Origin of the sequence: Cryobacterium shii, from assembly GCF_004402595.1 — a bacterium.
Taxonomy (GTDB): Bacteria; Actinomycetota; Actinomycetes; order Actinomycetales; family Microbacteriaceae; genus Cryobacterium; species Cryobacterium shii.
This window is the reverse complement of record NZ_SOFY01000014.1, coordinates 1-113,792: the sequence shown is the minus strand read 5'-3', so window position 1 is coordinate 113,792 and position 113,792 is coordinate 1. Positions and strand designations below refer to the sequence as shown.

Genomic DNA, 113,792 nt, shown 5'->3' with positions numbered 1-113,792 from the left:
CGGCCGGGCGAGTAGGCGCCGGTCATCACGCCGTAGGCGATCCGGTGGGTGATGGCGCGGGTCTTGCCGGTGCCGGCGCCGGCGAGCATGCACACCGGGCCGACCAGGGCCTCGGCGGCCACCCGCTGCTGCTCGTCGAGGCCGGCCAGGAGGGAGGCGGCGGTCAGCGCCATCCGTGCACCTCGTCCGGACCGAAGTCCAGCGGCTCGCCCATCCAATGCTCGATGATCGCGCGGGCGATCGAGGACCGGCCGGGCAGGATGATGCTGTCGCCGGCGGCTCGGAGCTCGTCCCGGCTGAACCAGCGCAGGTCGAGGATCTCCTCGCCGTCGGGGAGCAGGCCCGAGGCCGGCTGCCCGTCGGCGAGGCTCGGGGTGAAGCCGAACATGATCGAGGCCGGGAACGGCCAGGGCTGGGAGCCGAGGTAGACCGGGTCGGTCACGCGCAGGCCCGATTCCTCGAACATCTCCCGGATCACGGCCGCTTCGAGCGACTCGCCCGGTTCGACGAAACCAGCCAGGAGGGAGTAGCGGTTGTTCTCCCACAGGGCGTTGGAGCCGAGCAGGATGCGGTCGTCGGCGTCGGTGATCAGCACGATCACGGCCGGGTCGGTGCGCGGGAAGACCTGGCCGCCGCAGGACGGGCAGCGGCGGGTCCAGCCGGCGGTCTCGAGCAGGGTGGCCGTGCCGCACCGCGGGCAGTGGGAGTGGGAGCCGTGCCAGTTGACCACCCCGAGGGTCTCGGTCAGCAGGCCGGCGTCGCGGTCGGTCAGGGCCGTGGCCACGGTGCGGAGCGACGCCCAGCGCGCCGGGTCCGGTTCGAGCGCCGCGGCCGCGTCGTCGGACAGGACGGCCGCGACGAGCCGGGTGCCCACCGGTTCGGACTCCTCCGGGGCCAGGGACCGACCGAGGTAGAGCCGCAGCTCCGCGCTCGGCTCCCGGTCGGGCGCCAGCAGCCGGAGCCGCGCCGGGCCGCCGGTGGGGCTCATCAGCGCGGAACCGCGGTGGAGCGCGAGCACGCGCGTGGAGGCATCCGCCCACAGCCGGTCGAGCAGGTCTGGCGTAGCCCGGGCCTCGTGGTCGCGATCCACCGCCTGGCGCGACAGCGGCAAGCGGGACGTGAAAGCAAACGACATGGTGCCCTCCGGGCTCGGGCAGTTCTGCCGAAGTTGTGTGGAGGCGTGGCGAACGACCGCGCCGGGAGGAAGTCGACCTAACCTAGAAGGTATGGTCAGATCCCCTCTCACTCTAGCCGCGCTGGCCACTGCCGCCGTTCCCGGACTGGACGTCGTCCGGGCCCGGTCCTACGGCTCCAGCGCACGCACTCCCGGAGCCAACGGCTCCTTCGATTCCGCCCTGCTGATCGACACCGAGGGACGGTCGCTGATCATCCGCGTACCGGTCTCCCAGGCCGCCGAAACGGAGCAGTCCGCCGACCTCGTGGCCCTGCGCGCCCTCACGGTCGGCACCCGCAGCCGCCTCCCCTTCGACGTGCCCGAGTTCGTGGGCCAGGCCCCGCTCAGCGGCACCCGGGCCGTCGTCTACGAGCTGCTGGACGGCGACTCGTTCGACGCGGATGCCCTGACCGGCCACGCCGGCGTGTCCGGGTCGATCGGGCGTGCCATCGCCGCGATCCACGGTCTGCCGACCGCATTCGTGGGCACCGCCGGCCTCCCCCAGCAGAGCGCGCAGGACTGCCGCACCGGGGCCATCGACCTGATCGACCGCGCATCAGCCACCGGTTACCTCCCCGCCGCCCTCCTCCGCCGGTGGGAGCAGGCCACGGACGACGATTCCCTGTGGCAGTTCGCTCCGTGCGTGGTGCACGGCTCGCTGTCCGCCGACTCGTTCTTGATCAGCGAGGACTCCGTCTCCGGCGTGCTCGGCTGGTCGGCGCTCAGCGTGGGCGACCCGGCCCGCGACCTGCACTGGCTGCTCGCCTCCCGCGGGGCGGCCGGCGAAACCGCCGTCGCCTCCTACGCGACCGCCCGCCAGGGCAACGATCCGCGGATCACGCAGCGCGCGATGCTCTACGCCGAACTGGAGCTGGCCCGCTGGCTGCTGCACGGCACGGACACCCGCAACCAGGGCATCGTCGACGACGCCGTCGCCATGCTCGACGGGCTGGTCGACAACGTACACCGGAGCGCCTCGCATCCGTTGTCCCCCGACACCGGCCCTATCCTCGACGTCGCCGGCGTCGAGAACATGCTGGCCTCGACACCGCGGAACACCCCTCGGCGCGACCTCAGCTCGTCGCTGCACACGGATGCCTACAACCTCTCCGACTTCGGGCCGAGCGAGTTCGCCGATGACGACGACGCCGACGGAGCCACCCGGGACCGCACCGGTGCGGGTGCGGCCTCGTCCGCCGGGGCGGCGCCCGCCGGTCATGGAGCCGACGCGGTCACCGGCCCCATCGACATCGTGGCGGGCTCCGCCAGCGACACGGCCGGCCGGACCGACGACCAGGCCCGCACCAGGTCCTCCTCCGAGTAGAGCCGGGCGGGCGCGACGATCGTGTCGTCCGCGACGAAGTAGAACACCGCGTCCACGAGACCTGGGTCGATGCCCTTCCAGCGCGCGTACGCGAGCCGGTAGAGGGCCAGTTGCGTCTGCTTGAGCTCGAGGTCCGCCGCATTCTTCGGCGCCCGGCCGGTCTTCCAGTCCACGACCTGGTACCCGGTCTCCGTGCGGTAGACCGCGTCCAGCTTGCAGACGAAGACCTGCCCGGCCAGCACGTGGTGGATCTCGATCTCGACGTCCTCGGGCGCCAGAGCAGCCCACGGTGACTGCTCGAAGGTGCGCTGCAGCCGCTCGAGCTGCGCCTGCTCCAGGGGCTGGTTCTGGTCGAGGTCCAGGTCGAACGCGTCCGGGTCGAGGTCGCCCAGGTCCAGTTCGTTCTCGCCCGCGTCGATCAGGTCGCCGCCGGACGCCCCGCCGGCGCGCTGCTCCACCCAGGAGTGGAAGAGGGTGCCGAGCCGGGTGGCCCGGTAGGGCCGTTCCGGCATCGGCCGCCGCAGCCGGGCGGCCACCCCGTCGGGGTCGTCGAGGTAGTCCTTGAACCGGGAGGCCGGGATGCGGGTCGGCGGCGGGGCCCAGGCCGCGCCGGCGAGCCGCAGCGCACGCTCCTCGAGCAGGAGGGTGACCGCGTGGGTCCAGCGGGTCTCCCGGTCGGAGCCGTCGGAGTCCGCCTCCCCGTTGACCCGGGCCGCGGCGGCCTCGACCAGCGCCCGCCGGGCGCCGAGGGGGTCGAACGGCCAGAGTTCGGCGCTGTCCTGGTCGGCGCCGGGCAACTCGTCGTCGACACTGCCCTCCGGCAGCGGGTCGATCAGGCCGGCCTCGGCCAGTTCCGCCAGGTACCGGCTGGGCTTCCGCACGGTGGTGCCGCCGCCCCAGAACGAGCCGGTCAGGAGGAGCTCGCGCTGGGCCCTGGTCGTGGCCACGTAGATCAGGCGACGCTCCTCGTCGTCGTGGCGGGCCGCGAGCTGCTCCTTGTAGGCGAGGAACTCGGTCTCGTACGACAGCTGGGTCTCGTGCTCGCGCCAGGCCAGCTCCGGCAGTTCGGCCCGGTCGCCCCGGAACGGGTAGGGCAGTTCGCCGAAGCGCAGCCAGCCGGAGCCCTCCCTGGTCTGGGCCGGCAGGCTCTTCTCGGTCAGGTTGGGGATGGCGACGTAGTCCCATTCGAGCCCTTTGGCCCCGTGGATGGTGAGCAGCTGCACGGTGCCGTGCTCGCTCATCTCGAGCCGCGGGCCCATGTCGTCCGCGAGGGCCGCCCGGTCCAGCCAGCGCAGGAAAGCGGAGAGGCTGCCCTGCTCGTCGCTGGCCAGGAACGCGGAGACGGTGTCGTGGAAGGCGTACAGGTTGGCCAGGCCGAGGCCGTTCGACTCGTTGGCGACCAGTTCGACGTCGAGCAGGAGTTCCTGTTCGATCAGCCGCACGAAGTCGAGCAGCGGCAGGCCGGCCCGCGCTCGGAGCCAGGCCAGCTGGCGTCCGGCCGCGCGCACCCGGGAGCGGCCCTGGTCGCTGAAGCCCTGCAGTTGCCCGTGCGTCTCCGGCGCCGAGGCGACGAAATCGAGGGCGTCGACGAGGGAAGCGCCCTCGTCGACGGCGACGGATGCCCGCATCTTGTCTTTGAGGTCCTGGGTCACGGCCTGCTGCGCCCAGTCGTGCGCGGCCAGCCAGCGGGCCACGGCGGCGAGGTGCTGCAGGTCGCGCGGGCCCACCCGGTAGCGGCCGCTGCCGAGCAGCCGCACCAGCTCGCTGCCGGCGGAGGGGTCGTGCACGACCCGCAGCACGCACACGACGTCGGTGACCTCGGGGGTGGACAGCAGCCCGCCGAGGCCGAGCACGTGGGCCCGGACGCCCCTCTCGCGCAGCACCTCGGCGAAGTATTCCATGTCCCGGCGGGCCCGGAACAGCATCGCGCCGGACCGCTCGCTGCCCGGCGGCAGGCGCGTCGCGAACCAGTCCGCCACCGCGCGGGCCTCGTCGGCCATGGTCTCCCGCATCGAAGCCTCGACCCGGCCGGATTCTTTGCCGGCCGGCACCTTGAGCGTGTCCACCTGGATGCCGTCGGGCCGGGCGCGCAGTGCGTCGCTCAGCGGGGACACCAGGGCGTTGGCGACGTCGAGCACGGCGACCGGGTTGCGCCAGGTATAGGAGAGACTCATCGACGGCGCCTCCCGGTTGGAGAGGCCCGCGAAGCTCTGCGAGAAGCCGAGCAGGTTGGCGGAGCTGGCCCCGCGCCAGCCGTAGATGGACTGGTGCGGGTCGCCCACGGCCATCACCGGGTGCCGGCTGAAGAGGGTGTGCAGCAGTTCTGTCTGCAGCACGGAGGTGTCCTGGTATTCGTCGAGCAGCACCACCCGGTACTGGTCGCGGTAGCGGGTGACGACCTGCTCGACCTTCTGGCAGACCTGCAGGGCCAGGGCGACCTGGTCGGAGAACTCGATCAGCCCCAGGCGTCGTTTCTCGCTGCTGTACCGTTCGGCCAGCTCGAACAGGACCGGCAGGGGTTCCACTGCCGCGAGGGACTCCACGACCGAGGAGTACGGGATCTTCTTGCGCGGGTTGCCGTAGGGCAGGTCCCGCAGGTAGGCAAAACCGTGCGCCAGCCCGGCCAGGTCGTGCGGGGCGGTCGCCTCGCCGGAGACGAACCGCGGGGGGTTCTCGGCGAGGGAACGGCTGAAGGAGAGCACGGCATCCGTCACCAGGTCGAGCTTCTTGCCGAACGGGACGAGCCGGTTGTCGCCGTGCTCGATCACGACCCGCCGGGCGAGGAGCCAGGCGCTGGTCTCGCTCAGCAGCACCGATTCGGGCTCGCGGCCGAGGAGCAGGGCGTTGTCGGTGAACAGGCGGCTGGCGAACGAGTTGTAGGTGGAGACGGTGGGCGCGTTGAACAGGTCGGAGGAGTCGATCGTGACCTGGTCGGCGGCGGGCCGGGGCGGCGCGGGCAGCAGGCCTTTCGCGTCGAGCTGGCCGATGCGGGTGCGGATGCGGTCGTTCAGCTCGCCGGCGGCCTTGCGGGTGAAGGTGAGTCCGAGGATCTGGTCGGGCCTCGCGTGGCCGTTGGCGAGCAGCCAGAGCACCCGGTTGGCCATGGTCTCAGTCTTGCCGCTCCCGGCCCCGGCGACCACGAGGGTCGGCGCCAGGGGCGCCTCGATCACCGCCTGCTGCTCGCGGGTGGGCGGGAACATCTCGAGCGCCTCGGCGATGCGAAGGGCGGAGATCTGGACGGCGGAGTTGGGCGCCGGGATGAGGGACTGGTTCATGCGCTGACCTGCTTGATGACGTGGATTCGGCAGGACCCGTGCGAGCGCGGGTCGAGGCAGTGGGAACTGATTTCGGCGACGAAGGTGGCGGCGCCCATGCCGACGGCGTCCGCGCCGACCCGGGCGCGGAAGGCCGCGAGCTCATCGGGGCTGAACGTGGGCTGGGTGGGGTTGCGGTAGTTCTGTTTGACGGTGCCGCTGGACACGATCAGGAGGCGGGCCCCGGCGAGGTCCGTGCCCTCCGGGATGCCGTCGATGGCACCCTCGTTGAAGGCAAGCTGGTAGGCGCCGAGCTGCGGGTGGTCGACCACCCCGGCATCGCTGGTGGGGTCGCCGCGGCCGGTCTTCAGGTCGACGATCACGGCGCGCCCGTCGCCGAGCCGTTCGACCCGGTCGACCGTGCCGGAGAGCACGGCTCCGCCGACGTCGAGCTGGAAGGTACCCTCCGCGCTGAGCAGGCTGCCGCCGCCGCGCTCGAAGTCGAGCAGGTAGGAGGCCAGCCGGTCGGTGAGGGCCCGGGCCTCGACCTTCTGCACCCGGGACTGCCACTCGGCGTCGAACTGCAGTTCGCCCCAACGCGCCTCGACCCCCTGCCACAACGACTCCGGGCTCCGGTCGGTGGAGTCCTCCATCACCTTGTGGATGATCGTGCCGAGGTTCGCGGCCGTGTTGGAGGTGCCGCCGCCGACCTGCCCGATCACCCAGTGCAGCGGGCAGGTCTCGAACGCGGCCATCCGCGACGGCGAGACGCGCACCGGCTGGTCGCCGGCATCCGGGTCGTTCAGGGGGCGCAGTGTGCTCGGCGGGGTCATGCCGTACCACTGGCCGGGGGCGGCGCCGGGCACGTTTTCGCGGGCGAGCCGGGCGAGGGTGGCCGCGGCATCCGTTGCCCGCCTGGCGGTGTCGTCGTCGTGACGCACCGAGGCGCCGGCCCGGGTGAGGTCGCGGGTGAGGTCGCGGCGGAGCCGGCCCACGAGCCCGCGCAGGGACAGAGGGTACCGGCTGATGTCGGCCGGGTCGAGGCTGTCGTCGACGACCGGATCGGGCAGCAGCCGCAGGAAGACCGACGGCTGGTTCTCCTCGTTGTCGATCGCGCTCACCAGCAGTTCGGTGCGGGCGCGGCTGGCCGCCTGGGCGAACATCCGCAGTTCGTCGTGCAGCACGGCGGTGCGCTCCCCCGCCTCCTGCGGGTCCTGCCCTGAGGCGAGCGCGGCCAGGTCGCCGGCGCCGAGCAGGGACCCACGGATACGCAGGTCGGGCCAGACGTTCTCCTGCACCCCGGCGAGCACGACCAGGTCGAAGTCGCGGCCGATCATCCCGCTCGGGGTGGAGATGACGACCGCGTCGCCGAGGGCGCGAGGGGCCAGAGTGTCTTCGGGCACGTCGGTGTCGACGAGGTGCCCGACGAAGAGAACCGGCGGGGCGGCCGGGGTGCGCTCCACGTAGCGCTGCGCGGCGGAGAAGAGGGCGACCACGGCGTCGAGGTTGTGGTTGGCCTCGTCGGCGACGATTCCGGTGCCGGCCGCCTGTTCCTTCCATTCCCGGGCCAGGCCGCTGCGCTGCCACAGCCCCCAGAGGAGTTCTTCGATGGTCGCCCCGGCCGCGTGCTCCACGGCGGCGGTGCGCAGGCTCTCCCCGCAGCTCGCGGCCCGGCGGGCCGTGCGATTGTCGATGCCGGCCAGCAGGCTCGGGGTGGTGAGCGCCTGCACCAGGAGCTCGTCTGCGCTGCGGTAGGCGGCGGGGGCGGCGTCGGTAGCGTCGGTAGCGTCGGCGCCGAGATCCTGCTGGCGCAGGGCGGCGCGGAGGCGCCGGAGGGTGATCGGGTCGAGGCCGCCGAGCGGGCCGCGGAGCAGTTCGACCGCGGTCTCCGCGTTCAGGCTCCGGCGGCCCAGGGTGAGGTCGAGGGCGAGGATGAAGGCCTTGACCGCGAACTCGTCGCGGAGCGCGGTCTGCGCCGAGGACACCTGGGTGGGCACCTCCAGGGCGGCGAGCCCCCGGGACAGGGACGGCACCAGCGACCCGCTGCGCACGATGACCGCCATCTCGCCCCACGGCACGCCGTCGATCACGTGCCGTTCCCGCAGCCGGCGGGCGATCAGGGCGAGCTGGTCGGCGGGGCTGCCGGCCAGCATGGTCTGCACCCGGCCGGGCTCCGCGGGCTCGGCGCGATCGGCGCCGGGCTCGGCGGTGGGCTCGGCGCTCGGGGCGAACCGCTGCGTGCCGGCCGAGGCGGCGCCGATGCGATGCGTGATCTCCCGGACCACGCCACGGATGACGCCGTCGTGCCGGTACACCGTGCCGAGCACCAGGGTCGGCAGCGCCGGGGCGCCGAGGTAGGCGCCGAGGCGACCGAGGGCATCCGGGTGCGCGCCGTGGAAGGACCCGGTGCTGATGTCGGGGTCGCCGAACGCCACGATGCCGACGCCGCGGGCCCGGAACTGGGCCAGGAGTGTCAGATTTGCCTGGGTGAGCTCCTGCGCGTCGTCGAGCACGATCAGGCGGAGGCCGCCGAGGGTGCCGAGCACGCACGTCCCGGCCGGGGCCCCGGCCACCACGGCCGCCGCGAACTGGGCCAGCTCGGTTGAGTCGTACTGTCCGGGCCTGGTCTGGTCTTTCACCTCTTCATAGCCGCGGATGAACTCGGCGGCGGCCACCCATTCCGGGCGCTGCGTGCGCCGGCCGAGGTCCGCCAGGCCACCCGGGGTGACGCCGTACTCGACGGCGCGCATCATCAGGTCGCGCAGCTGCGTGCGGAAACCGCGGAGGCCCCGGACGTCGGCGCTGAGGGTGGCCGGCCACTCGGGACCGGTGCCCTCGATCCGGTGGCCCTCCAGCAGTTCGGCGATGATCTGGTCCTGTTCCCCGCCGGTCAGCAGGGTGGGGGGCGGGCCGCCCGCCCGGGTGACGGCGTCCCGCACGATCTGGAAGGCGACGGAGTTGGCGGTGCGCGCGAGCGGGCCGTTGGTCGGCACGCCGAGCCGCAGGGCGAGACGGTCGCGCAGGGCCGTGGCGCCCATGCGCGTGGGCACCAGCACGAGAATCTCGCTGGGCGAGTACCCCTGGCGCAGCACGCAGTCGGCCACCAGCTCGACCAGGGTGGTGGTCTTGCCGGTGCCGGGGGCGCCGACCACGGCGGCGCTCACCGCAGGGCTGACGCCGACACCCGCGGTCGCGCCGTCGCTCGGATTCCCGCCCGCGACGAGTCGCAGCACGGCGCGCTGGGAGTCGTCGAGAACGCGGGAATCGACGTCGGCCGGGAGCGGGATTGCCTGGGTTGTCACGTTTTCAAAGCTAGCGGGTTGCGCCGACAGTGAACGATGTCGGGCAGCCGCGCGGTTCTGTCGTAATCTGGGCGCTTAGGCAACGAAAGGCGCATCTGGTGGATATCCGCATTGGCATCTTCAACTCTCCCCGTGAGATTGGCTTCGAGACCTCACAGCCCGCGAACGAGATCGAGGAAACGGTTGCGGCCGCCCTCGCCGGTCAGACCGGGTACCTGAAGCTCTCCGACAGCAAGGGACGCGTCTACATCGTTCCCACCATCGGTCTCGCGTATGTGGAGCTGGGCTCCGAGGAGTCCCGCCGCGTCGGCTTCGTCGCCTAACCGGTCCATGGAACTCCTCTTCATCGCCCTCGGCGGCGCGGTGCTGGGGCTCGCGGCGCGCTATGCGCTGCCCGGGCGCCACACGCACGGCTCGGTGCTGGTGCCGGCCATCGGCACGATGATCGCGGCCGTCGTCTGGGTCGCCCTGACCTGGCTCGGCCTGGCCTGGGACCAGGGCTGGATCTGGTGGGTCACCCTCGGGGTGGCCGCACTGGCATCCGTCGGCGCCGACCTGGTCGTGACGCGTTCGCGCACCCGCGGCGACGAACGGATGCTGCACACCCTGATGAGGTCCGGCCAGCCGCACCACGCCTGACCGGCTGGTCCGTCCGTGCTGGTCCGCCCGAGCTGGTCCGCCCGAGCTGGTCCGCCCGAGCTGGTCCGCCCGAGCTGGTCCGCCCGAGCTGGTCCGCCCGAGCTGGTCCGTCGTCAGGCGGCTGCTCCGGTCGTCACGCGGTCAGACGATCGGGCGCTGCCTCAGGCGGTCAGGCCGAGGCCGTCCATCCGGCGCGTGTGCGCGGCGATGAGTTCGGTGTACACCGGTTCGATCCGGTCCTCGTCCGGGGTCTGCCCCGGGGTCGGCAGCGCCGAGCGGGCGACCAGGAGTGTGTCGCCGACCAGTCGTCGACCCCAGAGCGCCAGGTGCGAGCCGAGCGCCGGGTTGGCAGTGATGGCCGCCTTGAGGTGGGTGACGAGCACGTCCGTGCCGGCGTCCTGGCCGAGCAGGTGCGCCACCCGCGGCCCCACGTCGCCGGGCAGCCCGGCGGACAGCCGGATGAAGAAGTCGTCGAGCAGGCCTCCGGCGAGGTAGCAGGTCAGCAGCAGCTCGTGCCAGTCGGCGCCGGCCGTCTCGGAGCGGAACAGGTCGAGTCCGGCCGTGAAGGGGGCCATCACCTCGGAGGGCTCCCCGCCGCGGCGACGGATCTCGGCGACCAGTCCCTGGTGCTTGGACAGGGCCCGTCCGGCGGCGGCGCTCAGCGCCTCCTTCGCAGCGAGGTCGGGGGCGATCGCGATCGCGCGGGAGAGGTTCTCGAACATCCCCAGCTCGAAGTAGGCCGCCTGACCGAGGTAGGGCAGCAGCTCGGGCGTGAAGCCGGCGATGTCCACTTTCTTGGTCGACTGACGTTCCGCCCGCCTCGACGGCCGGGGAGCCTCCACGCGCTTCGTGCGCCGATCAATCCACGAGATCACACGCTCAGCTTAGGACAGTGCCCCGCGCCGATCACCGCTGGCGCGCTCGGGTCGGGCCATTCGACTCGCCGTGGTGCGGTATAAGCCAGTTCACAGGGCCGCCCGATATGGTTGGACCACGCCATCGGCAGGGATCGGTGGCCAGGTGCCCGAAGCAAAAGACGGGCGCATCCCGCTTCCAGCTAATGACAAGGCAATAATTCGTGACTTTCTCCGAACTCAATATCGACCAGGACATGGTCCAGGCTCTCGCTGATAAAGGCATCATCGAGCCCTTCCCGATCCAGGTGCAGACCATCCCCCTCGCCCTCTCCGGCCAGGACATCATCGGCCAGGCCAAGACCGGCACCGGCAAGACCCTCGGCTTCGGCCTCCCGATCATCCAGCGCCTCGGACTCGACCCGGCACCGGGCGTGCAGGTGCTCGTCGTCGTCCCCACCCGCGAGCTCTGCGTGCAGGTCTCCGAAGACCTCGAAATGGCCTCCGGCAACCGCAACACCAAGGTCGTCTCGATTTACGGCGGCAAGGCCTACGAGGGCCAGATCGAAGCCCTCAAGGCCGGCGCGCAGATCGTCGTCGGCACCCCCGGCCGGCTGCTCGACCTGGCCAGCCAGCGCCTGCTCAGCCTCGCCAACGTGACCGAGATGGTGCTCGACGAGGCCGACAAGATGCTCGACCTCGGCTTCCTCGCCGACATCGAGAAGCTGTTCTCGCAGACGCCCTCCACCCGCCACACGATGCTGTTCTCGGCGACCATGCCGGGCCCGATCGTCGCCCTGGCGCGCCGGTTCATGAACCGGCCCATTCACATCCGTGCCAGCGACCCCGACGAGGGCCTGATGCAGGCCAACATCGAGCACCTCGTCTACCGTGCGCACAACATGGACAAGGACGAGGTGATCGGCCGCATCCTGATGGCCGACGGCCGCGGCAAGACCGTCATCTTCACCCGCACCAAGCGGGCCGCCGCCAAGCTCGTCGAAGAACTCGGCGACCGCGGCTTCAACGCCACCGCCGTGCACGGCGACCTGAACCAGGAACAGCGCGAGCGCGCCATGGCCTCGTTCAAGGCGGGCAAGAAAGACATCCTGATCGCCACGGATGTCGCCGCCCGCGGCATCGACGTCGACGACGTCACCCACGTGATCAACCACACCATCCCGGAAGACGAGAAGGCGTACCTGCACCGCGTGGGCCGCACGGGCCGCGCCGGCAAGACCGGCATCGCCGTCACGTTCGTCGACTGGGACGACATGCACAAGTGGACGCTGATCAACAACGCGCTCGACTTCGGCACGCCGGTTCCGATGGAGACGTACTCCTCCTCACCGCACCTCTACACCGACCTGAACATCCCCGCCGGGTCGAAGGGACGCCTGCGCGCCTCGCCGATCCGCGAAACCGCGGCCAGCGCGGGCCGCTCCGACGCCGGCCGCTCGGCCGGCGGACGCACCGGCGGCGCCGGACGATCCGGTGCCGCAGGCTCCGACGCGGGACGCTCCGACTCGGGACGCTCCGCTGCGGGACGCTCCGGTGCCGGCCACTCCGACGCCGCTCGGTCCGGCGCGAGCCGCTCCGGCGAGCAGGCCGGGGGCCGCCCGCCACGCTCCCGCACCCGCGTCGGCTCGGGCACGAACCCGGATGCCCCGGCCACCGCGCCCGCCGCCGGGACCCACGATGGCGGAGGAGCCGAGCACCACGACGGCAACAGCGCACCGCGCCGCCGCAGCCGTACCCGTCGCCACGCCCCGCAGGCCGGCACCCCCAGCTAACCAGCTGCTGCGGACACGACAGCGCCCCCGCTTCGGCGGGGGCGCTGTCGTGTCCGCGCCCCCTGGTCGATCGCCACGCGTCAAGCCGGTCGAGACCCCGCGCTCCAGCGGTTGCCGGCCCCGCGGCATCCCTCGTGCTCGCGGCGCACCTTGCGGCTCGCGGCGCACGTTAGACCATGCGCCCCGGGCCACATCGTGCGCCCCCAGACCGGCCACCGGATGCTGACCGCCCGGACCGGACGTGCGCAGGGTGGCCGGAACCCTGCACGCGGCATCCGTTGCAACGACAGTCGTCGAATCGGAAACGCTGTATCCGTCGTTACCTAAACTCGGGCATATTCGCGACACGCCGCCTTCGCGAGCGGCTCAGACCGCGTGGCGCGAAAAAGTTCGAGTAAAGAAACGCTGACGGACGCTGAGCTGCCCGACCGTAGACCCCTCCGATTCCCGACCGACATCCGGTCTGGACTCCTCCCCGTCCTCATCCCCGTCCACCTACCGGTCCACCTAAGTGCCGACGGCCGAACGAATTCGACGGAGATTTTGCATTAAAAAGCCCAATTTCGGCCTGAAATGGCCGGTTCGCCTCAAAATCTCCGTCGAATTGGTTCGGAGCTCGTGTTTGGGAGCGGGAGCGGGGGCGGGAGCGGGGGGCGGGAGCGGGGACGGGGACGGCGGGAGCGGGAGCGGGGACGGCGGGAGCGGGAGCGGGCGTCAGCCGTAGACCGGCTCGGCACCCGTGGCCTGCTCGATGATGCGCTCGAGTACCTCGGGAGCGGTCGTGTTCTCCCCCAGGCGGTTGGGCTTGCCCTCGCCGTGGTAATCGCTGGACCCGGTGACGAAGAGTCCGTACTTCTCGGCGAGCTCGTAGAGCCTGGCTTTCGCCTCCGGCCGGTTCTCCCGGTGCTCGAGCTCGAGGCCGAACAGTCCAGCCTCGACCAGCCGGGCCAGGTTCGCTTCCTGGATCACGTCGTCCACGCCCCGCGTCGCCGGGTGCGCGATGACCGGCACTCCCCCGGCGGCCCGCACCAGGGCGATGGCCCGCTGCGGTTCGGGCGCGTAGTGCGGCTGGTAGTAGCCGGCGTCCCAGTGCAGGATGCCCGCGAACGCCTCACTCCGGGTGAGCGCGAAGCCGCGCGCCACCAGGGCGTCGGCGATGTGCGGGCGGCCGACCGTCGCATCCGGGGTCGTCTGCTCGAGCACGTCGTCCCAGGTGAGGGCGTAGTCGGCGCCGATGCGTTCCACCATCTGCTCGGCGCGCACGAGCCGGGCCTGCCGCACGCGGGCGGTCTCGGCCACGATGCCGGCGTCGGACGGGTCGAACAGGTAGGCCAGCATGTGCACGCTGGCGAACCCCACCCGGGTGCTGAACTCCATGCCGGGAATGAGCGTGATCCCCTCGGCGCGCGCGGCGCCGGCGGCCTCGACCCAGCCGGCGGTGGAGTCATGGTCGGTGAGGGCGACCGTGCCGAGTCCGGCGGCCTTGGCGGCCCGCACGAGCTGCGACGGGGTTTCGGTGCCGTCGGAGACACTCGAGTGCGTATGCAGGTCAATCGGACTGCGGAATCGACGCTCACCTGGCATCCCCCCATGTTAGTTGCAGCCGCGCGGGTGCAGGCGTGTGGGCACCGCCGCGGTGCTGCAGCCGCAACGACGGAGGCTTCGCCCAGCCGGCTCGTCTAGCGTGGTCTGGCCATGACCCGACTGCTGACCGCCCTGACCGTTCCACTCGTCCTGGCGACCGCCGCCGCGCTGGCCGTGCTCGGCTGGCCGCAGTTGTTCAGGCTGCAGAACACCTGGGTGGCCGCGCACGCCGTGTCCCTGCGCGGACTCGAGGCGGCCGTGGCCGTCGGTGCCGTGGTGCTGGCCCTCGTGCTGTTGCTGTTCACGCGCGCCCGCCCGCTTCGTCGCCTGCTCGGCGCCCTGATCGTGCTCCTGCTGCTGTTCGGCGCCGGCAACGCGGGCCTCCTGATCGTGCGCGGGCTCGGCACCCGGGTACCTGCCACTGCCGCCACTGCCACAGCCACCGAGACGACGGATGCCGTCACCGTGCTCAGCTGGAACACGCTCGGCGACGCTCCGGGTGCCGCCGCCATCGCAGCGCTCGCCCTCGAGCAGGGCGCCGACGTCGTGACCCTGCCGGAGACCACCGAGGCGACCGGGGAGGCCGTCGCGGAGGCCATGAAGGCCGGCGGACGCCCGATGTGGGTGCACACCCTCGCCTTCGACCAGATCTCGAAGGCACGCTCCACGACCCTGCTGATCAGCCCGGACCTCGGCGACTACAGGGTTGCGAACGCGGCCGGTTCCGGGCCGCCGGGCAACACGAACGTTCTGCCCACGGTGGTCGCGGTCCCGGCCGACGGCACCGGTCCGACCATCATCGCCGTGCACGCCGTCGCCCCGATCCGGTTCGAGATGTCCAACTGGCGCTCGGACCTCGACTGGCTGGCCACCCAGTGCGGCGGCGGGAATGTGATCATGGCCGGGGATTTCAATGCGACGGTTGACCATTTGAGCGGCCGGGAGGCATCCGTGGGCGCCGTTCTCGGCCGCTGCCGGGACGCCGGCCTGGCGACGGGCTCGGGCGCGGTGGGCACCTGGCCGGCTTTCGCGCCTGCCCTGCTCGGCGCCCCGATCGACCACGTGCTCTCGACCCCGAACTGGCAGACGCAGAGCATGAGGGTGATCGAGACCGAGGATGCCGCAGGCAGCGATCACCGCCCCCTCGTCGCCACGCTCTCCCCCGCCCCTTGATCCCGCCCCTTGATCCCGCCCCCTGAACCCGCCCGCCTGATCCCGCCCCCGGAATCCGCCCGCTTGATCCCCGATCGGCCCGGCCAGAGTGCCCGTTTCGGTCGAGAGTGGCCGGTGCGCGGGTCACTCTCGACCGGAACAGGCACTATGCGGGGAGCAATGGGACAATGGCCGTATGGCTCATTCCACCGAAACCGCGATCACCCCCGCCCCGCGCACGAACGAGAACCGCTCGACCACGCCCGGTTCGGCGGGGTTCAAGGACTACATCTCCAGCGGCTGGGCCGAACGCGCCGAGGTCGTGCCGCCGGCGCGTGAGCAGGCAGGCTTCGCCGCCGCCCGCCGCGCCCGCCTCTCCGCGATGTACCCGGGGCAGCGCCTGATCGTCCCGGCCGGACGTCTGAAGCAGCGTTCCAACGACACCGATTACGCGTTCCGCGCGCACTCTGCGTTCGCCCACCTCACCGGGTGGGGCAGCGACGCCGAGCCCGGCGCCGTGCTGGTGCTCGAGCCCACTGCCGACGGCCACGACGCGACCGTCTACTTCCGTGAGCGCGCCGGGCGCGACTCGGACGAGTTCTACGCCAACTCCGAGATCGGCGAGTTCTGGATCGGCCCGCGCCCGTCGATCGCCCAGGTCGCCGGTGACCTCGCGGTCTCCGTGCGCGGCATCGCCGACCTGGCCGCCGTCTTCGCCGCGGTCGACACCGAAACGCTCGTGCTGAGGGAGGCCGACCCGGCCCTGACCGACGACGTGGACGAGGCCCGCCTCCGCTTCGCCGCCGAGAAGGTGCTCACCACGAACGCGGCCGATTCCCCGTTCAGCCTCGAGATCAACGCCGAACACGAACCGGACGACCACTTCGCTCGGGACCTGTCCGAGTTGCGCCTGGTCAAGGATTCCTACGAGATCGCCCAGATGCGCCTCGCCGTGGCGGCCACCGCGCGCGGCTTCGAGGACGTCATCCGCGACCTGCCCCGCTCGAGCGCGCACCTGCGCGGCGAACGACTGGTCGAGGGCGTGTTCAACACCCGCGCCCGGTCCGACGGGAACGCCGTCGGCTACGACACCATCGCGGCCTCCGGCCCGCACGCCTGCATCCTGCACTGGACCCGCAACGACGGCGCCGTGGTGCCGGGCGACCTGATCCTGATCGACGCCGGCGTCGAGGTCGACAGCTACTACACCGCCGATATCACCCGCACACTGCCCGTGGACGGCACCTTCACCGAGGTGCAGCGCCGCGTCTACGAGGCCGTGCGCGAGGCAGCGGATGCCGCGTTCGCCGTCGCGAAACCCGGCGCGGTGTTCCGCGACGTGCACGCCGCCGCGATGGAGGTCATCGCCCGCCGCACCGCGGAGTGGGGCATGCTACCCGTCACCGCCGAGGAAGCCCTGCTGCCCGACAACGGCCACCACCGCCGGTACATGGTGCACGGCACCAGCCACCACCTGGGCCTCGACGTGCACGACTGCGCCCAGGCACGCCGCGACATGTACATGGACGGCGTGATCGAGCCCGGCATGGTGTTCACGATCGAACCCGGCCTGTACTTCCAGCCCGACGACCTGACGGTGCCCTTGGAATACCGCGGCATCGGGGTGCGCATCGAGGACGACGTGCTGATCACCGCCGACGGCCCCGAGAACCTCTCGGCCGGCATCCCCCGCTCCGCGGCCGACGTCGAGGCCTGGATCGCGACCCTCACCGCCTAAAGCCCTTCTCGCCCGTCGCGAGAGCGCGAAGAACGCCCCTTCACGAACCGTGAAGGGGCGTTCTTGCGTTGCAGCCGGCGCCGCTACACGCTGTCGCGGGACGGCGGCGCGAACGGGGCTGCGGGCGGCGCAGCGGGCGGCTCGGTCGGCGGGGCGGCGGAGTACGGCGGCTCCGACGGATGCGGCAGGGGCGCCGCGGCGACGTCGGCGACGTGCCCGTGCAGGAGGTTGCGCGCCCGATTGACCAGGGCCGACTCGACGATCACCTGGTAGTTGCTCGCGATGACCTGCATGGTGGAGGTGAAGTCGCGGCGGCGACGGTTGAGCCCGTAGCTGACCAGCCCGAACAGCATGCCGAACCCGGCGCCGATCAGCACGGCGGCCAGCACGAACGGCAGGCCGGCCCCGGCGGGCGAGAAGATGAAGAACAGCAGTCCGAAGAAGACGCCCAGCCAGGCCCCGGATGCCGCCCCGGCGAGCGCGACGCGCCCCCAGGTGAGTTTGCCGGTGACCCGCTCGACGCTCTTGAGGTCGTTTCCGACGATGGAAAGCTGCTTCACGGGGAAGTCGGCCTTCGCCAGCTGGTCCACGGCTTCCTGCGCCTCGAAGTACGTCGCATACGTCGCCAGGACCTCGCCTTTGGGCAGAACGGGGAACAATGCGGGGCTCCGCCCGCCGAACGGACTCTGGTTACTCATGGCGCCATTCTCCCACAGGACCGATATCCCCTGAAGGTGGCCTAGATTTGTACTGTGAGTGCCACCAGAGTCTTTGTTGCCCGTTTGGCCGGGTGTACCGTTTTCGACCCCGCGGGAGACCGCGTGGGCAAGGTCCGCGACGTGTTGGTGGTCTACCGAAAAAACGACCCGCCCCTCGTCGTCGGCCTGATCGTGGAGATCCCGGGCAAACGCCGCGTGTTCGTCTCCATCGGACGGGTCACCAGCATCGGCTCCGGCCAGATCATCACGACCGGCCTGATCAACGTTCGCCGGTTCGAGCAGCGCGGCGGCGAAGTGCGCGTCATCGCCGAGATGCTCGGCCGCACGGTCGTCTTCAACGACGGCTCGGGCGAAGCGACGATCGAGGACGTCTCGATCGAGCAGGCCCCGCAGGGCGGCTGGGCGATCAGCCAGCTCTTCGTGCGCCGGCCCAAGACCAGCCTGTCCCTTTTCGCCAAGGGCGCCACGACCTTCGCCGCCTGGAACGAGGTGCGCGAGCAGACCACCGCCGGCCAGGCCCAGTCGGCCGAACAGCTGATCGCGACCTACTCCGACCTCAAACCAGCCGACCTCGCGAACACGCTGCTCGACCTGCCGCCGGAGCGCATGCACGAGGTCGCCGGCGAGCTGCCGGACGGCCGCCTCGCCGACGCGCTCGAGGAGATGCCCGAGCGCGAGCAGGTCAGCATCCTGACCCGGCTCGGCGACGCCCGCGCCGCCGACGTTCTCGACCACATGCAGCCCGACGACGCCGCGGACCTGATCGCGCAGCTGCCGGAAGAACTCGGCGAGCAGCTGCTCGACCTGATGGAACCGGAGGAGGCCGACGACGTCCGCTTCCTGCTGACCTACGCCCCCGACACGGCGGGCGGCCTGATGACGCCGGAGCCGATCATCGTCTCGGCCGATGCCACCGTCGCGGAGGGGCTCGCGCTCATCCGTCGCCACGATCTGGCCCCGGCCCTCGGCGCGGCCATCTGCGTCACCCTGCCGCCTTACGAGCCGCCGACCGGCCGCTTTCTCGGCATGGTGCATTTTCAACGGATGCTGCGCTACCCGCCCCACGAACGCCTCGGCACGCTGCTCGACCAGGGTCTCGATCCCGTCACCGCTGACACGTCGGCGGCGGAGGTCACCCGCATCCTCGCCAGCTACGACCTCGTCTCCGTGCCCGTCGTCGACGACAACCACCGACTCGTCGGGGTGGTGACGATTGACGATGTCCTCGACTATCTGCTGCCCGACGACTGGCGCAGCCACGACGGCAACGACGATGTGCGCCGCCGGGCCGCCGCCCGCACCGAACTGACCACGGGAAGCATCCCGCTGCAACACGGAAGGAGGACCGGCAATGGCCCGAGCTAACCGCTCCGATCTCCGTCTCGACTCACCGAAGGGTCTCCGCACCCCCGCCCTCGGCCGCAAGCGCCGCCGTAACCGCGACCGCGCCAGCCGCGACCGGTTCGGCCGCTTCACCGAGGCCATCGCCCGCGCCATGGGCACGCCCTGGTTCCTGCTCGGGCTGACCTTCTTCGCCGTGGGCTGGATCGCCTGGAACACGCTGGCCCCGCCGGCGTGGCGCTTCGACTCCGTCTCGCTCGGCTTCATCGCGCTCACCCTGGTCCTGTCGATGCAGGCCTCCTACGCGGCGCCGATGATCCTGCTGGCGCAGAACCGCCAGGACGACCGCGACCGGGTGCAGTTCGAACAGGACCGGCAGCGCGCCGAACGCAACCTCGCCGACACGGAATACCTCGCCCGCGAGGTCGTGGCCCTGCGCCTCGGGATGAAGGACCTCGCGTCGAAGGATTTCCTCCGGTCCGAACTGCGAGCCCTGCTCGAGAACCTGGAAGAACGCGAGGATCAGGACAAGCCCGCGCGGAAGCGCTCCCGCAAGGGCGACCGTGACCGCGACCGGGACGAGCGGTCGCCGGGTGCCTGATTTCTCCGCCGACCAGGTCCTGACGGCTCTGGGCCGGGTGATCGACCCCGAAATCCGCAGGCCGATCACCGACCTGGACATGGTCGCCGGGGTCGACGTCGTCGACGGCCACGCCGCCGTCGGCATCCGCCTGACCATCGCCGGTTGCCCGGCCGCCCGCCAGATCGAGCGCGACGTGCTCCAGGCCGCGGAGTCCGTGGCCGGGGCCGGCAACGTCACCGTGGACGTGACCGTGATGACCCCCGAACAGCGCCGGGCCATGACGGAGAAGCTCCGCGGCGGCGCAGCGCAGCGCAGCAACCAGTTCGGTCCCACGTCACTCACCCGGGTCTACGCCATCACCAGCGGCAAGGGCGGCGTCGGCAAGTCGACCATCACCGCGAACCTGGCCGTCGCGCTGGCCGCGCGCGGGCTGCGGGTCGGCATCGTCGACGCGGATGTCTACGGGTTCTCGATCCCCGGACTGCTCGGTCTCGTCACCGCGCCCTCCCCCGAGACGGGCAAGGCCGCCGCGGTGAAGCCGACCCAGGTGGGCGAGATGATCCTGCCGCCGATCGCCTTCGACGTGAAGGTCATCTCGATCGGCATGTTCGTCGAGGACGCGTCCGTCGCGGTGGCCTGGCGCGGTCCGATGCTGCACCGCACCATCACCCAGTTCCTCACCGACGTCTACTTCGGCGACCTGGACATCCTGCTGCTCGACCTGCCGCCGGGAACCGGAGACGTGGCCATCTCCATCGGCCAATTGCTCCCCCAGGCCGAGGTCATCGTCGTCACGACCCCGCAGCCGGCCGCCGCCGACATCGCCGAACGCAGCGGCGTCGTCGCCCGGCAGACCGGCCAGAGCATCTACGGCGTGATCGAGAACATGGCGGGCATCGTGCAGCCGGACGGCAGCGTGCTGGAGCTGTTCGGGTCGGGCGGCGGCGCGGAGGTCGCCCGCCGGCTCGGCGCCGGCCAGGATGCTCCCGTTCCCCTGCTCGCGCAGGTGCCGCTGAGCGTGCCGCTGCGAAGCGGCGGGGACAGCGGGGTGCCCGTGGTGCTGGGCGACCCGGACGACCCAGCGGCCATCGCCATCCGGGCGGTCGCCGACCGGCTCGCCACCCGGGCCAGGGGCCTCTCCGGGATGAATCTCGGCGTCACTCCCCGGCAGCCGCCGCCCGCCTAGACTGCGGGCATGCCTGCCTCCCCACCGAACCCGCCTGTCCCCTCCCCGCGGAACCCCGCCGCGCTGACCCCCGCCGCGTCGACTCCCGCCACGCTGCTTCCCGCCAGGCTGGGCGCCGCCGACATCGCCGCGCTCACCCGGGACATCCGTTCGCGGGCGGGCGCCACGATCGCGGTGATCACCCCGTTCACAGGCGAGCTGCTGCACGACCTGCCGGTCAGCCGAGTCAGCGATGTGCAGGAGGCCTACACCCGGGCGCGCCTCGCCCAGCTGGCCTGGGCGCGGGCCGGGTTCACCCACCGCCGCGCGGTGCTCCTGCGCGCCCACGACCTGATCCTCGAGCGCACCGAGCTGCTGCTCGACATCGTGCAGGCGGAGAGCGGGAAGACCCGCGGCCAGGCTTTCGAGGAGGTCGTCCAGGCGGCCGGCGCCACGCGGTACAACGCCATCGCCGCCGGCCGGGTGCTGCGGGGCGATCGGCGCTCCTCCGCCCTCCCCCTCGTGATCACCACGCGGGTGCGCTACCGGCCCAAGGGCACCGTCGGCGTGATCACGCCATGGAACTATCCGCTCAGCCTCGGCGCCATGGACGTGGCCCCGGCCCTGGCCGCTGGCTGCGCGGTGGTGCAGAAGGCGGACGACCAGGGCGCCCTGAGCATCCTCGCCCTACGGCGCGCGTTCATCGACGCCGGGGTCCCCGAGGCCCTCTGGTCGGTGGTCACCGGCGACGGTCCCGAGATCGGCGGCGCGGTCACCGACGCGGCCGACTACATCTGTTTCACGGGTTCGACCGCCACCGGGCGCACGATCGCGGCGCAGGCGGCCGGGAATCTCACCGGCGTCTCCCTCGAACTCGGCGGCAACAACCCTCTGATCGTGCTCGATGACGCCGATCCGGCCCGGGCGGCGGCCGACGCCGCCACGGCCTGCTTCACGGCGATGGGCCAGCTCTGCGTGTCGATCGAGCGCATCTACGTGCAGCGGGGCGTGGCGGACGCGTTCCTGCGCGAATTCGTGGCGGTCACGCGCGCCCTCGTGTCCGGCGCCGCCTACGACTATTCGACGGATGTCGGTTCCCTCACCTCGCAGGCCCAGCTGGACCGGGTGAGCGGGCAGGTGGCCGACGCGGTCGCCGCGGGCGCCGTGCTCGAAGCCGGCGGCCGGGCCCGCCCCGACCTCGGACCCTACTTCTACGAACCGACCGTGCTCACCGGGGTCACCGCCGAGATGGAGTGTTTCGCGTCGGAGACCTTCGGGCCGGTGGTGGCCGTGTCCGTGGTGGACACGGAGCAGGAGGCGATCCTCGCCGCCAACGACAGCGACTACGGGCTCAACGCGTCGGTGTTCTCCGGCTCCGTGCGACGGGCCCTGCGCGTGGCCGCCGGCATCGAGGCCGGCAGCGTGAACATCAACGAGGGATACCGCGGCTCGCTCTCTTCGGTCGCCGCCCCGATGGGCGGGGTGAAGCAGTCCGGCCTCGGCCGGCGCAACGGCCCGGAAGGCCTGCTCCGGTTCGTGGAGCCGGTGACGATCTCGCGCGCGACCGGCATCCTCCAGCTGCCGCGCACCGGCCGTGACTTCGAGCGGCTGGCAGGCCCGATGCTGCTGCTGTCCGCCGCACTGAAGGGCCTCCGGCGGCCCTGAGGCGGAGGCCCTGAGGCCGGGCGTCCGGCGCCGCGCTAGGGGGCTGCGGTCTCCGCCGGGGACCCGGCCTGCCCTGCCGCCGCCTTCCTGGCGGCCTTGTCCTGCTTCGACTTCTCCTGCTTTGACTTTTCCTGCTTCGACTGCGACTTGGACGTCGCCGCCGTCTTCTTGGCGGTCTCCTTGGCGGCCGACTTCGACGCGGACCTCGATTTCGACGCGGACCCCGATTTCGATTTCCTGGACGCGGGCTTCGTCTGCCCCGGCTGGGCCAGCGTCGCGGCGTAGTCCGGAACCGGACGGTTCAGCTCGCGGGGCGGGCGCTCGTAGTCCGCCGCGACGGGCCGCGACGGGATGTTCACCGTGGGCGGTTCACGGTGCTCATACGGCACGATCGACAGGAGGTGGCTGATCATGTTGAGTCGGGCTGCGCGCTTGTCCTCGCTCTCGACCACCCACCAGGGCGCCTCGGGCAGGTCGGTGTGCACGAACATCTCGTCCTTGGCCCGGGAGTAGTCCACCCACTTGGTGATCGAGAACAGGTCCGTCCCCGAGAGCTTCCACCGCCGCATCGGGTCCTTCAACCGAGACCGGAAGCGCGCCTCCTGCTCGTGGTCGGACACCGAGAACCAGTACTTGACGAGCAGGATGCCGTCTTCGACCAGCATCCGTTCAAACAGCGGTGCCTGGTGCAGGAACCGGCGGTACTCGTCCGGCGTGCAGTAGCCCATCACGTGCTCGACGCCGGCGCGGTTGTACCAGGACCGGTCCATCAGCACGATCTCACCGGTCGAGGGCAGGTGCTCGATGTAGCGCTGGAAGTACCACTGCCCGCGCTCGCGCTCGGTCGGCACGGGCAGCGCGACGATGCGAGCGATCCGGGGGTTGAGGAACTCGGTCACCCGCTTGATCGCCGACCCTTTTCCGGCCGCGTCCCTGCCCTCGAAGATCACGACGATCCGGGCCCCGGAATCCTTGACCCACTCCTGCATGGCGACCAGTTCGGTCTGCAAACGCCGCAGTTCGGCGCTGTAGACGGCAAGGTTGACCCGCTTGGGTTTCGTTCGCGGATTCGACTCGGGGTTCGACATGGGCACGCTCCTCATACACCTGGCTTCAGCGTAGCGTGAGCGCCTAGCCCGATCCGGACGGCCTGATTACTCTGTGCAGGACAGGTGTGTCCAGCACCTGCCGACGAACACGGGAGCAGGATCTTGCCACAGCCCCAAACCCTCATTTCGTCGGTCCAGCGCGCGCTCAAGCTGGTGGACATCGTCGCCGACGCGGCCGGGCCGTTGCCGGTGAAGGCCATCGCGCGCGCGTCCGGACTCAGCCTCGGCACCGCCTACAACCTCACCCGCACCCTCGTGCACGAGGGTTACCTGGCCGCCGAGCCGGACGGCCTCGTGCTCGGGGCGCGCTTCCCGAGCCTGCGCGGCGACGACGGTCCCGGCGTGTTCACCGCCTTCGTGCGGCAGACCCTGCGCCGGGTCGCCCGGGAGCACGCCTCACCGGCCCAGTTCACGCGCTACCAGGCCGGCGAGGTGCACCTGGTGGACAGCGTCGACGCCGCCGGGGCGCCCAGGGTCGGCTTCCGGGCCGGTGCACCGCCGGCCGCCGTCGGGCGACAGATCCTGGCCCAGCTCAGCCGGGAGCAGCGCTCTGACTACCTGTCCCGGCATCCGTCGGAGCCGCCGCCCGCGCACTCCGCCGGCAACCGGCGAGTGCTTCGGGGCCAGCGACCACCCGGCACGGATGCCCCCGTTTCGCCCGATCCGGACCGGCTCGCCGCCTGCATCGCGGTCCCGGTTCGCGCCCCCGGCCTGATCGCGGTCCTGGCCGTCTCCGTGCCGGGTGACGGGGTCGACGCCGGAGCCGTGGTGCGGCGGCTGCGGGTCGCCGCCGACATCCTCTCGTGCCAGTTGGGCGCCTCCCCCCTGACCTAGTGGCCCACCGGGTCGCCCACCTCGGCGGCCCTCCCCCGCTCCCCCTCCCGCACGCCCTCCCCGCGGTTCCCCTAACGAATTCGACGGAGATTTTTCCGAATCAGCCCCAAATCGGCCCTAATCGGCCCTGAAACCGCCTCGAACTCAAAATCTCCGTCGAATTGGTTCGGCGCCCCGCGAACCGGTCAGGTGGCTTCGGAGTCGAACGGCGCCGGTTGCTGCGAGGCGGCCGCTTCACGGGCGCGCTTGCGTTGCAGGTAGGCCCCGTCCGGGTTGACGCCGGCCCGGGAGACGACGGCGGACTGTTCCTTCACCGGCTCGTCATCGCTGAGTGCTTCCCGGATGATCCGGCGCGGGTCATACTGACGCGGGTCGAGTTTCTTCCAGTCGACGTCGTCGAAGTCCGGACCCATCTCGTCCCGCATCCGGTCTTTGGCGCCGTTCGCCATGTTCCGGAGCTGCTTCACCAGGCGCGCGAGCTGCGCCGCGTAGTGGGGCAGTTTCTCCGGTCCGAGCAGGAAGACGGCGACAATCCCGATCAGGAGGATCTTCTCGAACGTCAGTCCAAACATTCACTCAGAATAACCCCCGGCGAGGCCTCCCCCGACCAGGCCCGGCCCACCCCTAGGCTTGACCCATTCACCTACTGGAGTTGCACTGTGTCTGACAAAGATCTGAACTGGAAGTTCTCCGACGATTCCGTCGTGGAATCCGACGCTGTGGCCAGGGCCAGGCAGCAATCCCTCGAGCTCGGGATCGACTCGATCTCGCCGGCCGTCGGTGCGCAATCCGCCGTGATCGCCGCGGCGACCGGGGCACGGAGCATCCTCGAGGTGGGTACCGGGGCCGGAGTCTCGGGCATCTGGCTGCTCAGGGGCGCTCCCGGCGCCACGCTCACGTCGATCGACACCGAGGTCGACCACCAGCTGCACGCCCGGGCCAGCTACCTCGAGGCCGGCATCCCCGCGAACCGGGTGCGCCTGATCACGGGCCGCGCCGCCGATGTGCTGCCGCGGATGAATGAGAACTCCTACGACATCGTCTTCGTGGACGCCGACCCGCAGTCCGTGATCGAGTACGTCGAGCATGCCCTGCGCCTGGCGCGTCCGGGTGGAACCGTTCTCGTGGCCCACGCGCTCTGGCGCGGCCGGGTCGCCAACCCCGCCCAGCGCGACGATGTGGCCACCGGTTTCCGCACCCTGCTGACCGAGATCGCATCCTCGACCGCCGTGATCAGCGCGCTCTCGCCGGTGGGCGACGGGCTGCTGCAGATCACCAAGATCCGCGCCTGAGCTGATCGGCGACCGTCCGGCCAAGCGGCCGTCCGCCTGGGCACAAGAAAATCGGCCACGCAGCCTGAGCCGCGTAGCCGATTTCGGTGATGTTTTGGGACGTGACTACACGGTCGACTGGACTACGCCGGCGAGTGCATCGTGAAGCTCTTTTGCTTCAGCGTCGTTCACAGAGACGACGAGTCGGCCTCCACCTTCGAGCGGAACCCGCACGATGATGAGGCGCCCCTCTTTTACAGCCTCCATTGGCCCGTCTCCGGTCCGTGGCTTCATGGCCGCCATGAACTCCCCTTCCATTCATTCGTCTGAACCTCCATTATCGACCATTGCGGCCCGAGACAGTAATTAGCGGCCCCGCCAGCCGCTAGGGCGGCGTCCAGTCCGCGCCGTCGACGCCCCAGCACAGCAACAACCAGCCCCACTGCCCGAGGATGCCCGCCAGCACCAGGGCGATGCGGTACCCGGTGTTCCGCGGCGGGGCGAGCGCTCCGAGCAGCGGGAACATCGGCATCAGCAGCCGGAACGTACTCGACTGCGGGAAGAAGACCGCGAGCAGGTACAGCGCGTAGCTGGCCAACCACAGGCGCAGATCGACGCCGAGACGCTTCACCGGGGGCAGGAATAACGCCGCGCCGAACAGGAGAATCAGCACGATGACGGCGACGATGCCGAGCGGCATCCCCAGCCACCAGACCCCGCTCTGGAACCACGCGGTGAACGGGATGAGCTCCTGGTAACCGATGTACGGCGCCCGCCAGGCGAGTTCGGTGTCGGTGTACGCGGTGATCGACCCGGTGCCGATCCAGGCGATGGCCGGCCAGGCGAGTCCCGCGAGCAGGCTGTACCCGGTGACGGATGCCGCCAGCACCCGGTCCGCCGCCGGGAACGGGTCCTGCCGGCGCGTGACAGCGCGGTACACCGTGTGCAGCCCCAGGGCGAGCGCGAAGGCGAGGCCACTCGGCCGCGTCAGGGCCATCACGGTGATCACCGGGAACAGCAAGGCGTAGCGACGTTGCAGCAGCAGGAGCAGGGCCAGGGTCAGCAGGAACAGGTACATCGACTCGGCGTAGCCGAACTGCAGGAGCGGCGACAGCGGCGCCACGCAGAACAACACCACCGAGAACAGAGCCGTCGACGAGTCCAGCACCCGTCGCATCAGCCGGTAGAACAGCAGTGCCGCGCCGAGGCTGAAGGCCACGGACACGAGGACGGCCATGGGCGCCCACGGCTGCCCGACCAGCACCATCAGCAGGCGCACGATCGCCGGATATCCGGGCATGAACGCCCAGGCGCTCTCCCCCACGTGCCCGTCCGCGGTGAACGGCAGGGTGGAGGGGTAGCCGACGACGGCAACGATGTTGTACCAGCGGCCGTCCCACATGTTCGCGAAGTCCGCGTATCCGGGCGAAGCGGACGTCCACGCGTTGGGTCCCTGCACGTTCGCCAGGAGCAGCACCAGCGCGGTGGTGACGATCCGGGACGCCGCCCAGATCAGGGTGACCCGCGCCCACCACGGGGTGGCGCAATAACGGGCCCGCCACGGGGCGGGCAGCACGGCTACCCGACGGGTGCGCTCAGCCATGAACGGAGGCCGTCCTCGCACTCCGTGATCTGCTGCAGGGCGACGCGCTCGTCGTCCGCGTGGGCCTTGAGCGGGTCACCCGGGCCGTAGTTGACGGCCGGGACGCCGAGCGCGGAGAAGCGTGCGACATCCGTCCAGCCGTATTTGGGGCGCGCCTCGCCGCCGACCGCGGCCATGAATTCCCGGGCCAGGACCGCGTCGAGCCCGGGGTGGGCTCCTTCCGCCCGGTCGACGATCGTGATCTCGTAACCCTGGAAGAGGTCCTCCAGGTGCATGACGGCCTCCGCCGACGTGCGACTGGGGGCGAACCGGTAGTTGACGTGCACCATGCACTCGTCGGGGATCACGTTGCCGGCGATGCCGCCGCTGATGCCGACCGCGTTCAGGCCCTCCCGGTAGACGAGACCCTCGACCTCGACCTCGCGCGCCTGATAGCCGGCAAGGATCTCGAGGATGGGTCCGACCTTGTGGATGGCGTTGTCGCCGACCCAGCTGCGCGCCGAGTGCGCGCGCAAACCGAAGGTGCGGATTTCGACGCGCACATTGCCGTTGCAGCCGCCCTCGATCCGGCTGTTGGTCGGCTCGCCGAGAATAGCGAAGTCGCCCTCGAACAGGTCGGGCCGGTTCCGGGCCAGGCGGCCGAGGCCGTTGAGGTCGTCGGCGACCTCCTCGTGGTCGTACCACATCCAGGTCACGTCGACGACGGGTTCGGTCAGTTCGGCGGCCAGCTTCAGCTGCACGGCCACGCCGGCCTTCATGTCGACCGTGCCGCGGCCCCAGAGGTAGTCGACACCGTCGATGGTCTCGAACCGGGTCGGCAGGTTGCGGTTCAGCGGAACCGTGTCGATGTGGCCGGCGATGACCACGCGCTGGGCCCGGCCGAGGTTCGTGCGGGCGACCACCGTGTCGCCGTCGCGGATGATCTCGAGGTGATCGAACCCGGCGAGCGCCTGCTCGATGGCATCGGCCAGGGCCGTTTCGTTGCCGGAGACCGACTCGATGTCGCAGATCACGCGGGTGAGTTCGATCGAGGACGCGGACAGGTCTAGAGTCACGGGGTTCTGGGGCACTCTACTAATCTAGAGCCATGACCACCGCCGTGTCCCCGCCGCCCGCCGTCCCCTCGAACGCCTGGGGCTACGGCCTGGCCACGGTCGCTGGCGACGGCACCGTGCTGGACACCTGGTTTCCGGCTCCCCGGCTCGGCACCCTGCCGGCGGGCCGCGACCGCTGGATCGTGCCGTCCGAGCTGGAGGAATTCGCGCGCGAGGATCCGCGCCGGAACGTCCGGGTGGAAGCCGTCACGGTGGAGATCGATCTCGCTGCCGCGCCGACCGGAACCTCCGACGCCTACCTGCGCCTGCACCTGCTATCCCACCTCCTCGTGCTTCCGAACAGCATCAACCTCGACGGCATCTTCGGCCACCTCCCCGCCGTGGCCTGGACCAACGCGGGCCCCATGCTGCCCGCCGATTTCACCCGGCTTCGCCCCTCGCTGCAGCGTCACGGCATCCAGACGACCGGGATCGACAAGTTCCCGCCGCTGCTCAACTACGTCACGCCCGACCGGGTCAGGATCGCGGATGCGTCCCGGGTGCGCCTCGGGGCCCACCTCTCCCCCGGCACGACCGTCATGCACGAGGGGTTCGTCAACTTCAACGCAGGCACGCTCGGCACCTCCATGGTGGAGGGCCGGATCTCCCAGGGCGTCGTCGTCGACGACGGCGCCGACATCGGCGGCGGGGCCTCGATCATGGGGACGCTGTCCGGCGGCGGCACCGAACGCGTGTCGATCGGCAAGCGCGCCCTGCTCGGCGCGAACTCGGGCGTCGGCATCTCGATCGGCGACGACACCGTGGTCGAGGCGGGCCTCTACGTGACGGCCGGCACCAAGGTGCTGCTGCCCGGCGCGCCGCGCACGGCGGATGGCGCCCTGCGCGCTGTGAAGGCCGTCGAACTCTCCGGGGTGCCCAACCTGCTGTTCCGTCGCAACTCGGTCTCCGGCGCGGTCGAGGTCCTGCAGCGCGACGGAACCGGCATCGTCCTGAACGACCAATTGCACGCATAACCTCGATTCCGGCATCCTTCTCGGGGTACGCTGCGAATCGAGAAGGAGTGACGTGGGAACCGACGCACCGCGCAGTAAACGCCACCGCAGGTTCGGGCTGGCCGTCACCGTCCTGGCCGTGTGCCTGAGCCTCGTGCTGCTGGCCTCCGGGGCGGGCGTCTGGACCGTGACCCGGTCGTTCCCGACGGTGTTCGGCGAGATCGCGCTGCGCGGCCTGGCAGCGGATGTCACGGTGTACCGGGACGAGGCCGGCATCCCCCAGATCGTCGCGAACACCGCGACCGACCTGTTCCGCGCCGAAGGCTACGTGCACGCCCAGGACCGGTTCTGGGAGATGGACTTTCGCCGGCACGTGACCAGCGGGCGGCTCTCCGAGCTCTTCGGGGCGAGCCAGGTCGGCACGGACACGTTCATCCGCACCCTCGGCTGGCGCGCGGTGGCCGAGCAGGAGGTCGCCCAGCTCGACCCCGTCACGCTGAGCTACTACCAGGCCTACGCGGAGGGCGTGAACTCCTACCTGGCCACGCACGAGGGCGCCGACCTCTCCCTCGAGTACGTGGCGCTGGCCCTGCAGAATCCCGGCTACACGCCCGAACCGTGGACCCCGGCCGACTCGGTCGCGTGGCTGAAGGCCATGGCCTGGGACCTGCGCTCCAACCTCGACGACGAGGTGGACCGGGCCCTCCTCGCCGGTAGTTTCAGCCCGGACGAGGTGGCGCAGCTGCATCCGTCGTACTCCTACGCGGATCATCCGACGATCCTCGACGGGGCGCCTCCCGAGCAGGCGGAGGCCGCAGCGGACGACGGGAACGTGAGCGACGGACAGACCGACGGTTCGGGCGACGGTTCGGCCGACGGGATAACCGGGGAGCCGGCCCAAACCGCTCTCGCCTCCGCCCTGACCGGGCTGCACGGCACGCTCGCGGGGGTGCCGGAGCTGCTCGGCCCGGCCGGTGCCGACAACGAGCTCGGCTCGAACTCCTGGGTGGTGTCCGGCGCGCACACGGACACGGGCAAACCGATCCTGGCCAACGATCCGCACCTGGGCGCGGTCATGCCCTCGGTCTGGTACCAGGTGGGCCTGCGGTGCCGCACCCTCAGCGCGGAGTGCCCGTTCGACCTCGCCGGGTACGGTTTCTCCGGGCTGCCGGGCATCATCATCGGCCACAACAGCCGCATCGCCTGGGGCTTCACGAATCTGGGGCCGGATGTCGCGGACCTCTACCTGGAAAAGGTCACCGGCAGCACCTACGAATACGACGGGGCACAGAAGCCCCTGCTGGTGCGCAACGAGCGGATCAAGGTGGCGGGCGGCGACCCGGTGAAGATCCAGATCCGGGCGACGGAGCACGGCCCGATCGTCAGCGGCCTGGACGGCACCGCCTTTCCGGGGATCGCGACGGAGTACCCGTCGGCGATCGACCTGCCCGACCTCGCCGTGCCGGAGGCCCCGGCAGCCCCGGCCGACCCGGCCGCGGCGGCACCCGCAGCGGCGCCGGCTCCCGAACCCACGAGCTACCAGCTGTCGCTGCAGTGGACGGCACTGACACCCGGGCGCACGGCATCCGCTGTCTTCGCTCTCGACGCCGCCACCGACTGGGCGAGCTTCCGGGCGGCGGCCCAGCTGTTCGACGTGCCGTCGCAGAACCTCGTCTACGCGGACGTGGACGGCAACGTCGGCTACCAGGCGCCCGGCCTGATCCCGATCCGCCGCGCCGGGGACGGCACCGTGCCGGCGCCCGGCTGGACCAGCCAGTACGGGTGGACCGGCTACATCCCGTTCGAGGAGCTGCCGCAGTCATACAACCCGCCGGCCGGCTTCATCGTGACCGCCAACAACTCCCCCGTCGGCCCGGACTACCCGTACCTCATCACCAAGGACTGGGACCTCGGCTACCGTGCGACGGAGATCACGAAACGCCTGCAGGCCAGCATCGATGCCGCCACCCCCCTCACCACAGCCATGATGAGCGAGATCCAGGCCGACACCTACAGCCCCCTGGCGGCCGCCCTCGTGCCCGCGCTGAAGAAGATCGCGCCCACCGACAAGACCCGGGCCGCCCTCGCCCTCTTCGACCACTGGGACTACCACCTCGACGCGGACAGCGCGGCAGCCGCCTACTTCAACATCATCTGGCGCAACCTGCTCGTGAACATGTTCGACGGCAAGCTCCCGGAAGGAACCTCGCTCACCGGCGGTGACCGTTCGTTCGCGATCGTGATCGGACTGCTCAACACCCCCGACTCGCCCTGGTGGAACAACGACAAGGTCGGGGCCGCGGGCCGCGACAGTATGCTCAAAAAGGTGGTCGGTCAGGCCGCCGCGGAGGCCGAGAAACTGATGGGGCCGGATGTCTCCGGCTGGGAGTGGGGCCGCATCCACACCCTCGAGATGACGCATGCGAGCTTCGGCAAATCCGGGATCGCACCGCTGGAGTGGCTCTTCAACCGCGGGCCGTATCAGGTCGCGGGCGGGTCATCCGTCGTCGACGCGGTCGGCTGGGACGCGACGGCCGGTTACGCGGTCGACTGGGTGCCGTCGATGCGCCAGGTCGTGAGCCTGGCGGACTGGGACAGGTCGACCTGGCTGAACCTGACCGGCAGTTCGGGGCATGCGTTCCACCCGAACTACGACGACCAGACCGAGCTCTGGCAACGCCAGGAGACCCGGCCGTGGCTCTTCTCGCTCGGCGCCGTCAAGGCGGCGGCCACCAACACCCTCGTGCTGCGTCCGCTCACCCGAACCAGGTGAGCGGTGCCGGCTCGGCTGCCTAGCGGCGCGGGAAGTCGCGGGCCGGGGAACCGATGTAGAGCTGCTGCGGGCGACCGATCTTGGTGGTCGGGTCCTCGTTCATCTCGCGCCAGTGGGCGACCCACCCGGGCAGGCGGCCGATCGCGAAGAGCACCGTGAACATGCTCGTGGGGAATCCCATGGCCTTGTAGATGACGCCGGTGTAGAAGTCGACGTTCGGGTACAGCTTGCGTTCCTTGAAGTAGTCGTCGTTCAGGGCGATGTGCTCGAGTTCCTTGGCGATGTCGAGCAGGTCGTCCTTGACGCCCAGGGCGGCGAGCACCTCGTCGGCGCTCTCCTTGACCAGCGTCGCCCGCGGGTCGTAGTTCTTGTAGACCCGGTGGCCGAAGCCCATCAGGCGAACGCCCTGTTCCTTGTTCTTGACGCGCTCGACGAACTTCTCGACGCCTTCACCGGATGCCTTGATCTCGCCGAGCATCTTCAGGACGGCTTCGTTCGCGCCGCCGTGAAGCGGGCCGGAGAGCGCGTTGATGCCCGCGGACACCGAGGCGAACAGGTTGGCTTCGGTGGAGCCGACGAGGCGCACCGTCGAGGTCGACGCGTTCTGCTCGTGGTCCTCGTGCAGCATCAGCAGGCGCTCGAGCGCCTTGCTGACCACGGGGTTGACCTCGTAGGGTTCGGCGAGGGTGCCGAAGATGAGGCGCAGGAAGTTGTCCACGTAGCCGAGCGAGTTGTCGGGGTAGAGGAACGCCTGGCCGATGCTCTTCTTGTAGGCGTAGGCGGCCATCACGGGCAGCTTGGCGAGCAGGTGCACGGTGGCCAGTTCGACCTGTTCCGGGTCGTTCGGGTTGAGCGAGTCCTGGTAGTACGCGGCCAGCGCCGACGTGCCGGCGGACAGAACGGCCATCGGGTGGGCGTTGTAGGGCAGCACGTCGAAGAGGCCCTTGAGGTCTTCATGCAGCAGGGTGTGGCGACGGATGCGGGTGTCGAACGCTTCGAGTTCGCTCGCGCTGGGCAGGGTGCCGTAGATCAGCAGCCAGGCGGTCTCGAGGAAGTTCGAGTTCTGGGCGATCTGCTCGATCGGGAAGCCGCGATAGCGGAGGATGCCCTTGTCGCCGTCGATGAAGGTGATCGCCGAGCGGGTCGCCGCGGTGTTCACGAACCCGGAGTCGAGCGTGATCAGGCCCGACTGGCGGGTGAGGGTGGAGATGTCGATGCCCGACGCGCCGGCGGTGCCGCGCACGATCGGTAAGTCTGCGGACCCGCCCGGGAACGTCAGCGTGGCTCGCTGGGGTTCGATGGACGGTTCGCCGGCCGGTACGTTCGCGGCCTCATCGGCCGGCTCGCTGGCTGGTGTTCGCTGCGCAATGTCGCTCACGGCGGCTCCCTGGGTCTGACTGAGTGTCACTGAATATCACTACCTAACCGTCTGGTGACTGACCGTCTGTGGCGATTGGCCACAGCACACCGATGTGTCTGTAGACGTCAACGCGGATACAGCCTAATAGGCTCAGCCGCCTACTGTTGCATTCGCCAAGAATGCCCCCTCTCGGTTAGAGGTAGTTGACAAGGCCGCGGATGCCTGATTCACCCGGCCCGGAGCCTCGCTGCGGCGGCCCCGATTCGCTCATCGGTGGCCGTGAGCGAGAAGCGCACGTGCTGGGGATATCCGTCGCCATAGAAATGGCCGGGGCCGGCGAGGATGCCCAGATCCGCCAGACGGGCGATCGATTCCCACGCGTCGACACCCTCGGTGGCCCACAGGTACAGCCCCGCCTCGCTGTGCTCGACGCGGAAGCCGGCCGCGACCACGGCGGGCAGCAGCACGGCACGGCGTGACCGGTACCGTTCACGCTGCACGGCCACGTGCTCGTCGTCGCCCAGCGCGGCCACCATGGCGGCCTGCAGGGGTGCGGGAAGCATCAGGCCGGCATGCTTGCGCACGGTCAGCACCCGCGCGAGCAGGTCGGCGCAGCCGGCGGCGAACGCCCCGCGGTAGCCGGCCATGTTCGACTGCTTGCTCAGGGAGTAGATCGCCAGCACGTTGCTTCGGTCGGTGCCGGCGACCCGAGGGTCGAGGATGCTGGGGATCGGCTCGGTGTCCCAGCCGTCGGTCCAGCCCAGTTCGGCGTAGCACTCGTCCGAGACGATCACCGCGCCGAGCTCCCGGGCCCGATCGACCGCGGCACGGAGGTGCGCGACCGGGAGCACCCGGCCGTCCGGGTTGCCCGGGCTGTTCAGCCAGATCAGCCTGGTCGTGGCCGGCCACTCGGCCGGGTCGTCGGAGGCGAGCGCCTCGGCCCCGGCGATGGCCGCGCCGATGCTGTAGGTCGGGTAGGCGGCCAAAGGGTGCACCACCGTGTCGCCCTCACCGACGCCGAGCATGAACGGCAGCAGCGCCACCATCTCCTTGGACCCGATGGTCGGCAGCACATTCTTCTCGGTGAGGCCGATGACGCCGCGCCGGCGCCCGTACCAGGCGATGATCGCCTGCAGCAGCTCCGGGGTCCCGGCGGTCTGCGGGTAGGCGTGGGCGTCGGTGGCGGCCGCCAGCGCCGTGCGAATGACCTCGGGCGTCTGGTCGACCGGGGAGCCGATCGACAGGTCGACGATGCCGTCGGCGTGGGCGCGGGCCCGGGCCGCGAACGGAACCATCTGGTCCCACGGGTAGTCGGGGAGCGGCTTCAGCACGCGCAGGTCACGCCTGGACCTGCGGGGGCAGGGCGGCAATGATGGGGTGGTCCTTGTGGATCACGCCGATTTTGGCCGCGCCGCCGGGAGAGCCGAGGTCGTCGAAGAACTCGACGTTGGCCTTGTAGTACTCGGCCCACTGCTCGGGGGTGTCGTCTTCGTAGTAGATGGCCTCGACCGGGCAGACGGGCTCGCAGGCACCGCAGTCGACGCATTCGTCGGGGTGGATGTAGAGCGAGCGGTCACCCTCGTAGATGCAGTCGACCGGGCATTCGTCGACGCAGGCGCGGTCTTTCACATCGACGCACGGCAGTGCAATGACGTATGTCACGGGTGGGGAGCTCCCTTCACGAGCGGAATATCAGTCTATTGCGAACCCGGCCGGGCCGGAATTCGAGGCCAGGCGAGCACGAGGGTGGCCACCAGCGCCGGCACGACGGTCCACAGCATGCCGGGAAGGCCCTGGGGAACGAGCACGGAGCCCCCCGTGCTGCGCAGCGACAGCAGGAAGATGCTGCCGAGCAGCCCCAGCGCGCAGAACAGGACGATCATGCGGTCGCCGAGCACCAGACGGAGGCCGACCAGCAGCGCGGTCACTCCGGTCAGGGCCAGGATCAGTCCCACCGGGATCGTGACCGGTCCGATCGGCACGGTGGCCTGGTGCGCGATGGTGCCGACCACGCCGAAGGCCGCACCGATCAGCAGGGCGAAGACGCCGGCCAGGGCGCGGCTGACCAGTCCCGGCTCCGCGGCGACCTCGGCGGCGGCCCGGTGCGGGGATTCCAGGCGCAGATAGGTCTCGGTGCCGCCGATCACGACCGGCACGGCGCCCGTGCCTGAGCCCGTGCCGGTGTTTGGGCCCGTGCCGGCGCCGACCGGGAGCACGGTGTGACCCGTGACGCTCCAGCGCCCGGGGTAGGCCCAGACGGCTCGCAGCTTCTGCTCGACGTGGTCGCTGACGTCGATCGCGACGATGCGCTGGCCGATGGCCCCCGACACGCTGCGGCTGGCGAAGACGGGCACGTGCAGGGTGTCGGCGGCCCCGACGGCCGCGTCGCGGAGGCGCTCGTCCTCGGTGCCGATCACGAGGGCGGTGGCCTGAATCTCGTCGAGCACGTCGGCCACGGCCGCGGCCAGGGCCTGCCGGTCCGGCCCGGCTTCCGGCGAGGCGACGGATGCCGCGGGCAGCATCCGCCAGTCGCTCACGTCCAACTCCGCCATCGCCGAGCCCACGGCGGCGTCGTCGCCCCCGGCGGCGGCGCCGGACGCCCCGAACAGCACGACGACCTCGGCTCCGTCGGAGCGCAGCCGGGAGATAGTGCCTCCGGTGAGCAGGGCCTCCTGACCGGGACGGTCGTGCAGGAACACGACTCGCTCTGCGCTGCCGGACATGACCATCGATGAGCTCCACTGCGGTTGTGACGGGCGGACACCCACCGATGCATAATAGCTGGACACAGGCGCGGAATCGAAGCTAGAGTGTGCTGGGTTAGGTTAACCTAACCACACTTACCCGCCAGGCCACCAGCAATGTGAACCAGGACGTACCGTGCTCGCCAACTACCTGATCGGCCTCCGCGAAGGTCTCGAAGCCGCTCTGATCGTGACCATCCTCGTGGCCGACGTTGACGATCGGCCGCCGTTCAGGCCACCGGCGAGTCCACGTTGCCGCTGGCCGGAGCCGCGTTGGGCATCCTCACCGCAGTCGTCCTCGGCTGGCTGATCTACGCGGGCATGGTGAAGATCAACCTCGCGAGGTTCTTCACCTGGACCGGGCACCATCAACTTCTCCCCCGCCACCACCTGGCTGCAGCTGGTCGACTGGCTCGGGTACACGATCCCGGTGATGACGCTCTTCATCCGGCAGGGCCGCCAGGGCAGCCGGCCGCGCCTCGCCGCTCCGGAACAGGCGGCGTCCGACCGGGGGCCCGCCTCGGTCACGCACTGACCGTTCCCGAGCTTGCCGCCGACAGTGCCCGTTCCGGTCGAGAGTGACCGGCGAAGCGGTCACTCTCGACCGGAACGGGCACTAAAGGGAGGGCGGGGAGGGGCCGGGTATTAGGCGGCCGGGTTGACCGTGTAGAGCACGCCCTCGGGGGTGCCGGCGAGCACGACGGACCAGGTGCCGTTCGTCAGAGCGGCCACGCCGGCCTCGCCGACGTTCGCGGTGGCACTCGTGTCGGAGCTGAAGCCGGCGTCCTCGAGCTTCTTCTTGGCATCGGCGAGGGGGTCGGCGGCCGAAGTGGCGACCGTGACCACCCAGCCCGTGTCGCCGTTCGTCGTGTTTGCGGCGCCGAAGCCGAGGTTCCCGTCGATGACCGGGATCTCCTTGGGCCAGCCCGCCGGCAGCTCCCCGGCGAGGCTCACGTCGCCGCCGGTGGCCTCTTTCACGGCTCCGTTGACCGCACCGCCGACCGTTGCGCCGGAACAGCCGGAGAGCAGGAGCATCGCTGCCACGGCAACGGCCGCCACTCGTGCACATTTCATTTCCATCGTCAGGCTCGTTTCTGGTGTCGTTTGTGCGTGGTCGTGAAACCACGCGTTGTCGTTAAACCACGAAACCGCAGGGGCCGGGCGATGAGAATCCATCCCCAGACCCGCTGCGGTTTACGTTGGGGTGCTAGTTCGCGTCCTGCTTCTTCAAGCGGGAGACGTTGCGCTGACGTGCCGAAGCGGCCAGCTCGACCTTGCGGATGCGCACGACGGCGGGGGTGACCTCGACGCACTCGTCTTCGCGGGCGAACTCGAGGCACTGCTCGAGCGTGAGCTGCTTGGACGGGGTCATCGACTCGAACGTGTCGGAGGTGGACTGACGCATGTTGGTCAGCTTCTTCTCTTTGGTGATGTTCACGTCCATGTCGTCGGCGCGCGAGTTCTCGCCGATGACCATGCCCTCGTAGACCTCTTCGGTCGGGTTGACGAAGAACGACATCCGCTCCTGCAGGGCGATGATGGCGAACGGCGTGACGACACCGGAGCGGTCGGCCACGATCGAGCCGTTGGTGCGGGTCGTGATGGTGCCGGCCCAGGCCTCGTAGCCGTGGAAGATCGCGTTGGCGATACCGGTTCCGCGGGTGTCCGTGAGGAACTCGGTGCGGAAGCCGATCAGGCCGCGCGACGGAACGATGAATTCCATCCGGACCCAGCCGGTGCCGTGGTTCGCCATGTTCTCCATGCGACCCTTGCGGGCGGCGAGGAGCTGGGTGATCGCGCCGAGGTACTCTTCGGGCGAGTCGATGGTGAGGTGCTCGTACGGCTCGTGGATCTTGCCGTCGACGCGCTTCACGACCACCTGCGGCTTGCCGACGGTGAGTTCGAAGCCTTCACGGCGCATCTGCTCGACCAGGATGGCGAGGGCGAGCTCGCCTCGGCCCTGAACCTCCCAGGCGTCCGGGCGTCCGATGTCGATCACACGGAGCGAGACGTTGCCGACGAGTTCCTTGTCGAGACGGTCCTTGACCATGCGGGCGGTGAGCTTGTGGCCCTTGACCTTGCCGATCAGCGGCGAGGTGTTGGTGCCGATGGTCATCGAGATGGCGGGGTCGTCGACCGTGATGGTCGGCAGCGGCCGCGGGTCTTCGGGGTCGGCGAGGGTCTCACCGATGGTGATGTCCGCGAATCCGGCGACGGCGACGATGTCGCCGGGGCCGGCGCTCTCGGTCGGGTAGCGGTCGAGGGCCCGGGTGATCATGAGCTCGGTGACACGCACGTTCGCGATGGTGCCGTCGTGCTTGATCCAGGCGACCGTCTGGCCCTTCTTGATGGTGCCCTGGAAGATGCGCAGCAGCGCGAGGCGACCGAGGAACGGCGAGGAGTCGAGGTTGGTGACCCAGGCCTGCAGCGGGTGCTCGTCGTCGTAGACCGGCGCCGGGATGTGCTGGAGGATGGCTTCGAACAGCGGCTCGAGGTCTTCGTTGTCGGGCAGCTGGCCGTTCTCGGGCTTGTTCAGGCTGGCGGAACCGTTACGGCCGGACGCGTAGACGACGGGCACGTTCAGCACCAGGTCGAGGTCGAGGTCGGGCACGTCGTCGGCCATGTCGCTGGCGAGGCCGAGGAGCAGGTCCTGGCTTTCCTCGACGACCTCGTCGATGCGCGCATCGGGACGGTCGGTCTTGTTGACCAGGAGGATGACGGGCAGGTGGGCCTCGAGGGCCTTGCGCAGCACGAAACGGGTCTGCGGCAGCGGGCCCTCACTGGCGTCGACGAGGAGCACGACACCGTCGACCATGGACAGGCCGCGCTCGACCTCGCCACCGAAGTCGGCGTGGCCGGGGGTGTCGATCACGTTGATGGTGATGGGACCGTCGGTCGCGTGGATGCCCTTGTACGAGATCGCCGTGTTCTTGGCGAGAATCGTGATGCCCTTTTCGCGCTCGAGCTCGTTCGAGTCCATGGCGCGCTCCTCGGTGTGGGAGTGCTCGGCAAACGAGTTGGTCTGCTGGAGCATCGCGTCAACCAGCGTGGTCTTGCCGTGGTCGACGTGGGCGACGATTGCGACATTTCGGAGGTTATTGCGCGTGGCAATCGCCATGAAGTAGATCCTTACGAAGAATGATGCCGCAGAGTACCGCGTGCGACTAAGAGTGGATGTATGTGGTCAGGGTCCGACCCAACGGATAATCCTACCGCACTCTCCCTGCCGGGAGGCTGAGTGCGGATTCAGCTTCGACATCGTGACAGGAAAATCGGCCCGGCAACCGGGCAAAAAGAAACGCGGGGCGGGAACCGAAGTTCCCGCCCCGCGTGTCACTGTTCGGGTGTATCGCTGGTTCTGCTGCTTACTTCTTCCAGCCGACGATGCTCCAGTCGACCGTTTCGAACTGGGTGGCGCCGTAGTTGACCAGGCCGGTCTTCACCGCGTACACGTTCGGCAGCGGGGCGATCGGGATGATCGGCACGTAGGCGGCGAGCACCTTGTCGATCTTGTTGGCGATGACGATCCGCTTGTCGCCGTCGAGCTCGGTGTTGGCCTCGTCGAAGAGTGCGGACAGCTTCTTGTCGGTGATGCCGGTGAAGTTCGACTCGGAATCGACCGGGGAGAACAGCGCCTCGCTCGAGGAGATCGGCCACGGGGTGCCGACCCAGGAGAAGCTCGTCATCTCGAAGTCGCCCGGGATGATGTAATCCGAGAAGTACTTCGCGGCGGGGACCTCGTTGAGCTCGACGGTGACGCCGACCTCCTTGAGGTCGGCCTGCACCTGCACGGCGCGCTGCTTGTTCGTCGGGGTGTCGGCGGGCACGGTGATGGACAGCTTGAGTGCCTTGCCGTCCTTCTCGCGGGTGCCGTCGCTTCCGGCCTTGTAACCGGCCTCGTCGAGGAGCTTCTTGGCCGCGTCGACGTCATAGCCGATCGCGTCGCCCACGTTGTCTTCGTAGCCCTTCTGTCCCGGCATGAAGATGTAGCTGCCCTGGGTGGTGGCGTCCACGCCGACGGGGGTGTTGGCCGACTCGGAGATGAGCTCGCGGTTGACCGCGTGGCCGATGGCCTGGCGCACCAACACGTCCTTGAGCGGACCCTTGGAGCCGTTCATGGTGACGTGCGTCCAGGTGAGGCCGCCGGATGCCTGGATCTCGGCATCCTTTCGCTTCTCGGCCGTCTGGTAGGCGTCAGCGTTGGACGAGATGTAGAGCACGTCCGTTTCGGAGTTGCCGAACGAGGTGGCCTGCGACGCGCCGCTGACGACCTTGACGACGATGGTGTCCAGCTTGGCCGCCTCGCCCCACCACTTCGGGTTGCGGGTCAGGGTGACGACCTGGCCGACCGTGTCGATCGAGGAGATCACGAACGGGCCGGAGGACGGCACCGGGGTGGTGACGTACCCCGCGTTGAACGCCTCAGGATCGGATGCGACCGCCGCGGGCAGAACACCCGTGAAGATCGACGCCCAGTCGGCGTTGATCGAGTCGAAGGTCACCGTGAAGTCGAAATCGCTGCCCTTCGACTCGATCGCGCTGATCTGCTCGAAGATGGCCGTGGACGCCGGGGAATAGGCCTCGTTACTGCCGTTCATGGCCGCCCAGGTGGCCGCGTAGTCCTTGTAGGTGATCGGGGTGCCGTCTTCCCAGACCGCCTTCGGGTTCAACTTGATCTCGATGACCTGCGGGTCGTCGCTGACGACCTCGACGCTGGTCGCGTAGTTGGGGTCGACCAGGGTGGTCCCGTCGCCCGCGACCCGGATCGGGCCGCCGGACGTCGGCGCCACGGTGTTGACCGTGTCGGACTCGTTGCCGTCGACCTCGTAGATGTTCCAGTTCGAGGGCATCGCGTTGATGGCGAGGTTCAGGGTTCCGCCGACCTGCACGTCGGCGGCGGCGGCAGCCTCCCACGCGGTGGTGGGCAGCGCCTTGCTGCTCGCCTTCGGGGAGGTGCTGCCTGCGGTGTTTCCGGGGGCGCACGCCGTGAGCAACAAGGCGGACGCACTCAGAACGGCCACTGCTGCAAAAACAGTAGTTTTCCGTTTCATGTGATTCTCCATTTCTTGGTGGGGACTTTTCCTGGTGAGGGACGTAAGGATGGAAGTACTGAGAATTTAGAGCACGAGGTCTTCCTCGCGGCCGGCCAGCGACGCCGAGATGGCCAGCTCGTTCTGCTCGACGTGGTGGCAGGCAGTCTGCACGGTGGCGTGCAGTTCCAGAACCGGGTCGACGCTCTCGCAGAGCGAGCGGTCCTGCGGCGCGAGCAGCGCGTACAGGGGGCAGCGGCTGCGGAAGTTGCAGCCGTCGATCTGCTCGGTCGGGCTGGGCAGGTCGCCCTGGAGCAGCACCCGCTTGCGCCTGCGCTCGATCACCGGGTCCGGGATCGGCGCCGCCGAGATCAGGGCCTGGGTATACGGATGCCGCGGGCGGGCGAACACCTCGGCGACCGGCCCGTACTCGACGATTCGTCCCAGGTACATCACGGCGACCGTGTCCGCGATCTGGCGCACGATCGCCAGGTCGTGCGCGACGAACAGGTAGGAGAGGTTCAGCTGCTCCTTGAGGTCCTCGAGCAGGTTGATCACCCCGGCCTGGATCGAGACGTCCAGGGCGGACACGGGTTCGTCGAGGACGACGAGCCGGGGGTTGGTCGCCAGAGCCCGGGCAATGCCCACGCGCTGCCGCTGTCCGCCGGAGAACTCGTGCGGGTAACGGTCCGCCATCTGCGGGTCGAGTCCCACGAGGTCGAGCAGTTCAGCCACCCGGGCGCGCCGGGCCGCGGGCTTCACCCCGTGCACGGTGAGGGGTTCGCCGATGATGTCGCCGATCGGCAGCCTCGGGTCCAGGGCGGCCATCGGGTCCTGGAAGACGATCTGCACGTCCTTCCGCAACCGGAGCAGCTCGGCCCGGCCGAGCCCGGTGACATCCCGGCCGTCGATCAGGATCTGGCCGGCCTGCGGCTTCGTCATCTCCAGGATCTCGAGGATCGTCGTGGACTTGCCACAGCCGGACTCGCCGACCAGGCCCAGGGTCTGGCCGGGCAGGATCGAGAAGGACACCCCGTCGACCGCGCGTACGGTGCCGATCTGGCGGGAGAACACCCCGCCCTTGGTGAGCGGGAAATGCCGCACCAGCCCGGTCACCGTCAGGACCGGCTGGGCATCCTGGTCCTTCTCCCGGTGCGCCACGGCCAGCGGTGCCGGGCGGGGGAAAACGTCGGGGCGGGTCAAAACACCGTCGGCGATCTCGTCCGAGCGGTGGCAGGCTGCCACGTGCGCGGCCTCCGCCAGACCGGCCACGGGCGCGCCGGGAGCGGCCGTGCCGGGCGCGGTCATGCCGGCCGGGCCGGCGTTCCCGTGCACGAGAAGCACCGGTTCGGTCTCGTGGCAGGCGTCGAGGGAGATCGGACAGCGGGCCGCGAACGGGCAGCCGCGCGGCAGGGCCGTCAGCGACGGCGGGCGTCCCTCGAGCGGCACCAGTCGTTCCGTTCCGGCGGTCTGCATATTGGGCACCGAGCGCAGCAGGCCGATCGTGTAGGGCATGTGCGGGGCCGCGAAGACCTCCTGGGTGGTGCCGTTCTCGACGAGCTTCCCGGCGTACATCACGGCGATCCGGTCGGCGTGGCCGGCCACCACGCCCAGGTCGTGGGTGATCAGCACGACGGCGGCGCCGGTCAGGTTCTTCGCCGTCTCCAGTACCTCCAGGATCTGGGCCTGGATCGTGACGTCCAGGGCCGTGGTGGGCTCATCGGCGATGATCAGCAGGGGGTCGTTGGCGATCGACATGGCGATCATCGCGCGCTGGCGCATCCCGCCGGAGAACTCGTGCGGGAAGGCCCGCGCGCGTCGTTCGGGCGCCGGGATCCCGACCACCGTGAGCAGCTCGACCGCCCGAACCTGCGCCGCACGCTTGGTCAACGCGGGGTCGTGCAGCAGCAGGGCCTCCGCGATCTGGTCGCCCACGGTGTACACCGGGGTCAGCGCCGACAGCGGGTCCTGGAAGATCATCGAGATTTCGCGGCCACGGATGCGGGAGAGCTGCTGGTCGTTCAGGTCCAGCAGCGACCGGCCGCCGAACATGATGCTGCCGGTGACAACCGCCGAACTGGGCAGCAGACCCATCAACGCGAGCGAGGACACCGATTTGCCGGAGCCGGACTCGCCCACGATGCCGAGGAACTCGCCCTTGTGCACCTGGTAGCTGATCCCGCGCACGGCCTGCACCGCGGGGCCTCCCCGCTGGGGGAACGTGACCGAGAGGTCGGTGACCTCCAGCAGCGGCGTCTGGCCACGGCCGGGCCGCGCCGGGCTCCCGTTCAGCAGAAGATTAGTCACGGTTGACTCCCGAGGTAGGGTCGACGGCGTCGCGCAGGGCGTCCCCGATCAGGCTGACGGCGAACAGGGTCACGATCAGCACGCCGGCCGGGAACACGAACAGCCAGGGCCGGGTGACGGCCGCACTCGTCCCCTCCGCCAGGAGGGTGCCGAGGGACACGTCGGGTGCCCGGATACCGAAGCCGAAGTAGCTGAGGCTGGTCTCGGCGAGGATCGCCGCCACCACTCCGAGCGTCGCGTCGATGATCAGGAGCGACGCGACGTTGGGGATGATGTGGCGGCCGAGGATCTTCCGCATCGGCACGCCCATGTACCGGGCGGCCTTGACGAAGTCGCGGTCGCGCAGCGACTTGGTCTGCGACCGCACCACCTGGGCCATGATCATCCAGCTGAAGCCCGCGATGAAGACGGTCAGGAAGACCCAGGACAGCCCCTTGAAGAGGGGGCTCAGGATCACCAGGAGGATGAACGACGGCAGCACCAGCAGCAGGTTGATGCACCAGACCAGGACCCGGTCGACGACGCCGCCCATGTAGCCGGCCACGGAGCCGACGACCGCGGCGATGAGCGTGCCGAGCGGGCCGGCGATCAGGCCGATCACCAGGGATTTCTGCAGCCCCACCAGCGTCTGCGCGTAGAGGTCCTGGCCGATGCCGTTGGTGCCGAACCAGTGCAGCTGCGTCGGGCCGAGCCCCATGTTGAGCGGGTCACGGCCGGTGGCGTTGTAGGGGTAGAGCAGGGGACCGAGCAGCGCCCAGGCCAGGATCACGGCGATGGTGACCGCCCCCACCCAGAAACGCGAGGTCTGGGTCAGCCGCCACCAGATCAGCCGCCCGCGGGAGCGCGCCTTCTTCGGCGGGGTGACCTCGGTGCCGAGAGGCTGCGGGGGAAGCGGAACGACCGGGGAGCCGAGCTCGGCGTTGGTTTCTTCGACCAGGGACATCTCAGTTCCTCACTCTCGGGTCGAGCGCGGCGTAGAGCACTTCGGAGAGCGTCGAGGAGAACAGGATCAGGATGGCCACGAACAGCGTGGTCCCGGCGACCGCGTTGATGTCGCTCTGGCTGATCGCGTTCAGGGCGAATTCGCCCATCCCGTGGAAGGAGAAGACGATCTCGAGCATGATCGAGCCGGAGACCAGCGTGCCGAAGCTGTAGGCGAAGAACGTGGACATCGGGATGAGCGCGACCCGCACGCCGTGGCGAACGAGCGCCGAGTTGCGGGAGCGCCCCTTGGCCCTGGCGGTGCGGATGAAGTCGGCCGAGAGCACGTCGAGCATGACGCTGCGCTGGTAGCGGGAGTAGCCGGCCGCGCCGATCAGCACGAGCGCGATGGTGGGCAGGAGCAGGTGGACGCCGCGGTCCAGGGTCAGATCCCACCAGGATCCGCTCAGCCCGGCCGAGTATTCGCCGGTGAAGTTGATCAGCTGGGCTCCCGCTGCGCCGTTCAGCGCGGTCGCCGCGATCATGAGTAGGACCCCGATCACGAAGGTCGGCGTGGCGAAAATCAGGTAGGAGCCATAGGTGACGACCTGGTCGCTCAGTTTGTACTGACGCACCGCGCCCCAGACGCCCAGCGTCACCCCGACGAGGGCCCCGATCAGCGAGCCGATCAGGAGCAGTCGCAGACTGACACCGGCGCGGGAGATGATCTGGTCGCCAATGGAAACGCCGTTGACCCCGGTGCCCAGCGAGCCGTGCACGACCAGGTTCACCAGCCAGTCCCAGAGCCGCTGGAGCACGGGCACGTTCGGGTTGACGCCGAGGCCGTCCAGGATGTTGTCGATCGTCTGCTGCGTCGGCTGGGGGTTGCGGCCGTAGTACTTGGCAGCAGGGTCGAGGGCCAGGCTGGACACGACATACGCCAGACACGTCGCGATGAGCGAAAGGAAGAAGTAGTTGACGAAACGTCGGAAGATGTAGAAGGCCACGCGCGGTCAACCTAGAACGGGGAACGAGAGACGGCAGCCGGAATGGTTCTACGAAGTGATCCCATTGTTTACTCCCCCGTCGCGCTCCCGCCCGAAGGATTCCCGGCGGCAGAACCGTTTCAAATGTTGTTACGGGGCGAGCCTGTGCCTGCGCGAAGCTCCTTTGCCCCAGATCACAGTCTGCGGCAGATCCTGACAAAACATGTAACATTTTCGAAACTTAAGTCGCAATTTGCTGAGTCCGGGGTCAGAGGATTGAGCAACGCTCAGACCTGCGCCGCCCAGATCAGCTGCGCGACGACGACCAGGAGGAGCGCCACGCCGACCTGCAGCGACCATCCGTTCCACCGGCGTGCAGCGGCATCCGTGGGGCCCTGCGGCCGCTCATGCCGTTCCCAATAGCCCTGGATCGCCCGGTGGGCGGCGCTACCGCTGATCCGTCCGCTGGGCTCGCGCACCTGCGCCGCCCGCGGGGCCGGCCCGGACGACCGGACCGGCATCGACGACCGGGCGGATGACGGCGCTCCCCAGCACCGCAGCCGCTCGCCTGACCGGGTCACCACGACGACCTGGTGGCGCAGCACGATCTCGTCCACCGCACCCCAGGGCACGGTCGTCGTGCGCAGCACGTTGACGATGGTCAGCCCGGTGCCGGACAGCCGCAGGCACGGCCGGGCGAAGACGAGCCAGGCCGACCACAGCACCAGCGTCACCGCCGGCAGGGACACCAGGGCCACGGCCCCCCGCGCACGCAGGAGCGCGTCGACCAGCAGCGCGGCGCACAGCAGCGCCACGGCCGCGAAGACGGCGACGGATGCCGGCGACCGCAGGACGATCGCCGCGCGCCCGGGAGTCACTCCCGCGCCGCCGAACCGCGGTCAGCGGCCAAACTGGAAGTTGCCGCCCGGGATGGCTGCGAGCAGTTCCTGGGTGTACGCCTCACGCGGGTTGTCGAAGACCTCGTCCGTGGACGCGGTCTCGACGATCCGCCCCTTCTGCATGACGCAGACGTTGTCGGCCACGAGCCGCACGACTGCGAGGTCGTGCGTGATGAACAAATAGGTCAGGCCGAGTTCGGTCTGCAGTTCGGTGAGCAGGTTCAGGATCTGGCCCTGCACGAGCACGTCGAGGGCGGATACCGCCTCGTCGAGCACGAGCACGTCCGGCTTGAGCGCGAGGGCACGGGCCACCGCGATCCGCTGGCGCTGCCCGCCGGACAGTTCGCTCGGGTAGCGGTACCGGGTGGCCCAGGGCAGGGATACCTGGTCCAGCAGCTCGCGCACGCGGTCCTGGCGCTCTTTGGAGGAGCCGATCTTGTGCGCCAGCAGGGGCTCGGCGATCGTGTTGCCCACGTTGTACTGCGGGTCGAGGGAGCCGTACGGGTCCTGGAACACCGGCTGCACGCGGCGGCGGAACTTGAGCAGCGCCGCCCCCTTGAGCCCGGCGACATCCTGGCCGTCGAACTCGATCTGGCCGCTGGTGATGCTCTCCAGCTGCAGGATGAGCTTCGCGACGGTGGACTTGCCCGACCCGGATTCCCCGACGAGCGCCGTGGTGGTGCCCTTCCTGATGCCGAAGGAGACGTCGTTGACGGCGAGCAGTTCGTTGTACTTCAGGCCCTTGGTGCGGATGCGGTACAGCTTGGAGATGTTCTGGATCGAGATCAGGTCCTTCGCCGCCGCATCCGCCTCCCGCTCGGCCGCTCGGGCCACGAGAGTGGCGTCGAGCGAGCCCTCGGAGAAGATGGCTTCTCCTCCGGCGCCGGCCGTCTTGGCGGACTGGATGCGACGGGACGCGAGGCTGGGGGCCGCCGCGACGAGACGCTGGGTGTACGGGTGCTGCGGGTTGGCGAGGATCTCCTGCGACGGGCCGGATTCGACGACCTTGCCCTTGTACATCACCACGAGCTGTTCGGCCCGCTCGGCCGCGAGGCCGAGGTCGTGCGTGATGAACAGCACGGAGGTGCCGTAGTCGCGGGTGAGGGTGCCGAGGTGGTCGAGGATCTGTCGCTGCACGGTGACGTCGAGTGCCGAGGTGGGCTCGTCGGCGATGAGCAGCTTGGGCCGTGCGGACAGGCCGATGCCGATCAGCACGCGCTGGCGCATGCCGCCGGAGAACTGGTGCGGGAACTGCTTGAGCCGGTCCTCGGCGTCGCTGAGCCCGGCCTCCTGCAGCACCTGGATGGTGCGCTCGCGTGCGGCCTTGCCCTGGGCGACGTTGTTGGCCTTGATGGCCTCCTCGACCTGGAAACCGATGTTCCACACCGGGTTCAGGTTGCTCATCGGGTCCTGCGGCACGTAGCCGATCAGGCGGCCGCGGACATCCTGGATCTCCTTGGCCGAGAGGGCGGTGAGGTCGCGGCCCTCGAACAGTATCTGTCCGGCCGTGATCTTGCCGGTGCCGGCGAGGAGGTTGATGATGGCCTGCGCGGTCGTGGTCTTGCCCGAGCCGGACTCACCGACGATCGCGAGGGTCTGGCCGGCGTAGAGGGTCAGACTGACCCCACGCACGGCAGGGACGACACCGTGCTGGGTCTGGAAGCCGACCTCGAGGTCGCGGATCTGGAGCAGAGGCTCCGTGGACGCGTCGGCGTTCTCGCTGACGGGTTCGATGACGGTCTGGCTCATCGGCGGGCCCTCGCTTCGGGGTCGAGGGCGTCGCGCACGACGTCGCCCAGCATGAGGAACGCGAGAACGGTCACGGACAGCGCCGCCGCGGGGTAGAGCAGCACCTGCGGGTTGGTGCGGAGGGAGCTCTTCGCTGCGTCGATGTCGTTACCCCAGCTCATGACGTTCGGCGGAAGGCCGATCCCGAGGAATGACAGGGTGGCCTCGGCCACGATGAACGTGCCCAGCGAGACCGTGGCGATGACGATCACGGGCGCGATCGAGTTCGGCACCACGTGACGCAGCAGGATCTTGAACTTGCTGACGCCCAGGGCGATGGATGCCGTCACGTAGTCCGAGTTGCGGGCCGAGAGCACAGCGCCGCGCATGATTCGGGCGATCTGCGGCCAGGCGAAGAGCGAGAGCACGAGAGCGATGGTCACCGGGGTGCGCTCCGGCAGGACCGACATGAGCACGATGGCGCCCAGCACGGTGGGGACGGCGAAGAAGATGTCGCCGATGCGGGAGACGATCGAGTCCAGCATGCCGCCGTAGTAGCCCGCGAGCGCGCCGACGATGATGCCCGTGAAGGTGACGAGGATCGTGGCGAGCAGGCCGACGGTGAGCGAGGCCTGCGTGCCGAAGATGATCCGGGCGTAGATGTCGCAGCCCTGGCGAGTGTAGCCGAGCGGATGCCCGTCTGAGGGTGCACCGTGGCTGTCGCCGAGGTCGCAGGATGTGGGCGAGACGTGGGCGAACAGGCTCGGGAACAGAGCGACGATCACGATCAGGAAGATCAGCGCCGAGGAGATCCAGAAGGAGGGCCGTACCCGCATCGCGTCCCAGGCATCCGCCCAGGTGCTGCGTGCCTTCTGCGACTCGTCGAGGCGGTCGACGGTTTCGACCGGGGTTTCTTCCAGCGCGGCGACGTAGTGCGTCTGTGCGTTCGGGTTCTTATTTGGCATAACGAATCCTCGGGTCCAGTGCTGCGTAGAGGAGGTCGACGAGCAGGTTGGCGAGCACGAAGATCACGACCATGACAGCGATGAACGACACGACGGTGGGGCCTTCACCCAGCTTGATCGCCTTGTAGACGGTGCCGCCGACGCCGTTGATGTTGAAGATGCCCTCTGTGACGATGGCACCGACCATGAGTGAACCGAGGTCCACGCCGAGGAAGGTGACGACGGGAACAAGGGAGTTGCGCAGCACGTGCACGCCCACGACGCGGCGGCGGGACAGCCCCTTCGCGGTCGCGGTGCGCACGAAGTCCGCGTTGAGGTTGTCGGAGACGCTCGCGCGGGTGAGCCGCACGATGTAGGCGAACGAGACCGAGGCCAGCACGAGCGCGGGGAGGAGGAGCTCGTTGAAGGGAGCCTCGCTGCTCACCGTCGTACGAGCCCAGCCGAGCTTGACGGCGAAGACGTACTGCAGCACGAAGCCGATTACGAACGTGGGAACACTGATCAGGAGGAGGCTGACCACGAGGGCGCTCGCGTCGAAGAACTTGCCCTTGCGGAGGCCGGCGATCAGTCCGACGAGGATGCCGAAGAAGGCCTCGATGGCCAGCGCGAGCAGAGCCAGACGGGCGGTGATCGGAAAGGCCTTGGCCATCACGTCGCTCACGGGACGGCCGGAGTACGTGGTGCCCAGGTCACCCTGGAAGAAGTTGCCGATGTAGATGAAGTACTGCACGATGAACGGCTTGTCCAGGTTGTACTGGGCGCGGATCTGTTCGATCACGCCGGGCGCCGGGGGCCGGTCGCCGTAGAGAGCCGCGATGGGGTCCCCGGGCAACGAAAACACCATGAAGTAGATCAGCAGCGTTGCACCGAAAAACACCGGGATCATCTGGAGCAGGCGTTTGCCCGTATACCAGAGCATCAGGTTCCCAAGCCAGAACGTATGTACATGAGATTCACAATCACTGGTTGAGTCTAGTCAGTGTGGGGCCCGGGGCTGACGCCCCGAGCCCCACACGTCTTATCTATTCACTGCTGTCAAACGGATTGAACGAGTATTACTCGCTCTTGGTGATGTTGCTGTACAGCGGCACGGAGTCCCAGCCGAAGACGACGTTATCGACCTTGTCAGACCAGACGCCGGTGACGTTGGAGTACCAGAGCGGGATGGTCGGGAGGTCCTTGAGCAGGACTTCCTGAGCTTCCTGGTACTTCTTGGTTGCGGCTTCGACGGACGACGCCGCTGCGCCATCCTTGATCAGCTTGTCGAATTCGGGGCTGCTGTAGTCCTCGTAGTTCGAGCCGGCACCGGTCTGGTACAGCGGGGCGAGGAAGTTGTACAGCGACGGGTAGTCGCCCTGCCAGCCGGCGCGGGTTCCACCGGTCAGCTTGTCACCCTTGCGGTCGTCGAGGGCTGCGGCGAAGGTCGGGTACGGCTTGCCGATGGCTTCGATGCCCAGGGTGTTCTTGATGCTGTTGGTCACAGCGTCGACCCAGGCCGCGTGGCCGCCGTCGGAGTTGTAGGCGAGGTCGAACGTGCCGGTGTAGGGCGCGATCTTGTCGGCTTCGGCCCACTTGGCTTTGGCCTCTTTCGGGTTGTAGGCGAGGACGTCGGCACCCTTGAGAGAGTCGGAGTAACCGTCGATGACCGGCGAGGTGAAGTCGGTGGCCGGGGTGCGGGTGCCCTGGAAGATGACGTCGGTGATTTCCTTGCGGTCGATCGACATCGAGATGGCGGCGCGGCGCAGCTTGCCTTCCTCACCACTCCAGTGCTCGAGGTAGTACGGCATGTTGAAGCCCTGGAAGATGGCGGCCGGCTGGTTGACGAAGCGGTCCGGGAAGTCCGACTCGTAGGAGGCGAATGCGGCATCCGGGACGGCGTCGAGCACGTCGAGGTTTCCACCCTGGACGTCCGCGTAGGCGGCATCCTGCGAGGCGTAGAAGACGATGCTCAGGCCGCCGTTGACGGGCTTGCGCACGCCGTCGTAGTCGGGGTTGGTGACGAGGTCGATCTTGACCTCGTGCTCCCAGGCGCCCTTCTTGGCCAGCATGTACGGGCCGTTGCCGATCGGGTTCTCACCGAAGGCGGCCATGTCCGCGTACGCGGAGGAGGGCAGCGGCATGAACGCCGTGTAGCCCAGACGCAGCGGCCAGTCGGCCTCGGGGGAAGCCAGCTCGACCGTGAAGGTCTTGTCGTCGACGACCTTGAGGCCGGTCAGTTCGGAGTCGGCGTCGTAGCTGAAGCCGGCGATGTCGTCGAAGAAGTAGGAAGCGCTCTGGGCGTTGCTGAACTTCGCGCCGAAGTTCCACGCGTCCACGAAGGAGGAAGCGGTGACGGCTTCGCCGTCGGTGAACTTCCAGCCGTCGTTGATCGTGACGGTCCAGTTCTGCGCGTCGTCCGATTCGATGGACTTCGCGACCTCGTTCTCGGTCTCGCCCTTGGCGTTGTAGGAAACGAGTCCGGCGAAGAGCGAGGTGGTGATCTTGCCGCCACCGGTCTCGGTGGTGTTCGTCGGGATCAGCGGGTTCTGCGGCTCAGAGCCGTTCGTGCTGATGATCGCCGCGGTGTCGCCGGTCGCGGCTTTCGGGGTGGATTCTCCACTCGCGCACCCGGAGAGCATGAGTGCTCCCGCGGCGGCCAGAGCGATGGCTGGTATGCCCAGTCTCCTGATTTTCAATTTTCCTCCTGTGCGCAGGGATGTGCCACGCGGCTCATCACCGCGCCGACACGTCAGTTATATTGACCCTAAAGAGCCGGGACTGCGTTCGCACAATCTAATGAGGAAACGTTACACAGGCGAAACATTCTGCGCAGGATAGTTGCACCACGGCAGGTTCTTTCGGCCGATCCTTCCGCCGTACCCCGCAACATCCGCGTTCTGCGCAGTCGGAGGGCAGTGGGAGGATTGAGACATGACGCTCGTCTCCCCCGCCCGCCCGCCGCTGCTGATCTTCGACGGCGACTGCGCGTTCTGCACCACCTCCGTGAACCTGATGACCCGCCTCCTTCCGGCCATGCCGGATGCGGCCCCGTACCAGTGGACCGACCTCGGGTCGTACGCCCTCACGACGAAGGACGCCCAGTCGCGGGTCTGGCTCGTGATCGACGGGCACCAGTACGGCGGCGCCGCGGCCGTCGCCGCCCTGCTGCGGCACCAGCCGAACACGGTTCTGCGCATCCTCGGCTGGCTGGGCACGGTTCCGCCGTGGTCCTGGGCCGCCGAACTCGGCTACCGGCTGGTGGCGCGCTACCGCCACCGGCTTCCCGGGGGCACGCCGGCCTGCCGGATGAAGCCGGGCACGTGACTCGGAACGCTCTTCGCTGGGAGGTAGGAATCGTCCTCGGGCTCTCGCTCGGGGCATCCGCCATCTATTCGGTGGTCTCAATCATCGCCCGCCTGACCGACACGCGGCCGCTCTCGGAGCAGTCGGCCACGCTGAACGGCTCGCAGTCGCCGCGGGAATGGCTCGACTTCACCTACCAGTTCCTCGGGATCTTCTTCGCCTTCTTCGCCGTGGCCCTGGTGCTGTACCTGCTGTGGCGTCCCGGGCAGAGCGCGTTCCGGCGACTCGGGTTCGACCTGACGGAGCCGCGGGGCGACCTCCTGCGCGGGCTCGGCCTGGTCGCGGCCATCGGCATCCCGGGCCTCGGCCTGTACCTGGCCGGGCGGTTCTTCGGCTTCACGGTCGCGGTCGTGCCGTCGCCGATCGACACGTTCTGGTGGACGGTCCCCATCCTGGTGCTCTCGGCGCTTCGCTCGGCGCTGACGGAGGAGCTGATCGTGGTGGGCTACCTCTTCACCCGGCTGCGCGAGCTCGGCTGGTCGACCTGGACGATCATCGTGTCGTCGGCCGTGCTGCGGGGCAGCTACCACCTGTACCAGGGCATCGGCCCGTTCTTCGGCAACGCCGTGATGGGCGTCGTGTTCGGCTGGTGCTACCTCCGCTGGGGCCGCACGATGCCGCTCGTGATCGCGCACTGGGTGCTCGACATCGTCTCGTTCGTGGGCTACCCGCTCGCCCTGGCCTGGTGGCCCGGGCTGCTCGCCCCCACCGCCGCCTAGCCCACCTGCCCGCCGCCGCCCGGCCCCACCTGACCGCCGAGCCCGGCCTCACCTGACCGCCGAGCCCGGCCTCACCTGCCCGCCGCGCCCCGCCTCCCCTGCCCGCCGCGCCCCGCCTCCCCTGCCCGCCGCGCCCCGCCTCCCCCGCCGAACCTCGCCCGCCGGTGCCCGTGCGAATTCGACGGAGATTCTGCTGCAAAAGGCTCAAATCGGGCCGAAAAGCGGCCGGATGCTCAAAATCTCCGTCGAATTCGTCCAGGAGGCCTGGCCGACCGGCGCCGGCCGTGCCGCCCGGCAGGGTGTCTGCGAAAGCAGGCACGGAGACGCAGGGTGCACCGAAACCTCGCCGAGCCGTGAGTTGCGACTCTCTATTTCCAAAAAAGAGGAGCTTTCCTCACGGCTCCGCGGACGCGGGCGGGGCCTCTGCGAAGCAAGGGGGGGCAGGGGCCGCCCTACTACTCGAAGGCCTCGGGCGGCGGGCAGGCGCAGACGAGGTTGCGGTCGCCGAAGGCGTTATCGATGCGACGCACCGGCGGCCAGTACTTGCCACGGATGAGCGAGCGCACCGGGTAGACCGCGGTCTCGCGGTCGTAGGCGTGCGTCCACTCCCCCTCGATCACCGACTGCGCCGTATGGGGGGCGTTGTGCAGCGGGTTGTCGTCGGCCGGCCAGCGACCGGAGGCCACGGCATCCGCTTCGGCCTTGATCGCGATCATGGCCTCCACGAACCGGTCGATCTCGCCCAGGTCCTCGCTCTCGGTGGGTTCGATCATCAGCGTTCCCGACACCGGGAAGCTCATGGTCGGCGCGTGGAAGCCGTAGTCGACGAGGCGTTTGGCGACATCATCGACGGTGACCCCGGTGGCCTCGGTGAGCGGGCGGAGGTCGAGGATGCACTCGTGCGCGACCAGCCCGTTGTCGCCGGAGTAGAGCACGGGGAAATGCGCGTCGAGCCGCTTGGCCACGTAGTTGGCGGCGAGCACAGCGGCGCCGGTGGCCTCCTTGAGCCCCTCGGCCCCCATCATCCGCACATAGGCCCAGGAAATGGGCAGGATGCTCGGGCTGCCGTAGGGCGCCGCCGAGACGGGTCCGCCGGCGTGCACGATCGTGCCGCCTGATCCATCGCCCGAACCGGCACCGGCACCAACACCGGCACCCCCGCCGGCACCGAGCAGGTAGTGCTCGTCGCTCTGTGCGAGCGGGTGGCCGGGCAGGAATGGGGCGAGGTGCGCCTTGGCCGCGACCGGCCCGACGCCGGGTCCGCCGCCGCCGTGCGGGATGCAGAAGGTCTTGTGCAGGTTCAGGTGCGACACGTCGCCGCCGAAGTCGCCGTAGCGGGCGAAGCCGAGCAGCGCGTTCAGGTTCGCACCGTCCACATAGACCTGGCCGCCGGCGTCGTGCACGGCACGGCAGATGGCGCCGACCTCGTGCTCGTAGACGCCGTGCGTGGAGGGGTAGGTGATCATCAGCGCGGCCAGGTTGTCGGCGTGAACGGCGATCTTCGCGCGCAGGTCGTCCAGGTCGACGTTGCCCAGCTCGTCGCAGGCGACGACGACGACCTTCATGCCGGCCAGCACAGCGGAGGCCGCGTTCGTGCCGTGGGCGCTGGACGGGATCAGGCAGACCAGGCGCTCCGCGTCGCCGTTGGACAGGTGGTAGCCGCGGATGGCGAGCAGGCCGGCCAGTTCGCCCTGGCTGCCCGCGTTGGGCTGCAGCGACACGGAGTCGTAACCGGTGACATCGCTCAGCCAGGTCTCGATCTGGCGGACCAGTTCGAGGTAGCCCTCGACGTCGGCGCGCGGGGCGAAGGGGTGCAGCCCACCGAATTCGGGCCAGCTGACGGCCTCCATCTCGGTGGCCGCGTTCAGCTTCATCGTGCAGGAGCCGAGCGGGATCATGCCCCGGTCGAGCGCGTAGTCGTAGTCGGCGAGGCGCTTCAGGTAGCGCATCATGCTCGTCTCCGAGCGGTGCGTGTTGAACACCGGGTGGGTGAGGAACTCGCTGGTGCGGTGCAGCTCGGGCGGCAGGCCGGCCTCGACCATGCTGAAGTTGACGAGGCCGAAGGATTCCCGGCCGCCGAACGCCCCGACGACCAGGGCGAGGTCGGCGAGCGTCGTCGTTTCGTCGACCGAGATCCCGATCGTGTCCGCGTCGACGAGGTGCAGGTTGACTCCGCCGTCGGCGGCCGCGGCGACGATCTCGGCGGCGCGACCCGGGCTCGACACCCGGACGGTGTCGAAGAAGGTCGCGGTCACGACGTCGGCTCCGGCGGCGAGGAGCGCCACAACGAGCTGGCCGGCCCGTTCGTGCACCTGACGTGCGATCGTCTTCAGCCCGTCGGGGCCGTGGTAGACGGCGTACATGCCGGCCATCACGGCCAGCAGCACCTGGGCCGTGCAGATGTTCGACGTGGCCTTGTCACGACGGATGTGCTGCTCACGCACCTGAAGCGACAGTCGGTAGGCCGGGTGGCCGACCGCGTCCACGCTGACGCCGACGAGCCGGCCGGGAAGCTGGCGTTCGAGGCCCTGGCGCACGGCCATGTAGCCGGCGTGGGGACCGCCGAAACCCATCGGCACGCCGAAGCGCTGGCTGGTGCCGACGGCGACGTCCGCGCCGAGCTCGCCGGGCGAGGTGATCAGGGTCAGGGCGAGCAGGTCCGCAGCGACGACGGTGAGCGCGCCCTGCGCCTGGGCGGCGGCGATGACGGCCGCCGGGTTCCAGACCCGGCCGGACGCGCCGGGGTACTGCACGAAGATCCCGAAGTGCTCGCCGAGGTCGGCCACGGTGGCCGCGCCGGTCGCGACCTGGCCGGCGCCGCCGGTGCTGACGTCGGCGAGGGCGATCTCGACGAGGTCGATTCCGAGTGCGGCCGCGCGGTTGGCCAGCAGCGCCTTCGTCTGCGGCAGAGCGTCGGCGTCGACGATGAACCGGTTCGACTTCGACTTCGACGCGCGGCGGGTGAGGAGCATGCCCTCCACGACGGCGGTCGATTCGTCGAGCATGGACGCGTTGGCCGTGGACAGTCCGGTGAGGTCCGCGATCATGGTCTGGAAGTTGATCAGGGCCTCAAGCCGGCCCTGCGAGATCTCGGGCTGGTAGGGCGTGTACGCCGTGTACCAGCTGGGGTTCTCGAACACATTCCGCTTGATCACCGCCGGGGTGACGGTGTCGTAGTAGCCCTGCCCGATCATCGACCGCTTGACGGTGTTACGGTCCGCCAGCGTGCGCAGTTCGGCGATCGCCTCCCGCTCGGTGGCGGCCGGCGGCAACGTGCTGTCGCCGAGCACCCGGAACTGGTCGACCTGGATCGAGCCGGGCACGGCGGCGTTGACGAGAGCGTCGACCGAGTCGTAACCGAGGATGGCCAGCATGCGGGACTGGGCGTCGGCATCCGTGCCGATGTGGCGTTGGGTGAAGGGCTGTGACATGTGTCGGGAACCTGTGCTTCTTGTTTTCGTTACTCGCCGACGAGGGCGGAGTACTCGGCGTAGCTGAGGAGGGGAGGAAGCTCGGCGTAGGTGACCTTGATCAACCAGCCGGCGCCGAACGGGTCGCTGTTGACGAGCTCGGGGCTGTCGACGACGGCGTCGTTGGTCTCGGCGACGGTGCCCGTGACGGGGGCGAACAGCTCGCCGACCGACTTCGTGGACTCGATCTCGCCGACGACGCTGCCCCCGGCGACATCGCTGCCCACGGCGGGCAGCTCGACGAAGACGACGTCGCCGAGCTTGTCGGCGGCGTAGGCGGTGATGCCGACGGTGACGGTGTCGCCGTCGACCAGCACCCACTCGTGCTCGGCGGTGTACTGGAGTTCAGTCTTGTCTGCCATGGGGTTTCCTCTCGAGGGATGGATTAGGGGTGTCTATTTCTGGCGCTGGTAGAACGGAAGGGCGGTCACGGTGGCGGGGATGCGGGTGCCGCGCACGTCGATGAAGACCTCGGTTCCGAGGCGGGCGAGGCCCGGCGCCACGTAGGCCATGGCGATCGGATGTCCCAAAGTCGGTGACAGCGCCCCGCTCGTGATCACGCCGTCGGCCACGGTCGCGTCGGCGCTGCGGAAGATCGCGTAGTCGGCCCGGCCGGCGCGTTTGCCGGCCGAGGCGAGTCCCACGAGCACGCGGGCCTCGGCGCTGGGACCTTCCTCACTGGCTTCGCGGCCGATGAAGTCGACCTCCTTGGCCAGGTTGACGACCCGGCCGAGCCCGGCCTGGGCCGGGTAGGTGGAGGTGCTGAGTTCGTGGCCGTAGAGGGGCATGCCGGCCTCGAGCCGCAGGGTATCGCGGCTGGCGAGCCCGGCCGGGACCAGCCCGTGGACCTCGCCGGCGACGAAGAGGGCGTTCCAGAGAGCCAGGGCGTCGGGCACGTCGACGTAGAGTTCGAACCCGTCTTCGCCGGTGTAGCCGGTGCGGGCGATCAGTACCGAGGCGCTCTGGAAGGTGCCGCCGAGGGCGCGGTAGTACTTGAGCGCGGCCAGGTCGCCGTCGACGGTGAGACCCGCGGTGGCTTCCAGGATGGCCCGGGAGTTCGGGCCCTGCACGGCGATCAGGGCGACTGCGTCGCTCCGGTCGGTGACGGTGACGTCGAAGCGGGCGGCGCGCGCGGAGAGCGCTTCGACGGCCTGGAACCGGTTGCCCGCGTTGGCGACGACGAGGAACTCCTCCTCCGCCGTGCGGTAGACGACGATGTCGTCGATGATGCCCCCGGCGCGGTTCAGGATGAGGCTGTACTTGGCCTGCAGCAGCTCGATCACGGAGAGCTTGCCGGCGAGCGCGTAGTCGAGGAACGCCCCGGCATCCGGCCCGACGACGACGATTTCGGCCATGTGCGAAAGGTCGAAGATGCCCGCGCCGGTGCGCACCGCGTGGTGCTCGGCCAGGTCGCTGGAGTACCGCACCGGCATCTGCCAGCCGGCGAAGTCCGTGAAGCTGGCGCCGGCTTCGACGTGCGCCTGGTGCAGCGGGGAGAATCGCTCCGTGGCGGCGGGAGCGGAATCGGTGTCGGCAGAAGAAGTGAGGGCGGCGTTGTCCGAGGTCATGAGTTCTCCAGGTCGTCGTCGGCTAAGAGCCGAGCGAGATTCTCCGGGGCACGATCGAGCGATCGAACTCCTGGGAACTCCCCCTCTGTCGTCAGGCCTGAGAGCTTCACCGCATCCGTCGGGACGTGACTTTCACCATGGGCGAGCCGCGTTGGTGCCGCGACTACTTTTCAGAGTGGCCAGTTCGATGCGGTACGAGTACCTGAGAGATTGTCGGGGAGGATTGCTCCTTCGGTGTTCGCTCGCCTCCCGGCGTCGAACTCTCCCGCATCGACCTTGATGGCCCGGTATTCACTTGAGGGTATTCACTTGATGCTGGTGCTGCGCGCTTGGGCGTGTGCGCTCTCAGCCTAGCGTGCGCCGGGCACCGGGCGAGCGGGCAGCGGACGAGCCGGCACGGGGGCCGTGACGGATGCCGCGGCCTCCGGGCGACGCCCGCGGGAGGGAGCGCGTACCCTGTTACTCTGCCCGCGATTCATGCGGGGCACGAAGAAAGGCGTTCCGTGGACATCACCCTCCTCCGGCATTTCATCGCCGTCGCCGAGGAGTTGCATTTCCCGCGCGCCGCGATGAACCTCAATGTCTCCACCCCGAAGCTGCGTTCCTCGATCGCGAAACTCGAGACGAACCTCGGCGTCGTGCTCATCGACCGCACCACGGAGACCACCCGGCTGACCACGGCGGGCAACCTGTTTCTGACGGAGGCCCGCGCCGAGCTGGCCGCCTCGGATGAGCCCTGGCAGCCGCCGCTGCCCGCGGGCGGCAAGGCCAAGGCCTCGAAGGGCAAGGGCCGCGCGCCCGAGGTCAAGGGCCAGCCGCGCCCGGGGAAGCGCCGCCAGGGCCGCTAGCCCGCGCCCGGATCGTCGGCGACGACCCCGGCCGAGGCTCGGCGCCAGGCCGAGAAACTGGCCACCGAGCCGCTGTGCGGCGCCACCAGCCACGGCCACGGATGCAGTTCGGCCGCGCCCTCCGCGTAGCGCGCGAAGCTGGGCACCGGCGCGGACGTGACGGCCGCGTCGAGGCTCGGAACGACCACCCGCGGGTCGCCCAGGTGCACGACCACCTCGCGCCGCCGGGCCAGATCCTGCAGGGTTTCGACGGTGAAGATCAGTCTTTTGCTCGAGAGCCGCAGCCGGGCCAGGGCCGGCTCGTCGAAGACGAAGACGACCGGAAGCGCGGAATGCGCCTCGAGGGCCGGATCGGCGTCGCCCAGGGAATCCACCGTCAGCAGGACCGACCGGGCCGCGCGGCGCCGGACGGCGACGGAGGGTCCCCTTGTGGCGGCCAGGTGCGGATCGCGTGTCAGGTTCGCCGGCGCATCCGTCACCGGCGCCGGTGCGGCGGCCGCCGGGAACTGCTCGATCGGGCAGGCCTGGGCGAGCGGGCAGGCACGGCAGAGCTGCGGGGCCCGTTTCTCCACCTGCCAGCGGGCGAAACCGTAGGGGCTGCCGGTCCCGGCGCCCACGGTCCACTGCCAGCCCAGCAGGTTGGCCGCGCGCGAGCCGTCGAGCAGGTGCCGGTAGAACTCCTCCTGGCCGGCATGCCACCCGGCGCCAAACCTCACCGTGTACTGGGAAGCCAGCCACATCCGGGTCTGGTTGACCAGCCAGCCGTCGGTTTCCAGCTCCGACACGACCGAATCGACGCAGTGCATGCGCCGCGGCCAGGCCTCGGGTTCGAACCCTCCGGCCCAGGGCGCCGCGAACCGCAGGTTTCGGTGCAGGGCCACGCCCACCCGCGCATAGAGATGTCGGGCGTATTCCTGCCAGAGCAACTCGTCCCGGAATTTGCGGGTGTCCCGGGCGGGTCCGTCTGCGACGTGATCCCACGCCCGGCCGAGCGGCACCAGCCCGTGCCGGATGTACGGGGAGAGCCGGGAGGCCCCGCGGTCGGTTTCCGGCAGTACCTGACTGCGCCTGGCCGCATAGCCCGCGACCGAGAACCCGGCCAGGGCACGGTCGGCGCTGGTCTGGCCGCCCCGGATGCCCGGACTCGCCCGCACCTCGTCGTCGTCGTCGACCAGGTGGCGCAGGTGGCGGCGCACGACGGCTTCCGCGGTTCCGTCGTTCAGGGCGATGAGCACGTCTGATTTTAGACTCCGCCCCACGGCGCCAGGAAGCGCTACGCCTGCTTGCGGCGACCGGCCGCTGCCTCGCGCTGCAGGGGCGTCACCGAGGCCAGCGGCACGTTCAGCCGCTCGACCAGCGGGGCGAACGCCCGGAACCGCTCGAGCACCAGGTCGGTGAAGTCTTCGCCGAGGGCCACCGCGCCGGGCAGGGTGCCGGTCAGCGCCCAACTGCGGTTCTGCAGCAGGTCGGCTGCCGGGTGCTCCGCCGGGAATCCCTTGGGCGCCCGGATGAGCGGGTTGCCGTCCAGCGGGTCGGCCAGCCCGGTGCGCGACACGTCGGCGAGCACGCCTCTCATGGCGCCGTGGTGCTCGAGCAGGTAGTCGCGGATGGCCCGCAGTTGCTGCGGGCCGGGACCCCAGGAACCGCCCGCGACCATCACGCTCTGCACGCCCACCTGCAGGAAGAAGCCCGCTCCCCCGCTCTTCTCCAGACCCTGGCGCGGCCAGAACGCCGCCAAATTGGTCTTCTAGGGGGTCTTGTCATGGGAGAACCGCACGTCGCGGTAGATGCGCATCATGGCCTTGTTCGGCGGGCGCAGATGGTTTGGCGCGAACTCGGCCAAGCTGACGTTCACCGCCTCGGCGACGGCCAGCATCCGTTTCTTCAATTCGAGCTCGTAGGTCGGTTTGTGCTCTTCGAACCATTCGCGGTTGTTGCGGTGCTCCAACTCCTCGAGAAAATCGAAGGTCTGTTCGCTGAAATGGGGACCCACTGCACGCTCCTTGACGTGGCCGGCGGCGCCTAACCGCGGGGCCGTCCTTCTTAGCCACCCTACGCAGGAACAGCAGCGGCAAGGTCACGGTCGCGAGGGCCGTGACCAGCCACACCACCAGCGTGGCCAGGACCCAGGCCTGCCAGCCATCCCTGCCAGGTGAGGGTGAAGCCGTCGAGCACCAGCGACGCCACCCAGAGGCCGAGAGTGCCGGAGCCGAGGAAGATGGCCGTGCGAATCAGAAAGCGGATCATGACTGCCCCTTTCGTGGCCGCGGCCTTCGCCGCGTCCGAGCATTGTGTCACCCGCGGCGCTCCAGCGGGAAGCACCTAGAATCGGCGCATGTCCCGCCTCGTCGTCGTCCTTCCGCTCACGGCGCTGCGCACCGGTGACAGCTTCCCGGTGTCGGAGTGGCCCCTCCACATCACCGTGCTGCCTCCTTTCCACACGGATGCCGCGGCATCCGTGATCGCCGGCGTCGTTGCCGGCGTCGTTGTGGGCGTCACCGGAGGTGTCGACGCCGTCTCGGCCGGCGGCCGCACCGCCATCACGGCCGTCGCGGGCGTCGAAGCGCTGTTCGGACGGCGTGAGGACGTGCCGGTGACCCTGGTCGTGGACGACGCGGCCCTGACCGAGCTGCACCGGGCACTGGTGGACGCCGTGCGGCCCTTCGCGTCCTCCCCGGACGAACCCGCGTTCACCGGCCCCGGCTTCCGGGCCCACATCACGATCAAGAACGGCGCCCGCGTGCACGAGGGCGAGGTGCTCACCCTCGCCCAGATCGCCCTCGTGGACATGGCGCCCCGGGCGGCGGCCGGCGGCCGGAGCGTGCTCGCCGTTTTCCCCCTGGCGGCTCCCGCGGCGACCGCGCTCGGCCCAGGCAACGGGGTTTCAGGCTCCGCCCAGGCCCTCGCCGACCACGAAGACGGTGAAGAACAGGGCGGCCGGTACCGCCACGGCGAGGGCGATGATGTTCAGCACCGAGCGCTCCCGCCACAGCCAGACGCAGAGCAGGTTCACGATGGCCGCGGCATCGATCAGCACGGTTCCGATCGCGGGCATCACCCAGGTGTCGGTGACCGGGTAGGTCTCGCGGAAGAGCGTCGTGATCAGCGGCAACACCAGCCAGGACGCCAGTCCGAGGGCTGACAGCACGATCGCCCAGCAGCCGATCGGGCTGCGCGGAAACGCCTGGGTGATGCCGCCGCCCTGGCGGGGTGAGGTCGAGTGAGGGGGGGTGGTATCGGGGCCGGGGCGGGCTCGTCCCGTGGATTCGACACGAGCATCCACCTCTTCTCCCTGTGCACGCTTCTCCAAATGCGCGGCCGCGGCTGCGTAACCGGCTGGCGGCCACTGTATTCCCCGGACGCGGGCCGCGCGAGGTTGCGCCCGGTTAGGCCTTTTTCGCGGCTGCCTTGGCCGCCCGCTTCGTCTCCCGCACCAGGGCGAGCGATTCCGGGTCGACGATGTCGGCGACGGAGCGGTGCGAGCCCTCCTCGCCGTACGGGGCGCACACTTCCCGCCACCCCGGCGCCTCGACCCCGAGCCGCTTGCCGAGCAGGGCGAGGAAGATCCTGGCCTTCTGCTCGCCGAACCCGGGCAGCCCCTTCAACCGGCGGAGGATCTCGGCGCCGTCCGGGGTGCCGGTGGTCCAGATTGCGGCGGCGTTGCCGTCCCACTCTGTGGCCACGACTTCGGCCACGGCCTGGGTGCGCGCGGCCATCGAGCCCGGGTAGCGGTGCACGGCCGGGGTGCTCCGGAACACCTGGGCGAAGGCGTCAGCATCGAAACCGGCGATCACCCCCGGGTCGAGGGTCCCGATCCGGTCGCGGATCTTGGCGGGACCGGCGAACGCCGTCTCCATCGCGATCTGCTGGTCGAGGAGCATTCCGACCAGGAGGGCGAACGGGTCCTCGCTGAGCAGGGTGTCGGCGGCGGCGTCACCGGTAATGTGCAGCGTCATGGTGCTCATTGTGTCACCGGCCGGCGCTGGCGGTGCCGTTCGCCGGCCATCGCCCCCGCCGAGTTCGACAGTCTCGGTCGAGTTCGACCGTCTCGGTCGAGTTCGACCGTCTCGGTCGAGTTCGACCGGCGCGCCCCTCGAACTCGACCGGAAGTGTCGAACTCGCCGCACCGGCAGCTCGATCGAGCGTGCCCATCGATACGACTAGGTCGTGTCGAAACCGTCCTCCACGACGAACCAGCTGTGCGTGTGTTCGGCTCCGACGCCGTCGAGAAGGGCCTGCGCCGCGTGCGGCACGCCCGCCTTGCGCAGGGCCAGGAGGGCCTCCATGTCCCACCAGGTGGACTGGATTCGCCAGGACCCGTCCTGGCCGCGCAGGAGCTCGGACCTGACCAGCCCGTCCGGCTGCCCCGCCGCAAGCATCCGCCGGTAACCGTCGAGGAGGTCGCCTTCACGCTCCGGCAACCCCCTCGCGTCGACTGAAGTGACGACAGGCTTGTCCCTGGGAATGTCCATCTGCGGCCTCCGATCGATCCGGTCGAAGCCAATCTAACCCAGGACGCCGTACGACTGAATGCCGCCCGGCGACAATCGGGGCGCGGATGCGTCGGCAACCGCCGCGAGCGGCGATGGCACCCCGCCGAGCTCGACACTTGCGGTCGAGTTCGATCGGCACGCCTGCCGAACTCGACCGGAACCGGCGATCTCAGCGACTCCCGCCGCCGCGGATAGCCAGGCCCCAGGATTTCGGTGCGGTTGTCGTGACGTCGTCTGTCTCTAGGATTAGGGCATGGCGATGCCGGTCCTCGCGACCAAGCTCTTCATCCCCCGACTCCGGTCCCGAGCGGTTCCTCGACCGCGCCTCGTCGAGCGTTTGCGCGAGGGGCTGCACTCCGGCCGAAAGCTGACGCTCATCTCCGCCCCGGCCGGTTTCGGAAAGACCACGCTGCTGAGCGAGTGGATCGCGGATGCCCGGCGCCGCGACCCCCAGCTGCGCGTCGCCTGGCTGTCGCTCGACGAGGGCGACAACGACCCGTCCCGCTTCCTCACCTACCTCGTCGGAGCCCTGCAGCGGGCCGATCCCGCTCTCGGCTCGGAATCGTTGACGCTCTCGCCGGCCTCGATCGAACCGGCGCTGACGGGGCTGATCAACGACGTCGCCCAGAGCCCGGCCGAGATCATCCTGGTACTCGACGACTTCCAGCTGATCGAGGAGAAGACGATCCGGGACGCCCTCGTCTTCTTCCTCGACCACCTTCCGTCGAATCTGCACCTGGCTGTCGCGAGCCGCTCCGATCCCCTTCTCCCGGTGGCGCGACTGCGCGCCGGCGGCGAGCTCACCGAGTTGCGTGCCGCCGACCTGCGGTTCACTCCGGACGAGGCCGCCGCCTTCCTCAGCCAGATGGCGGGCCTCGAGCTCTCCCCCGAGGACGTCGCCGCTCTCGAATCGCGCACGGAGGGCTGGATCGCCGGCCTCCAACTGGCCGCTCTGTCCATGCGGGACCGCTCGGACGTCTCCGGTTTCATCCGGGGATTCACCGGAAGCAACCGCTTCGTGATCGACTATCTCGCCGAAGAGGTGCTGCAGCGTCAGCCCGAGCAGGTGCGGGAATTCCTGCTCCGCACCGCGATCCTGGACAGGCTCAGCGGATCCCTCTGCGAGGCCGTCACCGGGCAGGCCGGCGGCAGCGACGTGCTGGAGTCGCTCGAGCGGGACAACCTGTTCCTCGTTCCGTTGGATGACGGACGGCAGTGGTACCGCTACCACCACCTCTTCGCGGATGTGCTCCGGGCGCGGCTGCTGCGCGACCGGCCCGACCTCGTGCCGACCCTCCACCGTCGCGCCAGCGAATGGCACGAGCGGAACGACCTGCCGGAGGAGGCGGTCACGCATGCCCTGGCGGCGGCGGATTTCGCCCGCGCAGCCAGAGTGATCGAGGGCTCCGTTCCCGCGGTTCGCAAGAGCCGGCAGGATGCCACACTGCTCCGCTGGCTGACGCTGCTGCCCGAGGAGGTCATCGATCGCCGACCCGTGCTGGGCGTGTACCGCGCGTGGTCGTCGCTGGTCTCCGGCGACGTGGAAGCGATCGAACCGCGCCTGCGCGTCGCGGAGAGGGCGTTGGCTGCCACGACGGATGACGGCGCCCCCGGCCACGACTCGGCCGACAGCGAGGAACTTCGCACTCTCCCCGTGACCATCGCCGTCTACCGGGCTGCCGCAGCGCAGGCGCGCGGGAAGGTGGTCGGCATGAAGGAACACGCCGAGCGAGCCCTGGCGCTCACCCAACCCGACGATCATCTGGGGCGCGGCGCGGCAGCTGGGTTCCTCGGGCTCGCTTCGTGGACGACCGGCGATCTCGAGTCCGGGCTGCGTGCCTTCGGCGAGGTCAGGTCCAGCCTGCGTCTGGCCGGCAACCTGGCCGACGTGCTCGCGACCACCATCGTGCTGGCCGACATGCTCGTTCCGCTGGGCCGGTTGCGGGAGGCGCAACGGGCATACGAGCAGGCGTTGCAGCTGGCGGCCGAGCAGGGCGACCCGCCCCCACAGTCAACGGCGGACCTGCACGTCGGGATCAGTGAACTGCTCAGGGAGCGGGGCGAACTACCGGCCGCCGCCGAGCACCTGGCTGCGAGTGAGGCGCTGGGCGAACAGGCCTCGTCGAGCGAGAAACGGCATCGCCGGTTCGTGGCGATGGCGCGAATCAGGCAGACCGAGGGAGATTTCGACGCCGCCCTCGACCTGCTCGGCACGGCTGAGGGCCTCTACCGGCGCGGGTTCTTCCCGGAGGTGCGCCCGATCGCCGCGATCAGGGCACGGATCTGGATTGAACAAGGCAGGCTCGCCGAGGCCCTCGCCTGGGTCACGGGCCAGGGCCTGTCCGTGAATGAGGACCTCACCTACCTGCGCGAGTTCGGGCACATCACCCTGGCGCGGCTGCTGATCGCGCAACAGCGGGCCGATCCGCGGGGGTCGATCCAGGCGGCCACCGGATTACTCGACCGCCTTCTCGTCGCCGCGGAAGCGGGCGGACGCACCGGCAGCGCGAACGAGATCCTCATCCTGCAAGCGCTGGCGCAGGAGGCGCAGGGCCGGATTCCCTCGGCGCTGCCACCGCTCCACCGAGCACTCTCCCTGGCCGAACCGGAAGGCTACCTGCGGCTCTTCGCCGACGAAGGTGCGCCGATGACGGCGCTTCTGGACGCGGCCGCCGACGCGGGAATCCTCCCCGACTACGTTCGCCGGCTCGGTCGGGCCCTGCGGCAGACCGACGTCGACAGGGCGAGTCTCCCGGGCATCCCGGAGGCGTTGAGCGAGCGGGAGTCGCACGTGCTCCGGCTGCTGGCGACCGAGCTCAGCGGCCCCCAGATCGCGAGCGAACTCTACGTCTCGCTCAACACGCTGCGCACCCACACCAGGCACATCTTCGCCAAGCTCGGCGTCAACAGCCGCCCGGCCGCCGTCACCCGCGCCGCCGAGCTGGGTCTGATCCAGCGCCGGGTCTGATCTGGCTCCGCGACACAATCACCACCTCAATCACCACGCACGGTGATGCCGCGTCATCACATGTCTCCGTAGATTCGGGTCGTTCTCAGGTAGTGGCCTGGGGCACTCAGAACGAAGGAGAGCAATCATGATCACAACGTCCACCCTCACCAGGGCGGCCGCCGTCGCCGCCGCCGTGTCGGGTCTGCTCTACATCGTCATCCAGTTCATCCATCCCGCCGACGAGGTCGCCTCCCTCACCACCCAGATGTGGGTGAGCGTTCACAGTCTCAGTTTCGCGATGGCCATCCTCGGCCCGATCGGCCTCACGGGCATCTACCTGCGCCAGGTGCGAGAATTCGGGCTGCTCGGCCTGATCGGATACGCGCTGTTCGCACTGTTCTTCATCCTGCAATCCGCCTTTGTCTTCGCCGAGGCGTTCATCGCGCCCCTGGTCGCGGCGGACGCACCGCAGTTCGCCGAGGACTTCGTCGGACTCTTCGGCCGGCACCCGGCCGTGACCGACCTCGGCCCCCTCGCCGCACTCCCCCTGGTCGGAGCCGCCGTTTACGTCATCGGCGCGATCGTGTTCGGGATCGCCGTCCTCCGTGCCCGGGTGCTGTCGCGCGGCGCCGGCATCCTTCTCATTGCCGCCGCGGCGGTGACGCCCGTCGCGGGCGCGCTGCTTCCGCACACGCTCGAACGGATGGCCGCCATCCCGATGGGCCTGGCCCTGATCTGGCTCGGCTACTCCCTGTGGTCGGACCAGCGCAGGATCGCAGGCCGGACGGCTCCCACCGGGCACGGCACCCGACTCGACCGCACGCCGGCGGTCTGACCGGACGCGGGTCTGTGCAAGAGGAGGAGAGCGATGACTGAAGTCGATTGGTATGAGATTCGCCTCCGGGGGCAGCTCGACGGGTCCTGGAGCGACTGGTTCGGGGGCTTCACCCTCACCAGCGAAAGCGATGGAACAACCACCCTCACAGGCCCGGTCATCGATCAGGCCGCGCTGCACGGGCTGCTGCGACGGGTCGGAAACCTGGGCGTGACACTGATCTCGGTCAACATTCTGAGGAGCTGAAAACCATGACGAAAGACACCCGGAGCCCTCGAGGCCAGTGGCCGGCCCCCACCGGATTGATCCTCCTCTCCCTCATCCCGCTGCTCGCCGGTGCTGCGCGACTCACCGAGCTGACGGGCGGAGCCGCCTCGACTCCGCAGAACGCCCGTTTTCTCGACTCCCCCGTACCGGTCGTGACGCACATCGTGAGCGTGACCGTGTTCAGCCTGCTCGGAGCGTTCCAGTTCGTCCCGGCTCTGCGGTGCCGCAGGGTAGCCTGGCATCGTCTCGCCGGACGCATCCTCATTCCCGCCGGCCTGCTGGCGGCGCTCTCCGGCATGTGGATGGCGGCCTTCTACCCGCACCCGCCCGGGGACGGCGCGATTCTGGTGGTTCTTCGGTTGGTCTTCGGGGCCGCGATGGTGGCGGGCCTCGGACTGGGGATTCGAGGCATCGTGCGTCGAGATTTCGTCCAGCACCGCGCCTGGATGACCCGCGCCTACGCGATCGGGGTCGGGGCGGGCACCCAGGCCCTCGTCCTGATCCCGCAATCGATGATCTTCGGCTCAACCGACGAGCTGTCCCGGGCCGTGTTCATGGGTGCCGCCTGGGTGATCAATCTCTCGGTGGCCGAGTACGTCATCCGTCGCCGTGCCCGGCCGGCACGAAATGCAGTCCGACCATCAACAACCGCATCACTACTCAAGGAGTCGACATGAAGTCACAACCAGCCACTCGCACTCACGCTCAGGATGCCCGGATGCGAGCCGCCGTCTATCGCCGGTTCGGGTCCCCGGAGGTGGTGCACATCGAGGAGGTCCCCAAACCTCTGCCGGGGCCGGACGAGGTGCTCGTCCAGGTTCACGCGAGCACGGTGAGCGCCGCCGACCACCGGGCCCGGGGACGCACCGTCCCAAAAGGGCTCGGACTGATGAGCGCGCTCGCGCTCGGCGTCTTCCGCCCTCGCACGCGGGTCCTGGGCATGGATGTCGCCGGCGTCGTGGAAGCGGTGGGAGCGGACGTCGCGTCGTTCACACCCGGCGACGAGGTGATCGCGATGCTCGGCGGCAGGTTCGGCGGGCACGCCGAATAAGTCTGCGTCCCACAGAGCGGCGCGATCACGGCGAAGCCGCGGAACATGACCTTCGAGGAAGCCGTGACAGTCGTGTTCGGGGGAATCACCGCCCGTGCCTTCCTGAACCGGGCCGCCCTCGCACCGGGTGGCACCGTCCTCGTCAACGGCGCGTCCGGCGCCGTGGGCACCGCGACGGTGCAGCTCGCCGCGGAACTCGGGGCGCGCGTCACGGGCGTGTGCGGCGGCGGCAACCGGGAATTGGTGACCTCGCTCGGCGCGGACCGGGTGATCGACTATGCCGAGGAGGATTTCCTCGCCGAGGGCCGGTCCTACGACGTCATCATGGACTGCGTCGGGAACCTTCCCTTCGAGCGGGCCGCGGCGTGCCTCAATCCCGGCGGCGCCCTGCTGCTCGTCATTTCCGACCTGCAGGGAATTCTCCTGGCGTCCCGGCGCAGCAGGAAGAGCGGGAAGCTCGTCACCGCGGGCAACGTCGACTACACGGCCGAAGACCTGGCGTTGCTGGTCGACCTCGCCGAGTCGGGCCGGTTCAGGGCGGTCATCGACCGAACCTACGACCTTGCCGATGTCGCCCTGGCCCACCGCCACGTCGACACGGGGCACAAGAAGGGTAACGTGGTGCTGCGGGTCGCGGCCGGTTGATCGGAGCGGATCGCAGTCTTCTTGTGGTCCCGCTCCCCTCGACTTCGACGGTTCCGGTCGACTTCGACAGGTACGCCTGTCGAAGTCGACCGGAACTGACGATTTCGGCGGTCGCGACGGTCCCGGAACTGCGGGGTGACGGCTCCGGGTCGGTTGGCTATTCTGGATGCATGTGCCGGAACATCCATACGCTGCATAATTTTGAGCCGGCGGCCACCGACGATGAGGTACACGCGGCCGCCCTGCAATTCGTGCGCAAGATCAGCGGATCCACGAAGCCCTCCAACGCCAATGCCGAGGCGTTCAACCGGGCTGTCGAGGAGATCGCCCACATCTCGAGGCACCTGCTCGAGGACCTGGTGAGCACGGCTCCGCCCAAAAACCGCGAAATCGAGGCGGACAAGGCGAAGGCCCGCTCGGCGAAACGGTTCGCCGCCGCTTAACAGCTCGGCAGGGAGGTTCCGCGGGAGGCGACGAGCGGCCCGCCGTCCTGGCCCTCTCGAGCTTGCCAAACGATGAGAACGAGGGCACACTCCCCCACTGTGCGATACAGCCCCATCCGGTTGGATCGCCGTCGTCGAAGGAGCGGAGCATCATGGCCTCGGATAAGCACACACACAGCATCCACATCGACGCGCCCGTGGCGAAGGTCTTCCACTACGTCGAGGATCCGGCGCACTTCGTCGGCGCGATGCCGGAGGAGGACCACAGCACCCTGGGGGCGGTGCAACGGACGCCCGAAGGGGCGGTGGTCAGCTACGAGATCAAGTACCGCGAACTCGGCATGCACCTCACCGCCGTCGTCACCAGAGAGGAGTATGTGGTCAACGAGCGCATCGTGGACCATTCCTCGATGGGCCCGATCTTCACCATCTCCGTCGAGGCCGACGACAGCGGAACGTCGCTCACAGCCAGCTGGGACTCCTCCACGCTGATGAAGATGATCGACGCGGTCTTCTTCCACGGGGACAGGGACATCGAGCGCGCCCTCGCCACCTACAAGCTCGAGATCGAGGCCCTGGCCTGAGCCGACCCCAACAGCGGAGTGCCCCTACTCCCTGCCGTCCTCGAGCGGGATGAGCATCGTTCGAAAGGGACCGGCAACGGCGTGGAGGTCCCAAATGCGATCGGCGACGCCGTCGATGCCATTGTCAAGCTGAAGCTGAGGAATCCCTCCCGGGATCACGAGTTGGCTGACACGGACTCCCTCACCCTCGAGTGCGTCGTGGAGCATCTCACCGTAGGCGCTCTCGGCCGGGAAGGCGACCGATGTACCTGCGAAGTCAGCGCGGGCCTTCACCGAGGTTCCGCCGTTGATCATGATGATGCTGCCGCTTCCTGCCTGCCGCATGGCCGGGAGCACCGTACGCACCGCGTGAATGAGCCCGAGAGCCGAGAACTGCAATGCCTCCAAAGCCAGTTCCGGAGTCATCTCCAGCACCGGCTTCAGGTAGTCACGCGACGGGAGCGGACTGTACTGCAACGTATTGATGGGTCCCAGCTCTGCCGCGGCACGCGCAAGGGCATCTTCAAGCGCCGCCGGTACTCGGACATCCGCAGCGTAACCACTCACGGTGAAGCCGGCGGCAGTGAGCTCCGCAGCCATGGAGTCCAGCTTCGACTGGTTCCTCGAGATCAGGGCGATTGAGAAGCCCTCGCGCCCGAACCTTCGCGCAACTGCAGCTCCGAGTCCCGGTCCAGCTCCGATGATGGCGATGACAGGCACGGTGGTCTCCTTCGAGTGATGATGTTGTGGTGTCTGGAGTGAGGTCAGATTGGACGACAGCCCTTCGGGATCACGCAGCTGAGCAAATTCGCTGACGCGAAGCAAATACTGAGAGCTCCTGCGAGAGGTAGGCGCGGGCCCCCTCCGACCTGCCCGAGCCTAGACGTTGAAACGGAAATCCACCATGTTCCGTCACCGAAAGACGCGTGGAGCCCTGTGAAGTGTGGCTAATTCAGGAAAATCATCCGGCTGAGACTGGATCCACTAAGAAAGACCGGCCTGGCGGCATCCCCGGCTGACGGATCTCCTGAGTAAGCCACACACCCACGTGTCAGATTGCGTCGCGGGAGGCTCGCCGCGAATGTCCTGCACCGGATGTTCCGTCGGGAGTGCTGGCCGCCGAGGGCGACGGATGCGGTTGAGTTCGGCTGGTACGCCTGCCGAAGTCGACCGAAACTGTCGATCTCGACGAGACTCCCCACCGCTGGCCGAGGCGGACCTGCCGCTCGGGCCAGCCCCACGCGCTACTACCGCGAGATACACGTTGAAGCGGAACTCCACCACGTCGCCGAAAGACGCGTGGAGCCCTGAGAAGTGTGGCTAATTCAGGAATATCATCCGGCTGAGACTGGATCCACTGAGAAAGACGAGCCTGACGGCATCCCCGGCCGACGGACCTCCTGAGTCAGCCACACACCCACGGCGCCGGATTCTGCCGCGGGAGGCTCACCGCGAATTTTCATCCGCGCGGTGCTCCGCTGAGACGCTGCCAGCCGAGTTCGCCCTTTGCGGTCGAGATCGTCCAGCACACAGGGTGAACTGGACCGGAACTGTCGATCTCGGCCGCGAGCCGCAGAGGGCGAGCTAGACGTTGAAACGGAACTCCACCACGTCGCCGTCCTGCATGATGTATTCCTTGCCCTCGATCCGGGCCTTGCCCTTCGCGCGGGCCTCCGCCACCGAGCCGGCGTCCATCAGGTCCTCGAAGGAGAAGATCTCCGCCTTGATGAAGCCCTTCTGGAAGTCGGTGTGGATGACTCCGGCGGCCTGCGGGGCGGTCCAGCCCTTATGGATGGTCCAGGCCCGCGTTTCCTTGGGGCCCGCGGTCAGGTAGGTCTGCAGGCCGAGCGTGTCGAAGCCGATGCGGGCGAGCTGGTCGAGTCCGCTCTCGGCCTGGCCGGTCGACGCGAGCATCTCGGCGGCGTCCTCGGCGTCGAGCTCGCTGAGTTCGGACTCGAGCTTCGCGTCGAGGAACACGGCGTTGGCCGGGGCCACCAGCGCGGCCAGCACGGCGAGCTTCTCGGCATCCTGCAGCACCGCTTCGTCGACGTTGAACACGTAGATGAACGGCTTGGCGGTGAGCAGGCCCAGTTCACGGATCGGCTCGATGTCGAGCGTGGCGGACGACAATGGCGCTCCGGCGTCGAGGATCGCCTGCGCTTTGAGGGCGGTCTCCAGCACGATCGGGGGAAGCTTGCGGCCCTTGACCTCTTTCTCGAAGCGGGACACCGCCTTCTCGAGGGTCTGCAGGTCGGCGAGGATGAGCTCGGTGTTGATGGTCTCCATGTCGCCGGCCGGGTTCACGGCGCCGTCGACGTGCACCACGTCGGGGTCGGCGAAGCCACGGATAACCTGCGCGATGGCGTCGGCCTCACGGATGTTGGCGAGGAACTTGTTGCCGAGCCCCTCCCCCTCGCTGGCGCCGCGCACGATCCCGGCGATGTCGACGAAGGACACCGGGGCGGGCAGCAGGCGTTCGCTGCCGAAGACCGAGGCCAGCTTGGCCAGGCGGTGGTCGGGCAGGTTGACGATGCCCACGTTCGGCTCGATGGTGGCGAACGGGTAGTTCGCCGCGAGCACGTTGTTCTTGGTCAACGCGTTGAAGAGGGTGGACTTGCCGACATTGGGCAGTCCGACGATTGCAATAGTAAGAGCCACGAGAGTCCATCGTACCGGGTGTGTCCCCGGCCCCGTCGAGCCGACCGGGACGGGCTGTCAGCGGCCCGTGAAATGATGATGCGGTGCCAGTCAACTTCACCGCCATCGATTTCGAGACCGCCAACTCCTCCAGCGCTTCGGCGTGCTCGGTCGGGCTGGTGAAGGTTCGAGACGGAAAAGTCGTCGACAAGATCGCCTGGTTCATCAAACCGGCGGTCGGGCACGACGCTTTCCTGGCCTGGAACATCAAGATCCACGGCATCCGGCCGACGGATGTCGTGGACGCGGCCACGTGGGCCGAGCAGCTCCCCGACCTGGTCGCCTTCGCCGACGGCGACCACCTCGTCGCCCACAACGCCGGCTTCGACCTGGGAGTCATCAAGACATCCTCCACGGTCGCCGGCCTGTCGGTCCCGGACTTCAACTACGTCTGCAGCCTCCAGGTGGCCCGCCGCACCTACCATCTCGACTCGTACCGCCTGCCCGTCGCGGCGATGGCGGCCGGTTTCGAAGGCTTCGCCCACCACGACGCCCTCGCCGACGCGGAGGCCTGCGCCGCCATCATGGTGCACGCGGCCGGGCGGCACGAGGCAGACACCCTCGAAGATCTGGCCCGCATCACCGGGGTGAACATCGGCGCGATCGGGCCGGTCGCCACGAAGGAGAAGGCCGCGACGCACGGCCCGATGGCGCTCAGTTAGGTCCCTCCTCCCCTGCGCGCCGAGGCCGCGTCGAGGCCCTCCAGCCGCCGTGTCGAGGTCGTGTCGGTGGTCACTGGCAGAGTGGAGCCATGGATTCCTGGTTCCCTCTTCTCCTCGGTATTGTCATCGGCGCCCTCCTCGGCGCCCTGGTCGCGATCGTCGCCGGTCAGCGGCGCCGCGCTGCCTCAGTGAACGCTTCAGCGGGCGACGACCCGGCCGTGATCGAGGCCCGTCACCAGGTGGCGCTGGTCGAGGCGCGCTCCCGAGAGGCCGCCGTCCAATCGCTGCTCCGGGAAGAACTCGCCTCGGTGCACGCCACGGCCGACGCCCTGCGCGGGCAGGTCGTCGACGCCGGGCGGCAGTACCGCGAGCTGCTCCAACGGCAGCAGGGTGACCAGGACGCTGAGGCCGTGCGGCAGAAGCAGGAGAGCAAGGTGTTGCAGGCCCTGGCCCCGGTCAAGGAGAGCCTGCAGGACATGCAGCAGAAGGTGTTCGAGCTGGAGGCCCAGCGCAGCCTGCAGCACGGCGAGTTGAGCCAACAGCTGCGGTCCGCCACAGAGTCGGAGGAACGTCTGCGCAGCACCGCGGAGGCGCTCGCGTCCGCCCTGCGCGCCAACAACACCCGCGGGGTCTGGGGCGAAACCCAGCTGCGCAGCGTGGTGGAGGCGGCGGGCCTGATCGAGCGGGTCGACTTCGACCTGCAGTCGAGCATCAACTCGGATGCCGGCGCGGGTCGCCCCGACATGGTGGTGCACCTGCCCGGGGGGAAAAACATCGCCGTCGACGCCAAAGTGCCGTTCACGGCGTTCCTGGAGGCCAGCCAGATTCCGGTCACCGCCACCGGCGCCCTGGGCGCGCAACGGGCCGCGTACATGAAGGCGCACGTCAAGGCCGTGCGCGACCACATCACCGCCCTCGGCAGTAAGGCCTACTGGCAGGGCCTGGAGGCCTCGCCGGAGATCGTGATCGCCTTCATCCCGAGCGAATCCCTCGTTTCGTCTGCGTTGGAGGCCGACCCGTCGATCATGGAGTTCGCCTTCTCCAAGCGGGTCGCCCTGGCTTCCCCCGTGACCCTGTGGTCGGTCTTGAAGACGGTGGCGTTCAGCTGGCAGCAGGATGTGCTCACCCATGACGCCAAGGTCCTGTTCGACCTCAGCCGGGAGCTCTACGCCCGCCTGGCCACCACGGCCACCCACATCGAGAAACTCGGCCGGTCGATCGAGCGCACCGTCAAGGACTACAACGGCTTCGTCGGCTCGATGGAGCGCCAGGTGCTGCCCACGGCCCGCAAGCTCAGCGCGCTGGACGAGTCGAAGGTGCTGGCGCCGCTGGTCGGCATCGAAGAGGCCCCTCGGGAGCTGGCCGCCTGGGAGTTCGTGACGGAGCTCCAGTCGGCCGAACTGGAGGCCGCCGAGAATCGCCCTTAACGCCGAGAATCGCCGTCGGAACGGCGATTCTCAGCGTATTGGGCGACACTCGGCGGCGACCTCAGCGGGTCAGCGTGCCGAGCGAGCCCCGCGCCCGGTGGCTAGAGCCACTTGGAGGCGAGGTGCTCCGCGACCACGCGGCGGGTGGTGCCCGACTTGGCGCGCAGCACAATGCTCTCGGTGCGGATGATCGGGCCCTGGCGGCGCACGCCGTCGACGAGTCCGCCATCCGTCACGCCGGTCGCCACGAAGAACGTGTTGTCACCGCTGACCATGTCATCGAGTTCGAGCAGCTTGTCCACGTCGAGCCCGGCCGCGACCGCGCCCGCGCGCTCGGCGGTATCCTTCGGTGCGAGGCGTCCCTGCATGTAGCCGCCGATCGCCTTGAGCGCGCAGGCCGTGGTGATGCCCTCGGGGCTGCCGCCGATGCCGACGCACATGTCGATCCGGGTTTCCCAGCGGGCCGCGTTGATGCCGCCGGCGACGTCGCCGTCGCTCATCAGCCGGGTGCCGGCGCCGGCGCTGCGAATCTGGTCGATCAGTTCGGCGTGGCGGGGACGGTCGAGCACCGCGATGACCATTTCGCCGACCGGCTTGCCGGTGGCTCGGGACAGCTCACGGATGTTGTCGCCGATCGGTGCGTCGAGGCTGACGACTCCGCGGCCGGCGCCGCCGGTGACGATCTTGTCCATGTAGAAGACGGATGACGCGTCGAGCATGGTGCCGCGGGAGGAGACCGCGATCACGGAAAGGGCGTTCTGGCGGCCGGCGGCGGTGAGGCTCGTGCCGTCGATCGGGTCGACCGCGATGTCGCAGTGCGGGCCGGTGCCGTTGCCGACGCGTTCACCGTTGAAGAGCATGGGGGCTTCGTCTTTTTCACCCTCGCCGATGACGATGAGGCCGTCGAAATTGACGGTGCCGAGGAAGACGCGCATGGCGTCGACGGCCGCCTTGTCGGCGGCGTTCTTGTCACCGCGACCGATGAACGGAACCGCACGGATTGCGGCAGCCTCTGTCGCTCGCACCAGCTCCATGGCCAGGTTGCGGTCGGGGTGCGTGAAATTGAGGGCGATTTCGGGGCTGTTCACAGATGGTCCTTCCCGGACGAAGAGTGCGGCAGTGGCAAGACCCATCTTTGGGCCGGCATCGGTGATACCGGTGCTGCCTCCTTCAGCCTAGCGCCCGCTCCCCGCGCACCGCCTCTTCCGGCGCTGGCACGTCCGGGTACCCATCTCGGTAGGATGAGAGAACCGAAACGGTTCAACCGAGGAGACTCAACAATGCCCATCGCTTCCCCAGACCAGTACGCCGAGATGCTCAGCAAGGCCAAGACGAAGGGGTTCGCTTACCCGGCGTTCAACGTTTCGTCCTCGCAAAGCATTAATGCTGTCCTTCAGGGCCTGACCGAATCCGGCTCAGACGGCATTATCCAGGTCACCACCGGTGGCGCAGATTATTTCGCCGGCCACACGGTCAAGAACCGCGCATCCGGTGCGCTCGCCATGGCTCACTTCGTGCAGTCCGTCGCCGACAATTATCCCGTCACCGTCGCCCTGCACACCGACCACTGCCCCAAGGGCGCCCTTGAAGACTTCGTGCTGCCGCTCATCAGCGCCTCCGAAGAAGAGGTCAAGGCCGGCCGCAACCCGATCTTCCAGTCGCACATGTGGGACGGTTCCGCCATCGCTCTCCCCGAGAACCTGGAAATCGCCAAGGACATCCTCAAGCGCACCCAGGCGATCAACGCGATCCTCGAGGTCGAGATCGGCGCCGTCGGCGGCGAAGAGGATGGCGTCGAAGGCGACATCAACGAGAACCTGTACACGACCCTCGATGACGCACTCGCCATGATCGACGCCCTCGGCATGGGCGAGAACGGCCGCTACATGGCCGCGCTCACCTTCGGCAACGTGCACGGCGTCTACAAGCCCGGCAATGTCAAGCTGCGCCCGGAGCTGCTTAAGGAGATCCAGGACGGCATCGCCGCCAAGCTCGGCACCGGCCCGAAGCCGCTCGACCTCGTCTTCCACGGCGGCTCGGGCTCAACCGACGCCGAGATCGCCGAGGCCGTCGCCAACGGCGTCGTGAAGATGAACATCGACACCGACACACAGTACGCGTTCACGCGCGCGGTTGCCGGCTACATGCTCAAGAACTACGACGCCGTGCTCAAGGTTGACGGCGAAGTCGGCAACAAGAAGGTCTACGACCCCCGCGCCTGGGGCAAAGTTGCCGAGACGGCCATGGCCGCCCGCGTGTCCGAAGCCACCCGCCAGCTCGGTTCCGCCGGCCAGTCGAACAGCTAGCACCGAATGACGATGGCCGAGAATCCCCTGTCGACTCCTTCGGGAACCCCTCCGGAGGATTCCCGGCCACGTCCCCGGTACGGCGAGCTTGCGCCCGAAGGCTGGAGTTGGACTCCCGCCCCGGATGAGCGCACGCTCCCCGCATCGGCAGTCGCACCGGCTGCCGCCCCGGCTGCCGCCCCGGCTGCCGGCCCGGGTTCCCCGGAAAAACCCGCCGGGCCCTTCCGCGGCGGCAAGACGCCGGCCTGGGACCGCCCCGTGACCCTGAGCCTGCTCGTCTTCGGGCTCCTGGCGACGATCTTCTTCATCGGTGCCCTGAGCGGGCTCCCCGACGCGTTCAAGATCCTCTACGAGCAGCGAGACCTGGGCACATACACACCGGACGACGCCATCCCGGGCCTGATCGTGGCCGGGAGCATCGCCGAAGCCCTGATCTGGCTCGCCACCGCCGTCGGCTCGATCCTGATGACGGTGCGCGGCAAGCGGGCCTTCTACCTGCCCCTGATCGGCGGGGTCGTGTCCTTCACCGTGCTCATCGTCATCGTGAGCGTGGCTCTGACCACCGACCCGACCCTGCTCAACCTGAAGCCGTAACGCTCAGCCGCTGAGCGGTTCGGCCGCCCAGACGTTCAGCCGCACGAATCGTGTGCATGACACGGTCACCGTGGATGTGACGGTCGACGCCTCCTTGCGCGCACCGGCCACCGTTCCTAGCCTGAACGCATGAACGATGAGACCGTACCGATACCGCCCGTCCTCCAACTGCGCCTGGTCGTCGAGGCGGCAGACTACGACGCCGCCGTGCGCTTCTACCGTGACGCTCTCGGCCTCACCGAGGCGGAGTCCTTCGAGGACGAGAGGGGCCCGCGGCATGGTCCTCGACGCCGGCCGGGCGACCCCGGAGCTGCACAATCCAGCCCAGCGGCGGATGGTCGACGATCTCGAGACCGACGGCAACCCGAGCGGGCACATCCGTGTGGCCTTCGAGGTCTCCGACGCGGCCGGCAAGACCCGGCAGCTCACGGATGCCGGCGCCGCGTTGATCGCCTCGCCGCGGGTCACCCCGTGGCAGTCACTCAACTCTCGCCTGCAGGGGCCGGCCGACCTGACCGTGACCCTCTTTCAGGAGCTGGAGTTCCAGACCGGCTGAGGGGCCCCGTCAGGCTGCCTATTCGGGCCGGCTGACCCGCCCGCCGAGCGCGCGCGCATCCGCGTTGCCGGCCAGGTCCTTGCGGAGTTCCTTGGGCAGGGAGAACAGGAGGTCCTCCTCGGCCGTCTTGACCTCCTCGACGTCGCCGTAGCCGGCTTCGGCGAGGTCGGCGAGCACCTCGTGCACGAGCTCGTCCGGAACGGATGCCCCGCTCGTCACCCCGACGGTGACGACGCCGTCGAGCCACTCCTGCTTGATCTCGCTGGCGTAGTCGATCCGGTAGGCGGCCTGGGCGCCGTACTCGAGCGCCACCTCCACCAGACGCACCGAGTTGGACGAGTTCGCGGAACCGACGACGATGACGAGGTCGGAGTCGCGGGCTACCTTCTTGATCGCTACCTGGCGGTTCTGGGTGGCGTAGCAGATGTCGTCGCTGGGCGGGTCCTGCAGATTAGGGAACCGGGCGCGCAGGCGTCGAACGGTCTCCATGGTCTCGTCCACGCTCAGGGTGGTCTGGGACAGCCAGACGACCCTGTCCGGGTCGCGCACCTCGATGGTGTCGGCCTCGTCGGGGCTGCCCACGAGCGTGGTGTGCTCCGGCGCCTCGCCGGCGGTGCCCTCGACCTCTTCGTGGCCTGCATGGCCGATCAGGAGGATCTGGAAGTCGTCGCGGGCGAACCGCACGGCCTCGCGGTGCACCTTGGTGACCAGCGGGCAGGTGGCGTCGATGGCGAGGAGTCCACGGTCGGCCGCGGCGTTCACCACGGCCGGCGAGACGCCGTGGGCGCTGAAAACGATATGGGAGCCGGCGGGCACCTCGTCGACTTCCTCGACGAAGATGGCGCCCTTCTTCTCCAGCTCGGAGACCACGTGCACGTTGTGCACGATCTGCTTGCGCACGTAGACCGGGGCCCCGTACAGCTCGAGCGCCTTCTCGACGGCGATCACGGCACGGTCCACGCCGGCGCAGTAACCGCGGGGGGCGGCCAGCAGCACCCGCTTGTGTCCGTGCACCGGGGTATCGTTGAGCCTGTTGCGTGCCCGGGGAATCCGGGGCATGCCGAGGCCGATCACAGGCGAATCCGTACTGATAGTCACGCCATCCAGTCTATGGGTGCCCGACTGCACAGTCCGTGGGAGGAACGATTGATGACGGATGCACCGCCCACCCTGGAGACCCCGTGGCCGGTCGCGCTGCTGGCCAACAAGATCCGCGGCTACATCGACCGGCTCGGCACCGCCTGGGTGGAGGGCGAGATCGTCCAGTGGGGCGCCAGCGGCGGCAACGTCTACGGCAAGCTGAAAGACCTCACCGAGGACGCCACGGTCAGCTTCACGGTCTGGTCGTCGGTGCGCGCGAAGCTCACCAGCGACTTCAAGCAGGGCGACCGTGTCATCGCCCTCGTCAAACCCAACTTCTGGGTCAAGGGCGGCACCCTCACCATGCAGGTGTTCGAGATGCGCCATGTGGGCCTGGGCGACATGCTGGAGCGGCTCGAGCGGTTGCGCAAACAGCTGGCCGGCGAGGGGCTCTTCGACGCCGCCCGCAAGAAGCCGCTGCCCTTCCTCCCCCATTGCATCGGGCTGGTCACCGGCAAAGACTCCGACGCGGAGAAAGACGTCATCCGCAACGCCCAGCTGCGCTGGCCGGCCGTCAGCTTCCACCTCGCCTACGCGGCCGTGCAGGGCGACCGCATGGTCGCCGAAGTGACAGCGGCCATCCAGAGGCTCGACGCCGACCCGGAGGTCGACGTGATCATCGTCGCCCGCGGCGGCGGCGACTTCCAGAACCTGCTCGGCTTCAGCGACGAGAGACTGGTTCGCGCGGCGGCCGCCTGCGTCACCCCACTGGTCAGCGCGATCGGGCACGAGGCCGACCGGCCGCTGCTGGACGAGGTGGCCGACCTGCGTGCCTCGACGCCCACGGATGCCGCCAAGCGCGTGGTTCCCGACGTGTCCGACGAACTGAACCGGGTACAGCAGGCCCGTGCCCGCCTCAGCAACCGGCTCACCGGCATCCTCGCTCATGAGGTCGACCGGATCGGGCAGCTCCGGTCCCGCCCCGTACTCAGCACCCCCGAGTGGCTGATCGATTCCCGCTCGGAGGACCTCACCCGTTTCGTCGCGCGCGGCACCGAGCTGGTCGGCCGGGCGGTCGAGCGCGCAGGCACCACGGTGCTCGAGCTGCGATCCCGGCTGCGCGCCCTCTCGCCCCAGGGCACCCTTGACCGCGGGTATGCCATCGTGCAGCTGGCGGACGGGCGGATCGTGCGCGCACCCGGCCAGGCGCCCGCCGGCACCGCGCTCCTGATCACCCTCGCCGAGGGGAACCTGCCCGCCACCGCGGGCGCCGCCCCGTCCGCCCCTCTCCCCTCGACTTAGAATGGAAGCCATGACCCCGGCAGCAGATGACATCACAGCCCTGAGTTACGAACAGGCCAGGGACGAACTCGTGCGCGTGGTGAACGCCCTCGAGCAGGGTTCATCGACGCTCGAAGAATCCCTCGCGCTCTGGGAGCGCGGCGAGGCCCTCGCCCGTCGCTGCGAGGAATGGCTGATCGGCGCGAAGGCCAGGCTGGACGCCGCCCGGGCCGGCCAGGCCCCGTCCGCCGCGACCGCCGGATGAGCGCCGCCAGGCGCGCTCCCCGCGTCGTCGCTGAACTCGGACGCCCCGAGACGCCGGAAGAGACGAAGAGCAGGCTGGCCGAGAATTCGCGCAAGTACCGGTCTCACAAGACCGTGAACAACCTGGTGCTGTCGCTGCTGGCCACACTCGGCACGGTGCTCGTGCTCGTGCTGCTGGTTCCGCGCAGCGAGGCTCCGATCGACCGCCCCGTCGACTTCGCCACGGTCGCCGCCCAGGCTCAGACCGGGCTCGACCAGACCCTGATCGTGCCGAAACTGCCCACCGGCTGGAAGGCGAATGCGGCCCAGTGGCGCCTCGGCGGCACCGACAGGATCCCGTCCTGGTACATCGGCCTGCTCACCCCGGGCAAGGAGTTCATCGGCCTCACCCAGGGCCTCGACGCGAACCCGAGCTGGCTCGCCGAGAAGCTGGACAACGCGCCGGTCGTCGACACCGTCACCATCAACGGGGTCACCTGGGACGTCTACCGCAACACCGCGCCGGAGCAGGATCACGGCAACTTCGATTCCGCCCTCGTGACCACCACCGCGGGCAGCACCTACGTTCTGGTCGGCACGGCCGGCGAAGACGAATTCGCGGCCCTCGCCGAGGTACTCGCCGCGCAGATCAGCACCAACACCGGAGGAACACAATGACCGGCAAATCCACTCCGGCCGAGGTCTGGAGCGACCTGCAGCGGGGCAACGACCGCTTTGTGGGGGGCGAGCCGCGGCATCCGCGCCAGGACGTCGACCGCCGTGCCGAACTCGCCTTCGTGCAGACCCCCGATGCGGCCCTGTTCGGGTGCAGCGACTCGAGACTGGCCGCCGAGATCATCTTCGACAAGGGTCTGGGCGACCTGTTCGTCGTGCGGAACGCCGGCCAGGTCATCTCCGACTCCGTGCTCGGCTCGCTCGAATACGCCGTCGCCGTGCTGGAGGTGCCGCTGATCCTCGTGCTCGGACACGACGGCTGCGGCGCCGTGCGGGCCGCGATCGATTCGCAGTCCGCCGACGCGGTCGCCCTGCCCGTGCACATCACGAAGATCATCGAGAAGATCGTGCCCGCCGTGCGCCGCGTCAGCGGGGCGACGGATGCGACGCCGATCGACCCGGATCACGTCGACGCCCTCGCGGTGGGTCGCGAGCACCTGCGCGACACCGTTGCCGAACTGCTGGAGCGCTCGGAGGTGATCAGCGCCGCCGTCGCAGAAGGTACATTGGCTATCGTCGGGGCTAATTACCGGCTGCTCGAAGGCCGTGCCGTGCCCGACATCGTCGTCGGCGTGGTCTAGGTCGACGTGTCCAGCCGCGCTCCGGCGCGCATTGTGGCGTTCCGCCGGCCTGCCGGCGTCGCTCACATTTTACGAACTGCAGTTTCCCCAACCGAAAGGTAATACACACAGTGGTGGACAAGACCGTTGAAGCCGACTACCGGATCGAACACGACACGATGGGCGCGGTCCGGGTTCCGGCCGCCGCCCTCTACGGGGCCCAGACGCAGCGCGCCGTGGAGAATTTCCCGATCTCCGGCTCCGTGCTGGAGTCGGCCCAGATCGGCGCGCTGGCCCGGATCAAGAAGTCCGCCGCCCTGGCCAACGCGCAGCTCGGCGTGCTCGACGGCGACATCGCCAACGCGATCGCCGCGGCGGCCGACGAGGTCATCACCGGCCGCTACGACTCCGAATTCCCGATCGACGTCTACCAGACCGGCAGCGGCACCTCCTCGAACATGAACATGAACGAGGTCCTCGCGACCCTCGCGACCCGGAGCCTCGGCCGCCCGGTGCACCCGAACGACCACGTGAACGCGTCCCAGTCCTCGAACGACGTCTTCCCGACATCCGTGCACCTGGCGGTCACTAGCGCGCTCATCGACGAGCTGATTCCCGCCCTCGACCACCTGGCCGTGTCACTCGAGGCCAAGGCCGAGCTGTGGGTCGGCGCCGTTAAGGCCGGCCGCACCCACCTGATGGACGCCACCCCGGTCACCCTCGGCCAGGAGTTCGGCGGCTACGCGCGCCAGATGCGCCTCGGCATCGAGCGCGTGCGCTCCGCCCTCCCCCGCGTCGCGGAGGTCCCCCTCGGCGGCACCGCCGTCGGCACCGGCATCAACACGCCGGCCGGGTTCCCGCAGCTCGTGATCGAGCTTCTGGTCGAGGAGACGGAGCTGCCGGTCACGGAAGCACGCGACCACTTCGAGGCGCAGGCCAACCGTGACGGCCTCGTCGACGCATCCGGCGCCCTGCGCACCATCGCGGTCAGCCTGACCAAGATCTGCAACGACCTGCGCTGGATGGGCTCGGGCCCAAACACCGGCTTCGCCGAGTTGAACATCCCCGACCTGCAGCCCGGTTCCTCGATCATGCCCGGCAAGGTCAACCCGGTCATCCCCGAGGCCGTGCTGATGGTCTGCTCGCGGGTCATCGGCAACGACGCCACCATCGCCTGGTCCGGCGCGTCCGGGTCGTTCGAGCTGAACGTCGCCATCCCGGTGATGGGCACCGCACTGCTCGAGTCGATCCGGCTGCTCTCGAACGCGACCCGCGCGCTGGCGGACAAGACCGTCGACGGCCTGACCGCGAACGTGGAGCGCGCCCGCGCGCTGGCCGAGTCGTCCCCCGCGATCGTCACCCCACTGAACCGGGTGATCGGCTACGAGGCCGCCGCCAAGGTCGCCAAGCACGCCGTGGCCGAGGGGCTGACCGTGCGCGAGTCCGTGATCGCCCTCGGTTTCGTCGAGCGCGGCGAGGTCACCCTCGAGCAGCTCGACACGGCGCTCGACGTGCTCAGCATGACCCGTCCGCCCCAGGCCCGGTAGCCCGCCCCGAGCGCCCGGCACCTCCGCCGCTCGCGCAGTCACCAATTCGACGGAGATTTTGCTCCCAGAAGTCTGTTTTCGGTCCGAAAACGGGTTTTGGGGCAAAATCTCCGTCGAATTCGTTGGGGCTAGGCGATCTCGTTGCCCTCGAGCATCTCGGTGACCAGGGCCGCGATCGCGCTCCGCTCGGAGCGGGTCAGGGTCATGTGGGCGAAGAGCGGATGCCCCTTGAGCGTCTCGATCACGGAAGCCACCCCGTCGAACCGGCCGACCCGCAGGTTGTCCCGCTGCGCCACGTCATGGGTCAGCACCACCCGGGAGTTCGTGCCGATCCGGCTCAGCACGGTCAGCAGCACATTGCGTTCGAGGGACTGCGCCTCGTCGACGATGACGAAGGCGTCGTGCAGCGACCGGCCACGGATGTGGGTGAGCGGCAACACCTCGAGGATGCCACGGTCGATGACCTCCTCCAGCACGTTCTCCGAGACGATCGCCCCGAGCGTGTCGAAGACCGCCTGCGCCCACGGGCTCATCTTCTCGTTCGCGTCGCCCGGCAGGTAGCCCAGCTCCTGGCCGCCCACCGCGTAGAGGGGGCGGAAGACCATGATCTTGCGGTGCTGCTGGCGCTCCAGCACCGCTTCGAGCCCGGCGCAGAGGGCGAGCGCCGACTTCCCCGTCCCGGCTCGACCTCCCAGCGACAGGATCCCGATCTCCGGGTCGAGGAGCAGATCGATGGCGAGCCGCTGCTCCGCCGACCGGCCCTTGAGCCCGAAGACGTCGCGGTCGCCGCGGACGAGCTTCATCTGGCCGCTGCCGGTGACCCGGCCGAGGGCCGAGCCCCGGTCGGAGTGGATGACGAGCCCGGTGTTGATCGGCATGTCCTGCACGAGGCGGGTGTGCATGACCTCGTTCTCGTAGAGTTCGTTGATCTGGTTGGAGCCGAGCGTGATCTCATCCATCCCGGTCCAGCCCGAGTCCACGGCCAGCTCGTGGCGGTACTCGTCCGCCATCAGGCCGATCGAGGCGGCCTTCACCCGCAGGGGAAGGTCCTTGGAGACCACGGTCACGTTCAGCCCGTCATTGGCGAGGTTCAGGGCCACCGCGAGGATGCGGGAGTCGTTGTCGCCCAGTTGCAGCCCGGAGGGCAGCACCGACATGTTGGAGTGGTTCAGCTCCACCCGGAGGCTGCCGCCCTCACCGACCGGGATCGGGAAGTCGAGCCGTTCGTGCTTGATCCGGAGCTCGTCGAGCAGCCGCAGCGCCTGGCGGGCGAAGTACCCGATCTCCGGGTCGTTGCGCTTGGCCTCGAGTTCCGCGATGACCACCACGGGGAGCACGACGGAGTGCTCGGCGAAACGGAAGATCGCCTTGGGATCCGAGAGCAGAACCGAGGTGTCCAGCACATACGTGCACTGCGCCTGTTCGGCCTCAGCCGAGGCCGCCCGGTTCGAACCCGCATTGTCAACCTGATTAGCGGTCACAATCACTCCCACCCCGCGCCCCCGGGGGCGCAGATTGTGTCGGCGAGAGGCCACAGGGTTATCGAGCCGTACTTATGTGGCCGTCTCGACCAGGCAGTATGCCTGATGAGGATGACGTTAGTGAGCGCGGCCCGGCAAGGGAAGAGCGACACGCCCATTGAGACCGTACGTTAACCCGCCCGCAGTCAGCAGGTCATCCGTCAGCACGTCAGCGGTCAGTAGGTCACCGCGGTGGCATACGAGGTCAGTGCCCCGCGCAGCATATCTACCGTGTCGACGCTCAGGGCCGCGTGGACGCTGAGCCGCACGGTGCCCTGGCGGGCGGTCGCGGTGACCCCGTGGTTGTGCAGGGCGGCGCTGAGCAGGGTGAACTGGCTCGCGGGCGGTTCCAGCACCACGATCCCCGCACGTTCGCGTTCGTCCCGGGAGGACGCCACGGGCACGGCGAATTCGTCGGCGAGGTCGATGAGTGTGGACACGTTCACGGCGACCGCCGCTTCAATCGAACGGATGCCCACCTCCGCCACCTCTTCGAGGGCGGTCGCGAACCGCGCCTGCGCGATCGGGTCGGGGTTGCTGACCCGGAAGGCGTTCGCGCCGCGGCTCGGGGGCAGGATCTCGTCCCACGGCTCGGCCGTGTCGGTGCCGGCGAAACCGGAGAACACCGGGATCAGCCGTTCGATCGCGCGGTCGCTGAGGGCCAGGAACCCGGTGCCCCAGCCGGCCCTGGCCCATTTCTGTCCGCCCGAGGCGACGACATCCGCGACCTCGTACGGGACATCCGTGATTCCGAACCCCTGAATGGCGTCGACGATGAGCAGGCGGTCGCCGATGACCTGACGGATGCCGTCCAGGTCGACGCGGTACCCGGTGCGGGAGTCGACCAGGCAGACCGCCACCGCGGCGGTGGCCGGGGTGAGTTGTTCCCTGATCTCCCCGGGGGTCACCCGGCCGTGCTCGGTCTCCAGCCAGAGCGGGGTCACCACCCGCAGCGCCTCGGCCGCACGCGCGGCGGCGAAGGGGACCGTGGGGAAATCCCCGGGCGAGAGCAGCACTCCCCCGGTCAGGCCGAACATGGCCTGCATGATCCCGGTGGTGGTGTTGGGCTCGGAGACGACCTGGTCGGCGCGGAAGCCGGTGGCCGCGGCGACCGCGGCACGCAACCGTTCATCCTGGGTCCGGAAGTGGTCCAGGCTGCCGTATCGGGCGCGGGAGAGGACATCCGTCTGGCCGAGCGTCTCGCTCACCACGCCGGCGGACAGCGGCCCCACCCTGGCATAGTCCAGGTACCCGGGCTCCTCGAGGAACCCCGCCGTGAACCGTTCGATGGAGCTCATGGGGTCTCCTACCCGCCGAACCGGCGCTGGCGTTTGGCGAAGTCACGCAGGGCACGCAGGAAGTCGACCTGCCGGAGGTCCGGGCCGAGGGCTTCCACGAAGTAGAACTCGCTGTGGGCGCTCTGCCACAGCATGAAGTCGCTGATCCGCTGCTCGCCCGAGGTGCGGATCACCAGGTCGGGGTCGGGCTGGCCGCCCGTGTAGAGGTGCTGGCCGATCAATTCGGGGGTGAGCGTTTCCGCCAGGTTCTCGAGCGACCCGCCGCTCGCGTGGTGGGCGCCCACAATGCTGCGCATGGCGTCGGTGATTTCGGTGCGCCCGCCGTAGCCGACGGCGAGGTTGATGTGCAGGCCCTTCTTGCGTGCCGTCCGCGCCTCCGCGGCGTCCAGGGCCGCGATCAGCGGTTCCGGCAGGCCGGCCTTGGACCCGACCTGCTGCACCCGCCAGTCCCGGTAGCGGGAGAGCTCCTCCGCGAGCTTGGCGATGATCTTCGTCAGCTCGGTGAGCTCCTCGCTCGGCCGGTTGGTGAGGTTGTCGGAGGACAACAGGTAGAGCGTGACCACGGAGATCCCGAGGTCGTCACACCATTTGAGGAACTCGCGCATCTTGGCGGCGCCGGCCCGGTGCCCGTGGGCGGCGGAATCGAAGCCGAGTTGCTTGGCCCACCGACGGTTGCCGTCGATGATCATGGCCACGTGATCGGGCAGCACCTCCGGGGTCAGTCCGCGTCGGAGTCGGCGCTGGTACACCCCGTAGAGGATGCCGCGCGCTATTGGAATGTCCCGCTTCTGCACACATCGACGCTAGCCCACTCGGGGCCGTTGCGTACCGCTCCGGGCATGAAGCCTGCCGTATTCTTGCCTCATGGCCACACCAGATGACATCCCCAACCTGCCGTTTCTCGAGGATGACACCCCTCAGCCGGTGGACGTCAGACCCACCTGGCGCGGCTGGATCCACGCCGGCACGTTCCCGCTGACGATCGTCGCGGGCATCATCCTGCTGCTGGCCGCCGATGGCGCCGCGGCCCGGTGGAGCTCGCTCGTGTTCGTGCTCAGTTCCATGCTGCTGTTCGGCAATTCGGCGCTGTACCACCGGTTCGACTGGCAGCCCCGCACGAAGGTGATCCTGAAGCGGATCGACCACGCCAACATCTTCCTGCTGATCGCGGGCTCCTACACGCCGATCGCGGTGCTGGCGCTGCCGCCGGAGAAGTCCACGCTGCTGCTGTCGCTGGTCTGGGGCGGGGCGATCCTGGGGATCGCCTTCCGGGTGTTCTGGATCCATGCCCCGCGCTGGCTGTACGTTCCGCTGTATCTGGCGCTCGGCTGGGGCGCGCTGATGTTCATCGTGGACTTCTTCCAGGCCAATGCCGCGATGATGACCCTGATCATGATCGGCGGGCTCTGCTATTCCGTGGGCGCCGTGGTCTACGGACTCAAGAAGCCCAACCCGGTCCCGGGCGTGTTCGGGTTCCACGAGATCTTCCACACCCTGACCGTCGTGGCGTTCCTCTGCCATTGGGTGGCCATCCTGATCATCGCCACCCACCCGCTCTACCCCTGAGGGTGCGGACCTGACCCTGCCGGGCTATCCCTGCGGGCGGCCCTGGTCCGGTGAACCGGCCTCGGCCGCGGCATTGGCGGCCATCTCCGCCGCCAGACGTTCCTGGATCTCGGCCCGGTAGGTGTTGCGACGGATGCGGCGGGCCATGTCGATCGCCAGCAGCACCGTGCCGGCAGCGACCACCGCGATCGCCACGAAGCCGGCCGGCCCCGGCGTCACGGTCGTGGGGTCGAACTCGGGCGGCGGCGTCGCGGCGAGCACGAACGAGACCACGGGGCTCAGGAAAACGGCGCTCATGCGTCTTCCCGCACTCCGGCAAAGAGATCGGATTCAGGTATCACGGTGTCCACTTTCGATTCGACGAGCTGGAAGTCCTCGTACGGCCAGGCCTCTCGGATGAGGTCGTTCGGCCAGAAGAAGAAGCTGCTTTTGGGGGAAACCTGGCTGGCGTGGGCGCGGAGCGCCGCGTCCCGCACCTCCAGGAAGTCGCCGACGTTCACATGGGTCGTCGCCAGTTTCGGGTAGTCCTTCATCCAGTCCCGCGCGGCGCCCAGCGGCTCCAGCACGGGCGAGTCGGGTTCCTTGACGCTCAGTTCGAGGAGCATGGCGTCGATCCGCTCGAGGTTGAAGATGCGGTCGAAATAGAGCTTGTCGACCTGCCAGGGCTCACCGGCGTCCGGGTACCGGGCCGGGTCGGCGGCGGCCCGGTAGGCCTCCATCGACACGTCGTGGCAGCGGATGTGGTCCGGATGCGGGTAGCCGCCGTTCTCGTCGTACGTGATCAGTACCTGCGGCTTGAATTCACGGATCAACCGCACGACCGGTTCGGCCGAGATCTCGACCGGGATCGAGGCGAACGAATTCGTCGGCACCGAGCCGTCGTCGTTCATCCCGGAGTCCTCGTAGCCGAGCCACCGGTGCTGCACGCCGAGTGCCCGCTGGGCCTCCTGCATCTCCAGCCGGCGCAGGCCGGCGAGGTCGCGCTCCGCCATCGGGTGCCCGACGAGGGCTTCGTTCAGGATGCTCCCCCGTTCGCCGCCGGTGCAGCTGAGCACCATCACCTCGGCGCCCCGGCTCCGGTAGTAGGCGTAGGTCGCAGCGCCCTTGCTCGACTCGTCGTCGGGATGGGCGTGCACCGCCAAGAGTCGCAGCGTCATGAAACTCCTCAGAAATGCCAGATAACCTTGGTACTAAGACTAATCGTTGATCCGTGAGTGTGGAGTCTGAGTGGCCGTGAGCAACAACCTCGACACGCGCTACGGGCGCGCCGCGAACCGGGGCATCCGGGACCGCCGTGTGCTGTGGACCGTCGCCGGAACCCTCGCTGTCGTCCTCGTCGCTTGGGTGGTCTGGGTGGGGCTCGGCGCGTCCAAACCCCTGATCGAGACCCGGGACATCGGTCACAGCATCGTCGACGAGAACGGCGTCAGCATCACGTTCGAGGCGTCGATCCCGGTCGGCCGGAGCGCCGCCTGCGCCGTGCAGGCCCTGAACGAGAGCTTCACGGTCGTCGGCTGGAAAGTGATCGACGTACCGGCGAGCACCGTCTATTCCCGGTCGTTCACGACGGATGTCCGCACCACCGAGCAGAGCAACACGGGATTGATTTACCGCTGCTGGCTGACCTAGACTGAGGGTTCGCCCTGACGGTCAACGTCGGGGCGTCCGTCATATAATTGCAGTTTGACCTGCACAGTCTGATCCGCGCGGTTTCATCCGCGTTCATCCGCGCAGACGTATCTGCGAATGGCGGGATCATTGCGCGGGCACCACACGAGCACGAGGAGGGGACCACCATGACTACCGAGACCACTGTCACCTGGCTGACGCAGGAGGCCTACGACCGCCTCGCTGCCGAGCTGGAGACCATGAGCACCGTCGGCCGCGTGGAGATCGCGAAGAAGATCGAATCTGCGCGCGAAGAGGGTGACCTCAAGGAGAATTCCGGCTACCACGCCGCCAAGGACGAGCAGGGCAAAATGGAGGCGCGCATCCGCACGCTGGTCCTGCTACTGCGCAACGCCGAGGTCGGCCACGCCCCCGAGAGCAAGGGCGTCGTCGAACCGGGCACGGTCATCACCGCCACGATCGCCGGCGAGGAGAACCGCTTCCTGATCGGCAGCCGCGAGATCGCCGGGGACAGCGACCTCGACGTCTTCAGCGAGCAGAGCCCGCTCGGCGCGGCGATCCTCGGCCTCAAGGTCGGCGCGAAGACGTCGTACATCACCCCGACCGGCAAGGACATCGCCGTCGAGATCTTCCTCGTGGAGACCTGGACCGGCAACTAGCCGAACCGCTCCCCGCACCCGATGGGCCCCGCCGGCAGGCGGGGCCCATCGCTCGTTAACCCGTCCGGCCCCGAACCAATTCGACGGAGATACCGCTGTAAAAAAGCGTTTTCAGCCGGTTTGGGGCCGATCCGGGCAAAATCTCCGTCGAATTGGTTCCACGCCGAGACGGGAGGAGTCGAGACGGGAGGAGTCGAGACGGGAGGAGTCGAGACGGGAGGAGTCGAGACGGGAGGAGTCGAGACGGTGGGAGTGGCCGGGCGGTCCGGCTAGTCGAACTGGGGGTCGTAGCCGGCCGCGCGCAGCACGTCGACGACGAGCTGCCGGTGGTCCGGTCCCCGGGTCTCCACGCTGACGTCCAGCTCGACTTCGCTGATCTGCAGCCCGACCCCGTGGCGGGTGTGCAGCACCTCGATCACGTTGGCGTGCGCCTCGGCGAGCAGCTCGGAGATGCGGGCCAGCTGCCCCGGCCGGTCCGGCAGCATGATGCGCAGGGTCAGATAGCGCCCGGATGCCGACAGGCCGTGACTGATCACGCGCTGCATCAGCAGCGGGTCGATGTTGCCCCCGCTGAGGATCGCGACCGTGGGGCCCGACGCGGTGACCTTGCCGGCCAGGATGGCCGCGACCGCCACCGCGCCGGCCGGTTCGACCACGAGCTTCGCCCGCTCGAGCAGCACCAGGAGCGCCCGGGCGATGTCGTCCTCGCTGACGGTGACGATCTCGTCCACGGTGTCGCGCACGATCTCGAAATTGAGCAGGCCCGGCTTGGCCACGGCGATGCCGTCGGCGATGGTCGGCGTGATGGTGATCTCCAGGGCCCGGCCGGCCTCGAGGGAGGGCGGGTAGGCCGCCGCGTTCTCGGCCTGCACCCCGATCACCCGGATCCGGCGGCCGTCCCGGAGCGCGCGCTGCTTGAGCGCGCTGGCCACGCCGGAGATGAGACCGCCGCCGCCGATGGGGACGATCACGGTCTCGAGGTCGGGAACCTGATCGAGGATTTCCAGGCCCAGCGTGCCCTGGCCGGTGACGACATCCGGGTGGTCGAACGGCGGGATCAGGATCGCGCCGGTCTCCTCGGCGTAGGTGGCCGCGGCGAGGAGCGGCTCGGCCACCGTGTTGCCGCGCAGGATGACGTGCGCGCCGTAGTCGCGGGTCGCCTGCAGCTTGGGCAGCGCCACGCCCACGGGCATGAAGATGGTGGCCTTGATGCCCAGCTCCCGGGCCGCGAAGGCGACGCCCTGAGCGTGGTTGCCGGCCGACGCCGCCACCACGCCGCGCTGCTTCTCCTCGTCGGTCAGCTTCGAGAGGCGGTTGTAGGCGCCGCGGATCTTGTAGGAGCCGGTGCGCTGCAGGTTCTCGCATTTGAGCAGGACCGGTGCGCCCAGGACCTCGGACAGGTAGCGGGAGGTTTCCATCGGGGTCACGGCGGTGACCCGGGCGACGACGGCACGGGCGGACTCGAAGTCGGCCAGGGTCGGTCCGACGAGGGAGGCGTTAGTCATGGGTGGCACTTTTCTCGATGCGGTAGCCGGTTCGGCGGAATCCGGGGCGTTGCGGAACGGTCTGCCAGAGCGGGGAACGGGCGACGGGGACCGTCGTGGGCGGTACGTCCCGCCAGACTCCGCTGTTGATGTAGGTGATCATGACGTTGAGCACGGCCGCGACCGGCACTGCGAAGAGCGCCCCGGCGATGCCGGCGAGCAGTGATCCCGCGGCGACCGCGAGCACGACGCCGAGCGGATGCACCTTGACCGCGGTTCCCATGATTAGCGGCTGCAGGACATGCCCCTCGACCTGCTGCACCAACAGCACCACCCCGAGCATCAGCAGGGCCACCACCCAGCCGTTGAAGATCAGGGCGATGACGACCGCCACGGCTCCGGCGGCGACGGCTCCGATGATGGGGATGAAGGAGCCGAGGAAGACCAGCACGCCGATCGGGATGGCCAGGGGCACGCCGAGCAGCGCCGCCCCGACGCCGATGCCGACCGCGTCGATGGAGGCCACCAGGATCTGCACCTTCGCGAAGTTGCCCAGGGCCGCCCAACCGACCGTTCCCGCGCCGTCCACGGCCGCCCGGGCCCGCTGCGGGAAGATGCGCACGACCCAGGCCCAGATCCCCCTGCCGTCGATCAAGATGAACAGGAGGCTGAACAGGGCCAGCAGCAGCCCGGTCAGGAGATGCCCCAGCGAGGATCCCACGGTCAGGGCCCCGCTCACGAAGACCTGGCTGTCAGCCTGGACGGCCTTCCACACCTGCTGCAGGAACGCGTTCAGCTCGGGTTCGGTCAGCTGCAACGGGGAGGCCAGGAGCACGGCCTTCAGGCTCTGGTAGGAGGCGGCGACCCGGTCGTTCAGGCCGACCGTGCCGACGGCGATCTGGGTCACAGCCAGCGTGATCAGCCCGGCGACGACCGCGAGGGTGCCGAGAAGGGCCGCCGCGACGGCCAGGCCCCTGGGCCACCGATGACGCACCAGGAAGCCGACGAGGGGCACGAGGAGCGCGGATACCAGCACGGCCACGAGCACCGGGATGACGATCAGCCGCAGCTGGATGACGATGAAGATGAACACCGCGATCGCGGCGGTGAGCGCGAGCAGGCGCCACGACCAGGCGGCGGCCAGACGCAGACCGGGCGGAAGGTTCTCGTCGACGCCGTTCGGGACCGTGCCGTTCGGGACCGTGCCGTTGGGGGCCTCGGCGGTCGGGACCTGGGTCCGGATCGAAGCCGGCACCCGGCGGCGTCCCCGCGCACCGAACAACCTGCCACGGGCCGGGTTTGTCTCGGATTCAGTCACGGCATCATTCTAGGCAGTCACACGTGCCGGGTCAGGCATGTTCCGCCGTTTCCGGGCCGGGGTCAGGCCTCCGGCCGCAGCGTTTCCACCGACACCGGCACCCCCGTGAACCGCACCCCGATTCGGTCTCCCTTCGACGGATGCAGCCGGGCACCGTGCTGCACGAACACGAGCGTCCCGTCATCCAGCCGCACGGTCGTGCGGCGCAGCGAACCGTGGAAGCTGGTGGACAGCACCTGGCCCCGCGCGTCATCCTCGGTCAGTTCGAGATCGGTCAGTTCAAGGTCCTCGGGGCGCACCGAGACCAGCACGTCGCCGTCGGGGTGCGAGGGATCGACCAGCGGCAGCACCGCGCCCTGCACGCGGGCGAAGCCGTGACGCACCTCCCCGGCGAGCCGGTTGCTCAGCCCCACGAAATCGGCGATGAACGGCGAGGCGGGCCGAGTGTAGAGCTCCTCGGGCGTGCCGACCTGCTCGACCAATCCGTCCCGCATCACGGCCACCCGGTCGGCGACGGCGAGCGCCTCATCCTGGTCGTGGGTGACGAACAGGGTGGTGATTCCCAGTTCGGTCTGGATCCGCCGGATCTCCTCGCGCAGCTGCACGCGCACCTTGGCGTCGAGGGCGGACAGCGGCTCGTCCAGGAGGAGCACGCGCGGCCGGGTGACGAGGGCGCGGGCCAGGGCCACCCGCTGCTGCTGCCCGCCGGACAGCTGGTGGGCGAAGCGGTCGTAGTGGGCGTCCAAGCCCACCAGCGCCAGCGCCTCGGCGGCACGGCTGCGACGTTCCTCGCCCCGGACCTTGCGCATCCGCAGCCCGAACTCGACGTTCTCCCCGGCGCTGAGGTGCGGGAACAGGGAGTAGGACTGGAACACCATCCCCATGTCGCGCCGACTCGTCGCCATCCGGGACACGTCGGTGCCGTCGATCAGGATGCTGCCGGCATCCGTGGATTCCAGGCCGGCGAGCACCCGGAGCGCCGTGGTCTTGCCGCTCCCGCTCGGACCGAGCAGGGCCACGAACTCCCCTGCGTGCAGCGTGAGATCGAAACCGGCCAGTGCCCGGTGGCCGGCGAATTCCTTGACGACCCCGGAGAATTCGACGACCGCGCCCGGCCGGGGGCGGCTCTCCGCCTGTGTCCGGGGCCGGGTCTCCGCCTGGATCGTGGGCTGGGTCTGAGGCTGGATCATGGCTGACCTCCGGGGGTTGGTCGACGTGCGGGGCGCGTGCGGACCGCGCCCAGCCGCCCGATGACGAGCAGGAGCACGAAGGCGAACCCGAGTGCGAGCAGGGACAGGATGACGGCCGTGTACGGGTCGGCCTTGCTGACGACCACGAGCGCCGTCTGCAGGGTGATGCGGTTGAGCAGGGACGCGATGGTGAACTCGCCGAGCACCACCGCGATCGCGATGAAGGCCCCGGCCAGGATGCCCCGGCGGAGGTTGGGCACGAGCACACGCAGGAGCACGCTGCCCCACCCGGCGCCCAGGGTGCGGGCCGCCTCGCTCAGTGTGCGCACGTCCACGCCGTCGAGGTTCGACTGGATGGCCCGATAGGCGAACGGGAGCACCGTGATGCCGTAGGCGAAGGCGAGGGTCCAGACGCCGCTGCCGACGATCCCCGCGATCACCGAATACACGGGCGCCAGCCCGACGACGAGCACGATCGCGGGGATGCTGATCGGCAGGATGCAGACGAATTCGATCAGCCGCCGCAACCGTGGGAAGCGGAGGTGCACGAGCAGCAGGGTGGGCACGAGCAGCAGGAGCACGATCAAGACCGTGCCCAGGGCCAGCCCGACCGAGTTGCCCAGGGCGGTCAGCACCGGCCGGTACTGACCGCTGGCTCCGCCGGCGAAGAGTGCGCTCCAGCGGCTGAAGTCGTGTCCCCCGCCGAGGCCTTTGCGCAGCGTGAATTCGACCATCGCCACGATCGGCACGGCGAAGACCAGGCCGATCACGCCCAGGATCGCCGTTCGGACCGGGCGGGACGGGGCGTGCGCCACGGCGGGAGCCGCCGGCCGGCCGCTCGAAAGTTCGGAGCGGTTCATCGCTGCCACCTGGCCGCGCGGGCCTGCAGCGCCGAGTACCCGAACATGACCAGGCCCATGACCACGACCATCCCGAGTGCCAGCGCGCCGGCGAGGTTCTCCCGGCCCAGCAGGGTCTCGCTGGTCAGGGCGGATCGGATCTGCAACGGCACGATCTGCGAACCCTGGCTGGTGAGGGCCGCGGCGGTCGCATAGGACGAGAACGCGTTCGCGAAGAGCAGCAGCAGGCTGCCCAGGAAGGAGGGGGCGAGGATGGGCAGCGCGATGCGCAGCCAGTAGGTGGACCGGCTGCCGCCGAGCGTGGCGTTCGCCTCGGCCCAGGTGGGCTTCAGCGCCTGCAGGGCCGGCATGAAGGTGATGATCATCAACGGCACCTGGAAGTAGATATAGGGCAGCACCAGGCCTGGCATCTCGTAGAGCCAGACCCCGTCCGCGAAGATGTCGACGCCGAAGCTGTCGCGCAGGACCACGGTGACCATGCCCTGGATGCCGATGGTCGCGATGAACGCGAAGGCCAGCATGACGCCGCCGAACTGGGCCAGCACGCCGCTGAGGGAATCCACCACGGCACGCAGGGGGCCGCCGCTGGGGGCGCCCAGCAGCGCGTAGCAGGCCGCGGCGCCGACGGTGGCGCCGATCACCGCCGTCAGAGCGGACAGCCAGAAGGAGTTGAAGAACGCGCCGAGGACGACCGGGTCGCCGAGGGCGGCCACGGTGGCCAGAGTGAACGCGCCGTCCTGGTCGACGAAGCCGGTGCCCACCGCGATGACCGTGGGCACCACCAGGAAGAGCAGCACATACGCCGCGAACGGCAGCAGCCCGAAGGCCGCTGCCGGCGGGCGTCGTCTAGCGGACAGCAGCCGCCCACTTCTCGCCGAGCAGTGCGGCTCCCGTGGCGCTCTGGTCCTCGGTCGGCACGACGGTCTCCGCCGGTGCGGCGGGGAGGGCGTCGAAGAGGGCGGAATCGATGGTGCCGGCCTCGGCCATGGCCTCGGCTCGCACCGGGCGGGCCCCGCCGGCCAGCCACAGGTTCTGCCCCTCGTCGCTGTAGAGGAACTCCTGCCAGAGCCTGGCGGCTGCCGGGTGCGGGGCATCCTTGCTGACGGCCTGGTTGTAGTACCCGGCGTAGCCGGTGCCGGGGAAGACGACGACCTTCCAGTTGCGCTCCCCCTTCAGCTTGGTGCCGTAACCCACGTTGAGGTAGTCCCAGTCGAGCACCACCGGGGTCTCGCCCGAGGCGATGGTGGCCGGGGTCGGGTCGATCTTGACGAAGTTGCCGGCCGTGTTGAGCTTGGCGAAGAAGTCGACGCCGGGCTGGAAGTCGTCGACCGTGCCGCCGTTCTGCACGGCGGCCATCCCGACGGCGGCGAACGCCGCACCGGCCTGGGTCGGGTCGCCGTTGATAGCGACCTTGCCCTTGTACTGGCTGCCGAGCAGGTCATCCAGCTTCTTCGGTGCCGGGACCACGTCCGGGTCGTAGCCGACGGCCATGTATCCGCCGTAGTCGCCGGTGTAGAGGCCGCTGGCCTCCTTGAGCGCATCCGGGATGTCGGCCCAGGTGGCGACCTGATACGGCGCGAACCGGTCGGTGCTCGACAGGGCGACGGCCAGGCCCAGGTCGAACACGTCGGGGGCGGTGTCCTGGCCCTTGAGGTTGTCGGCCGCCTGGATCTCCTCGGCGCTGGAACCGTCGGGCGAGGCCTCGGTGATGGCGATCCCCGGGTACTTCTTCGCGAACGCGTCGAGCACGGCGCCGTAGTTGGCCCAGTCGCGCGGCAGGGCGATGACGTTCAGGGCGCCCTCGGCCTGGGCTGCGTCCTCCAGCGCGGTCAGGTCGCCGAAAGCGGTGAGGCTGGTGGCGGTGGCGGCGTCGACCGCGCCGGCCGCCGGGGTGCCGCCCGCGGCCGATCCGCTGCACGCCGCCAGGCTGAGGGCGAGTGCGGCCGCGGCCAGGGTGGTGGCCAGGGTTCGGGTGCTGAACAATTTTCCTCCGTCGGACCAGGGCCCGGCCGCTCACGCGTCAGCGCGGGCCGTTCGTAACCGGGTAACTGGTCACCGCGAGACTAGGAGCGGAATTCGACCGGCAGGCGGCACCGACCTGAACGCCGCGTGAATGACGCATGACGGATGCCGGTGGGCGCCCGCGCCGACAGCGCGCCCGGTGCCGCTAGGGTCGGACTGTGCTCCAGACCGTCTCCCCCGCCCTCGCCCGCCGGATCGCGCTCGGCGCGCAGGGTTTCGGCCGGCGCTCGGGCGTGACTCCGGGCATCCGTCAGCTGGACGCCCTCGTGAACCGGCTGGAGCTGCTGCAGATCGACTCGGTGAACGTGTTCGAGCGCAGCCACTACCTGCCGGCGTTCAGCCGTCTCGGCCGCTACGACAAGGCGCAGCTGGACCGGCTCACCTCGGGCCGGGAAGCCCGTTTCACGGAGTACTGGGCGCACGAGGCGTCGTTCCTGCCGCTCGACACCCGGCCGCTGTTCGGCTGGCGGATGCAGCAGTACCGCGACCTGTCCGCACGCAGCCCGGATGCGTGGTCGGCGGGGAACAAGCCCCTGCTGGACTGGCTGCTGGCGGAACTCGCCGAGAAGGGCCCCCTCCCCGCGAGCGCGATCGAGCACGACGCGAACAGGCGCAGCGGCCCGTGGTGGGGCTGGTCGGACGTGAAGACCGGGCTCGAGGTGCTCTTCCGCTGGGGCGATGTGGTCAGCGCCGGGCGTTCACGGTTCGAGCGGGTGTACGGGCTGCCGGAGCAGATCTTCCCGGCCGAGCTGCTCGGCCGAAGGGTCGAACCGGCCGACGCGCACCGGGAGCTGGTGCGCCGGGCGGCGCGCGCCCACGGCATCGGCACGGCGAACGATTTCGCCGACTACTTCCGGTTGAAGAGCGCACCGACGCTGGCCGCCATCCGGGACCTGACGGATGCCGGCGAGCTGCTCCCGGTCGAGGTGCCGGGCTGGGGCCCCGCGGGCTCACCGGGAGCCGCCTGGCTGCACCGGGACGCCCGCCTGCCGCGCAGCGTGGACGCCGACGCGGTGCTCTCGCCCTTCGACCCGGTGGTCTGGAATCGGGGCCGGGCCCAGCGCCTGTTCGGCTTCCACTACCGGATCGAGATCTACACCCCGCAGCCCAAACGGGTCTTCGGCTACTACGTTCTGCCGGTGCTGCTGGGCGACACGATCGTCGGCCGGGTCGACCTCAAGAACGACCGCCAGGCGGGGGTGCTCCGGGTGCAGGCGGCCTGGTCAGAGCCCGGCGCGCCCCGCGACACGGCCGAACGGCTCGCCGGCGTGCTGCGCGAGACCGCCGCCTGGCAGGGACTGGGCGCGATCGACGTCCGGCCGCGCGGCACCCTCGCGGCCGCGCTGGCCGCAGAGCTCTGACAGTTCCCGTTCCGGTCGAGAGTGCCCGGCGGAGCGGGCACTCTCGACCGGAACGGTCACTCTCGGGCGGCGGGAACGGCAGTTAGAACTTGCGGCCCATGGTGTGCAGGCGTTCGATCCGTTCCTCGATCGGCGGATGCGTGCTGAACAGCTTCGCCATCGCGCCCGGCTTCAGCGGGTTGGCGATCCAGAGGTGCGCCATCGACGTGTTCTGCTTGCGCATCGGCCGGGCGTAGGTCTCGAGTTTGGCCAGGGCGCTGGCCAGCGCGTCCGGGTTGCGGGTGGTCAGCGCGCTCGTCGCATCCGCCAGGTATTCGCGCTGACGGGACACGGCCAGCTGCACCATGCTGGCCACCAACGGCGCCACGACCATGGCGACCAGCCCGAACACCATCACGACCGGGTTGCCGTTCTTGTTGTCGCGGCCGAAGAACGCCATCCGCAGGAACATGTCGGAGATGAAACCGACGGCGACGACCAGCCCGAAGACGACCATCGACACCCGGATGTCGTAGTTGCGCACGTGCCCGAGCTCGTGCGCCATGACGCCCTCGAGTTCGGAATCGGTCATGATCTCCAGCAGCCCGGTGGTGGCCGCCACGATCGCGTGTCGGGGGTCGCGGCCGGTCGCGAAGGCGTTCGGGGCCGGGTCGTTGATGACGTAGATCTCGGGCATCGGGGTGCCGGTCGTGATCGACAGGTTCTCGACGATGTTCCACAGCCGCGGATTCTCCGCCTTGCTGTTCAGGCGCACTCCACCGCTCAGGGCAACCGCCTGGCGGCCGGCCATGAAGTACTGCACCAGGGCGTAGCCGGAGGCGATCACGATCGTCATGATCAGGATGCCGTAGCTGCCCGGAGGACTGTAGACATAGTTGGCGAGCCAGCCGAGGCCCGCGATCATCACCAGGAACAGGATGATGATGAAGACCGTGTTGCGCTTATTGCGCGCTATCGCGCTGTACATATCGGCCGGCCGCTAGAACTGCACGCGAGGCGGCTCCGCGATGGCGGCGGAGTCGGACACCTCGAAGAAATCGCGCTGGGTGAAACCGAGATTGCGGGCGATCAGGTTGTTGGGAAAGACCTGGATCTTCGTGTTGAGCTCGCGCACGCCGCCGTTGTAGAAGCGGCGTGACGCCTGGATCTTGTCCTCCGTGTCGACCAGCTCGGCCTGGAGCTGCAGATAGTTCTGGCTGGCCTGCAGCTGCGGGTAGGCCTCGGCGACGGCGAAGATGCTGCGCAGGGCGGATTGCATGTGGTTCTCCGCGGCGGCGGCCTCGGCCGGGCCCTGCGCGCTAAGCGACTCGGCGCGCGCCTTGGTGACGTTCTCGAAGACCGCCTTCTCGTGCGCGGCGTAGCCCTTGACCGTTTCGATCAGGTTGGGGATCAGGTCGGCCCGCCGCTTCATCTGCACCGTGATGTCACTCCACGCCTCGTCGACGCGAACCTTGAGCGTGACGAGGGAATTGTAGGTAGCCCACAGGTAGATCCCGACGATGGCGACGAGTACAACGATGATGAGGACCGGGATGAGCCATTCCATGGCAGCTTCTCCTTGAGACGGGTGAGGCAATTCTGAGCGGGCGATTGAGCTTGTGTTTGAGAGAGGAGACACGGACTGAACAAGCTCGCCTCGGAGGCGTACTCGCAGTTCGTAACCATCATAACCGCGCGTCCTGAGGCTCCCATCCGCTTCCCATCAGACTCCAAGAATCGCCCCGGCGGTTGATCGACATTCCCGCAGCACGGGCGAATAATGCAGGAGTGACCTCCGAAACTTCCGCCGTCGTGGTGCGCGACCTTCGTGCCCGTCGCGGCGCGCATCCGGTTCTGCACGGCCTGAACCTCACGGTGCCCAGCGGGCTGGTCGTCGGCCTGATCGGACCCAGCGGATGCGGCAAGACCACCCTGATGCGGGCGATCGTCGGCGTTCAGATCGTGCGGTCCGGCACCGTGACCGTGCTCGGACGTCCCGCCGGTTCCGCGCCGCTCCGGCGCCGGGTCGGCTACGTCACCCAGGATGCCAGCGTCTACGACGACCTTACGGTGCGCCAGAACCTGCTGTACTTCCGCTCCGTGCTCGGGGTGCCCCTGGGCGACGTCGACCGGGTGATCGACGCCACCGACCTGGCCCCGTATGCGGGCCAGCTGGCCGGGTCCCTCTCCGGCGGCCAGCGCAGCCGGGTCTCCCTGGCCGGTGCGCTGCTCGGCTCGCCCGAGCTCCTGGTGCTCGACGAACCGACGGTCGGCCTGGACCCGGTGCTGCGGGTGGAGCTGTGGAGCCTGTTCCACCGCCTCGCGGCGGCCGGAACGAGCCTGCTCGTCTCCAGCCACGTGATGGACGAGGCCAGCCGCTGCGACCGGCTCCTGCTGATGCGCGGCGGTGAGATCCTCGCCGACGATACACCGGCCGGTCTCCTGGGCACCACCGGCACCCCCGATATCGAGGCGGCGTTCCTCGCGCTGATCGCGTCACATCCGTCGGTCGATGACACGTTCCCCGCCGGCCCGACGGACGCGGGCCATTCGTGAATCCGCGCCGCACCCTCGCGACGGCCGGACGGGTGCTCACCCAGATCCGGCACGACCCGCGCACCGTGGTGCTCCTGCTGGCCGTGCCCAGCCTGCTGATCGGGCTGCTGGCCTGGATCTTCTCCGACACCCGGGTCTTCGACACGGTCGGCCCGGCGATGATCGCCCTGTTCCCGTTCACGATCATGTTCGTCGTCACGAGCATCACGACCCTGCGGGAGCGGCGCACCGGAACCCTCGAGCGGCTGCTCTCTATGCCGCTCGGCAAGGGTGATTTCATCCTCGGCTACACGCTCGCGTTCGGTCTGCTCGCGGTGCTGCAGTCTTCGATCGCGGTCGGTTTCTCGGTCTGGGTCTGCGGGCTGGAGATCCAGGGCTCGATCTGGCTGCTGCTCGCCGTCGCGGTCGCCGACGCGATTCTCGGCACCACCCTCGGCCTATTGGCCAGCGCGTTCGCCCGCACCGAATTCCAGGTGGTGCAGTTCATGCCGCTGCTGGTCTTCCCGCAGATCCTGCTCTGCGGCATTTTCCTCCCCCGCGACCAGTTGCCGGACGCCCTTCAGGCGGTCAGCGACTGGCTGCCGCTCTCGCACGCCGTCGACGCGCTTCGGGCGGTGGCGACCGATTCGCAGGATGCCGCCTACGTCGCCGGCGAGCTGCTGATCATCGGCGCCTGGATCGTCGGCGCCGTCGTGCTCGGCTCGATCACCCTGCGCCGCCGCACCCCGTAGCCGCCTCCTACGCTGCGCCCACCACCCTCCGCGCGCATCCACTGCTCTGCCCTCCCGTGGCCAACTCAGGAGATCCCGCCAGAGTGGCGGCATCCGTCGCACTGGTCCGCGGCCTGCACCCCGCGGTAGCCGCGTTTCTCCTGAGTTAGCCACACACGGGCAGGCGGGATTTGGGTAGCGAGGCAGGCGTGACGGGGAAGGGGGCGGGTCAGCGGGCGGCGAGCACCTTCTGCAGCCAGCGGTAGGAGGACTTGGGCGTGCGGGGACGGGTTCCGTCGAGGAAGTCCACGTGCACGAGCCCGTACCGGCGGGTGTAACCGGCCGTCCACTCGAAGCTGTCCAGCAGGGACCAGATGAAGTAGCCGCGGAGGCTGACCCCGGCCGCGGTGCCGCCCGGGGCGACCGCGGCGAGCGCGGCCGTGAGGTGCTCGGCGAGGTAGTCGATCCGGGCCGGGTCGTGCACGGCTCCCCACTTGTCGGCCACGTCGGGAAAGGCCGCGCCGCCGGCCGTGACGTACACCGGCGGCAGGTCGTCGCTGTAGCGGTCCCGCAGCTCGCCCAGCGCCACGCCGAGGTACTCCGGGGCGATGGCGGCGCCGGACCCGGTCACCGGGAACTCGCGGAACGGGATCACGTGGAAGGGGAACGCGACCACCGTCTCGGCCGGCCCCTCCCGGGGCGGACCCTGCGGGGTCTTCGGCGCGGCCGGGCCGGCCTTGATCCGGGACGGCTGCACGTAGTTGAGGCCGTAGAAGTCCAGCGGCTGCCGGATGGTGCGCAGGTCGTCGGGGTCGGTCTCCAGCAGCAGCCGCAGCGGGACCGCGTACGGTTCGGGCGGTTCCGGGTAGCGGCCGAGCAGGACCGCGTCGGCGAACATCCGATTGTGCAGCACGTCGAACAGCTGCGCCGCCACCTCGTCGGCTTCCCGGCCGCTGGCGGCCTGCACGGGCGAGTGCGCGTTGGCGATGCCGATGCCGCCGCGCACATCGGCGGCGCGGAGCCCCTGCACGGCGAGGCCGTGGGCGAGCAGCTGGTGGTGGGCGGCCGGCAGGGCACCGAAGAGCCGGGCCTCCCCGGGCGCGTCGGTGCCCAGGGCATAGCCGTTCAGGGTCACCGTCGCGGGCTCGTTCAGGGTCACCCAGGAATCGATCCGGTCCCCGAAGGCCTCGCCGACCTGGTGCGCGTAGTCACCAAACCGCATCGCGGTGTCGCGGTTCAGCCAGCCTCCGCGGAGTTTCAGCGGGGTGTCCCAGTGGTACAGCGTCGCCATCGGGCTGATACCCGCCGCGAGCAGGCCGTCGAGCAGGCGGTCGTAGAACGCCAGGCCCGCGCGGCTGAGCGCCCCGCGGCCGTCCGGCTGCACCCGCGACCAGGCCAGCGAGAACCGGTACGCGTCACCGCCCAGTTCGCGGAGGAGGACGACGTCGTCGTCGACCCGGGTGAAGTGGTCGGTCGCCACCGAGGCGTTCGAACCGTCACGGATGCGGCCGGTCGCCGCCGTGAACGGGTCCCAGCTCGATTCCCCGCGTCCGCCCTCGCGAGCCCCGCCCTCGATCTGGAAGGCGGAGGTGGCCGTGCCCACGACGAAACCGTCCGGGAGCCGGTCGCCCAACTCTGCGGCCCGGTGTTCCCAGGCGCGCGCCGCGGGGGTGTTGCTGTTGACTGGCTTGGTGCTCATCGACCCAAAACTCTTTCCAGATAGCTGTTGCTGAAGCGGCGCTCCGGATCAAGCCTGTCACGCACCGAGAGGAAGTCGCCGAAGTGCGGGTAGCTCTGGCGCAGCGAGTCCGCGTCCCGGTCGTGCAGCTTGCCCCAGTGCGGGCGCCCGTCGTGCGCGCGCATGATCGCTTCCACCGCGTCGAAGTACTCGGTCGGGTCCTCCCGGAAGTAGCGGTGCACGGCGATATAGCCGGTGTCCCGCCCGCTGGCGGTGGAGAGCCACAGGGCGTCGGCCGCCGCGGAGCGCACCTCGATCGGGAAGGAGATCCGCCAGCCGCGCTCCTCGATCAGGGCCCGCACCTCGCGCAGCGCCGCCGGCACCTGCTCGCGCGGCAGGGCGTACTCCATCTCCCGGAAGCGCACCGTGCGGCGGGTCACGAACACCCGGTTGGAGACATCCGTGAATTCACGCCGGCCGCTGAGGCGGGTGGCGAGCCGGTTGAACGGGGGCACCGCCGGGGGCACCAGCCGGCCGAGCGCGCAGATGGCGCGGTAGGCCCCGTTCGCGAGCAGTTCGTCGTCGACCCAGCGGGAGACCCGGCCGAGCGGGGACCGGCCCGCGTCCGCCGGGAGTCGGGTGTTGGTCTTGGTCAGCGCGGTGTCCGTGTGCGGGAACCAGTAGAACTCGAAGTGGTCGGGGTTCTCCGACCGATCGAGGTAGGTGTCCAGCACCTCCTCGAGGGGTTCGGCGGCCTCGACGGCGCGCAGCAGGTACGCGGGCACGCACTGCAGGGTCAGGTCCACCAGGATGCCCAGCGCCCCGAGCCCGAGCCGGGCCGCCGGGAGCAGCTCGGCGTTCTCGGTCTCGCTCACGCGCAGCAGGGTGCCGTCGCCGGTGACCAGGGTGAGGGCCGTGATCTGGGTGGCGAGGCCGCCGAAACGGCCGCCGGTGCCGTGCGTGCCGGTGGAGGTGGCGCCGGAGATCGTCTGCCGGTCCACGTCGCCCATGTTCGCCAGGGCCAGGCCGTGGGGTTCGAGCAGCCGCGGCAGCTCGAACAGGCGGGTGCCGGCGGCGAGCGTGACCCGGCCCAGAACCGGGTCGACGCTGATCAGGCCGGCCAGGTCGAGCAGGTCCAGCTGCACGCCGCCGGCCACCGCGATCGCGGAGAAGCTGTGCCCGGACCCCACCGCCTTGATCCGCAGCCCGGCCTTCCCGGCCGACACCACCGCGCGCTGCACGGCGCCGACGCTGCGGGGCCGTTCGACGCGCACCGGCCGCACGCTCTGGTTGCGGGCCCAGTTGGTCCAGACCCCTCCGCTCGCACTCACAGGAAGGCCTTCCCCTCGCCGCGGTAGGTCGGCAGGATGTCGACCACCCGCCCGTTGTCGACCAGGGCGAATTCGTTCACGTGCTCGCTCAGCTCCCCGGATTTGGCGTGCCGCAGCCAGACCCGGTCGCCGACGGAGAGGCCGGCCGCTCCGGGCCCGGTCAGCGGGGTCTGCACCTCGCCGGCCATCTCCCGCGGCATCAGGCGCAGGCCCTCCGGCCAGACCAGGCGCGGCAGGCGGTCGCGGCCGGGCACCCCGGAGGCCACCCAGCCTCCACCGAGCAGCGTACCCGTGGCCGGGCTCGGCTTGCGCACGATCGAGAGGGCGACCGCGGCGGCCGGCGCGGGCCGGAAACTGGCGTAGTGGTCGAACAGGTGCCCGCCGAAGAAGCCGCTGCCGGCGGCGATGTCGGTGACGGATGCGTCGGCGCGGGTGGTCTCCAGCGAACCGGTCCCGCCCCCGTTCACGAACTCGAGCGCGACGATCTCGCGCACCGCGGCGACGGCCGCGCTGCGCCGGTCCGCGATCTCGGCCACGGACCGCCGCCGCACCCAGCGGTTGACCCGCCCCTGCACCGGTTTGCCGGCCGGGCGGTCGCCGATTCCGGCCACCTGCGCCTCGTAGGCCATCAGGCCGACCAGGGAGAAGCCGGGCCGGGCCACGACGGCGGCGGCAAGGCTGCGGGCATCCGCCGGGGTGTGCACGGGCGAGCGCCACACGCCCAGGTGGCCGAGCACCGGGGCGTCCCAGGCGGCATCGAGTTCCAGGCAGACCCGGATCGGGGCCCGGCCGGCCGGCGGGAGCACGGCGTCGATTTCGTCCAGCTGCGCGACCGAGTCGATCATCAGCGTGACCGTCGCGGCCAGGTGTGGCGAGGTGCCCAGCCGCCGGATCGCGGACCGGTCGGCCGTGGGGTAGCCGACGACGACATCCGTCACCGTCTCGGCCAGCCAGAGCGCCTCGGCGAGCGTGTACGCGAGGACCCCCTGGAAACCGGGGAGGGTCAGGAGGGCCTCGATCACGCCGCGCACCCGGATCGACTTCGTCGCCACCCGGATCGGGGTGCCGCCCGCACGACCGAGGAGGGACCGGGTGTTGTGCCGCAGCGCGTCCAGGTGCAGGGCGGCGACGGGGGTCTCCAGCTGCGCCGTGGCGGCGGTCAGTCCGGGCCAGTACTGCCCGGGGGTCAGCCAGGGCTGCGACGCCGGCCGGGAGCCGAGGTCGAGGCCCATCAGCGCACCGCCTTCACCCGGGTGACCGCGAGGGCCCCGCCGAAGGCGCAGAGGCCCGCGAGCACGAACAGGGCCTGGAAGCCGCCGCCCACGGCGACCGTGAACGCCCCCAGCAGCGGCGCGAGCGCCTGCGGCACCGCGGTGGCGATGTTCATGATGCCGAGGTCCTTGCCGCGGGCGGCCGGGTCGGGCAGCACCTGGGTGGCCAGCGCCTGGTCGACGGAGAGGAAGCAGCCGTAGCCGAGACCGAGGATGCCGGCGGCCACCATCGCGACGCCCAGGTCGGGGATGAAGGCGAGCAGCAGCGCCGCGAACCCCTGCAGGCCGGCGGCGACGAAGACGAAGCCCTTGCGGATGCCCAGCGCGTCGCTCCACCGGCCCAGGAAGATCGACGCCAGGATCACGAACACCATGTAGACGAGGGTGAGCAGGATCAGGTCGTCTTCCGCATTCTCGTCGTTCAGCCCGAACATCAGGAAGTAGAGCAGCAGGGTCGTGCCGAACGCGTTGCCGAAGCTGACCAGCACCCGGCTGAGCAGGGTCCAGCCGAAATCGGGGTGCTCCCGCGGGCTGATCCAGAGGCTGGACAGAAGGCCCAGCACGGTCACCGGCGCGCGTTGGTGCGGCTGGAGCACCGCGTCGGGCAGCAGCAGGAACGGAACCGCCAGGACCAGCAGGAGCACCGCTACGACCAAATAGCCGGCGAACTGGCCGGTGAACAGCATCGTCACGAGCAGCAGGCCCACGATGATGCCCACCGCCTGCGGGGCGCTCAGCCAGCCGGACACGTACCCGCGCTGGTCGACCGGGACCTGGTCCGAGATGGTGGCGGTGAGCGCGGCCGTCATCACGCAGAAACCGGTCAGGGCGAGCGCCCAGAAGAACCCGATCCCCAGCATGGTGGTCTGCGCGCCGAGCAGCAGCAGGGCGGCCGCGAAGAGCACCGCCCCGCCGGCGATCCAGGGTCGGCGACGGCCGAACCGGGAGGTCGTGCGGTCGGACAGCGCCCCGGTCAGCGGGTAGGCCACGATCGCGCACAGGCCGGCGATGCCCGAGATCACGCCGAAGGCCACGACGCTGTCCACCCAATTCTCGGGCTGGAGGCGCCGGTCGATCTGGGCCGGCAGGAGGAGCTGCACCGGGGTGAGCTGCGCCATCCAGATGCCGAGCCAGGCCGTCGCAAAGACGGCGATCCAGCGCCCGGGAACGCGCCGGTTCGGTTCGGCGAAGACGGAGCCGGAGCCGGAGCCCGCGAGTAGGTTCGGTGCGCTCATGCGCCGTCCCGTTCTGGTTGGTGGGCGGGACAGATGACCCGATTTTTCAGTATGCACCATGCCCGGAAGATCACGAATGTGTCGCGGTGCAACCGGCACGGCGTGTCCGGCGTTGACTTTGAGGCCCCCACCCCCTGAAATGGTCACGGGGGGAAATCATGGTTGGGACACGCTTCACCGGATCGGGCTCATCGCGGGCCCGTCGGTCCTACCGCGCCGGCCGTCTCCTTGCAGGGGTCCTTCTGCTCGGCTTCCTCGTTCCGGCCCTCCTGGCGGGCGGCTCCGTCGGGTCCGCGGTCGCCGCCACCTCCTCCCCCACGCCGGCCCCCGCGCCGACCCCCGCAGCGACCCCCGCAGCGACACCGGCGCCGACCCGGTCGTCGGCGCCGCCCACCGTCTCACCGACGATCACCGGTCCACGGCCGGGCAGTTTCGTCGGCAGCGGCAGCACCACCGTCTCCGGCACGGGCGAGCCCGGCCAGGAGATCCAGCTCCTGTCGGCGTTCCCGGGCGAGGACCCGTCCTGCATCCTGGTCGTCGACGACTCCTCGGAGTGGAGCTGCACGGGGGTGCGCCTGCCCAGCGGCCCGTCGGTGCGGCTGCGGGTCGTGGTCACCGCCGACCCGGCCTTCGCCGCGGAGCAGACCATCGCCGTGCTGGCCGCACCGGTCGTGACCGGCGGGCCGAGCGGCCAGGCGGCATCGAACGGCGTGGTGCGCGGGACGGCGTACCCGAACGCATCCGTCATCGTCCGCCTGGCCGACGGCAATCGCTGCACGGCGACGGCCGACACCTCCGGCGCCTGGACCTGCGCATTCGGCGGGCGCCTTGCCAGCGGGGCCGCCGAGGTCACGGCAGCCCAGCAGGCCACCTTCAGCCTGCCCTCCTGGTCGAACGAGAGCGCCGCCATCGCCCTCCTGTTCGACGTCGACCGGCCCGCGCCGCCGACCGTGACCGAGCCGGCCGCGGGCGGACGGGTGCCGCTGGACCGGGCCACCTACGCCGGTTCCGGGGAGAACGGTTCGACCGTGACGGTCTTCGCGGGCGCGTACTCGGTCTGCAGCGGCGTCGTCGCCGGCGGCTCCTGGACCTGTTCCGCCGGCGGCGTGGCCGCCGGTTCGTACGCCGTGATCGCGGTGCAGCAGGATGCCGCGGGCAATGTGGGCCAGGGCAGCCCCGCCTTCACCCTCGCCTACGGCCCGGCCGCACCGGCACCGGCCGCCGGCCGGGCGACCCCCTCTCCGCGGGCATCCGCTCCACTCGCCGCCGCGACCGCGACCGCGGCGCCCGCGCCGGAACCGGCCCGGAGCCCGCAGACGGCGACGCCCTCGCAGCGGGACGGCGACGAGGCGGTGGCGCTCGGCGCGCTGCCGGGCGGCTGGAGCGACCCCACCCGGTTCGCCACCGCGGTTCTGCCGCCCTGGTCGCCGTCCGGGCTGTCCTGGTCCCAGGCCGTGCTGCTGTCCCTGGGCTCCCTGATGCTGCTGTACGTTCCCGCCCGCCTGCTGGCCGGGACCCTCTCCCGGTCCCGGGGCGGCCGCCCGGTCTGGCCGGGCACGGCCATCGCGGGCCGGAACCGGGCCCGGCAGGAGTACGAGACCGCGCCCGACGTGGCCGTCAACCGGTGGCTCGTCGCCGGCGCGGCCCTCGCCGCGGCGGCGACCCTGATCATGCTGTCCGGCCCGGTCACCAGCCAGCCGGCCTACCTGCGGCTGCTGCTCGCCGTGATGGTGGCCCTGATCGTGGTGAACGGGGTCGGTGCGCTCGTTCCGCTGTGGTGGAGCTCCCGGATCTGCCGGGTGCCGGCATCCGTCACGTTCCTGCCGCGCTACCTGCTGCTGGTCGCGGTGACCGCCCTCGGTTCCCGCCTCTTCGAGGTGCACCCGGCGCTCGTCTTCGGGCTGCTGGGCTCCGTCGCGGCGACCCCCGGCGCGCTGAACCCCGAGCGCGGGCAGATCGCGGCCGTGCGGGCCGGCAGCCTGATCGGGCTGAGTACGGCCGGCTGGCTGGCGCTCGGCCTCCTGCCGACGGCCGACGGCTTCCTCAGCTCGCTCGGTGCGGAAATCGCCAACAGCGTGGTGCTGACGGCGATCGGCTCGGTCGCGCTCGTGCTGATCCCGATCGGGCGCACGAGCGGGCGCAGCATCCTGGCCTGGTCACCGTCGATCTGGGCGGGACTGACCACGCTCGCGTTCACGATCATGTTCGGGGTGCTGTCCCCGGCCGTCGCGATCTGGAACGGTGACGGCACGGTGACCCTGCTGGGGGTGGCCGCCGGGGTCTTCGCGGCCCTCAGCGTCGGCGCGTGGGCCTGGCAGCGGTTCGTCACCCCGTCCCGGGGCTGACCCCGCGCCGTCCCCGGCCGGTTTCGGGCGGCTACGGGCGGCTACGGGCGGCGAATCAGCCCGGCCTGCCGGGCGGCTACGGGCGGCGAATCAGCCCGGCCTGCCGGGCGGCGGCGACCGCCGCGGTGCGCGAGGACACATCGAGTTTCGGATAGATGTGCGCGAGATGGGATTTCACCGTGGTCTCGCTCAGGTGCAGGTGGCGGGCGACGTCGGTGTTGCTCCGGCCCTCCGCCACGAGGGTGAGCACCTCGAGTTCCCTGGCGCTCAGCGCCCGGGTGGACTGGCGCACGCGGGACAGCAGCCGGCTGGCGACCGCGGGAGCCAGCGCGGACTGGCCGCGGCCGCCGCGGCGGCGACCGCGGCCAGGAGGTCGTCGGGCGGGCTGTCCTTCAGCAGGTAGCCGGCCGCCCCGGCCTCGATCGCGGTGATGATGTCCCCGTCGGTGTCGTGATTGGTGAGGATCAGCACCGCCGGCGGCTCGGGCAGGGCACGGATGCGCCGGGTCGCATCCGCGCCGCGGAACTCGCCCTGGAACTGCAGGTCCATCAGCACCACGTCAGGGCGGAGCCGGGCCGCCTCGGCCACGGCCTCCCCGGGTGTGCCGACGGCCGCGACCACATCGATGGAAGGGTCCGTCTCGAACAGGGCCTGCAGTCCGGTGCGCATGATCGGGTGGTCGTCGGCGATCAGCACGCGCACGCTCATCCGCGCACCTCGAACCCGGCCACGACGCTCGTGCCCTGCCCCGGGGCGCTCTCCACCGTGAGCGAACCGCCCAGTTCCGCGACCCGCTCCCGCATCGCCTGCAGGCCGAACGACGTGCGCGTCGACGTGTCCCCGCGCCGCACCGAGGCCCCCGCGTCGAAACCGACGCCGTCGTCGACGACGTCGAGGATGACCTCGGAGTCCAGCGCGCTCAGGGTCAGGTCGATCCGGGAGGCGTGCGCGTGCTGCACGGCGTTGGCCAGGGCGCCCTGGGCGATCCGCCACAGGGCCGTTTCGACCCGGGTGGGCAGCGGCTCGACGGGGCCGGCGACGGTGACGCCGATCCGGATGCCGCTGGTCGCGCCGGTCTGGGTCGCCAGCCGGTGCAGGGCCTCGACCAGGGTCGAGCCGCGCAGTGCCGGCGGGGACAGCTCGTCGATGAACTGCCGGGTCTCCGCCAGCGTCTGCCCGGCGGCGTCCCGAGCCTGGCGCATCCGTTGCAGCGAGGTCTCGGCGTCGCCGGAGCGCTCGGCGGCGTGGAGGAGCATCACGATGCTCGACAGCGACTGGGACACTGTGTCGTGGATTTCCCGGGCCAGGCGACCCCGTTCGCCCTGCACCCCGGCGGTCCGTTCGGCGGCGGCCAGCTGCCCGCGCGTCTCCCGCAGCTCGCGGATCAGGTCCTCCCGCTCGGCGGCTTCCCGGGCCAGAGAGCGGTAGGCCAGGGCGATTGCGACCGCCAACGCGGCTCCGATCAGCGGCCCGACGGCGCCCGCGGGGCTGAAACCGCGGTGCGCGCCGACCGCGAAGACCGCCGCGACGGTCGCGACGGCGACCGCGACCGGTCCGCACCACCCGGGCAGGAAGTGCAGGAAGAGGAAGAACAGCGGGAAGACGAGGTAGATCGCCTCGGCATTCAGCCCGGCCAGGACGACCCATTCCAGGCTGAGCAGGCCGAGCCGGGCCCCGGCCCATCGGGATGCCGTTCGGCTGCGACCGACCCAGGCGCCCACCGCGTAGGTGCCGAGGAAGAGCGCCGCCAGGCCGGCGATGATCGCGGCCGACGGCGACCCGGCCGCGAGGGAGGAGACGACGCAGAGGGCGACCAGCCCCGCCACGAGGGCGTGCAGGCCGATCCGGAGCCCGACGAAGACGGGGTTGAGGGCGGAGCCAGTGGGCTCGATCACGCGAAGATCACCCTTTCAGGCTACGCGGCCGAGCGCCCCGCGGCATCCTCCGAAAGGTGGAACGGGACCTCCACCTTGAGCCGCCGAAGAACACCCGCATGCACGATGACCGGCCGCGGCCCGGCGGGGAGAGTGAAGAGTGTGCGGGGCAAGCCTGTCGGCCGGCCCCGCACACTCTACCGCTCGATCGATCAAGGAGTTTGACAGTGTTCGTTGCATGGCGCGATCTTAGATTTGCCCGCGGGAGATTCCTGCTGATCGGCACGGTGGTCACCCTGATCACCCTGCTGGTCGGATTCCTCTCCGGCCTGACCGGTGGCCTGGCCGACCAGAACATCTCGGCCATCGCGGGGCTCGACGCCGACCGGATCGTGTTCTCCGCTTCGGCGGACGACGCCCCGCTCAGCTATTCCGATTCCGCCGTGACCGGCGCCGAGGCCGAGGCGTGGGGCGCCCGGCCCGGCGTCGACACGGTGACCCCGCTCGGGATCAGCCGGCTGCGGCTCACCGCCGGGGCGAACCAGACCAGCGTCGCGCTCTTCGGCGCCGAAGCCGGGCTCGGGCCGGTTCCGTCGAGCGCCGGGCGCCTGACCTTGCCGGCCACCGCCGCCGAGGAACTGGACGTGCGGGCCGGCGACAGCATGGAGCTGGCCGGCTCGGCCTTCACCGACGATTCCGTCACGGCCGACACCTGGTACTCGCACACGCCCGTCGTCTGGCTTCCGCTGGCGGATTGGCAGCGGGCGGCCGCCGCCACCGGCACCCCGGATGCCTACGCGACCGTCCTGGCCGTGACCGCGCCCGGGCTGGACTTCGCCGCCGCGGACAGCGCGACCGGCACGTCCTCGGCCGGGGTGCTCCAGTCCCTGACGGCGTTGGAGGCGTTCCGCTCCGAGATCGGTTCGCTGCTGCTGATGGTGGGGATGCTGTTCGGCATTTCCGCGCTGGTCGTCGGCGCGTTCTTCACTGTCTGGAGCATCCAGCGCCAACCCGATGTGGCCGTGCTGAAGGCCCTCGGCGCATCGAACCGCATGCTGATCGGGGATGCGCTCGGCCAGGCATCCGTCGTGCTGATCGTGGGGGTGGGGACCGGCATCGGCCTGACCGCCCTGCTCGGGGCCCTCGCCGGGCCGGTGCTGCCGTTCATCCTCAGCCCGCTGACGACCCTGCTGCCGGGCGCCGCCATGATCGCCCTCGGCCTGGCCGGGGCCGCGTTCGCCCTCCGTTCCGTCACCACCGCCGACCCCCTCACCGCCCTCGGGAGCAACCGATGATCCAGCTCGACCACATCACCCTCACCTACCCGGACGGCGGCAACCGCATCACCGCGGTCGACAACGTCACCCTCACCGTGGCGCCGGGCACCGTCGTCGGGATCACCGGCCCGTCCGGCTCCGGCAAGTCCAGCCTTCTGGCGGTGGCCTCGACCCTGGTCACACCCGACACGGGCTCGGTGCTGATCGGGGGCGTCGACGCGACCGCGCTGACGCTCGCCGAGAAGGCGGATCTCCGGCGGGACCGGCTCGGCATCATCTTCCAGCAGCCGATCCTGCTGCCCGCGCTGACGGCCGCGGAGCAGCTCGTCGTGATGGGCGAGCTCGACGGCCGCCGGGGCGGTGCCCGCGGCCGGGGGCGGGCGCGCATCCGTGCTCTCGAGCTGTTGACTGCCGTCGGCCTGGCCGACCAGGCCGGCAAGCGTCCGGCGCAACTCTCGGGCGGGCAGCGCCAGCGGGTCGAGATCGCCCGGGCGCTGATGAACGAACCGTCCGTGCTGGTCGTCGACGAACCCACGAGCGCGCTCGACCAGGAGCGCGGCTCGGAGATCCTCGCCCTGATCCTGCGGCTCACCGCCGAACACGACACCGCCACGGTGCTGGTCACCCACGACCAGCGTCTGCTCCCGCTGATGAGTGCGGTGCACACCATGGTCGACGGCACCCTGACCCCGAGCTAGCCGATCCCCGCGCCGCCATCCCCCTCCGCGTCCCCCCTCCCGAGCCCCCATCCCGCGCCCGGCGCGAACCAATTCGACGGAGATACTGGCTCTCCTGTCGTAACCGTGGGTTAAACCCGGCCGGGGAGCACTGGTTTGTGGCCGCCGAGGCTGAGCATGGCGAGGGCGATGAGGGCGTCGGGTGA

101 protein-coding genes, 4 pseudogenes and 2 riboswitches (1 of these 107 running past the window's edge) are annotated in these 113,792 nt (G+C 69.6%); of the genes and pseudogenes, 46 read left to right on the top strand and 59 right to left on the bottom strand.

The features are described from left to right. Positions 1-173 carry the 5' end (the start) of an ATP-dependent helicase gene (locus E3O49_RS18135; protein ID WP_134365254.1) on the bottom strand. It extends 1,543 nt beyond the left edge of the window, so only the first 173 of its 1,716 coding nucleotides appear in the window; the start codon lies at positions 171-173; the stop codon falls past the left edge of the window. Beyond that, positions 164-1,135, bottom strand: coding sequence for an NAD(+) diphosphatase (gene nudC / locus E3O49_RS18130; RefSeq protein ID WP_134451030.1), 972 nt, complete (start codon positions 1,133-1,135; stop codon positions 164-166). Before nudC ends, E3O49_RS18135 begins: the two co-directional genes overlap by 10 nt. Positions 1,136-1,226: 91 nt before the next feature. Here nudC and E3O49_RS18125 point away from each other — a divergent pair, with 91 nt between their 5' ends. Then, entirely contained in the window at positions 1,227-2,498 is a 1,272-nt protein-coding gene (locus tag E3O49_RS18125) for a phosphotransferase (RefSeq protein ID WP_134365252.1), read from the top strand. Here E3O49_RS18125 and E3O49_RS18120 read toward each other — a convergent pair. Further along, the gene (locus E3O49_RS18120; RefSeq protein WP_134365251.1) at positions 2,390-5,773 is read right to left on the bottom strand and encodes an ATP-dependent DNA helicase; all 3,384 of its coding nucleotides are present in this window, start codon (positions 5,771-5,773) and stop codon (positions 2,390-2,392) included. The genes E3O49_RS18125 and E3O49_RS18120 overlap by 109 nt on opposite strands. Then, positions 5,770-9,054, bottom strand: a complete 3,285-nt coding sequence (locus E3O49_RS18115; protein ID WP_134451028.1) for an ATP-dependent helicase — start codon at positions 9,052-9,054, stop codon at positions 5,770-5,772. The genes E3O49_RS18120 and E3O49_RS18115 overlap by 4 nt, the downstream gene beginning before the upstream one ends. A gap of 98 nt (positions 9,055-9,152) precedes the next feature. Between E3O49_RS18115 and E3O49_RS18110 the strand changes: the two genes are divergently transcribed. Beyond that, on the top strand, positions 9,153-9,377 hold the full coding sequence (locus E3O49_RS18110) for a DUF3107 domain-containing protein (RefSeq protein ID WP_134365249.1): 225 nt from the start codon (positions 9,153-9,155) through the stop codon (positions 9,375-9,377). 7 nt (positions 9,378-9,384) lie between these two features. Further along, on the top strand, positions 9,385-9,693 hold the full coding sequence (locus E3O49_RS18105; protein ID WP_134451026.1) for a hypothetical protein: 309 nt from the start codon (positions 9,385-9,387) through the stop codon (positions 9,691-9,693). A gap of 161 nt (positions 9,694-9,854) precedes the next feature. Here E3O49_RS18105 and E3O49_RS18100 read toward each other — a convergent pair whose 3' ends face one another. Next, a complete protein-coding gene (locus E3O49_RS18100; RefSeq protein WP_134451024.1) occupies positions 9,855-10,568 on the bottom strand; it encodes a ferritin-like fold-containing protein in 714 nt (237 codons plus the stop codon). Positions 10,569-10,771: 203 nt separating this feature from the next. Between E3O49_RS18100 and E3O49_RS18095 the strand changes: the two genes are divergently transcribed. Beyond that, positions 10,772-12,340, top strand: coding sequence for a DEAD/DEAH box helicase (locus E3O49_RS18095; protein ID WP_134451022.1), 1,569 nt, complete (start codon positions 10,772-10,774; stop codon positions 12,338-12,340). A gap of 714 nt (positions 12,341-13,054) precedes the next feature. Here the strand turns inward: E3O49_RS18095 and E3O49_RS18090 are convergent. After that, entirely contained in the window at positions 13,055-13,924 is an 870-nt protein-coding gene (locus tag E3O49_RS18090; RefSeq protein WP_134365561.1) for a PHP domain-containing protein, read from the bottom strand. Between the two features lie 111 nt (positions 13,925-14,035). On the opposite strand from E3O49_RS18090, the gene E3O49_RS18085 reads away from it, so the two are divergent. Next, entirely contained in the window at positions 14,036-15,097 is a 1,062-nt protein-coding gene (locus tag E3O49_RS18085) for an endonuclease/exonuclease/phosphatase family protein (protein WP_174235671.1), read from the top strand. Between the two features lie 175 nt (positions 15,098-15,272). Then, complete coding sequence (locus E3O49_RS18080; RefSeq protein WP_134365562.1) at positions 15,273-16,814, top strand: aminopeptidase P family protein; 1,542 nt, start codon at positions 15,273-15,275, stop codon at positions 16,812-16,814. Between the two features lie 83 nt (positions 16,815-16,897). Here E3O49_RS18080 and E3O49_RS18075 read toward each other — a convergent pair whose 3' ends face one another. Beyond that, entirely contained in the window at positions 16,898-17,512 is a 615-nt protein-coding gene (locus E3O49_RS18075; protein WP_134365563.1) for a general stress protein, read from the bottom strand. Between the two features lie 54 nt (positions 17,513-17,566). On the opposite strand from E3O49_RS18075, the gene E3O49_RS18070 reads away from it, so the two are divergent. Genes E3O49_RS18070 through E3O49_RS18055 form a run of 4 tightly spaced genes read left to right on the top strand, consistent with a single transcriptional unit; the run spans position 17,567 to position 22,287 of the window. Next, on the top strand, positions 17,567-18,898 hold the full coding sequence (locus E3O49_RS18070; RefSeq protein WP_134365564.1) for a magnesium transporter MgtE N-terminal domain-containing protein: 1,332 nt from the start codon (positions 17,567-17,569) through the stop codon (positions 18,896-18,898). Then, a complete protein-coding gene (locus E3O49_RS18065) occupies positions 18,885-19,475 on the top strand; it encodes a DUF1003 domain-containing protein (protein ID WP_134365565.1) in 591 nt (196 codons plus the stop codon). Before E3O49_RS18070 ends, E3O49_RS18065 begins: the two co-directional genes overlap by 14 nt. Continuing rightward, entirely contained in the window at positions 19,468-20,643 is a 1,176-nt protein-coding gene (locus tag E3O49_RS18060; protein WP_134451020.1) for an Mrp/NBP35 family ATP-binding protein, read from the top strand. The genes E3O49_RS18065 and E3O49_RS18060 overlap by 8 nt, the downstream gene beginning before the upstream one ends. A 9-nt stretch (positions 20,644-20,652) precedes the next feature. Next, positions 20,653-22,287 (top strand): succinic semialdehyde dehydrogenase, encoded by a 1,635-nt coding sequence (locus tag E3O49_RS18055; protein ID WP_134402940.1) that lies wholly within the window; start codon positions 20,653-20,655, stop codon positions 22,285-22,287. A 260-nt stretch (positions 22,288-22,547) separates the two neighbouring features. Here the strand turns inward: E3O49_RS18055 and ppk2 are convergent. Then, a pseudogene (gene ppk2 / locus E3O49_RS18050) lies at positions 22,548-23,375 on the bottom strand (polyphosphate kinase 2); the annotation flags it as partial. Between the two features lie 123 nt (positions 23,376-23,498). On the opposite strand from ppk2, the gene E3O49_RS18045 reads away from it, so the two are divergent. Continuing rightward, positions 23,499-24,230 (top strand): IclR family transcriptional regulator, encoded by a 732-nt coding sequence (locus tag E3O49_RS18045; RefSeq protein WP_241976006.1) that lies wholly within the window; start codon positions 23,499-23,501, stop codon positions 24,228-24,230. Between the two features lie 185 nt (positions 24,231-24,415). Here the strand turns inward: E3O49_RS18045 and E3O49_RS18040 are convergent, their stop codons facing one another. Further along, positions 24,416-24,802, bottom strand: a complete 387-nt coding sequence (locus tag E3O49_RS18040; protein WP_134365569.1) for a twin-arginine translocase TatA/TatE family subunit — start codon at positions 24,800-24,802, stop codon at positions 24,416-24,418. An 87-nt stretch (positions 24,803-24,889) separates the two neighbouring features. Between E3O49_RS18040 and E3O49_RS18035 the strand changes: the two genes are divergently transcribed. Further along, entirely contained in the window at positions 24,890-25,522 is a 633-nt protein-coding gene (locus tag E3O49_RS18035) for an O-methyltransferase (protein WP_134365570.1), read from the top strand. 105 nt (positions 25,523-25,627) lie between these two features. Here the strand turns inward: E3O49_RS18035 and E3O49_RS18030 are convergent, their stop codons facing one another. The 3 genes from E3O49_RS18030 to dapE all read right to left on the bottom strand — a co-directional run bounded on the left by E3O49_RS18030 (position 25,628) and on the right by dapE (position 28,174). Next, complete coding sequence (locus tag E3O49_RS18030) at positions 25,628-25,804, bottom strand: DUF3117 domain-containing protein (protein ID WP_134365588.1); 177 nt, start codon at positions 25,802-25,804, stop codon at positions 25,628-25,630. Between the two features lie 82 nt (positions 25,805-25,886). Continuing rightward, the gene (locus E3O49_RS18025) at positions 25,887-27,104 is read right to left on the bottom strand and encodes a glycosyltransferase family protein (RefSeq protein ID WP_241981079.1); all 1,218 of its coding nucleotides are present in this window, start codon (positions 27,102-27,104) and stop codon (positions 25,887-25,889) included. Next, complete coding sequence (dapE, locus tag E3O49_RS18020; RefSeq protein WP_241978663.1) at positions 27,080-28,174, bottom strand: succinyl-diaminopimelate desuccinylase; 1,095 nt, start codon at positions 28,172-28,174, stop codon at positions 27,080-27,082. The genes E3O49_RS18025 and dapE overlap by 25 nt, the downstream gene beginning before the upstream one ends. A gap of 17 nt (positions 28,175-28,191) precedes the next feature. Between dapE and dapD the strand changes: the two genes are divergently transcribed. Next, complete coding sequence (gene dapD, locus E3O49_RS18015) at positions 28,192-29,172, top strand: 2,3,4,5-tetrahydropyridine-2,6-dicarboxylate N-succinyltransferase (protein WP_134365571.1); 981 nt, start codon at positions 28,192-28,194, stop codon at positions 29,170-29,172. A 52-nt stretch (positions 29,173-29,224) separates the two neighbouring features. Further along, positions 29,225-31,924, top strand: a complete 2,700-nt coding sequence (locus E3O49_RS18010) for a penicillin acylase family protein (protein WP_241978664.1) — start codon at positions 29,225-29,227, stop codon at positions 31,922-31,924. A 19-nt stretch (positions 31,925-31,943) separates the two neighbouring features. On the opposite strand, the gene E3O49_RS18005 is transcribed toward E3O49_RS18010, so the two are convergent. From E3O49_RS18005 to E3O49_RS17990, 4 genes are all read right to left on the bottom strand, one after another. Further along, positions 31,944-33,224, bottom strand: coding sequence for a citrate synthase (locus E3O49_RS18005; protein ID WP_134365592.1), 1,281 nt, complete (start codon positions 33,222-33,224; stop codon positions 31,944-31,946). Between the two features lie 287 nt (positions 33,225-33,511). Then, positions 33,512-34,615, bottom strand: a complete 1,104-nt coding sequence (gene dapC, locus E3O49_RS18000; RefSeq protein WP_277612481.1) for a succinyldiaminopimelate transaminase — start codon at positions 34,613-34,615, stop codon at positions 33,512-33,514. A 7-nt stretch (positions 34,616-34,622) separates the two neighbouring features. Continuing rightward, a complete protein-coding gene (gene fdxA, locus E3O49_RS17995) occupies positions 34,623-34,946 on the bottom strand; it encodes a ferredoxin (protein WP_134365572.1) in 324 nt (107 codons plus the stop codon). A gap of 35 nt (positions 34,947-34,981) precedes the next feature. After that, positions 34,982-36,007, bottom strand: a complete 1,026-nt coding sequence (locus E3O49_RS17990) for a hypothetical protein (protein WP_134365573.1) — start codon at positions 36,005-36,007, stop codon at positions 34,982-34,984. A 273-nt stretch (positions 36,008-36,280) separates the two neighbouring features. On the opposite strand from E3O49_RS17990, the pseudogene E3O49_RS18895 reads away from it, so the two are divergent. Next, positions 36,281-36,331, top strand: a pseudogene (locus E3O49_RS18895) (hypothetical protein); the annotation flags it as partial. A 342-nt stretch (positions 36,332-36,673) separates the two neighbouring features. Here E3O49_RS18895 and E3O49_RS17985 read toward each other — a convergent pair. The 11 genes from E3O49_RS17985 to E3O49_RS17935 form a co-directional block, all read right to left on the bottom strand. Beyond that, positions 36,674-37,087 carry a hypothetical protein gene (locus tag E3O49_RS17985; RefSeq protein ID WP_134365574.1) on the bottom strand — a complete coding sequence of 138 codons (414 nt, stop codon included), beginning with the start codon at positions 37,085-37,087 and terminating at the stop codon, positions 36,674-36,676. Between the two features lie 148 nt (positions 37,088-37,235). Next, complete coding sequence (gene typA, locus E3O49_RS17980) at positions 37,236-39,146, bottom strand: translational GTPase TypA (RefSeq protein WP_134365575.1); 1,911 nt, start codon at positions 39,144-39,146, stop codon at positions 37,236-37,238. Positions 39,147-39,393: 247 nt separating this feature from the next. Next, a complete protein-coding gene (locus E3O49_RS17975; RefSeq protein WP_134365576.1) occupies positions 39,394-41,049 on the bottom strand; it encodes an ABC transporter family substrate-binding protein in 1,656 nt (551 codons plus the stop codon). A gap of 96 nt (positions 41,050-41,145) precedes the next feature. Next, entirely contained in the window at positions 41,146-43,365 is a 2,220-nt protein-coding gene (locus tag E3O49_RS17970) for an ABC transporter ATP-binding protein (protein WP_134451018.1), read from the bottom strand. Beyond that, positions 43,358-44,308 carry an ABC transporter permease gene (locus E3O49_RS17965; protein ID WP_134365578.1) on the bottom strand — a complete coding sequence of 317 codons (951 nt, stop codon included), beginning with the start codon at positions 44,306-44,308 and terminating at the stop codon, positions 43,358-43,360. Before E3O49_RS17965 ends, E3O49_RS17970 begins: the two co-directional genes overlap by 8 nt. A 1-nt stretch (position 44,309) precedes the next feature. Next, a complete protein-coding gene (locus E3O49_RS17960; protein ID WP_134365579.1) occupies positions 44,310-45,293 on the bottom strand; it encodes an ABC transporter permease in 984 nt (327 codons plus the stop codon). A 266-nt stretch (positions 45,294-45,559) separates the two neighbouring features. Then, positions 45,560-46,150 carry a PH domain-containing protein gene (locus E3O49_RS17955; protein ID WP_134365580.1) on the bottom strand — a complete coding sequence of 197 codons (591 nt, stop codon included), beginning with the start codon at positions 46,148-46,150 and terminating at the stop codon, positions 45,560-45,562. 21 nt (positions 46,151-46,171) lie between these two features. Further along, complete coding sequence (locus E3O49_RS17950) at positions 46,172-47,920, bottom strand: dipeptide ABC transporter ATP-binding protein (protein ID WP_134365581.1); 1,749 nt, start codon at positions 47,918-47,920, stop codon at positions 46,172-46,174. Continuing rightward, positions 47,917-48,864, bottom strand: coding sequence for an ABC transporter permease (locus E3O49_RS17945; RefSeq protein WP_134365582.1), 948 nt, complete (start codon positions 48,862-48,864; stop codon positions 47,917-47,919). The genes E3O49_RS17950 and E3O49_RS17945 overlap by 4 nt, the downstream gene beginning before the upstream one ends. Further along, on the bottom strand, positions 48,854-49,783 hold the full coding sequence (locus tag E3O49_RS17940; RefSeq protein ID WP_134365583.1) for an ABC transporter permease: 930 nt from the start codon (positions 49,781-49,783) through the stop codon (positions 48,854-48,856). The genes E3O49_RS17945 and E3O49_RS17940 overlap by 11 nt, the downstream gene beginning before the upstream one ends. 136 nt (positions 49,784-49,919) lie before the next feature. Then, positions 49,920-51,539: a peptide ABC transporter substrate-binding protein gene (locus E3O49_RS17935; RefSeq protein ID WP_134365584.1), complete on the bottom strand. Its 1,620-nt coding sequence runs from the start codon at positions 51,537-51,539 to the stop codon at positions 49,920-49,922. Positions 51,540-51,774: 235 nt separating this feature from the next. Between E3O49_RS17935 and E3O49_RS17930 the strand changes: the two genes are divergently transcribed. Both E3O49_RS17930 and E3O49_RS17925 read left to right on the top strand, forming a co-directional pair. Next, positions 51,775-52,167, top strand: a complete 393-nt coding sequence (locus tag E3O49_RS17930) for a thiol-disulfide oxidoreductase DCC family protein (RefSeq protein WP_134365585.1) — start codon at positions 51,775-51,777, stop codon at positions 52,165-52,167. Beyond that, positions 52,164-52,925 carry a CPBP family intramembrane glutamic endopeptidase gene (locus E3O49_RS17925; RefSeq protein ID WP_244285244.1) on the top strand — a complete coding sequence of 254 codons (762 nt, stop codon included), beginning with the start codon at positions 52,164-52,166 and terminating at the stop codon, positions 52,923-52,925. The genes E3O49_RS17930 and E3O49_RS17925 overlap by 4 nt, the downstream gene beginning before the upstream one ends. Positions 52,926-53,380: 455 nt before the next feature. On the opposite strand, the gene gcvP is transcribed toward E3O49_RS17925, so the two are convergent. Genes gcvP through gcvT form a run of 3 tightly spaced genes read right to left on the bottom strand, consistent with a single transcriptional unit; the run spans position 53,381 to position 57,963 of the window. Further along, complete coding sequence (gene gcvP / locus E3O49_RS17920) at positions 53,381-56,356, bottom strand: aminomethyl-transferring glycine dehydrogenase (RefSeq protein ID WP_134451016.1); 2,976 nt, start codon at positions 56,354-56,356, stop codon at positions 53,381-53,383. A gap of 29 nt (positions 56,357-56,385) precedes the next feature. Then, on the bottom strand, positions 56,386-56,757 hold the full coding sequence (gene gcvH, locus E3O49_RS17915; protein WP_134366487.1) for a glycine cleavage system protein GcvH: 372 nt from the start codon (positions 56,755-56,757) through the stop codon (positions 56,386-56,388). 33 nt (positions 56,758-56,790) lie between these two features. Next, positions 56,791-57,963, bottom strand: coding sequence for a glycine cleavage system aminomethyltransferase GcvT (gene gcvT, locus E3O49_RS17910; protein ID WP_134366488.1), 1,173 nt, complete (start codon positions 57,961-57,963; stop codon positions 56,791-56,793). A gap of 78 nt (positions 57,964-58,041) precedes the next feature. Continuing rightward, positions 58,042-58,142: riboswitch (glycine riboswitch) on the bottom strand. 1 nt (position 58,143) lies between these two features. After that, positions 58,144-58,241: riboswitch (glycine riboswitch) on the bottom strand. Between the two features lie 225 nt (positions 58,242-58,466). Here gcvT and E3O49_RS17905 point away from each other — a divergent pair. Further along, positions 58,467-58,811, top strand: a complete 345-nt coding sequence (locus E3O49_RS17905; protein ID WP_134366489.1) for a LysR family transcriptional regulator — start codon at positions 58,467-58,469, stop codon at positions 58,809-58,811. Here E3O49_RS17905 and E3O49_RS17900 read toward each other — a convergent pair. The 3 genes and pseudogenes from E3O49_RS17900 to E3O49_RS17890 form a co-directional block, all read right to left on the bottom strand. Next, complete coding sequence (locus E3O49_RS17900) at positions 58,808-60,046, bottom strand: FAD-binding domain-containing protein (protein ID WP_198416026.1); 1,239 nt, start codon at positions 60,044-60,046, stop codon at positions 58,808-58,810. The two genes, E3O49_RS17905 and E3O49_RS17900, sit on opposite strands and share 4 nt — an antisense overlap. Positions 60,047-60,084: 38 nt before the next feature. Further along, a pseudogene (locus E3O49_RS17895) lies at positions 60,085-60,804 on the bottom strand (DUF2461 domain-containing protein). A 59-nt stretch (positions 60,805-60,863) separates the two neighbouring features. Continuing rightward, the gene (locus E3O49_RS17890; protein ID WP_198416027.1) at positions 60,864-61,058 is read right to left on the bottom strand and encodes a hypothetical protein; all 195 of its coding nucleotides are present in this window, start codon (positions 61,056-61,058) and stop codon (positions 60,864-60,866) included. Positions 61,059-61,146: 88 nt separating this feature from the next. Between E3O49_RS17890 and E3O49_RS17885 the strand changes: the two genes are divergently transcribed. After that, positions 61,147-61,953, top strand: coding sequence for a 2'-5' RNA ligase family protein (locus E3O49_RS17885; protein ID WP_134402761.1), 807 nt, complete (start codon positions 61,147-61,149; stop codon positions 61,951-61,953). Between the two features lie 244 nt (positions 61,954-62,197). On the opposite strand, the gene E3O49_RS17880 is transcribed toward E3O49_RS17885, so the two are convergent. Then, positions 62,198-62,767 (bottom strand): HhH-GPD-type base excision DNA repair protein, encoded by a 570-nt coding sequence (locus E3O49_RS17880; RefSeq protein WP_174235670.1) that lies wholly within the window; start codon positions 62,765-62,767, stop codon positions 62,198-62,200. Positions 62,768-62,971: 204 nt separating this feature from the next. Beyond that, on the bottom strand, positions 62,972-63,283 hold the full coding sequence (locus tag E3O49_RS17875) for a hypothetical protein (protein ID WP_134366493.1): 312 nt from the start codon (positions 63,281-63,283) through the stop codon (positions 62,972-62,974). Positions 63,284-63,557: 274 nt separating this feature from the next. On the opposite strand from E3O49_RS17875, the gene E3O49_RS17870 reads away from it, so the two are divergent. The 8 genes from E3O49_RS17870 to E3O49_RS17835 all read left to right on the top strand — a co-directional run bounded on the left by E3O49_RS17870 (position 63,558) and on the right by E3O49_RS17835 (position 70,079). Then, complete coding sequence (locus E3O49_RS17870; RefSeq protein ID WP_134451015.1) at positions 63,558-66,272, top strand: winged helix-turn-helix domain-containing protein; 2,715 nt, start codon at positions 63,558-63,560, stop codon at positions 66,270-66,272. A 127-nt stretch (positions 66,273-66,399) separates the two neighbouring features. Beyond that, positions 66,400-67,089: a hypothetical protein gene (locus E3O49_RS17865; RefSeq protein WP_134366495.1), complete on the top strand. Its 690-nt coding sequence runs from the start codon at positions 66,400-66,402 to the stop codon at positions 67,087-67,089. A gap of 33 nt (positions 67,090-67,122) precedes the next feature. Continuing rightward, positions 67,123-67,335: a hypothetical protein gene (locus E3O49_RS17860; RefSeq protein ID WP_134366496.1), complete on the top strand. Its 213-nt coding sequence runs from the start codon at positions 67,123-67,125 to the stop codon at positions 67,333-67,335. Between the two features lie 5 nt (positions 67,336-67,340). Next, a complete protein-coding gene (locus E3O49_RS17855; RefSeq protein ID WP_134451013.1) occupies positions 67,341-68,033 on the top strand; it encodes a DUF2306 domain-containing protein in 693 nt (230 codons plus the stop codon). Further along, positions 68,030-68,407, top strand: a complete 378-nt coding sequence (locus E3O49_RS17850; protein WP_198417467.1) for an alcohol dehydrogenase catalytic domain-containing protein — start codon at positions 68,030-68,032, stop codon at positions 68,405-68,407. The genes E3O49_RS17855 and E3O49_RS17850 overlap by 4 nt, the downstream gene beginning before the upstream one ends. 45 nt (positions 68,408-68,452) lie before the next feature. Further along, complete coding sequence (locus tag E3O49_RS17845) at positions 68,453-69,052, top strand: NAD(P)-dependent alcohol dehydrogenase (protein ID WP_198417466.1); 600 nt, start codon at positions 68,453-68,455, stop codon at positions 69,050-69,052. A 170-nt stretch (positions 69,053-69,222) separates the two neighbouring features. After that, the gene (locus E3O49_RS17840) at positions 69,223-69,495 is read left to right on the top strand and encodes a DUF2277 domain-containing protein (RefSeq protein WP_134402758.1); all 273 of its coding nucleotides are present in this window, start codon (positions 69,223-69,225) and stop codon (positions 69,493-69,495) included. 152 nt (positions 69,496-69,647) lie between these two features. Continuing rightward, positions 69,648-70,079, top strand: coding sequence for an SRPBCC family protein (locus E3O49_RS17835; protein ID WP_198417465.1), 432 nt, complete (start codon positions 69,648-69,650; stop codon positions 70,077-70,079). Positions 70,080-70,103: 24 nt separating this feature from the next. Here the strand turns inward: E3O49_RS17835 and E3O49_RS17830 are convergent, their stop codons facing one another. Beyond that, entirely contained in the window at positions 70,104-70,883 is a 780-nt protein-coding gene (locus tag E3O49_RS17830) for an SDR family NAD(P)-dependent oxidoreductase (protein ID WP_241978729.1), read from the bottom strand. Positions 70,884-71,642: 759 nt separating this feature from the next. Further along, entirely contained in the window at positions 71,643-72,716 is a 1,074-nt protein-coding gene (ychF, locus tag E3O49_RS17825) for a redox-regulated ATPase YchF (protein ID WP_134451011.1), read from the bottom strand. Between the two features lie 83 nt (positions 72,717-72,799). Here ychF and E3O49_RS17820 point away from each other — a divergent pair, with 83 nt between their 5' ends. After that, a complete protein-coding gene (locus E3O49_RS17820; protein WP_134366500.1) occupies positions 72,800-73,417 on the top strand; it encodes an exonuclease domain-containing protein in 618 nt (205 codons plus the stop codon). An 89-nt stretch (positions 73,418-73,506) separates the two neighbouring features. Beyond that, a complete protein-coding gene (locus tag E3O49_RS17815; protein ID WP_134405644.1) occupies positions 73,507-74,844 on the top strand; it encodes a DNA recombination protein RmuC in 1,338 nt (445 codons plus the stop codon). A gap of 101 nt (positions 74,845-74,945) precedes the next feature. Here E3O49_RS17815 and glpX read toward each other — a convergent pair whose 3' ends face one another. Then, positions 74,946-75,878, bottom strand: a complete 933-nt coding sequence (gene glpX, locus E3O49_RS17810) for a class II fructose-bisphosphatase (RefSeq protein ID WP_241975912.1) — start codon at positions 75,876-75,878, stop codon at positions 74,946-74,948. Between the two features lie 246 nt (positions 75,879-76,124). On the opposite strand from glpX, the gene fbaA reads away from it, so the two are divergent. Both fbaA and E3O49_RS17800 read left to right on the top strand, forming a co-directional pair. Next, positions 76,125-77,150, top strand: coding sequence for a class II fructose-bisphosphate aldolase (gene fbaA / locus E3O49_RS17805; RefSeq protein ID WP_134366503.1), 1,026 nt, complete (start codon positions 76,125-76,127; stop codon positions 77,148-77,150). 6 nt (positions 77,151-77,156) lie between these two features. Beyond that, positions 77,157-77,744, top strand: coding sequence for a DUF6264 family protein (locus E3O49_RS17800; RefSeq protein WP_338144969.1), 588 nt, complete (start codon positions 77,157-77,159; stop codon positions 77,742-77,744). Between the two features lie 3 nt (positions 77,745-77,747). Here the strand turns inward: E3O49_RS17800 and E3O49_RS17795 are convergent, their stop codons facing one another. Further along, on the bottom strand, positions 77,748-78,023 hold the full coding sequence (locus tag E3O49_RS17795) for a hypothetical protein (RefSeq protein ID WP_241981081.1): 276 nt from the start codon (positions 78,021-78,023) through the stop codon (positions 77,748-77,750). On the opposite strand from E3O49_RS17795, the gene E3O49_RS17790 reads away from it, so the two are divergent. Continuing rightward, the gene (locus E3O49_RS17790) at positions 78,022-78,300 is read left to right on the top strand and encodes a hypothetical protein (RefSeq protein WP_244285242.1); all 279 of its coding nucleotides are present in this window, start codon (positions 78,022-78,024) and stop codon (positions 78,298-78,300) included. The genes E3O49_RS17795 and E3O49_RS17790 overlap by 2 nt on opposite strands. A gap of 18 nt (positions 78,301-78,318) precedes the next feature. On the opposite strand, the gene E3O49_RS17785 is transcribed toward E3O49_RS17790, so the two are convergent. Further along, positions 78,319-79,359: a 4-hydroxy-3-methylbut-2-enyl diphosphate reductase gene (locus E3O49_RS17785; RefSeq protein WP_134366532.1), complete on the bottom strand. Its 1,041-nt coding sequence runs from the start codon at positions 79,357-79,359 to the stop codon at positions 78,319-78,321. Positions 79,360-79,449: 90 nt separating this feature from the next. Between E3O49_RS17785 and xseA the strand changes: the two genes are divergently transcribed. From xseA to E3O49_RS17760, 5 genes are all read left to right on the top strand, one after another. Continuing rightward, a complete protein-coding gene (gene xseA / locus E3O49_RS17780; protein WP_134366506.1) occupies positions 79,450-80,682 on the top strand; it encodes an exodeoxyribonuclease VII large subunit in 1,233 nt (410 codons plus the stop codon). Position 80,683: 1 nt separating this feature from the next. After that, positions 80,684-80,926 carry an exodeoxyribonuclease VII small subunit gene (locus E3O49_RS17775; protein WP_198416031.1) on the top strand — a complete coding sequence of 81 codons (243 nt, stop codon included), beginning with the start codon at positions 80,684-80,686 and terminating at the stop codon, positions 80,924-80,926. Further along, positions 80,923-81,582, top strand: coding sequence for a DUF4245 domain-containing protein (locus tag E3O49_RS17770; protein ID WP_160141013.1), 660 nt, complete (start codon positions 80,923-80,925; stop codon positions 81,580-81,582). The genes E3O49_RS17775 and E3O49_RS17770 overlap by 4 nt, the downstream gene beginning before the upstream one ends. After that, positions 81,579-82,220: a carbonic anhydrase gene (locus tag E3O49_RS17765; RefSeq protein ID WP_134366509.1), complete on the top strand. Its 642-nt coding sequence runs from the start codon at positions 81,579-81,581 to the stop codon at positions 82,218-82,220. The genes E3O49_RS17770 and E3O49_RS17765 overlap by 4 nt, the downstream gene beginning before the upstream one ends. Positions 82,221-82,333: 113 nt before the next feature. Beyond that, complete coding sequence (locus E3O49_RS17760; RefSeq protein WP_370292388.1) at positions 82,334-83,746, top strand: class II fumarate hydratase; 1,413 nt, start codon at positions 82,334-82,336, stop codon at positions 83,744-83,746. A 128-nt stretch (positions 83,747-83,874) separates the two neighbouring features. Here E3O49_RS17760 and E3O49_RS17755 read toward each other — a convergent pair whose 3' ends face one another. From E3O49_RS17755 to E3O49_RS17745, 3 genes are all read right to left on the bottom strand, one after another. Continuing rightward, positions 83,875-85,227, bottom strand: a complete 1,353-nt coding sequence (locus tag E3O49_RS17755; protein ID WP_241975908.1) for a PhoH family protein — start codon at positions 85,225-85,227, stop codon at positions 83,875-83,877. Between the two features lie 215 nt (positions 85,228-85,442). Continuing rightward, entirely contained in the window at positions 85,443-86,564 is a 1,122-nt protein-coding gene (locus tag E3O49_RS17750; RefSeq protein WP_134366511.1) for an aminotransferase class V-fold PLP-dependent enzyme, read from the bottom strand. 8 nt (positions 86,565-86,572) lie between these two features. Continuing rightward, positions 86,573-87,358: an isoprenyl transferase gene (locus tag E3O49_RS17745; protein ID WP_134366512.1), complete on the bottom strand. Its 786-nt coding sequence runs from the start codon at positions 87,356-87,358 to the stop codon at positions 86,573-86,575. A 70-nt stretch (positions 87,359-87,428) separates the two neighbouring features. Between E3O49_RS17745 and trhA the strand changes: the two genes are divergently transcribed. Beyond that, positions 87,429-88,130 carry a PAQR family membrane homeostasis protein TrhA gene (gene trhA / locus E3O49_RS17740; RefSeq protein ID WP_134366513.1) on the top strand — a complete coding sequence of 234 codons (702 nt, stop codon included), beginning with the start codon at positions 87,429-87,431 and terminating at the stop codon, positions 88,128-88,130. A 24-nt stretch (positions 88,131-88,154) separates the two neighbouring features. On the opposite strand, the gene E3O49_RS17735 is transcribed toward trhA, so the two are convergent. Both E3O49_RS17735 and mca read right to left on the bottom strand, forming a co-directional pair. Continuing rightward, the gene (locus E3O49_RS17735; protein ID WP_241975907.1) at positions 88,155-88,427 is read right to left on the bottom strand and encodes a hypothetical protein; all 273 of its coding nucleotides are present in this window, start codon (positions 88,425-88,427) and stop codon (positions 88,155-88,157) included. After that, positions 88,424-89,287 carry a mycothiol conjugate amidase Mca gene (mca, locus tag E3O49_RS17730; RefSeq protein WP_174235669.1) on the bottom strand — a complete coding sequence of 288 codons (864 nt, stop codon included), beginning with the start codon at positions 89,285-89,287 and terminating at the stop codon, positions 88,424-88,426. The genes E3O49_RS17735 and mca overlap by 4 nt, the downstream gene beginning before the upstream one ends. A 70-nt stretch (positions 89,288-89,357) precedes the next feature. Here mca and E3O49_RS17725 point away from each other — a divergent pair, with 70 nt between their 5' ends. Next, positions 89,358-89,759, top strand: coding sequence for a DUF4307 domain-containing protein (locus tag E3O49_RS17725; RefSeq protein WP_134366514.1), 402 nt, complete (start codon positions 89,358-89,360; stop codon positions 89,757-89,759). Between the two features lie 167 nt (positions 89,760-89,926). Then, positions 89,927-90,418 (top strand): transcription elongation factor GreA, encoded by a 492-nt coding sequence (gene greA, locus E3O49_RS17720; RefSeq protein WP_134366515.1) that lies wholly within the window; start codon positions 89,927-89,929, stop codon positions 90,416-90,418. A 269-nt stretch (positions 90,419-90,687) separates the two neighbouring features. Here the strand turns inward: greA and ilvA are convergent, their stop codons facing one another. From ilvA to E3O49_RS17690, 6 genes are all read right to left on the bottom strand, one after another. After that, entirely contained in the window at positions 90,688-91,923 is a 1,236-nt protein-coding gene (gene ilvA / locus E3O49_RS17715) for a threonine ammonia-lyase (RefSeq protein ID WP_134366516.1), read from the bottom strand. Further along, complete coding sequence (locus E3O49_RS17710) at positions 91,916-93,220, bottom strand: AI-2E family transporter (RefSeq protein WP_241975906.1); 1,305 nt, start codon at positions 93,218-93,220, stop codon at positions 91,916-91,918. The genes ilvA and E3O49_RS17710 overlap by 8 nt, the downstream gene beginning before the upstream one ends. A gap of 62 nt (positions 93,221-93,282) precedes the next feature. Then, complete coding sequence (locus tag E3O49_RS17705) at positions 93,283-94,410, bottom strand: ABC transporter ATP-binding protein (RefSeq protein ID WP_134451009.1); 1,128 nt, start codon at positions 94,408-94,410, stop codon at positions 93,283-93,285. Continuing rightward, entirely contained in the window at positions 94,407-95,270 is an 864-nt protein-coding gene (locus tag E3O49_RS17700) for an ABC transporter permease (protein WP_134366518.1), read from the bottom strand. Before E3O49_RS17700 ends, E3O49_RS17705 begins: the two co-directional genes overlap by 4 nt. Then, a complete protein-coding gene (locus E3O49_RS17695; protein WP_174235672.1) occupies positions 95,267-96,130 on the bottom strand; it encodes an ABC transporter permease in 864 nt (287 codons plus the stop codon). The genes E3O49_RS17700 and E3O49_RS17695 overlap by 4 nt, the downstream gene beginning before the upstream one ends. Beyond that, complete coding sequence (locus E3O49_RS17690; protein ID WP_134366519.1) at positions 96,117-97,253, bottom strand: ABC transporter substrate-binding protein; 1,137 nt, start codon at positions 97,251-97,253, stop codon at positions 96,117-96,119. Before E3O49_RS17690 ends, E3O49_RS17695 begins: the two co-directional genes overlap by 14 nt. Before the next feature lie 197 nt (positions 97,254-97,450). On the opposite strand from E3O49_RS17690, the gene E3O49_RS17685 reads away from it, so the two are divergent. After that, positions 97,451-98,653: a winged helix-turn-helix domain-containing protein gene (locus E3O49_RS17685; RefSeq protein WP_134366520.1), complete on the top strand. Its 1,203-nt coding sequence runs from the start codon at positions 97,451-97,453 to the stop codon at positions 98,651-98,653. Between the two features lie 82 nt (positions 98,654-98,735). Here E3O49_RS17685 and E3O49_RS17680 read toward each other — a convergent pair whose 3' ends face one another. Next, positions 98,736-99,620, bottom strand: coding sequence for a M48 family metalloprotease (locus E3O49_RS17680; protein ID WP_134366521.1), 885 nt, complete (start codon positions 99,618-99,620; stop codon positions 98,736-98,738). A 12-nt stretch (positions 99,621-99,632) separates the two neighbouring features. Next, positions 99,633-100,199: a LemA family protein gene (locus E3O49_RS17675; protein WP_134366522.1), complete on the bottom strand. Its 567-nt coding sequence runs from the start codon at positions 100,197-100,199 to the stop codon at positions 99,633-99,635. A 221-nt stretch (positions 100,200-100,420) separates the two neighbouring features. Between E3O49_RS17675 and E3O49_RS17670 the strand changes: the two genes are divergently transcribed. Further along, positions 100,421-101,188 carry an ABC transporter ATP-binding protein gene (locus E3O49_RS17670; RefSeq protein ID WP_134366523.1) on the top strand — a complete coding sequence of 256 codons (768 nt, stop codon included), beginning with the start codon at positions 100,421-100,423 and terminating at the stop codon, positions 101,186-101,188. Continuing rightward, the gene (locus tag E3O49_RS17665; protein WP_134366524.1) at positions 101,185-101,919 is read left to right on the top strand and encodes an ABC transporter permease; all 735 of its coding nucleotides are present in this window, start codon (positions 101,185-101,187) and stop codon (positions 101,917-101,919) included. Before E3O49_RS17670 ends, E3O49_RS17665 begins: the two co-directional genes overlap by 4 nt. Positions 101,920-102,127: 208 nt before the next feature. On the opposite strand, the gene E3O49_RS17660 is transcribed toward E3O49_RS17665, so the two are convergent. From E3O49_RS17660 to E3O49_RS17645, 4 genes are read right to left on the bottom strand one after another with little or no spacing between them, the layout of a single operon-like run. Then, positions 102,128-103,597: a glycoside hydrolase family 1 protein gene (locus E3O49_RS17660; RefSeq protein ID WP_134366525.1), complete on the bottom strand. Its 1,470-nt coding sequence runs from the start codon at positions 103,595-103,597 to the stop codon at positions 102,128-102,130. Further along, the gene (locus E3O49_RS17655; RefSeq protein ID WP_134366526.1) at positions 103,594-104,907 is read right to left on the bottom strand and encodes a D-arabinono-1,4-lactone oxidase; all 1,314 of its coding nucleotides are present in this window, start codon (positions 104,905-104,907) and stop codon (positions 103,594-103,596) included. The genes E3O49_RS17660 and E3O49_RS17655 overlap by 4 nt, the downstream gene beginning before the upstream one ends. Then, positions 104,904-106,139: an amino acid deaminase/aldolase gene (locus tag E3O49_RS17650; protein ID WP_134366527.1), complete on the bottom strand. Its 1,236-nt coding sequence runs from the start codon at positions 106,137-106,139 to the stop codon at positions 104,904-104,906. The genes E3O49_RS17655 and E3O49_RS17650 overlap by 4 nt, the downstream gene beginning before the upstream one ends. Beyond that, entirely contained in the window at positions 106,139-107,413 is a 1,275-nt protein-coding gene (locus E3O49_RS17645) for an MFS transporter (RefSeq protein WP_134366528.1), read from the bottom strand. The genes E3O49_RS17650 and E3O49_RS17645 overlap by 1 nt, the downstream gene beginning before the upstream one ends. A gap of 158 nt (positions 107,414-107,571) precedes the next feature. Between E3O49_RS17645 and E3O49_RS17640 the strand changes: the two genes are divergently transcribed. Beyond that, positions 107,572-109,758 (top strand): hypothetical protein, encoded by a 2,187-nt coding sequence (locus tag E3O49_RS17640; protein ID WP_134451008.1) that lies wholly within the window; start codon positions 107,572-107,574, stop codon positions 109,756-109,758. Positions 109,759-109,834: 76 nt separating this feature from the next. Here E3O49_RS17640 and E3O49_RS17635 read toward each other — a convergent pair. Further along, a pseudogene (locus E3O49_RS17635) lies at positions 109,835-110,466 on the bottom strand (response regulator). After that, positions 110,463-111,653, bottom strand: coding sequence for a sensor histidine kinase (locus E3O49_RS17630; RefSeq protein ID WP_241975837.1), 1,191 nt, complete (start codon positions 111,651-111,653; stop codon positions 110,463-110,465). Before E3O49_RS17630 ends, E3O49_RS17635 begins: the two are co-directional and overlap by 4 nt. A gap of 206 nt (positions 111,654-111,859) precedes the next feature. Between E3O49_RS17630 and E3O49_RS17625 the strand changes: the two genes are divergently transcribed. Together E3O49_RS17625 and E3O49_RS17620 are read left to right on the top strand one after the other, a co-directional pair. Then, on the top strand, positions 111,860-112,927 hold the full coding sequence (locus E3O49_RS17625; protein ID WP_134365789.1) for an FtsX-like permease family protein: 1,068 nt from the start codon (positions 111,860-111,862) through the stop codon (positions 112,925-112,927). Further along, entirely contained in the window at positions 112,924-113,607 is a 684-nt protein-coding gene (locus tag E3O49_RS17620; RefSeq protein ID WP_134365788.1) for an ABC transporter ATP-binding protein, read from the top strand. Before E3O49_RS17625 ends, E3O49_RS17620 begins: the two co-directional genes overlap by 4 nt. The last annotated feature ends 185 nt before the right edge of the window (positions 113,608-113,792 follow it).

Excerpts from the sequence above, each read along its gene's own strand:
- E3O49_RS17785 (WP_134366532.1), bottom strand. The coding sequence starts at position 79,359 with ATGCCCCGGATTCCCCGGGCACGCAACAGGCTCAACGATACCCCGGTG.
- E3O49_RS17890 (WP_198416027.1), bottom strand. The coding sequence starts at position 61,058 with ATGATCCGCTTTCTGATTCGCACGGCCATCTTCCTCGGCTCCGGCACT.
- E3O49_RS18125 (WP_134365252.1), top strand. The coding sequence starts at position 1,227 with ATGGTCAGATCCCCTCTCACTCTAGCCGCGCTGGCCACTGCCGCCGTT.
- E3O49_RS17845 (WP_198417466.1), top strand. The coding sequence starts at position 68,453 with ATGACCTTCGAGGAAGCCGTGACAGTCGTGTTCGGGGGAATCACCGCC.
- E3O49_RS18025 (WP_241981079.1), bottom strand. The coding sequence starts at position 27,104 with ATGGCTGAGCGCACCCGTCGGGTAGCCGTGCTGCCCGCCCCGTGGCGG.
- E3O49_RS17875 (WP_134366493.1), bottom strand. The coding sequence starts at position 63,283 with ATGGACATTCCCAGGGACAAGCCTGTCGTCACTTCAGTCGACGCGAGG.
- E3O49_RS18085 (WP_174235671.1), top strand. The coding sequence starts at position 14,036 with ATGACCCGACTGCTGACCGCCCTGACCGTTCCACTCGTCCTGGCGACC.
- E3O49_RS17700 (WP_134366518.1), bottom strand. The coding sequence starts at position 95,270 with ATGAACCGCTCCGAACTTTCGAGCGGCCGGCCGGCGGCTCCCGCCGTG.
- E3O49_RS18120 (WP_134365251.1), bottom strand. The coding sequence starts at position 5,773 with ATGAACCAGTCCCTCATCCCGGCGCCCAACTCCGCCGTCCAGATCTCC.
- E3O49_RS17795 (WP_241981081.1), bottom strand. The coding sequence starts at position 78,023 with ATGCCGCGGGCCCCTCTCGTCCTCGAAGGACTCCGCCTCGGTGAGGCC.
- E3O49_RS17835 (WP_198417465.1), top strand. The coding sequence starts at position 69,648 with ATGGCCTCGGATAAGCACACACACAGCATCCACATCGACGCGCCCGTG.
- gcvT (WP_134366488.1), bottom strand. The coding sequence starts at position 57,963 with ATGACCTCGGACAACGCCGCCCTCACTTCTTCTGCCGACACCGATTCC.
- E3O49_RS18030 (WP_134365588.1), bottom strand. The coding sequence starts at position 25,804 with ATGGCGGCCATGAAGCCACGGACCGGAGACGGGCCAATGGAGGCTGTA.
- trhA (WP_134366513.1), top strand. The coding sequence starts at position 87,429 with ATGGCCACACCAGATGACATCCCCAACCTGCCGTTTCTCGAGGATGAC.
- E3O49_RS17880 (WP_174235670.1), bottom strand. The coding sequence starts at position 62,767 with ATGACGCTGCACATTACCGGTGACGCCGCCGCCGACACCCTGCTCAGC.
- E3O49_RS18040 (WP_134365569.1), bottom strand. The coding sequence starts at position 24,802 with ATGTTTGGACTGACGTTCGAGAAGATCCTCCTGATCGGGATTGTCGCC.
- E3O49_RS17645 (WP_134366528.1), bottom strand. The coding sequence starts at position 107,413 with ATGAGCGCACCGAACCTACTCGCGGGCTCCGGCTCCGGCTCCGTCTTC.
- E3O49_RS17650 (WP_134366527.1), bottom strand. The coding sequence starts at position 106,139 with ATGGGCCTCGACCTCGGCTCCCGGCCGGCGTCGCAGCCCTGGCTGACC.
- E3O49_RS17750 (WP_134366511.1), bottom strand. The coding sequence starts at position 86,564 with ATGAGCTCCATCGAACGGTTCACGGCGGGGTTCCTCGAGGAGCCCGGG.
- E3O49_RS17965 (WP_134365578.1), bottom strand. The coding sequence starts at position 44,308 with ATGTCCCTGGTCGAAGAAACCAACGCCGAGCTCGGCTCCCCGGTCGTT.
- E3O49_RS17620 (WP_134365788.1), top strand. The coding sequence starts at position 112,924 with ATGATCCAGCTCGACCACATCACCCTCACCTACCCGGACGGCGGCAAC.
- E3O49_RS17680 (WP_134366521.1), bottom strand. The coding sequence starts at position 99,620 with ATGTACAGCGCGATAGCGCGCAATAAGCGCAACACGGTCTTCATCATC.
- E3O49_RS17930 (WP_134365585.1), top strand. The coding sequence starts at position 51,775 with ATGACGCTCGTCTCCCCCGCCCGCCCGCCGCTGCTGATCTTCGACGGC.
- E3O49_RS17640 (WP_134451008.1), top strand. The coding sequence starts at position 107,572 with ATGGTTGGGACACGCTTCACCGGATCGGGCTCATCGCGGGCCCGTCGG.
- E3O49_RS17850 (WP_198417467.1), top strand. The coding sequence starts at position 68,030 with ATGAAGTCACAACCAGCCACTCGCACTCACGCTCAGGATGCCCGGATG.
- E3O49_RS17705 (WP_134451009.1), bottom strand. The coding sequence starts at position 94,410 with ATGATCCAGCCTCAGACCCAGCCCACGATCCAGGCGGAGACCCGGCCC.
- mca (WP_174235669.1), bottom strand. The coding sequence starts at position 89,287 with ATGACGCTGCGACTCTTGGCGGTGCACGCCCATCCCGACGACGAGTCG.
- E3O49_RS17800 (WP_338144969.1), top strand. The coding sequence starts at position 77,157 with ATGACGATGGCCGAGAATCCCCTGTCGACTCCTTCGGGAACCCCTCCG.
- E3O49_RS17940 (WP_134365583.1), bottom strand. The coding sequence starts at position 49,783 with ATGCTCTGGTATACGGGCAAACGCCTGCTCCAGATGATCCCGGTGTTT.
- E3O49_RS17815 (WP_134405644.1), top strand. The coding sequence starts at position 73,507 with ATGGATTCCTGGTTCCCTCTTCTCCTCGGTATTGTCATCGGCGCCCTC.
- E3O49_RS17950 (WP_134365581.1), bottom strand. The coding sequence starts at position 47,920 with ATGAGCCAGACCGTCATCGAACCCGTCAGCGAGAACGCCGACGCGTCC.
- ilvA (WP_134366516.1), bottom strand. The coding sequence starts at position 91,923 with ATGACTAACGCCTCCCTCGTCGGACCGACCCTGGCCGACTTCGAGTCC.
- E3O49_RS17675 (WP_134366522.1), bottom strand. The coding sequence starts at position 100,199 with ATGGAATGGCTCATCCCGGTCCTCATCATCGTTGTACTCGTCGCCATC.
- typA (WP_134365575.1), bottom strand. The coding sequence starts at position 39,146 with ATGGCGATTGCCACGCGCAATAACCTCCGAAATGTCGCAATCGTCGCC.
- E3O49_RS17945 (WP_134365582.1), bottom strand. The coding sequence starts at position 48,864 with ATGCCAAATAAGAACCCGAACGCACAGACGCACTACGTCGCCGCGCTG.
- E3O49_RS17840 (WP_134402758.1), top strand. The coding sequence starts at position 69,223 with ATGTGCCGGAACATCCATACGCTGCATAATTTTGAGCCGGCGGCCACC.
- E3O49_RS17855 (WP_134451013.1), top strand. The coding sequence starts at position 67,341 with ATGACGAAAGACACCCGGAGCCCTCGAGGCCAGTGGCCGGCCCCCACC.
- E3O49_RS17885 (WP_134402761.1), top strand. The coding sequence starts at position 61,147 with ATGTCCCGCCTCGTCGTCGTCCTTCCGCTCACGGCGCTGCGCACCGGT.
- E3O49_RS18105 (WP_134451026.1), top strand. The coding sequence starts at position 9,385 with ATGGAACTCCTCTTCATCGCCCTCGGCGGCGCGGTGCTGGGGCTCGCG.
- E3O49_RS17865 (WP_134366495.1), top strand. The coding sequence starts at position 66,400 with ATGATCACAACGTCCACCCTCACCAGGGCGGCCGCCGTCGCCGCCGCC.
- E3O49_RS17735 (WP_241975907.1), bottom strand. The coding sequence starts at position 88,427 with ATGAGCGCCGTTTTCCTGAGCCCCGTGGTCTCGTTCGTGCTCGCCGCG.
- greA (WP_134366515.1), top strand. The coding sequence starts at position 89,927 with ATGACTACCGAGACCACTGTCACCTGGCTGACGCAGGAGGCCTACGAC.
- E3O49_RS17660 (WP_134366525.1), bottom strand. The coding sequence starts at position 103,597 with ATGAGCACCAAGCCAGTCAACAGCAACACCCCCGCGGCGCGCGCCTGG.
- dapD (WP_134365571.1), top strand. The coding sequence starts at position 28,192 with ATGACCACCGCCGTGTCCCCGCCGCCCGCCGTCCCCTCGAACGCCTGG.
- E3O49_RS17860 (WP_134366496.1), top strand. The coding sequence starts at position 67,123 with ATGACTGAAGTCGATTGGTATGAGATTCGCCTCCGGGGGCAGCTCGAC.
- gcvH (WP_134366487.1), bottom strand. The coding sequence starts at position 56,757 with ATGGCAGACAAGACTGAACTCCAGTACACCGCCGAGCACGAGTGGGTG.
- E3O49_RS18090 (WP_134365561.1), bottom strand. The coding sequence starts at position 13,924 with ATGCCAGGTGAGCGTCGATTCCGCAGTCCGATTGACCTGCATACGCAC.
- E3O49_RS17790 (WP_244285242.1), top strand. The coding sequence starts at position 78,022 with ATGGTCCTCGACGCCGGCCGGGCGACCCCGGAGCTGCACAATCCAGCC.
- glpX (WP_241975912.1), bottom strand. The coding sequence starts at position 75,878 with ATGGAGCTGGTGCGAGCGACAGAGGCTGCCGCAATCCGTGCGGTTCCG.
- xseA (WP_134366506.1), top strand. The coding sequence starts at position 79,450 with ATGACGGATGCACCGCCCACCCTGGAGACCCCGTGGCCGGTCGCGCTG.
- E3O49_RS17775 (WP_198416031.1), top strand. The coding sequence starts at position 80,684 with ATGGAAGCCATGACCCCGGCAGCAGATGACATCACAGCCCTGAGTTAC.
- E3O49_RS17870 (WP_134451015.1), top strand. The coding sequence starts at position 63,558 with ATGGCGATGCCGGTCCTCGCGACCAAGCTCTTCATCCCCCGACTCCGG.
- E3O49_RS18065 (WP_134365565.1), top strand. The coding sequence starts at position 18,885 with ATGGCCCGAGCTAACCGCTCCGATCTCCGTCTCGACTCACCGAAGGGT.
- E3O49_RS18080 (WP_134365562.1), top strand. The coding sequence starts at position 15,273 with ATGGCTCATTCCACCGAAACCGCGATCACCCCCGCCCCGCGCACGAAC.
- E3O49_RS17765 (WP_134366509.1), top strand. The coding sequence starts at position 81,579 with ATGACCGGCAAATCCACTCCGGCCGAGGTCTGGAGCGACCTGCAGCGG.
- gcvP (WP_134451016.1), bottom strand. The coding sequence starts at position 56,356 with ATGTCACAGCCCTTCACCCAACGCCACATCGGCACGGATGCCGACGCC.
- E3O49_RS17770 (WP_160141013.1), top strand. The coding sequence starts at position 80,923 with ATGAGCGCCGCCAGGCGCGCTCCCCGCGTCGTCGCTGAACTCGGACGC.
- fbaA (WP_134366503.1), top strand. The coding sequence starts at position 76,125 with ATGCCCATCGCTTCCCCAGACCAGTACGCCGAGATGCTCAGCAAGGCC.
- E3O49_RS18055 (WP_134402940.1), top strand. The coding sequence starts at position 20,653 with ATGCCTGCCTCCCCACCGAACCCGCCTGTCCCCTCCCCGCGGAACCCC.
- E3O49_RS18075 (WP_134365563.1), bottom strand. The coding sequence starts at position 17,512 with ATGAGTAACCAGAGTCCGTTCGGCGGGCGGAGCCCCGCATTGTTCCCC.
- nudC (WP_134451030.1), bottom strand. The coding sequence starts at position 1,135 with ATGTCGTTTGCTTTCACGTCCCGCTTGCCGCTGTCGCGCCAGGCGGTG.
- E3O49_RS17990 (WP_134365573.1), bottom strand. The coding sequence starts at position 36,007 with ATGTCCGGCAGCGCAGAGCGAGTCGTGTTCCTGCACGACCGTCCCGGT.